This window comes from Pseudomonas sp. KH_046_1 (assembly GCF_057839025.1).
Genome location: NZ_CM174481.1, coordinates 770,001 through 885,343 on the forward strand (window position 1 = coordinate 770,001; position 115,343 = coordinate 885,343).

Genomic DNA, 115,343 nt, shown 5'->3' on the forward strand with positions numbered 1-115,343 from the left:
CCGAAAGACCAAGGTTTCCTGCGCAACGTTAATCGACGCAGGGTTAGTCGGTCCCTAAGGCGAGGCTGAAAAGCGTAGTCGATGGAAAACAGGTTAATATTCCTGTACTTCTGGTTATTGCGATGGAGGGACGGAGAAGGCTAGGCCAGCTTGGCGTTGGTTGTCCAAGTTTAAGGTGGTAGGCTGGAATCTTAGGTAAATCCGGGATTCCAAGGCCGAGAGCTGATGACGAGTGTTCCTTTGGAACACGAAGTGGTTGATGCCATGCTTCCAAGAAAAGCTTCTAAGCTTCAGGTAACCAGGAACCGTACCCCAAACCGACACAGGTGGTTGGGTAGAGAATACCAAGGCGCTTGAGAGAACTCGGGTGAAGGAACTAGGCAAAATGGCACCGTAACTTCGGGAGAAGGTGCGCCGGTGAGGGTGAAGGACTTGCTCCGTAAGCCCACGCCGGTCGAAGATACCAGGCCGCTGCGACTGTTTATTAAAAACACAGCACTCTGCAAACACGAAAGTGGACGTATAGGGTGTGACGCCTGCCCGGTGCCGGAAGGTTAATTGATGGGGTTAGCTAACGCGAAGCTCTTGATCGAAGCCCCGGTAAACGGCGGCCGTAACTATAACGGTCCTAAGGTAGCGAAATTCCTTGTCGGGTAAGTTCCGACCTGCACGAATGGCGTAACGATGGCGGCGCTGTCTCCACCCGAGACTCAGTGAAATTGAAATCGCTGTGAAGATGCAGTGTATCCGCGGCTAGACGGAAAGACCCCGTGAACCTTTACTATAGCTTTGCACTGGACTTTGAATTTGCTTGTGTAGGATAGGTGGGAGGCTTTGAAGCGTGGACGCCAGTTCGCGTGGAGCCAACCTTGAAATACCACCCTGGCAACTTTGAGGTTCTAACTCAGGTCCGTTATCCGGATCGAGGACAGTGTATGGTGGGTAGTTTGACTGGGGCGGTCTCCTCCTAAAGAGTAACGGAGGAGTACGAAGGTGCGCTCAGACCGGTCGGAAATCGGTCGTAGAGTATAAAGGCAAAAGCGCGCTTGACTGCGAGACAGACACGTCGAGCAGGTACGAAAGTAGGTCTTAGTGATCCGGTGGTTCTGTATGGAAGGGCCATCGCTCAACGGATAAAAGGTACTCCGGGGATAACAGGCTGATACCGCCCAAGAGTTCATATCGACGGCGGTGTTTGGCACCTCGATGTCGGCTCATCACATCCTGGGGCTGAAGCCGGTCCCAAGGGTATGGCTGTTCGCCATTTAAAGTGGTACGCGAGCTGGGTTTAGAACGTCGTGAGACAGTTCGGTCCCTATCTGCCGTGGACGTTTGAGATTTGAGAGGGGCTGCTCCTAGTACGAGAGGACCGGAGTGGACGAACCTCTGGTGTTCCGGTTGTCACGCCAGTGGCATTGCCGGGTAGCTATGTTCGGAAAAGATAACCGCTGAAAGCATCTAAGCGGGAAACTTGCCTCAAGATGAGATCTCACTGGGACCTTGAGTCCCCTGAAGGGCCGTCGAAGACTACGACGTTGATAGGTTGGGTGTGTAAGCGCTGTGAGGCGTTGAGCTAACCAATACTAATTGCCCGTGAGGCTTGACCATATAACACCCAAGCAATTTGCTTACTTCGAAAGAAGCATCAGATTGCGGTGTGTGAAGACGAAACGAACCGAAAGTTCGAGATGCTCACAAAACACCGAAAACTGTCACATACCCAATTTGCTGAAGCGCGGCCAACCGGCCACGACTCAGTACCCGAATTTCTTGACGACCATAGAGCGTTGGAACCACCTGATCCCATCCCGAACTCAGCAGTGAAACGATGCATCGCCGATGGTAGTGTGGGGTTTCCCCATGTGAGAGTAGGTCATCGTCAAGATTAAATTCCGAAACCCCTATCTGCGCATGCAGGTAGGGGTTTTGTTTTTTTGGTCTATTTACACCTCGAACGCTGTGCACTGTAGGAGCGAGCATGCTCGCGAAAAGCGCCAAGGCACCGCGCGGCACCAGGCAGCCAGCGTCATCGTTGACGACCATCGCGAGCATGCTCGCTCCTACAGATGTTAAAGTCGTCCTTCGATTTTGCATTTCCAGGGACGCCACTATGCCGGACGCAACACCTCTCAGTGCTGGATTCATGGTGGTTCACGGCAACCGCCTGGACGAGTTGCGCAGCCTGGTGGTCAGCTGGATGCGGCGCTACCCGCTGGCTCCCCTGGAGAACGAAATCGCATTGGTGCAAAGCAATGGCATTGCCCAATGGCTGAAGCTGGCACTCGCGGAAGATTCTGAAGAAGACGACATGGGAGGCTGCGGCATCGCTGCCGCCATCGACGTGCAGTTGCCCGGCAGCTTCATGTGGCAGCTCTATCGCATGGTCCTTGGCCGCGACGAAATTCCGGTCAAGTCCCTGCTCGATAAAGCCCCGCTGACCTGGCGCCTGATGCGCCTGCTGCCGCAGTTGATCAATCAGCCGCACTTCGAGCCGCTGCAGCGTTTCCTGACCCACGACACCGACCTGCGCAAACGCTATCAACTGGCCGAGCGTCTGGCGGATCTGTTCGACCAATACCAGGTGTACCGAGCCGACTGGCTCGAAGACTGGGCGGACGGTCGCCATCAAACAAGAAACGCCAGGGGTGAAGCCAAACCCCTGACCCCGGCCAATTGTTGGCAGGCAGAGTTATGGCGCGCACTCTTGCTGGATGTGGGAGAAGAAGGCATGGCGCAAAGCCGTGCCGGTGTCCATCAGCGATTTGTCGAGCGTATCAACCATCTCGAAACAGCCCCCAAGGGATTACCCTCGAGAGTGATCGTTTTCGGGATTTCTTCCCTGCCTGCTCAAGCCCTGGAAGCACTGGCGGGACTGGCGCGATTCAGTCAGGTTTTGCTGTGCGTACACAACCCGTGTCGTCACCATTGGGCGGACATCGTCGCCGATAAAGACCTGTTGCGGCATCAATACAAGCGTCAGGCTCGCAAGAGCGGCATGCCGGTAGTGATCGATCCGCAAACCCTCCACCAGCATGCTCACCCGCTGCTGGCTGCCTGGGGCAAGCAGGGGCGGGACTACATCAACCTGCTCGACAGTTATGACGATCCCAACAGCTATCGTTCGGCATTCCGCGACGGTCGCATCGACCTGTTCAGTGACGGTCAGCCGCTGAGCGTGCTCAACCAGTTACAGGACGACATCCTCGAGTTGCGCCCCCTCAACGAGACTCGGGAGCGATGGCCGGCTATCGATCTGCACAAGGACGAATCGATCCGTTTTCACATCGCCCACAGCGCCCAGCGAGAAGTCGAGATCCTCCACGATCAACTGCTCGCGCGCTTCAGCGCCGACCCGACACTGCGGCCCCGGGACATCATCGTGATGGTTCCGGACATCGACAGCTACGCACCGCATATTCGTGCCGTGTTTGGTCAGCTTGACCGCCAGGACCCGCGCTTCATTCCGTTTACCCTGGCTGACCAGGGCCAGCGTGGTCGCGATCCATTGCTGATTGCTGTGGAGCACCTGCTCAAGCTGCCTGACAGCCGATTCCCCGTCAGTGAAATTCTCGACCTGCTGGACGTCCCGGCGCTGCGCGCCCGTTTTGCTGTCGAGGAGCGTGATCTGCCGACGCTGCACCGCTGGATCGAAGGTGCCGGCATTCGCTGGGGCATGAATGCCGAACAACGTGCCGGGCTCGGGCTACCCAATGAGCTGGAGCAAAACAGCTGGCGTTTCGGCTTGCGACGGATGCTGCTCGGTTATGCCGTTGGCGGCGCCGATGCTTATGCGGGTATCGAACCCTACGACGAGATCGGTGGTCTGGACGCTGCGCTCATCGGTCCACTGGTTGCGTTGCTGGACGCGCTGGAAGTGGCTCACCACGTACTCTCCCAGCCGGCCTCGCCGGGGCAATGGGGCTTGCGCTTGCAGGCTTTGGTGCAGTTGTTCTTCCTTGCCGGTAACGAACACGATGACTACTTGCTGGCCCAACTCGAAGAGCTGCGTGAGACCTGGCTCGAGACCTGCGAATCCGTCGGGTTGCAGGACGAGTTGCCGCTGACCGTCGTCCGTGAAGCCTGGCTTGCAGGTCTGGATCAGGGCCGTTTGTCCCAACGTTTTCTGGCCGGTGCGGTCAACTTCTGCACCTTGATGCCCATGCGCGCCATCCCGTTCAAACTGGTGTGCCTGCTGGGCATGAATGACGGCGATTATCCGCGCGCGCAACCGCCGCTGGATTTCGATCTGATGGGCAGCGATTACCGTCCGGGTGACCGCTCCCGGCGCGAAGATGACCGCTACCTGCTACTGGAAGCCTTGCTGTCGGCACGGGACCAGCTCTACATCAGTTGGGTGGGCCGCAGCATCCGCGATAACAGCGAGCGGCCTGCCTCGGTGCTGATCGGCCAGTTGCGTGACCACTTGGCCAGCGGTTGGCGATTGCTGCAAGGCGATGAGGATCTGCTGGAAGCCATGACCCGGGAACACCCGTTGCAACCCTTCAGTGCTCGCTACTTTCACGACGGGGATGAGTCGTTCAGCTACGCCAGCGAATGGCAGGTGCTTCATCAGGCGGCAGAGCAACAGGCAAGCGCCGAAGTGCTCGCGCCTCACGTTCAGGACGAACCACTGAGTCTCGGTCAGGTGCAGGATTTCCTGCGCAATCCGGTACGGCACTTTTTCAGCCAGCGACTGAAGGTCTTCTTCGAGGCGGCTGAAGTGCCGTTGGCCGATGAAGAGCCCTTTGTCCTGGATGCATTGCAGCGTTACAGCCTCAGCGACCGATTGCTCGAAGCGGCGCTGGCGGATCCGGAAAATACCGGACAGGCACTGGAGGATCAGGCGAAACGTCTGCAGAACAGCGGGCTGCTGCCCATGGCCGGATTCGGTGAGTGCCTGCAAAGGGAGTTGATCGAGCCATTGCCTGACTTGCTGCAACGCCACCAACAGCTCCTGGCGTTGTGGCCAACACCCCTCAGCAGCGCGTTGCCCGTCAGTCTTGAACTGCAGGGCCTGCACATCGAGGGCTGGCTCAGCGGCCTGCATCAGCGTGCTGATGGCGGTTTGTTGTCTATCACAACGATCCCCAACAGTATCGGCTCGATCAAGTCGCGCAAATGGCATCGACTGACACGCCCGTGGGGCAATCATCTGATGGCTTGTGCCAGTGGCATGCCGCTGACCACCGCACTGGTGGCCAGCGACGACAGCCTGTTGCTCGGTCCGCTGGACGAGTCCACGGCGCGGAAAATTCTCGGTGATCTGTTGATGGCATGGCAGTCGGGTATGCGCCAGCCTCTGCCGATCGCGGTCAAGACAGCCTTCGCGTGGCTGGGGCAAACCGACCCGGTCAAAGCCGAGGCCGCTGCACGCAAGGCCTATGAAGGGGATGGGCAGACAACGGACGGAGAGCGTCGCGAAAGCCCGGCACTCGCGCGCCAATTCGCCGATTACGATGCCTTGGTCGCCGACGAGACGTTCCCCCAGTGGTGTGACGCGCTCTATCGCCCGCTTCTTGAAGCGCCCTGGCATTCACTGTCCAGCCAGGAGTCGCGCTGATGAGCATGAGGACACCTCTGGCCCTGGCATTCCCGTTGCGCGGTAGTCAACTGATCGAAGCCAGCGCCGGGACCGGCAAGACGTTCACCATTTCCGCGTTGTACCTGCGTCTGGTGCTTGGCAATGGCGCGGAGGACAGTGGTTTCGGACGCGAGCTGTTGCCGCCGCAGATCCTCGTCGTGACCTTCACCGACGCCGCGACCAAAGAGCTGCGTGAACGCATCCGCACGCGGCTCGCCGAGGCCGCACGATATTTCCGCGATGAAACACCGGCCCCCGACAGCCTGATTGCCGAGTTGCGTGATCAGTATTTGGCCGAGCAATGGCCCGGGTGCGCAAACCGCCTGGATATCGCCGTGCAGTGGATGGACGAGGCGGCGGTGTCGACCATCCACAGTTGGTGCCAGCGCATGTTGCGCGAGCACGCATTCGACAGCGGCAGCCTGTTTACCCAGACCCTGGAAACCGACCACAGCGATTTGCTGGGGGAAGTCCTGCGCGATTACTGGCGGCTGTTCTGTTACCCGATGCAAGGTGACGCCTTGAATTGGGTGCGCAGCAATTGGGGCGGGCCGGCGGCGCTGCTGCCGCGGATTCGTGCACTGTTCGCCAGCGAGCGGGATACCCTTGAAGGGAAGGAACCCGCCGAAGTGATTTCGCAATGCTTGCAAGAGCGACGGGTGGCCCTGATCGAACTCAAGCAGCCCTGGCTCCGTTGGGCTGACGAGTTGCTTTCCATCTGCCACCAGGGCGTTGCCAGCAAGAGTGTCGACGGTCGCAAGATGCAGGCTCGCTATTTCGAGCCCTGGTTCGAAAAGATCAAGGCCTGGGCCGAAGACGAATCTCTCGAGCAACTGGATATCGGCACCGGTTTCACTCGCCTGACCCCGGATGGCATGGCTGAAGCCTGGAAGGGCGAAGCACCTCGACATCCGGGGCTCGATGCGATGGCCGGCCTCAAGGCCTGCCTCGATGGGTTGCCGACACCTGACGCCGCCGTACTGCAACATGCGGCCCGCTGGGTCGGGGCACGATTCGAAGAAGAGAAGCGCCGCCGCGCGGAAATGGGTTTCGACGACATGCTGCTGCGCCTTGATGCGGCCTTGCAGTCCGATGGCGGTGAGCGACTGGCAACCCTGATTCGTGAACAGTTTCCGGTCGCCCTGATCGATGAGTTCCAGGACACCGACCCGGTGCAATACCGGATCTTCGAGAGCATCTACCGCATCGAAGAGAACAGCCCCGAGTGCGGTCTGTTCCTGATCGGCGACCCGAAACAGGCGATCTACGCTTTTCGCGGCGCCGACATCCATACCTACCTGCGCGCCCGCCAGGCCACCACCGGCCGCCTGCACACCCTGGGCACCAACTTCCGCTCAAGCCACGGCATGGTCAACGCGGTGAACCATGTGTTCGAGCGCGCCGAAGCCCGGGAGTCAGGGCGCGGCGCTTTCCTCTTCCGGCAGAAGAATGGCGACAACCCGGTTCCGTTCACGCCGGTTGCCTCCCAAGGCCGCAAAGAAGTCTTGCGCATCAATGACCAGGCAATCCTGGCCTTGAACATCTGGCACTTGCCTGCCGAACAGCCGTTGTCCGGTGCGGTGTACCGGCAACAACTGGCGGCTGCCTGCGCCAGTGAAATCACGGCATTGCTCAATGGCGGACAGCAGGGGCAAGCGGGGTTCACCCAGGACGGCAAAGCCTTCAGGGGCTTGCTGCCGGCGGACATCGCCATTCTGGTCCGCGACGGCAAGGAAGCGCAGGCGGTTCGTGCCGAACTGGCCGCACGGGGCGTGCGCAGTGTTTACCTGTCGGACAAGGACTCGGTATTCGCCGCCCAGGAGGCGCATGACGTGCTGACCTGGCTCAAGGCCTGCGCCGAGCCGGATGTCGAGCGACCGCTGCGGGCCGCGTTGGCCAGCATCACGTTGAACCTTTCGTTGACTGAGCTGGAGCGGCTGAATCAGGACGAGTTGGCCTGGGAATCCCGGGTCATGCAGTTCCGGGGCTATCGCGAAGTCTGGCGCAAGCAGGGCGTACTGCCGATGCTGCGACGCTTGCTGCACGACTTCCGTTTGCCCCAGGCGTTGATCGCGCGCAGTGACGGCGAGCGCGTCTTGACCAACCTTCTGCACCTTTTCGAACTACTGCAACAAGCCGCCGCCGAACTCGATGGCGAGCAAGCCCTGATCCGGCATTTGTCCGAGCATCTGGCGTTGTCCGGGCAGGCTGGCGAAGAGCAGATCCTGCGTCTGGAAAGTGATGAGCAATTGCTCAAGGTCGTGACCATTCACAAGTCTAAAGGCCTTGAATACCCCTTGGTGTTCCTGCCATTCATTTGCTCGGCGAAACCGGTGGATGGCAGCCGTCTGCCGTTGCACTACCACGATGAATCCGGCAATGCCCAGGTCACGTTGAAGCCGACGACAGAGTTGATTGCCCTGGCTGACGATGAGCGTCTGGCCGAGGATCTGCGCTTGCTCTATGTCGCCCTGACCCGGGCGCAACACGCCTGCTGGCTGGGGGTGGCCGACCTCAAGCGCGGCAACAACAATGGCTCGGTGCTGCATCTGTCGGCATTGGGTTATCTGCTGGGCGGTGGTGCGCCTTTGGCCGAGTCCCCGGCGTTGCAGCTTTGGTTGCGGGACCTGCAACAGGACTGCCCGGCGCTGGCGTATGCCGAGATGCCTGAAGCGACTGCAGAGCATTACCGACCACCGCAAAATGACGCGGCGCTGCTGGTTCCGCTGGTTCCGAAACGCAAGGCCAGTGAAAACTGGTGGATTGCTTCCTACAGCGCGTTGCGCATTGGCGACACCCTGAGTGTCGGCACCGACGAGGCGCCGGAGAGCCCGCAGGCGCAAAAACTGTTCGATGACGAACGCCTCGACCCGCAGGCCCCCAGGGAAGTGGTGACCGGTGGCGGCGATATCCATCGCTTCCCGCGCGGCCCGAACCCCGGCACCTTCCTCCATGGTTTGCTCGAATGGGCGGGAGGTGAGGGTTTTGATGCGGCACCACAAGAGGTGATCGACGCCATTGCCCGTCGCTGCAACCGTCGAGGCTGGGAGGGCTGGATCAGCACCTTGAGTGACTGGCTGCAGCATCTGCTCAAGTCGCCGTTGCAGCTGGGCGGCGGTCAGGCACCGGTGATGTTCAGCCAGTTGACGCAGTATCAGGTCGAGATGGAGTTCTGGTTCGCCAGCCATAAGGTCGATGTGCTCAAGCTCGATGCGCTGGTGTGCCAATACACCCATAACGGCGTCGCCCGGGTGGCCGCGGAACCGGTGTTGCTCAATGGTATGTTCAAGGGTTTCATCGACCTGACGTTCGAACATGACGGCCGCTATTACGTTGCCGACTACAAGTCCAACTGGCTTGGCGCCGATGATGCGGCCTACACCGCGCAGGCCATGGAACAGTCGATTCTCGACAACCGTTATGACCTGCAATATGTGTTGTACCTCTTGGCCCTGCACCGCCAGCTCAAGGCGCGGCTCGCCGATTACGACTACGACCGGCATGTCGGCGGTGCGTTGTACCTGTTTTTGCGCGGCACGCGTGCGGCCAGCCAGGGTGTGTTTTTCGCCCGCCCGCCAAGAGAACTGATCGAACGTCTGGACAGGCTGTTCCAGGGCAAGCCAGAGCCCAAGGCCGAGCCCGCCTGGGAACAGGGAGTACTGTTATGAATCGCACATTCGCCGATTTGCTGCCCACATCGCTGGCAGCCGAAAGCCTGGCCGATCTTACGCCGTTGAGTCGTGCCGATGACTTGCTGTTGTTGCTCACGCGCTGGGTTGAACGCGGCTGGTTGCGCGCGCTGGACAAAGCCTTTGTGGCGTTTCTGCATGAACTGGCCCCGGAGGATGATCCGCTGGTGTTACTGGCAGCCGCGCTGACCAGCCACCAATTGGGCCACGGGCATGTCTGCCTCGACCTGTTCGAAACGCTGAAAGAACCGGACTTCGCCCTGTCGTTACCACCCGAAGGTGACGTGCAAGGCGGCGCGATGCTGTTGCCGTCGCAATTGCTCGGATCGCTGGACGGTGCTCATTGGTGCAAGGTGCTTGCCGCCAGCAACCTGGTCGCACTGGCCGCTGACAGTCGTGACAACGTGCGCGACCGGCCTTTGGTTTTATCGGGCAAACGCTTGTACCTGCGCCGCTACTGGGCCTACGAGCGGCGGATCGACCTCTCGCTGCGCGAGCGTCTGACGGGACACGAATCCACGCCGAATGACTTGCTCCAGCGTCTCACCGGTTTGTTTGGTCCTGCCAGGCCGGGTGACGTGATCGACTGGCAGAAGCTGGCCTGCGCCCTGGCAACGCGCAGTGCCTTCAGCATCGTCACGGGGGGGCCGGGAACCGGCAAGACCACCACCGTCGTGCGCTTGCTGGCGTTGCTCCAGGCGCCGGCGGTCGAGGCCGGCATGCCCCTGCGCATTCGCCTCGCCGCACCGACCGGCAAGGCCGCGGCGCGTCTGACGGAATCCATCAGCCAGCAAGTCCGGACCTTGAAGGTCACCCAAGACATACGAGACAAGATCCCCTCCGACGTCACCACCGTTCACCGCCTGCTCGGCAGCCGGCCCGGGACTCGTCATTTCCGCCATCACGCGGGCAATCGCCTGCCGCTGGATGTGTTGGTGGTGGACGAGGCCTCGATGATCGACCTGGAAATGATGGCCAACCTGCTCGACGCCTTGCCGGCCCATGCGCGCCTCGTGCTGTTGGGTGACAAGGATCAACTGGCTTCGGTAGAAGCCGGTGCGGTACTGGGGGATCTGTGTCGCGACGCGGAGGCTGGCTGGTACAGCCCGCAGACACGCCAGTGGCTGGAAACCGTCAGTGGCGAAAACCTGCAGGCCAGCGGGTTGCAGGAAGATGCCCAAGGCACTCATCCATTGGCCCAGCAGGTCGTGATGTTGCGCCATTCCCGGCGATTCGGCGAAGGCAGCGGCATTGGTCAACTGGCTCGCTGGGTCAACCAGCAGCAACCCGAAGAAGCCCGCAAGTTGTTGTCTGCGCGCAGCCATGACGATGTGTATTGCCTGGCCCTCAAGGGGGAACAGGATCGGGCCCTGGAACGCTTGCTTCTCGACGGCCACGGTGAGGGGCCGCAGGGTTATCGACATTACCTGAGCGTGCTGCGCAATCAGCGCCCGCCACTGGACAGCCCGCTGGAAGATTCGTGCTGGATTGATTGGGCTCGACAAGTGCTGCAGGCCTTCGACGCGTTCCAGTTGTTATGTGCCGTGCGCAAGGGGCCGTGGGGTGTGGAGGGCTTGAACCAGCGGGTGACGGAGGCATTGCTCAGGGCGCGCCTGATCGACAGCGACCAGCAGTGGTACGAAGGTCGACCTGTCCTGATGACCCGCAACGATTACGGGCTGGGTTTAATGAACGGCGATATCGGCATTGCCCTCAAGCTCCCGGAACAGGAAGGCCACGGGACTGGAAGGCAGGTTCTGCGTGTGGCGTTCCCACGCAATGATGGCCAGGGTGGTGTGCGGTTTGTCCTGCCCAGCCGTCTGAATGATGTCGAAACCGTGTACGCCATGACCGTGCATAAATCCCAGGGCTCGGAGTTCGCACATACCGCGTTGATTCTTCCCGATGCCTTGAACCCGGTGCTCACCAAGGAGTTGATCTACACCGGCATTACCCGGGCCAAGGACTGGTTCACCTTGATCGAGTCGCGTGCGGGCGTGTTTGAAGAGGCGGTGAAACGCCGGGTCAAACGCTTGAGCGGGCTGATGCTGGAGCTAAAGGAAGCCAGCGAGCCGACAGGCTGAAAGGTCAGTAATCGGCAAACAGCATCTCCCGGCTTTCGCCCATCAGCAGGCCCTGATTCTGCTCGGTGACCTCGCGGATGTAATCCCACAACAGGGTGATCCGCTTGAGCTTGCGCAGGTCTTCGCGGCAGTACATCCAAAATTGTCGGGTGATATTGATTTCCTGCGGCAACACCGGCAGCAGGCGCGGGTCCTGGGTGGCGAGGAAGCACGGCAGGATCGCCAGTGAGCGTCCTTGCTGCGCGGCCACGAACTGCGCGATCACGCTGGTGCTGCGCAGATTGGCGCTGGCGCCGGGCAATACGTTGGCCAGGTACAACAGCTCCGAGCTGAACGCCAGGTCGTCGACGTAACTGATAAATGAATGCTTGGCCAAATCGGCTGGTTTGCGGATCGGCGGGTGGTTGTCCAGATAATCCTGGGTCGCGTACAGCTGCAATCGGTAGTCGCACAGTTTGCAGCAGACGTATGGACCATGCTCCGGGCGCTCCAGGGCGATGACGATGTCGGCCTCGCGTTTGGACAGGCTGATGAAGTGCGGCAGCGGCAGGATGTCCACCGAGATCGCCGGGTAGGTGTCGACGAAGTGGCTCAGCTGCGGCGTGATGAAAAAGCTGCCGAAGCCTTCGGTGCAGCCCATGCGCACGTGACCCGATAGTGCCACGCCAGACCCGGAAACCTGCTCGCACGCCATGTGCAAGGTACTTTCGATCGACTCGGCATACCCCATCAACCGCTGGCCTTCGGCGGTCAGGACAAAGCCGTTGGTCCGGGATTTCTCGAACAGCAATGTGCCCAACGCCGTTTCCAGGGAACTGATGCGCCGCGACACCGTGGTGTAGTCCACCGCCAGGCGCTTGGCCGCGGTGCTGGCCTTGCGGGTGCGGGCGACTTCAAGGAAAAACTTGAGGTCATCCCAGTTCAGCGAGCCGAGGGAGGTGATGTTTTTTTGCATGTTGGACCGGTTTTTATGTGCGTTCATATTAGAAGTTTGCACATCTATACTCCAAAAACAGTCCGTTAACCAATTCGCGGCACACGCCTCATCTCAAGGCGAACTTTTCGTCTTGGCTCCTAGATAAAAACAACTTCCGGAGACCCACATGAACGTATCGCTCACGCCCAATGACACCACCGTGCAAAAGGTCAAACTGTTGATCGACGGCGAGTGGGTCGAATCCAAGACCACCGAATGGCACGACATCATCAACCCGGCGACCCAGCAAGTGCTGGCCAAAGTGCCGTTTGCCACCGCCGAAGAAGTCGACGCGGCCATCAGTGCGGCCCATCGCGCCTTCCAGACCTGGAAGCTGACGCCCATCGGCGCGCGGATGCGCATCATGCTCAAGCTCCAGGCGCTGATTCGCGAACACTCCAAACGCATCGCCGCGGTCCTGAGTGCCGAGCAGGGCAAGACCATTGCCGACGCTGAAGGCGATATTTTCCGTGGGCTGGAAGTGGTCGAGCACGCCTGCTCCATCGGCAGCCTGCAAATGGGCGAGTTCGCTGAAAACGTCGCCGGTGGCGTCGATACCTATACCCTGCGTCAGCCAATCGGCGTGTGCGCCGGCATTACCCCGTTCAACTTCCCGGCGATGATTCCGCTGTGGATGTTCCCGATGGCCATCGCCTGCGGCAACACCTTCGTGCTCAAGCCGTCCGAACAGGACCCGATGTCGACCATGCTCCTGGTGGAGCTGGCGATCGAGGCGGGCATTCCGGCCGGCGTACTCAACGTCGTGCATGGCGGCAAGGACGTGGTGGACGGGCTCTGCACTCACAAGGATATCAAGGCGGTCTCCTTCGTCGGTTCAACCGCCGTCGGTACTCATGTCTATGACCTGGCCGGTAAACACGGCAAGCGCGTGCAATCGATGATGGGCGCCAAGAACCACGCCGTGGTGCTGCCGGACGCCAACCGTGAGCAAGCGCTGAATGCGCTGGTGGGTGCCGGTTTCGGTGCCGCCGGTCAACGCTGCATGGCCACCTCGGTGGTGGTGCTGGTGGGCGCGGCCAAGCAGTGGCTTCCGGATCTGAAGGCGCTGGCGCAAAAGCTCAAGGTCAATGCCGGCAGCGAGCCGGGCACCGATGTCGGCCCGGTGATCTCGAAAAAGGCCAAGGCACGGATTCTCGACCTGATCGAAAGCGGCATCAAGGAAGGCGCGAAACTGGAGCTGGACGGTCGCGAGATCACGGTTCCGGGTTACGAGAAGGGCAACTTTGTCGGCCCGACCCTGTTCTCCGGCGTGACCACCGACATGCAGATCTACACCCAGGAAATCTTCGGCCCGGTGCTGGTGGTGCTGGAAGTCAATACGCTCGACGAGGCCATCGCCCTGGTCAACGCCAACCCGTTCGGCAACGGCACGGGCCTGTTCACCCAGAGCGGCGCGGCGGCACGTAAATTCCAGAACGAAATCGACGTCGGCCAGGTCGGTATCAACATCCCGATTCCGGTGCCGGTGCCGTTCTTCAGCTTCACCGGTTCGCGCGGTTCCAAGCTCGGCGACCTCGGCCCGTACGGCAAGCAAGTGGTGCAGTTCTACACTCAGACCAAGACCGTCACCAGTCGCTGGTTCGATGACGACAGCGTCAACGACGGTGTGAACACCACCATCAATTTGCGTTGAGGAGCCGGACATGAAAATCGCTTTTATCGGTCTGGGCAACATGGGCGCGCCGATGGCGCGCAACCTGATCAAGGCCGGCCATGCACTGCGCCTGGTGGACCTGAACAAAGCTGTGCTGGCGGAACTGGAACAACTGGGCGGCAGTATCAGTGCATCGGCCCGTGAAGCGGCAGAGGGCGCCGAACTGGTGATCACAATGCTGCCTGCCGCGGTGCATGTACGCAGTGTGTGGCTGGGTGAAGACGGCGTGCTCGCCGGCATCGGCAAAGGTGTGCCGGCCGTGGATTGCAGCACCATCGATCCGCAGACCGCGCGGGACGTAGCCACTGCCGCTGCCAAACAGGGCGTGGCCATGGCCGATGCACCGGTCTCTGGTGGCACCGGTGGTGCAGCCGCCGGGACGCTGACCTTCATGGTCGGCGCCACCCCCGAACTGTTCGCCACCCTGCAACCGGTACTGGCGCAGATGGGCCGCAACATCGTCCATTGTGGTGAGGTCGGCACCGGGCAAATCGCTAAAATATGCAACAACCTGCTGCTGGGAATTTCCATGGTCGGCGTCAGCGAAGCCATGGCGCTGGGCGATGCCCTGGGCATCGACACCAAGGTGCTGGCGGGCATCATCAACAGCTCCACCGGGCGTTGCTGGAGTTCGGAGATGTACAACCCATGGCCGGGCATCGTTGAAACGGCGCCAGCGTCGCGCGGTTACACCGGTGGTTTCGGTGCCGAACTGATGCTCAAGGATCTGGGGCTGGCCACTGAAGCGGCACGTCAGGCGCACCAGCCGGTGGTACTCGGCGCGGTGGCCCAGCAGTTGTATCAGGCGATGAGTTTGCGTGGGGAGGGGGGGCAGGACTTCTCGGCGATTATCAACGGCTATCGCAAACCGTTGTAGAAGGGTGGTGGAAAACCTGTGGGAGCGAGCTTGCTCCGGGCGGCGTTCCGACGATGACGGCGGTAGCTTCAACAATGAAGTGACTGACCGTTCGCTATCGCGAGCAAGCTCGCTCCCACAGGGGACTGCATGTACCCAAAGATATTGACCGGGAGATCACGTCGGGTGATCCCCCGGTTTTTTTGTATCAGGCAAACACGAAATATTTGCGCACGGTTTCCACCACTTCCCAGGTGCCTTTCATCCCCGGCTCAACGACGAAAATGTCGCCGGCGCGCAGGTGGATCGGTGCCATGCCTTCCGGGGTGATGACGCAGTAGCCTTCCTGGAAATGGCAGTACTCCCACTTCACGTATTCCACGTACCACTTGCCCGGCGTGCAGATCCAGGTGCCCATGATCTTGCTGCCGTCTTCACTGGTGTAGGCATTGAGGTTGACGGTGTGCGGGTCGCCTTCGAGTTTTTCCCATTTGCAGGCGTCGAGCACGGGCAGCGGGTGGGTGTCGCGAAGAACGGTAATCGGTGCGGTCATGATGACTCCGGGCAGTGGGCTCAAGAACTGAAGTCGCACCCTATAGCGCCTGTCCAGCCATCAGTTGTCTGTGGTCGACACTGAGCTGTCCAGAAACGCACGTTCCTCAATTACGGTTCAGCGGACAGTCGAGCCTGGATTGTTCGAGGCTGTTCTCGAACTCGACCAATTGCGAGTGCTGTTGCGACAGCGTCGCTATGCGCTCGGCGATTTCCTGTTTTTTGCTGGCGATGACCTGATGTGCCTGTTCCCATGGCAACTGCGGGCCCTGATGTCCGGCGAAGATCGACTGCAATTCCTTGAGCCTGAACCCCAGCTGCTGGGCACATTTGATGAACATCAGCAGGTCGACGCTGTGCTGGTCATAGATGCGGTACTTGCCCAGGCGGCGAGCGGCAGGCAGCAGGCCAATCGACTCGTAGTGACGGATGCTTTTGACAGTGGTGCCGGAACGTTGCGCGGCTTGGCCGATGTACATGGGAAGGTCCTTTTCTCCGAGGATAAAGCTCGGCGCATTATCGACCGACTCAAGCGCTGGCGATAGCTTCGGCTTGGCGCAACCAGACCGCATGCCGGTCCGCGCTGGCGCCGAGAATTGGCCCGAAGGTGAGGGTTCGGGTTGGCTTGATGCCACAGAATTCCAGTGTGGTTTTGCGGACCTGATGCAAACCGGGCATGCGGTAGATCCATCGGTAGTACCAGGGCGGTGTGTCCATGGTCACCAGCAGGTGGGCGGTTCGACCGCGAAGGAGTTTGTCGGGGAAGGCTTTGCCCAGGCGATATTTGAAGGCAAAACCCGGCAAGAACACCCGGTCGAAAAAGCCCTTGAGCAAGGCCGGTACGCCACCCCACCAGATCGGATAAACCAGCGTCAGCTGTTCGGCCCAGAGGATATCGGCCTGGGCGTTACGCAAGTCGGCTTCCAGCGGCTGGACCTGTTGATAGCCTTCACGCAGCACCGGGTCAAAGTCCATGCTGCCCAGAAATAACTGCCGCACCTCATGCCCGGCGTGCATTGCCGACTGTGTGTAACGCTCGGCAAGGGCGGCGCAGAAGCTGTTGCTGGACGGATGCCCGAGGATCACCAGTATTCGTTTACCCATCATCGCTGTCCTTGAGGATCAAACCTCAAGGATAAAGTCTGCCCCTCAGGGGAGAGTCAAGGCGTGCAGCAGGGCCTTGGCATAACCGGGTAATACGGCGAAGTCCCTGGCACAGAGCAACAGTTTGCGTTGGCCCCAGGGTTCTTGCAGGGCGAGGCTTTTGAAGGACAGTCCACCTGACCTGCGTTCGACCGCGGCCAGCGGTACGATTGCCAGCCCCGCCCCGCGGGCGACCATGCGCATCACGCCATCGAAGCCATCGGCGCGGATGCGAATCTGCATGCGCAGGCCGGCGTGCAGTGCCTGCTCTTCCAGGTACACCGCCAAGGCGCTGTTGGCATTCAGGCCGACGTAGTCGTGATGCAGCGTGTCGGTGAAACTCACTGAGGTCGCATGAGCCAAGGGATGTTCCCGGGGCATGATCAGCACCAGCGGATCATCGCGGAACGCTCGGGTCTGCAGGTCATCGGTGTCCACCGCGTCGGAAACGATGCCGAGGTCTGCCGCCCCCTGGCGCAAGGCGTGGGTGATGCGGGTGCTGGGCAGTTCCTGCAGGTCGATGTCGAGGTTGGGATGGCTGTGCAGGAAATCCGCGAGCAGCTCTGGCAGGTACTCGGTGATCGCCGTGGTGTTGCACAGCAGCCGTACCTGGCCTTTGACGCCCTGTGCATATTCGGCCAGTTCCTGTTGCAGGCGTTCGGCCTGTTGCAGCAGGACCCGAGCGTGTCGGGCCAGGGCATTGCCGGCCGGCGTCGGGCTGACCCCACGACGATTGCGCTGAAGAAACTCGACACCCAGCGACGCCTCCATGGCGCGAATTCGTGCGCTGGCCGCTGCGAGGGACAAATGACTGCGTGCGGCACCGGCGGTGATGTTGCCAGTGTCGAGGATGTTCAGGTACAGGCGCAGGTCGGTCAGGTCGAAGTGCATTGCAGCAACCTCTAGATAGGTGTTGTCTGGGCCGGCCTCTTCGCGGGCAAGCCCGCTCCCACAGTGGTTATGTGTTGTTCACAAATCCCCTGTGGGAGCGGGCTTGCCCGCGAAGAGGCCAGTCGCTGCAGTGAAATATTCAGCCTCTGCCAAGGCAAGAGGCTGCCTCAGTATATGGCAGATTTTCAATCAACCCCCGCGGGCTCACCATGGCCCCATGAATACACTCTCGGCGTTTTATCAGAACCTCGGATTAGCCCTTTCAATGCTGGTCATTGGCACCTTTGTGCTGGCCGGCATGATCAAGGGCGTGATCGGCCTCGGCCTGCCGACCGTTGCCATGGGCCTGCTCGGTCTGGCTATGGCGCCGACACAGGCTGCGGCGCTGCTGATCATTCCGGCGACCCTGACCAACGTCTGGCAACTGGCATTCGGCGGGCATCTGTCGGGGCTGGTCAAACGGCTGTGGCCGATGTTGCTGGCGATTTTCATCGGCACCGGGGCAGGCACGCTGTGGCTCGGCATGAGCGGTGGCCATTGGGTGGTGCGGGGGTTGGGCGCGGCATTGTTGCTGTATGCGCTGAGCGGTTTGTTCCTGCCGACTGTGCGTGTGGGGCGGCGCAGCGAACGCTGGCTAGGTCCATTGTGCGGCGTGCTGACCGGCATCATCACTTCGGTCACCGGTGTGTTCGTGATTCCGGCGGTGCCTTATCTGCAAGCGCTGGGTTTGAGCAAGGACGAACTGGTGCAGGCGCTGGGCCTGTCGTTCACCGTCTCGACCCTGGCGCTGGCTGGGGGATTGCTATGGCGTGGTGCGCTAGGCGGGGGCGAGTTGAGCGCATCGCTGCTGGCGCTGATCCCGGCGATGCTCGGCATGTGGTTGGGGCAATCGCTGCGCCAGAGGATCAGCGCCCTGTGGTTCAAGCGCGTGTTCTTCGTTGGCCTGGGGGTGCTCGGCGGCCACTTGCTGATCAGCGGTTAGCGGACGACGGGCTGATCATCTCGATGGCGCGGATCTCGAAGTCCCGTTCCAGGTATTCATCACGCTGCGCGAGGAACTGTTTCATGTGCGGCAGGTTCGAGTGCACGTCGAGGTGGGCCTGGGATTGCCAGATCTCGTAGAAAATGAACAGGGTCGGGTCTTGTTTGTCGCGCAACATGTGGTATTCGATGCAACCGGGTTCGACCCGGCTCGCTTGCACGTAGCCGCTGAAAAACGTTTCGAAGGCGTCGGATTTTTCCGGGCGGGTCTTGGCGTGCAGGATGAAGCCCTGGATTTCACTCATCTACATCTCTCCTCAAGTCAGAACTGGCGCCAGTTTAAGGCAACAATCGCCTATCGATTCGTGCTTGAAGGTCAAATGAATTTTGCCAAATCGACGCTTACTCCGCGCGAGGTCGATCGGTACTCTGCCGCCATCCGATTCCCGAGACCTCCCATGAAAAAAGTCCTGTTGCTCAATGGCGGCAAAAAATTTGCACACTCCGACGGTCGCTACAACACCACCCTGCATGAAGCCGCGCTGAGCGTGCTGGATCGCGGTGGCATGGATGTGAAAACCACCTTCATCGACGAGGGCTACGACATCGCTGAAGAAGTGGCCAAGTACCTCTGGGCTGACGTGATCATCTACCAGATGCCCGGCTGGTGGATGGGCGCGCCGTGGACCGTGAAAAAGTACATCGATGAAGTCTTCACCGAAGGCCATGGCAGCCTCTATGCCAGCGACGGTCGCACCCGTTCGGACGCGTCGCAGAAGTACGGCAGCGGCGGTCTGATTCACGGCAAGCAGTACATGCTGTCGCTGACCTGGAACGCCCCGCAGCAAGCCTTCGAAGACCCGACCGATTTCTTTGAGGCCAAAGGCGTGGACGCGGTGTACTTCCCGTTCCACAAGGCCAACGAGTTCCTGGGCATGACCGGTTTGCCGACGTTCCTGTGCGTGGACGTGATGAAGCGGCCGAACATTGAAGGTGATGTGGCGCGCTATGAGCAGCATTTGGCTGAGGTGTTTGGCCTCAAGGCATGACGCTCGGCTACTATCCGATGCAACGGCCAGGAAGATCGCAGCGCCGATTCGCAAACGAGGACACACGTGAAAGCCAGATCCGATGAATTGCAGGTTTTCGTCTGCGTGATTGAATGCGGGTCGATTTCTGCGGCGGCCGAGCAGGTCGGGCAAACGCCTTCGGCAGTGAGTCGTACGCTGTCGCGGCTGGAGGCAAAGCTCGATACCACGTTGATCAATCGCACCACGCGGCGCATGGACCTGACCGAAGAGGGCAAGTACTTCTTCGAACACGCCAAGCGCATTCTCGATCAGATGGACGAACTCGAAGAGCGCCTGTCCTCGCGCCAGCAAACACCGTCCGGGCGGCTGCGGATCAACGCGGCGTCACCTTTCATGCTGCACGCCATCGTGCCCTACATCGATGAATTCCGCAGGCTCTACCCGGACATCCAGCTCGAACTCAACAGCAACGATTTGATCATCGACCTGCTGGAACAGAGCACCGACATCGCCATCCGCATCGGCACCCTGAGCGACTCGACGCTGCATGCCCGCTCCCTGGGTTGCAGCCCGCTGCACATCGTCGCCAGCCCGGCGTACCTGGAAAAGCACGGCACACCGCAAGCGGTGGCTGACCTGTCCCACCATACGCTGCTGGGGTTCACCCAGAACGAAGGCCTCAACCAATGGCCGCTGCGTTATGTGCATGGCGATCGCTGGCCGATCCAGGCGTCGATCAGCGCCTCCAGCGGCGAAACCATCCGCCATCTCGCACTGGACGGCCAGGGCATCGCCAGCCTGTCGCATTTCATGACCATCGAAGACATTCGTGCCGGACGCTTGAAAGTGTTGCTGGCCGAGTTCAACAGCGGTTATCGCCAGCCGATCAACGCGGTGTACTACCGCAACTCGCAACTGGCCCTGCGGATTCAATGCTTCCTGGACTTTATCCAGGGCAAGTTGGTGGATTATGCGAGCGTAGATTTCAAGGGCTGATTCGTGATTCCTGCGCAAAAGTGAATTGGGTCAGAGGGCATTTTTCGGCAGTGATCGCTCCTTGATACTCCTTGCATCACTTTTCCACGCAGGGAGTTTCTCCATGAATGTATTCGTTACCGGTGCCGCCGGTTTTATCGGCGGTTCCATCGCCACGGGCCTGGTCCAGGCCGGCCACAACGTCACCGGTCTGGTGCGCAGCGCCGAACAAGCCGATGAACTGCGTGCACTGGGCATCACCCCGGTGATCGGCACCCTCGACGACTCCGCCCTGCTGGCCGATCAGGCGCTTGCTGCCGACGCGGTGATCAACGCCGCCAGCAGCGATCATCGTGGCGCGGTGGAAGCCTTGCTTGATGCCTTGCGCGGTGCTGGCAAAGTGTTCCTGCACACCAGCGGTTCGAGCATCGTCGGTGATGCCTCGGGCGGTAAATCCAGTGATGTCATCTACTTCGAAGACAACCTGCCGAAACCGACAGTCGACAAGGCAGCGCGCGTGGCCATCGACAACCTGATCCTGGCGGCAGCCATGGATGGGGTGAACTCGGCAGTGATCTGCAACACCCTGATCTACGGCCACAGCCTGGGCGTCCATCGTGACAGCGTGCAACTGCCGCGCCTGCTCAAACAGGCACGCAAAAGCGGTGTGGTGCACCATGTCGGCCCGGGCCAGAACATCTGGTCCAATGTGCACATCGAGGACGTGGTTGCGCTGTACCTGCTGGCGCTGACTGAAAACGTACCTGGCACCTTCTACTTTGTCGAAAGCGGTGAAGCGTCGTTCATCGACATGACCACGGCCATGGCCCAGGCGCTGAACCTGGGCGAGCCGCAGGACTGGGCGCTCAAGGACGCGGAAGCCGAGTGGGGCTATGAAATGGCCAACTATGGTTTGGGCTCCAACAGCCGGGTGCGTGGCAAGCATGCGCGGGAATTGTTGAGCTGGGTGCCGAAGCGCACGTCGGTAGTGGAGTGGATTCGCGACGAGATGGTGTGAGTTCGCTTTAGACCGAGTTGCGGCTATCGCGAGCAAGCTCGCTCCCACATTTGATCTGCATAGGGCACGGATTTTGTGTTCGACACAGATCCCTTGTGGGAGCGAGCTTGCTCGCGATGGCGTTTGCGCAGGCACAACAACTGGTCGGTCTGACTGCATTTCCGTAACATCCGCACACTCTTTTTCGTCTCTCCCTGTGTGCGGTTCCCCATGAAAGCAAAACGTCTACGCGCCGATGTCCTGGCCGGGCTTACCACTTCCTTCGCCCTGTTGCCCGAGTGCATCGCTTTCGCGCTGGTGGCCCATCTCAACCCGTTGATGGGGCTCTATGGCGCGTTCATCATCTGCACCCTGACCGCGCTGTTCGGCGGGCGACCGGGCATGGTCTCCGGCGCGGCCGGCTCGATGGCCGTGGTGATCGTCGCGCTGGTGGTGCAACACGGCGTGCAGTATCTGCTGGCCACGGTATTGATGGGCGGGTTGATCATGATGGCGTTCGGGCTGCTCAAGCTCGGCAAACTGGTGCGCATGGTGCCGCACCCGGTGATGCTCGGCTTCGTCAACGGCCTGGCGATCATCATTGCCCTGGCGCAACTGGAGCACTTCAAGAGCGGGGAGGCCTGGTTGAGCGGTACGCCGCTGTACATGATGATCGGGCTGGTCGCGGTGACCATGGCCGTTGTCTACGTGTTGCCGCGTCTGACCCGTACGGTGCCGCCAGCGCTGGTGGCGATTCTCGGCGTGGGCCTGGCGGTGTATCTGCTTGGCTTGCCGACCCGCACCCTGGGCGACCTGGCGCACATCGCCGGTGGCTTGCCGAGCCTGACCCTGCCGGACATTCCATGGAACCTGGACACCCTGCGCATCATCGCGCCCTACGCGATCCTGATGGCGCTGGTCGGGTTGCTGGAAACCCTGTTGACCCTGAACCTCACCGACGAAATCACCGAAAGCCGTGGCTACCCGGATCGGGAGTGCGTGGCGCTGGGGGCGGCGAATGTGGTGTCCGGTGCGTTCGGCGGCATGGGCGGTTGCGCGATGATCGGCCAGACTATGATCAACCTCAGTTCCGGCGGGCGCGGGCGCTTGTCCGGGATGGTGGCCGGGGTGTCGATCCTGTTGTTCATCCTGTTTCTGTCGCCGCTGATCGAGCGCATTCCATTGGCCGCGTTGGTCGGGGTGATGTTCGTGGTGGCGCAACAGACCTTCGCCTGGGCCTCGCTGCGGGTGATGAACAAGGTCCCGCTGAACGATGCTCTGGTGATCATCGCCGTGACGGTGATTACCGTTTTCACCGATCTGGCCATCGCGGTGCTCTGCGGGATCATCATCGCGGCGCTGAACTTTGCCTGGCAGCAGGCCCGGCAGCTATACGCCGACAGTCATCTGGAGACTGACGGCAGCAAGCTGTACCGGGTGCATGGCACGCTGTTCTTCGCCTCGACCACACCCTTCCTTAATCAGTTCGATCCGGCCAATGACCCGGCGCAAGTGACACTCGATTGCCAGCACCTGAGTTTTGTCGACTACTCGGCCATCGCCGCACTGGGTACCTTGCGCGAGCGCTATAACAAAGCCGGCAAGCACCTGCGGGTGCTGCATTTGTCCGAGCGCTGCAAGAAATTGCTCAAGCGTGCCCGGATGCAGCACGACTGAAATCAAACAGGCAGGCGCGATGAAAATCCGCCTGCCTGATTTTCATTATTTGCGACAACTCATACCTCTGTGCGACACCCCTTACCTCTGCACGAAAATTACTTTCACCTCGTTTGAAAATCACCTGCCGAAATGTTTTAAGAGTTTCACAAATATTTCGACGTGACCCTCTCGAGGAGTACCGCATGACCCTGTCCTTCGGCTATTGGCTGCTGGTGTATGCCGCCATCGCCATCATTGCACTGATCGTTCTGATCGCCCGTTACCGACTCAACCCGTTCATTGTCATCACCCTGATTTCCATCGGCCTGGCGCTGGTCGCCGGCATGCCGCCGTCCGGTGTGGTGGGGGCGTACGAGGCGGGGGTCGGCAAGACCCTGGGGCACATCGCACTGGTGGTGGCGCTGGGCACCATGCTTGGCAAGATGATGGCCGAGTCCGGCGGCGCCGAGCAGGTGGCGCGGACCTTGATCGACCGCTTTGGCGAGAAGAACGCGCATTGGGCGATGGTGACCATCGCGTTTCTGGTGGGGCTGCCGCTGTTCTTCGAAGTCGGTTTCGTCTTGCTGGTGCCGATTGCCTTTACCGTGGCGCGGCGCGTGGGCGTCTCGATCCTGATGGTCGGCTTGCCGATGGTCGCCGGGCTTTCGGTGGTGCATGCGCTGGTGCCGCCGCACCCGGCGGCGATGCTGGCAGTGCAGGTGTATCAGGCGTCTGTGGGGCAGACGTTGATGTACGCGATCCTGATCGGCATTCCGACCGCGATCATCGCCGGTCCCCTGTACGCCAAATTCATCGTGCCGCGCATTCAGTTGCCGGCGGAAAACCCGCTGGAACGACAGTTTCTTGAGCGTGAACCGCGCGACAGCCTGCCGGGGTTCGGCATCACCATGGCGACCATCCTGTTGCCGGTGGTGCTGATGCTGATTGGCGGCTGGGCTAACCTGATTTCCACACCGGGCACAGGTTTCAACCAGTTCCTGCTGTTCATCGGCAACTCGGTGATCGCGCTGTTGCTGGCCACATTGCTGAGCTTCTGGACCCTCGGCCTGGCCCAGGGTTTCAACCGTGAATCGATCCTCAAGTTCACCAACGAATGCCTGGCGCCGACCGCGAGCATCACGCTGCTGGTGGGTGCCGGCGGTGGCTTGAACCGGATTCTGGTGGACGCCGGCGTCACCGACCAGATCGTTGGCCTGGCCCACGAATTTCATTTGTCGCCGTTGTTGATGGGCTGGCTGTTCGCCGCGCTGATGCGCATCGCCACCGGTTCTGCCACTGTGGCCATGACCACCGCTTCAGGCGTAGTCGCGCCGGTGGCCATTGGTTTGGGTTATCCCCATCCGGAACTGCTGGTGCTGGCGACCGGGGCCGGGTCGGTTATCTTTTCCCACGTTAACGACGGCGGCTTCTGGTTGATCAAGGAATACTTCAACATGACCGTTACCCAAACCTTCAAGACCTGGACCGTGCTCGAGACGTTGATCTCGGTCGTCGCTTTCGCGTTGACCGTTGGCCTTTCTTACCTGATTTAACCGGAGCCGCCCGCCATGGACATCCTCTACCAGATCCGCGCCCGTCAGGACTCCTTCAGCGCCGGTGAAGGACGCATCGCCCGCCTGATGCTCGACGATGTAGGATTTGCCGCCTCCGCCAGCCTCGATGAACTGGCACTGCGGGCAGAGGTCAGCAGCGCCACGCTGTCGCGGTTCGCCCGTACGGTCGGTTGCAAGGACCTGCGTGACTTGCGTTTGCAACTGGCCCAGGCCAGCGGCGTCGGCAGCCGGTTTCTCGATCCGGCGGGCACGCCTGAGCAGTCGGCGTTCTACGGGCAGATCGTGAGTGACATCGAGTCGACCTTGCGCCAGCACCTGGCCGCGTTCGATGAGTCGCGTTTCGCCGATGCGGTGAAACTGCTGGGCAAGGCGCGGATGATTCACGCCTTCGGCATGGGCGGCTGTTCGACCCTGTGCAGCGATGAACTGCAGGTGCGCCTGGTGCGCCTCGGCTATCCGATTGCGGTGTGCCACGATGCAGTGATGATGCGTGTCACCGCCGCCAGCCTCAGTGCCGAACAGGTGGTGATTGTCTGCTCGTTGACCGGGATCACCCCGGAGCTGATTGAAACGGTGGAACTGGCGCGCAACTACGGCGCACGCATTCTGGCAATCACCCGGGCCGATTCTCCACTGGCGCAACTGGCCGACATCGTCCTGCCCCTGCAAAGCGCCGAAACTTCGTTCATCTACAAACCCACGGCAGCGCGCTACGGCATGCTGCTGGCCATCGATGTGCTCGCCACCGAACTGGCGTTGGCCAATCCTGAAGATAATCAAGAACGTCTGCGGCGGATCAAACTCGCCCTCGACGAATACCGCGGCGGCGACGATCACTTGCCGCTGGGAGACTGACATGCAATACGACACGCTGATTCGCAACGCCCTGATCATCGATGGCAGCAACAGCCCCGGTTACCCCGCCGACGTGGCCATCCTCAACGGGCGCATCGAGCGTATCGGCGACTTGCGCGATGCCCGTGGCAGCGAGGAAATCGACGCGCTGGGCCATGTGCTGGCGCCGGGTTTCATCGACGTGCACACCCATGACGACACCGTGGTGATCCGTCAGCCGCAGATGCTTCCCAAGCTCAGCCAGGGCGTGACCACGGTCATCGTCGGCAACTGCGGGATCAGTGCGTCACCGGTGAGCTTGCACGGCGATCCGCCGGACCCGATGAACCTGTTGGGCACGGCCGCTGCGTTCGTTTATCCGACCTTTCGCGACTACCGCGCGGCGGTGGAAGCGGCGAACACCACGCTGAACGTTGCCGCGCTGGTCGGCCACACGGCGTTGCGCAGCAATCATCTGGATGACCTGTTGCGCACCGCCACAGCGGACGAAATCAGTGCGATGCGCGAGCAATTGCGCGAAAGCCTTGAGGCCGGCGCCTTGGGCCTGTCCACCGGCCTTGCCTATGCCAGCGCCTTCTCGGCATCCACCGATGAAGTGATGCAACTGACCGAAGAGTTGACAGCGTTCGGGGCGGTCTACACCACCCATTTGCGCAGCGAATTCGAACCGGTGCTGGAGGCCATGGACGAGGCGTTCAAGATCGGCCGCCATGCGCAAAGCCCGGTGATCATTTCCCACCTCAAATGCGCTGGCGCCGGTAACTGGGGGCGTAGCCCACAGCTGCTGGCGTCCCTGGAACAGGCGGCGAAAACCCACCCGGTGGGTTGCGACTGTTATCCATACGCCGCGAGCTCTTCGACCCTGGACCTCAAGCAAGTGACCGATGCCCATCGCATCACCATCACCTGGTCGACCCCGCACCCGGAAATGGGCGGCCGCGACCTGATGGACATTGCCGCCGAATGGAATGTGTCGCTGCTGGATGCTGCTCGCCAACTGCAACCGGCTGGTGCGGTGTACTACGGAATGGATGAGGCGGATGTCCGCAGAATCCTCGCGCACCCGCTGTCGATGGTCGGCTCCGACGGCCTGCCGGAAGATCCGTTTCCGCACCCACGCCTGTGGGGCGCATTCCCCCGGGTGCTCGGACATTTCAGCCGTGATGTGGGACTGTTCCCGCTGCACACCGCTGTGCACAAAATGACCGGGCTGTCGGCGGCACGCTTCGGTTTGAAGGGGCGCGGTGAAATACGTGAAGGCCATTGGGCCGACCTGGTGTTGTTCGATCCGGCAACCATCCGTGATGTCGCCGATTTCAACGATCCGCAACGGGCGGCGCAAGGCATCGAGGGCGTATGGGTCAACGGTGTGTTGAGCTACCGCGATGGCCAGGCCAACGGGCGCAGGGAAGGGCGGTTCCTGGCCCGGGAAGGGGATTTGCGCACGGGTTTTCAGTGAGTTTCGAGGACTGCGTCAAACCCGGTGGGTTTGGCGAAACTCGCCGGGCGGCATCCCGCGCCGGCTTTTGAACGTGCGGTGAAACGAGCGGGGTTCAGTGAAACCCAGGTACTGGGCGATGTCCTGAATCGGCAGGGTGCTGTTGAGCAGGTAATGCTCGGCCAGCTCCTGGCGCAGGTCATCGAGGATCTGCTGGTACGACGTTCCGGCCAGATGCAGCTGGCGTTGCAGCGTGCGCACTGACACCGCGAGATGCTCGGCCACCTGCTCCTTGCGTGGCAGGCCTTCCTTGAGCAACTTTCGCAGGATGCTTTTGACCCGCTGTTCCAGCGATGCGTCCTCCAGTGTGGCCATCAATCCCTGGGCATGTTCTTCCAGCGTGCGCAGCAATTGCGCATCGGCCTGGCGCAATGGCAACTGCAAATACGGCAACGGGACAATCAGCGCCGAATAGGGTTGGTCGAACAGTACCGGGCAGTCGAAGAACTGCTCGTACTGTGCAAGCGTTGTGTCGGCCGGACAGGCATGTTCCAGCCAGACGGCGGCCGGCGACATTTGCGTGTCGGCGATCCAGCGCGCGTATTGCAGCCAGGAACCGAGCACGTTTTCCACCAGGTGCCGGCGAATTCGCGGGCGCTGATGGCGGCATGTCCAGATCAGGTGCACCTCGCAGCCTTGCACCTCGGCGCGGCTGACGCCCATGTCTCCCACCAGCTTCTCGAACGGCATGATGCGGCTCATGGCGTCGCCCAGTGTCGCGCAGTTCATGGTGATGTAGCCCAGCACGCTCCAGGAGTTGGGCAACACGAAACGCGCGGCGTTGAGACCGAACAACGCATCGCCCGAGTGCTCGCAGAAATAATCGAGCAGCCGTTCATGGGCTTCACCCGGCAACCGCAGGCTGTTGTCACTCAACTGCTGTGCCTGCAACCCGGCAGCCGCCAACGCAGGCTCGATGGCCATGCCCAGTTGTTCGGCATGACGCAGGTATTTGAGCAGCGGCGGAACTGAAGTGAAGCCCAGGGATTGCATGACCGTATTCCTTTGATCAAGGCCCGCGTGCGCGGATGAATGCCCTGAAAGGTAATTTGAAACCACGGCTAAAGTAAATGGCTGACGCTTGCGCGACGTTTGACTCAATTGGCTACTCGAACTGGCCCGATGCGACCGTGACACTTTCGGGCGGCTGACTAGTATGGGGACCTGAAAATATCACTGATCAGAACCGCAAAAGGACACACGCATGCGACGCTGGAACGGCTGGGGAGATGCAACCACGGTGGTCGAACTGCCGGCCCAGGGCGCGAGTTTTCTCGCTCGGCGGGTGGGTGACGGTCGAGCGCTGCCCGATGCGACGCTGGAGACGGCATTGGCCCGCGTACCTCCGTCGCGGTTGCAGCAACACTTCTTGTACAGCGTCGATGCCCATGATCGTTTGCTGCATGCTCGCGGCCAGAGCCTGCCGGACTGGCTGGCGTTGCGTGAAGGCGCGCTGGGAAATTATCCCGATGCCGTGGCCTATCCCGTGAGCGCTGAACAGATTCGCCGGTTACTGCTGCTCGCCCATGAACAGGACCTGTGCCTGATTCCTTATGGCGGCGGCACTTCGGTGGCCGGTCACATCAACCCGCCGAGTTCCGCGCGGCCGGTTGTGACGGTTTCCCTGGCCCGCATGAATCGCCTGCTGGACCTCGACGAAGAGAGCCTGCTGGCCACCTTCGGCCCTGGCACCAGCGGACCGCAGGTGGAAAGTCAGTTGCGCGCCCGTGGTTACACCCTGGGGCATTTCCCGCAGTCGTGGGAGCTGTCGACCCTGGGTGGTTGGGTTGCCAGTCGTTCCAGTGGCCAGCAGTCGCTGCGCTATGGGCGGATCGAGCAACTGTTCGCCGGCGGGACCCTGGAAACCTTTGCCGGACCTTTGGAAATTGCCTCCTTTCCCGCCTCGGCGGCCGGGCCCGATCTGCGCGAAGTGGTGTTGGGCTGTGAGGGCCGTTTCGGGATCATTTCCGAAGTGAAGGTGCGGGTCAGCGCACTGCCTGCCGATGAACGTTTCTATGGGGTGTTTCTGCCCGATTGGCCCAAGGCGTTGCAAGCCATCCGCCAGTTGGCCCAGGCGCGCGTGCCGCTGTCGATGCTGCGCCTGTCCAACGCGGTGGAAACCGAAACCCAGCTGGCGCTGGCCGGTCACCCGCAGCAGATCGCCTGGCTTGAAAAGTACCTGGCCCTGCGCGGCGCCGGTGCGGGCAAATGCCTGCTGACGTTCGGCGTGACCGGCAATCGTCGGCAAAATGCGCTGTCCCTGCGTCAGGCCCGGCAGCATCTCAAGGCGTTCGGCGGGGTGTTTACCGGCACCTTGCTCGGCAAGAAGTGGGCGCAGAACCGTTTTCGTTTTCCCTACCTGCGCGAAAACCTGTGGAACGCCGGTTACGTGGTGGACACCCTGGAAACGGCCACCGACTGGAGCAACGTCGACAACCTGCTCACGCTGATCGAAAACAGCCTGCGCGACGCCTTGGCTGCCGAAGGCGAGCGGGTGCATGTCTTCACCCACCTTTCCCATGTCTATGGTGAAGGATCGAGCATCTACACCACCTATGTGTTTCGCCCGGCGGCGGACTACCCCGCCACCCTGGCGCGCTGGCAGGCACTCAAGCAGGCGGCCAGCCAGACCATCGTCGACAACCACGGCACCATCAGTCACCAGCATGGCGTGGGCAAGGATCACGCGCCGTACCTGCGGCGGGAGAAGGGCGCGCTGGCGATGGAAGCCCTGCAGGCACTGAGTCGGCATTTTGATCCGGCCGGGCGACTGAACCCTGGCACGCTGTTGCAGGAGTGACGGCCATGAGCCTGGACTGGAACGCGGCGTGGCGACAGCGGGTGCTGCCGACGCTGGCGGAGGAATCCTGGGACCTGATCGTCATCGGCGGCGGCATCAGCGGCGCCGGCATCCTGCGCGAAGCCGCGCGCCGTGGCTGGCGTTGCCTGCTGCTGGAACAGCGCGATTTCGCCTGGGGCACTTCCAGCCGCTCCTCGAAAATGGTCCATGGCGGCTTGCGCTACATCGCCAAGGGCCAGTGGCGCCTGACCCGCGATTCGGTCCGCGAACGCCAGCGCCTGCTCGACGAAGCGCCGGGGCTGGTGGAGCCGATGAGTTTCATGATGCCGCATTACCGTGGTGGTTTTCCCGGACCTCGGGTGCTGGGTGGTTTGCTGTCCATCTATGACGCCTTGGCCGGGCGGCGCAGCCATCACTTCCATGACGCGCAACAACTGCGTTATCTGGCGCCTGGGGTGAAGGAAGATGACCTGCTGGGCGGCACCTGTTTTGTCGACGCGCTGACCGATGATGCCCGTCTGGTGATGCGCGTATTGGGCGAGGCCCGGGCCGACGGTGCCGTGGTGCTCAACGGCATGCGCGTGCAGCAATTGCTGCGTGAAGAGGGGCGCGTTTGCGGGGTTCAGGTCGAAGACTGCGAGGGCGGCGGATCACTGACATTGCGTTGTGCTGTGCTGGCGGTGGCAACCGGCGCGTGGGCCGAGCGCTTGCGCCTGCCCGATGCCCCTCGCCAGTTGCGCCCGTTGCGTGGCAGTCATCTGTTGTTGCCGGGCTGGCGCCTGCCCGTGGCGCAAGCCTTCACTTTCCTGCACGAGCGCGACCGTCGACCGGTGTTCGTTTTCCCTTGGGAGGGTGCCACGGTGGTCGGTACCACGGACCTCGATCATCACGGCGATCTGGACCAGAGCGCGAGCATCAGTCCTGAGGAACTCGACTATCTGCTGGCGGCCTGCAGCCAACAGTTCCCCCAGGCCGAGGTGGTCGCAGCCGATGTGCTGTCGACCTGGTCGGGCGTGCGCCCGGTGGTGGGCGGCGCGGCGGGTGAGCATCAAGACAAACCGTCGAATGAAACCCGTGAACATGTGCTGTGGCAGGAGCCTGGTTGCGTGACCCTGGCCGGCGGCAAGCTGACCACCTTTCGCCCGCAGGCGATCGAAGTGCTCAAGGCCTGCGCGACCATGCTCGACCGGCCCTTCAATGATGACGCCGCGCCGGTGTTCGCCATCGTGCCGCCGCTGGCTATACCGGGACTTAGCGCCAACCGGTGGCGGCGCTTGGCCGGGCGACATGGCCGTGACCTGCCGAGGTTGGCGCAACTGATCGCTGAACTGGGCCATGACACCGTCGGCGGCACTGACACCTTGTGGGCGGAACTGGCCGTTGCCTGCGATGGGGAAATGGTCCTGCACCTGGATGACCTGCTGCTGCGTCGAACCCGCCTTGGCCTGTTGCTGCCGCACGGTGGCGAGGATTATTTCGCTGCCATTCGCCAACTCTGCCAACCGCGGCTGGGCTGGGACGATGAGCATTGGCAGCAGGAATTGCAGCGTTATCGGGCGTTGTGGCAACGCCATCATGGTTTGCCGGATGCCGCGCATTGATGCCCATTGAAGAGAGCTCCATGGATAACCACCCGAACAAGCGTTACCTGTTGGCCATCGACAATGGCACCCAGAGCGTGCGCGCGCTGCTCTTCGACCTGCAGGGCAATCTGCTGGGCAAAGGCAAGGTCGAGTTGCAGGCCTATTACTCGACTCAACCCGGCTGGGCCGAGCAGGACCCGGAGTATTACTGGGCAAAACTGGGTGAGGCCTGCCAGCAGTTGTGGCAGCAAACCGGCATCGATCGCTCACAGATTGCCGGTGTATCCCTGACCACCCAGCGCGGCACAGTGATCAATGTCGATGCTCAGGGCAAGGCGCTGCGCCCGGCGATCCTGTGGCTCGATCAACGCCAGGCCGAAGTCAAAGGCGGCATCAAGGGACCGTGGGGCTGGCTGTTCAAACTGGTCGGCGCGCAAGCCACGGTGAACTACTTTCGCGCCCAGGCCGAGGCCAACTGGATCGCCCGCAATCAGCCTGAAGTCTGGGCGGCGACCGACAAGTTTTTGCTGCTCTCGGGGTTTCTCACCCATCGCCTTTGCGGGCGCTTTGTCGATTCGGTGGGCTGTTGCGTCGGTTACCTGCCGTTCGACTTCAAGCGCTTGCGCTGGGCCGCACCCGCCGACTGGAAATGGCAGGCGCTGGCGGTGCGCCCCGAGCAACTGCCGAGCCTGCACAAGCCCGGTGAAACCCTCGGCTACATCAGCGCCGAGGCCAGCCGCCACACTGGCATTCCCGAGGGGCTGCCGCTGATCGCCGCGGGTGCCGACAAGGCCTGCGAAGTCGTGGGTTCCGGCGTCGTCGACGCAGGCACCGTGTGCCTTTCCTACGGCACCACGGCGACGATCACCAGCACCCGGTCGCGCTACCTGGAAATCGTCCCGTTGATTCCGCCTTACCCGTCCGCGGTGCCGGATCAATACAACTGCGAGGTAATGATTTATCGCGGCTACTGGATGGTCAGCTGGTTCAAGAACGAGTTCGGCCTGCGGGAAATGCAGCAGGCCAAAGCCCAGGGCGTGGAGCCCGAGCAACTCTTCGATGCGCTGGTCGACGCGGTGCCGCCGGGCTCCATGGGGTTGATGCTGCAACCCTACTGGTCGCCCGGTATCCGCGATCCGGGTGTGGAAGCCAAGGGCGCGATGATCGGCTTCGGCGACGTGCATACCCGCGCGCACATTTACCGGGCGATCCTCGAAGGTCTGGCGTATGCCTTGCGTCAGGGCATGGAGAAGATCGAGAAACGTTCGAGGGTCTCCATCACGCGCTTGCGCGTCGCCGGTGGTGGCTCCCAGAGTGATGCTGCGATGCAACTCACGGCGAACATTTTCGGCCTGCCGGCCGAGCGTCCGCATGTCTACGAAGCGTCCGGCCTGGGCGCGGCCATTTGCTGCGCGGTGGGGCTGGGGCTGCATGCGGATTTCCCCTCGGCGATGGCCGCCATGACGCGGGTCGGTGCGGTGTTCATGCCGCAACCCGAGGCGCAGCAGATCTATGAGCGACTGTACAAAGAGGTCTACCTGCGCATGTATCGACAGCTCAAGCCGTTGTACCAGAGCATCCGCAAAATCACCGGTTACCCCGCTTAGGAAAACACCCGGGAACCCTGTGGGAGCGAGCCTGCTCGCGAAAGCGGAGTGTCAGTCACATCTTTTTTGACTGTGCCGCCGTCTTCGCGAGCAGGCTCGCTCCCACATGGGGCCGTGGTGTTTTTTGCACCGAGGCGTGGCGCTATCGGAGAACTTTTCTGGTGAGATCGGACAGTGTCAGGGGCAGGGTCGGTTGTTAGGCTCAACCCCCACTGCACATCCAATAAGAACCAGGCAATGAAGCTCACATTCCTCCTGTTGCTGCTTTGTGCAACGGCCCCGACAGCCTGGGGCTGGTCGAACCATACGGTGGGCAGCTACCTGGCGTTGCAGGATTTGCCGACGTTGCGTGATGCACCGCAGGTCGAAGTCGAGCCGCTGGAACAGTTTCTTTCGCAGCAATACCAGGTCGTGAGTGCGCTGCTCGATGAGCAGGAGCGCTTTGCCCGCGAGCACTTCGCCCAATACCCGCCGCGCCCCGACAACCTGCGATTGCCAGCCGTGCCCGGGGACAATCTGCGCCACGACTTCCTCACCGCACTGCGCATCAATCCCGGGATTCATCTGGCGATGGTCATCCAGCCGATGCCGGGCAAGGATCTGCCCGAGCGTGAACACCTCAAGGCCGAACAAGTCATGGTGGCGCAGACGCTCTCACCGTGGAATCGCCAGCGCTTCATCGTTGTGACTGACCACGAACAGGTCGCGCCCCTGGCCGTGGTGGCCAGCGCCGCCGACGAGCCGGATTACGGCCACGACATCAACCTGTTCAGCGATAACCCGGGCGAGGTGGGCGCGGTGTACGGCTTCGGCCCGCAGCCTTTCGGCGACGCGCGGTTTCAGTACAGCTCCCAGGCGCCCTTCCATATGGGCTTCTTCCATGAGAGCCCGGTGGTGTACGCCGCTGCTGGATTTCTTCAGCGCAGTTGGCCGGACTGGCGCGCCTACCAGTACATGGGGTTGGCGCGACTGGCGTTTGCCACTGGCCATCCATATTGGGGTTATCGATTTCTCGGTTGGGGCCTGCACCACGTTCAGGACATGACCCAGCCTTATCACGCCAAGCCGCTGCCCGGTGTCGAACTGGCGAGCCTGCTGGTGCTGGAAGGCAAGGCCCTGGCCGGCTTCGATGCGGACAAACATGCGGCCATCGAACGGGTCGCCACCCGGCACATGGAAGTGGAGAAGTATCAGTCGACCTGGCTTCGTCGCCTGCTGCGCGCCGGCCAGGCACACCCGATGCTCGACGCTTATACCGACTCTGCACAGGACGCCCGTTATTCGCCGTACTCGGTGGACTACCTGCGCGAAGTGGTGAGTGCCGAGTCCGTCGACCAATCCGCGACGTTTGATGAAGCCATCGGCCAGTGGCTGGACACAGCACCGATCACCAGCGATTTCAGCAGTGGAAATCAGCTGCAGCGCGAAGAGTTCGACCATCCGGTACTTAACCGGCAGCTGTTCAAACTGCTGGGGCATTTCGGCGCCCACAGCCGGAGTTATGCCCGTGCGGGATTGGCGCCATAGCCATCGCAACAACAGTGTCAGAACACAAAAACAATAAAACCAGGGAAAGAGGAACGGATCATGAGCACTCGATTTCGCCTGTCTGGCGCGGCGCTTCCCGGCGTGGGCCTGGCAGGGCTGCTGCAACTGTGCGCGGTCGACGGCGTGCAGGCCAAGGAGTTCAGCGTGCTGGACAACCAGATCACCGGTTCATTCGACAGTACCTTGTCTTATGGCCGCTTGTGGCGGGTCCAGGGTCGGGACAAGAACAACGATGACGTCAACACCAACGACGGCAATCGCAACTTCGACACCGGGCTGGTTTCCGAGGTGTACAAGATCACCTCGGAGCTCGAGGCCAACTATCAGAACTACGGGATGTTCGTGCGCGGCACCGCGTTCTATGACACGCAACTGATGGACAAGCGCAACGATTACTACCGCAACAACAACCCGTCGCAACCCAGCCAGAGTTTCCCGCAGGACGACCACTTCACGGACCAGACCCGCGATATCGCCGGCAGCCGGGTGGAGATGCTCGACGCGTATCTCTATGGCAACTGGGACGTCGCGCAGATGCCGCTCACGGCACGTATAGGGCGCCAGGTGTTCAACTGGGGCGAGGGGATTTTCTACCGAGGCGGGATCAACACCACCAACCCGGTGGATGCGGCCAAGTACCGTCTGCCCGGGGCGGAAGTCAAGGAAGTGCTGGTACCGGTGGAAGCGCTGAGCTTCAACATCGGCCTGACCGACAGCCTGACCATGGAAAGCTTTTACCAGACGAACTGGAAGGAAACCCGCATCGACCCGGTCGGCACGTTCTACTCGCAGACGGATCTGTTCGCCGACGGCGGCAACACTGCCTACAACAACTTCAGCGGTACCGCGCTGGACACCCCGGTGCCTGGCTTCGGCAACGTCATCGATCTGTACAGCGCGCTGGGTAACAACCCGCTGCTCAGCCAGGCCCTGAGTACCACCGGCCTGTACGCCAACGGGGTCACCCCGGCCTTTGGCAACACCGTCAAAGTGGCCACGGTCGGCAAGGATTTCAATGCGCGCAACGACGGCCAGTTCGGCTTCGCTTTTCGCTACATCGTAGAAGAGCTCAACAGCACCGAGTTCGGGTTGTACATGGTCAACTACCACGCCAAGGAACCGACCATTTCCGCCGATCTGGGCGGGTACCAGGGCATCGACATGAATGCCCTGACCAACCTGTTGGCCGGTGTCGCCGGCAGTCAGGCGGGGCAACTGGCCAACGGCCTGGCGACCATGGACGTGCTGGGCAATATTCAGGCACATCGGCGCTACGCCGAAGACATCCGCATGTACGGCTTCAGTTTTAACACCACCTTGGGCCAGGCGTCGGTGTTCGGTGAGGTGGCTTATCGGCCGAACCTGCCCATCGGGGTTGCCGCCACCAACGACCTGATCGGCGACCTGGCCAACGGCGCCGCCGCAGCGGCAGGCGGCCAGACCATCAACATCGGCGGGCAGCAGGTCACGCTCGACAGCCAGATCAATAACGCCGAGCGGGTGGAAGCGTTCAACACGTCCCTGGGCACGATTTACAACTTTGGCCCGAGCCTGTCATTCGACTCGATGTTCGGCGTGTTCGAACTGGCGTCCGAGCACCTGCGCGGCAGCAGCCTGCAATACACCGCGTATGACGGCAGTACTCGTTACTACGCTGGCACCGGTAACTTTTCCTATGTGTCCGGCGGCGAGCGCAGCGACCAGGTCAACCGCAATTCCTACAGCTACACCGCGATGCTCAACGGCACCTGGAACGACGTGTATGCCGGGGTCAACGTCTCGCCTTATGTCGTCTACAAGGATGACTTCGAGGGCAACAGCTACCAGGCAGGCAACGTCATCGAGGGTCGCAAGGCCTACACCCTGGGGGTCAAGGCCAACTACCAGAACAAGCTGGAGGCGGAGCTGCAATACACCGAGTTCTACGGTGGAGGCCAGGACAACGGCCTGCGTGACCGCGACAACGTCGGCTTCAACCTCAAGTACTTCCTTTGATTACCCAGAACACGGGTGTTGCCCCTGTGGGAGCGAGCCTGCTCGCGAAGAGGGCCGCACAGCCAATACAGATGCCGCCTGACATACCGCTTTCGCGAGCAGGCTCGCTCCCACAGGGGATCTGCTGTGTGTTGCAGACCTGCGGCCTTTATTTCGGAGAACGATCATGTTTCACACTTCACGACTGACCAAGACCACGCTGGCGCTGTTCCTGAGCCTGGCCGCCAGCAGCGCACTCGCCGCGGTCACGCCCCAGCAAGCCGAGCAATTGAAGACCACGCTGACGCCGATGGGGGCCGAGCGTGCCGGCAACGCGGCCGGGACCATTCCGGCGTGGAACGGCGGTATCACCCAGGCGCCGGCGGGCTACAAACCCGGCCAGCATCACCTGGACCCCTATGCGGCGGACAAGCCGCTGTTCACCATCACCAAGGCCAACCTTGAACAGTACAAGGCCCACCTCAGCCCGGGTCAGATCGCACTGTTCAACAGCTACCCCGACACCTTCCAGATGCCGGTCTATCCCTCTCGCCGGTCGGGCTCGGCGCCGCAGTGGCTGTATGACAACACCTTGAAAAATGCGACCTCGGCCAAGCTGCTCGATGGCGGGACCGGTTTTGCCGATGCCTATGGCGGTGTGCCGTTCCCGGTGCCCAAGGATGGCATCGAGGTGCTGTCGAACCACATCACCCGTTATCGCGGCATCTATGTGGTCCGTCGTGCCTCCGAAGCGCCGGTGCAACGCAACGGCAGCTTCGCGCTCGTGACCTCGCAGCAGGAAGGGCTCTTCAACTATTACCGCCCGGGCGGGCAGTTTGCCGACCTGAAAAACATCCTGTTCTACTACCTGGCATTCGTGAAGAGCCCGGCCCGGCTGGCGGGCGGTGCGGCACTGGTTCACGAGACCCTGGACCAGCTCAAGGACCCGCGTCAGGCCTGGGTCTACGACGCGGGCCAACGCCGTGTGCGCCGGGCGCCGAACCTCGCGTATGACACCCCGATCGCCTCATCCGACGGCCTGCGCACGGCGGACGATACGGACATGTTCAACGGCTCGCCAGACCGCTACGACTGGAAGCTCAAGGGCAAGCAAGAGGTCTACATTCCCTATAACAATTACAAAGTCGGCAGCCCTGAGGTGAAGTACGAGCAGTTGCTTATACCGGGCCACCTCAACCCGCAATTCACCCGTTATGAGCTGCATCGGGTCTGGGTGGTCGAAGGCACGCTTAAGCCGGGCGCGCGGCATATCTATTCCAAGCGCGTGCTGTTTCTCGACGAGGACAGTTGGGGCGCCGCATTGGTGGATCAATACGACGGGCGAGGGGAGTTGTGGCGGGTGTCGATGGCCTACCTGAAAAACTTCTACGACCTGCCCACCACCTGGAGTGCGCTGGACGTATTCCATGACTTGCAGGCGCGTCGTTACTACGTGCAGAACCTGGATAACGAAGAGCCGGCCACAGTGGATTTCGCCCAACCGGTGCCGGAAGACGCGTACTTCATGCCGTCGGCATTGCGCCAGCGCGGGACGCGGTGATGTTGGCCATTCGGAGGATGGCCGGGTTTTGGTTGGCCAGGATGTGCTAGCCTGCAATCAATGATTTCATTGATTGCAGGGGGCATCATGGCCAGCATCACAATTAGAAACCTTGATGAGAAGCTCAAGGAGCAGCTGCGCATCACGGCGGCTCATAACGGACATTCCATGGAAGAGGAGGCTCGCCTGATTCTGGGCAGGGCCTTGGCGACTGTTGATCGCGCCGGTGGACTTGGAAGCAGGATCCGCAACCGATTCAGCGCTATCGGCGGAGTCGAGCTCGATCTGCCAGAGCGTTCAGAGAAAGCGACGGCGGTGGATTTTTCTGAATGATCGTGCTCGATACCAACGTTCTTTCAGAGTTTATGCGAGTCGAGCCTGAAACCCGGGTGCTTGCCTGGGTTGATGCGCAGCCATCGATGGATCTGGCAGTCAGTGCGGTAACGGTGGCGGAAATACTCCACGGCATCGCACGCCTGCCTTCTGGCAAGCGCAAACAGAAACTTGAAGCCCATGCCATGGCCATGTTCGAAGAGGACTTTGCCGGACGCATTTTGCCGTTCGATGCTCATGCCGCTGTTGAGTACGCAACGCTGACGGCAGGTGCTGAAGCCAATGGGCGTGCGGTTTCAATGGCCGATGCGCAAATTGCTGCCATTTGCCGAAGCCATGGGGCTGCTATAGCCACCCGCAATATTCGAGACTTCGGGTTTCCCGGGATTGAGGTCATCAATCCTTGGGAGGCGTGAGCATCTTCGCAGTCATCCAGAATGCAATCGCGAGCAAGCTCGCTCCCACAGGGTTTTGGGTCGTTCACAGAATCTGTGTTCGACACCTTACCTGTGGGAGCGAGCCTGAACTGGCCTAATAATTCCGGACACCTCTTAAGGGCGATATGATTTCGCCAACTTGGAGGTTCCATGAACGAAAGAAAGGTCTATACCCGCGAGTTCAAGCTGCATGCTGCCAGCATGGTGCTTGATGATAACTGCCCGGTTCCAGAAGTGTGTGCATCGCTGGATATCGGCCCTACCGCTTTACGGCGTTGGGTCGATCAGGTTCGCAAGGAACGCGAGGGACAGCCAGTCAAAGGCACCAAGGCGATTACCGAAGATCAGCGCCAGATCCAGGAACTAAAGGCCAAGATCAAACGCATGGAAATGGAAGCCGAGATCTTAAAAAAGGCTACCGCTCTCTTGATGTCGGATCCCGATCGTTTTCGATGATTGCGGAACTAAGAGAGTCATTCCCGACTGCCATTGTGTGTCGTGTTTTCGATGTGAAGCGCAGCAGCTTTTATGAGTGGCTTCAGCGGCGAGCCAAACCGCGGATCAGACGCGAAGACCTCAAGCTGAAAGTGGTTGAACTGCACAGCGAAAGCCGGGAAGCCATGGGTTCCAGAATGATCAGCAAGAACCTGAAGTCCCAAAACATCGCGATCGGAAGAGGCCTTGTCAGGGCGCTAATGAGGGAGGCCAACATTGTCAGTAAACAACGCCAGCCTCACCCATTCAGATCCAAAGGCGTTGAAGCATTTGTCGCGCCCAATCGACTCAAGCGCAATTTTAAGCCGACTGCAGTTGATCAGGTCTGGTGTGGCGACGTTACCAGCTTGATGGTGGGCGAGCGCTGGGTTCATCTGGCCATCGTGATCGATTTGTTTGCTCGCCGCGTCATTGGCTGGGCGTTTTCGCTGGTCAATGACGCCAACTTGGTCAGCAAGGCGCTACGCATGGCGACAGAGGTGCGAGCGTGTCCTCCTGGACTGATGTTCCATTCAGATCAGGGCTGTCAGTACACCAGTCGCAAGTTTCAAGAAGAACTGAAGCGTCATGGCATTTTGCAAAGCATGAGTCATCGCGGGCAGTGCTGGGACAATGCTCCAACGGAGCGTTTTTTCGGCACGCTGAAATCAGAATGGGTGCCTCGTAGTGGCTACAGCAAGATCGAGGAAGCAAAAACCGATATGGTGCGTTTCTTCCTGTACTACAACCGCACCAGGCTCCACAGCTACAACAACTACCTGTCGCCAATAGCCATGGAGCAAAAAGCGGCATAAACACCGTAACCGGTGTCCGGGATTACTTGACCAGTTCAGCCTGCTCGCGAAGGGATCTTTCATTCACGGCAAGGCGAATGTCAGACGCGGAAGTGGCTCACCATCTGCTGCAATTGACCACCCAACCGCGCCAGTTCAATGCTGGACTTGGCGGTCTCATCGCTCGCCGCAGCGGTCTGTTCAGACACGTCACGCACGTTGATGATGCTGCGGCTGATCTCTTCGGCCACGGCGCTTTGCTGTTCGGCAGCGGCGGCGATCTGCTGGTTCATCGACTGGATGTTGGACACCGTGCGGGTGATGTTCTCCAGTGACTCGCCGGCCTTGCGGGTCAGGGCCACGCTGCTGTCGGTGAGGACGCGACTGTTGTTCATCACCGCCGACACTTGTTGCGTGCCGTTCTGCAGGCCGGCCACCAGGCCTTCGATTTCCTCGGTGGATTTCTGCGTACGCTGGGCCAGGCCGCGGACCTCGTCGGCCACCACCGCAAAACCACGACCGGCTTCACCGGCGCGAGCTGCTTCGATGGCGGCATTGAGTGCCAGCAGGTTGGTTTGCTCGGCCACGGCCTTGATCACGTCCATGACGCTGCCGATCTTGTCGCTTTCCCGTTGCAGTACGCTCATGGCTTCGGTGGAGCGCACCACTTCACTGGCCAGGCGCTCGATCTGGGCGATGGCTTCATTGACCACTTTGTCCCCTTCACGGGCTTCGCCGTCGGCCGCCGCAGCAGCTTGCGAGGCGTCTTCGGCGTTGCGCGCGACTTCCTGCACGGTGGCGGTCATCTCGTGCATGGCGGTCGCGACCTGATCGGTCTCGACTTTCTGACTGTTGACCCCGGCGCTGGTCTGCTCGGTCACGGCCGACAGCTCTTCAGCGGCGCTGGCGATCTGGGTCACGCCGTCGCGGATGCCGCTGATCAAGTCGCGCAGGGTCACGCCCATGCGAGCGATGCCTTGCTGCAACACGCCGAGTTCGTCGCGACGGGTGACCAGCACGTTGTGGGACAGATCACCGCTGGCGATGCGATCGACCACCGCCAGGGTTTCGCGCAATGGCCGGGTGATCTGGCGAGTGATGACCACGGCGGCAATGACGCCCACCAGCAGTGCCAGTAATGTGCTGATCAGTTGTAGAGTGCGCGCCCGGGCGCTTTCGGCGTCACGGCGGTCGAGCTGGATCTGGTACAGCTGATCGCTCTGGGACACGATGGCGGCGCCCTGGTCGGTCATTTCCTGGCGCGCTTGCACCGCGTCATTGCTGGCGGCCTTGTAGGCCTGCAAGGCGCTGCGGTAGTTGCCCAGCGCAGTTTCCAGCTGACGCAGGGCGTCTTGCCGGGAGTCGGCGAAATGCACGTTCAGCGGTTTCAGGCTGGCGATGGCGGCGTCCAGTTGGCCGACGGCTTTTTGCTCGGTCTCGGCATTGGTACTGGCGGTGTAGCCGCGCACTTCGTAGCGCGCCAGCAGGAACGCTTCCTTGGCCGCGGTGATGGCCTGGAACTGTTCGAAGCGCTGGTCGCTCAACGGCATTTGTTGCACGCGGGTATTGATGTCATTGATCAGCGTGTTGGCGGTTTCGGCGTTGGCACTCATGGCGTCGCGGGCGCTGTTGCCGGCGCGATAGGCGCTGCGCATCTTGCCCAGGGACGTCCTGTAGGCGTCGATGACGGCGCCTTGCTCGCGCAGCAGCTTGAGGTTTTCCGGGCTCTTGAACTTCGCCAGCAGGGCTTGCTGCTGGGCCGAGAAGGCGTCGAGGGTGGTCTGCACGTTCTGCGCGGCGGTTTCGTCGCCGTTGGTCAGCATGTATTGCAGGCGAACCACGCGCAGCTTGGTCAGACCGGCGTTGAGCTGGGTGATGTCGCTCATCCAGTTGCTACGGTCGATCAACCCGCCCAGGCTGGTCCAGCCGGTCAGGGCGAGGACACAGGTCAGTGCCAGGACCAGGCCAAACCCCAGGCCCAGTTTCAGGTTCACGCTGATGTTGCCGAACCAGCTATTCATCTCATTCCTCCAGGAACTTGGTACTTCTTTATCGTCGGTTGGCTGGAAGATTGTTTTTTTTGGAAGCCGCCAAGCTGTGTAAGCAGGATGTATCGGCAGCAATCCCGGGAGCTGAAAGGATTTTTCCGAACGGATTCTGTAACAAAATTTTTACAGCGCTTTTAAGCTTTTTTTCACATGCGTTTCACCAGTCACCGACGCGCCTTTCCTTAACCTGCCGGGATCTAATGAGGTAGTGCGTGCCGGCGAGGCGGCTTGATGTGGAATTAAGACTGAGTCTTTTCGGGATAAAACGCTCGATCGATCTGAGCCGCTTCGCCCGTTATCGCAACGCTGCGGTGGTGTTGGCCTCGGCGTTGCTGGTGATCCCGTTGACGGTGTTCCTGCTGCGACCTGCCGCCGTTGCAGACCTGGCTCACGGCAATGTAACCGGTGCACAGGCGTTGATGACCGGATGGGCCAAGGGCGACCTGATCGTGCTGGTGCGCCACGTCGAGCGCTGTGATCACTCCTCGGCGCCTTGCCTGGTTGGCAACGATGGCATTACCGAGCGCTCGCGCCGTGTCGCCATGGGTGTCGGTGCGCACTTCCAGAACCTGGGCCTGGACAAGGCCGATATCTACAACAGCCCGATTCTGCGTACGGCGCAGACCGCCAGTTTCATGTTCAACAAGGTCGGCACGGGCGAAGACTGGTTGATCAGTTGCAAGGGCACCATGCTGCGCGACGCGTTGGCGCACAAGGTGGCCGGGCGCAACCTGATTCTGGTGACCCACAGCGAATGCATGGACCAACTGGAAAAAGACCTCCATTTGCCGACGTCGACCCTGGGTTACGGGGCCTCTTTGTTTATCTCCGCCGAAACGCCGCACACTCCGCGCATGCTTGGCTTTATCGAAGCTTCGGATTGGCCGACCGTGACGCCCCGTTGAATTTCACCATCCCTTCGAATCAGGACTGAGCATGCCGACCGCTTCCCGCTTTTACTGGATGAATTTCGGTATTCCGCTGGCCTGCGCGGTCGCGGTGTTCCTGATGTTCGACATGACCAGTATCGACATCGCCTTCAACAATTACTTTTTTGATCCGGTGACGCAGACGTACCCGTTGGACCAGGTCCATCTGTTCGAAAAAATCACCCATAAATGGGCGCGGATCATTCCGAACTGGACCGGTGAAATTGCGATTATCGGTGCCTTGCTGTCGTTTCTCTGGCCGCGCCTGAAGGCCGAAAAGCACGCGAAAATCATCGCCTTCCTGGAAAAAATCAAAGTCGCACCGGTGCTGCGTTTTGCCAACCGCCACCGACGCGACTTTCTCTACGTGGTGTTCGCGTTCTCCATCAGTACAGGGGTCATTCACTACCTCAAGGGCCACACCAGCGTGTATTGCCCGATCGAGACGACCCAGTACGGCGGCAAGATGGAGCACATTGAGTGGTATGAAAGTTTCGACCTGCTGAAAGTTGCTGGCGAGGGGCGCTGCTGGCCGGGCGGACATGCGTCGGGCGGTTTCACCATGCTGGCGTTGTACTTCGTGGCTCGCCGTTATCGCTGGCGCTATTCGAAAGCGATCATGTACGGCTCGCTGACCCTCGGTTTCATCTATGGCACCACACGGGTATTGCAAGGGTGGCACTACATGTCCCACACCTTCTGGGCCGGGATCTTCGTGTGGCTGGCGTGTTTGCTGACGGCGCTGGCGTTTTACGGGCGAGCGAGGCTGGAACAGCCGGTGCTCACCAGAGCGGAACAACCGGTGTTGGCGGCTCAGCCTCAATCTGTGAATTGAGTGGCGTTGGACCGCAAAAACCGCATCTCGAAAGGGGTGCGGTTTTTTTGTTGGTGCGCCAGGCATGGCGCGTTGCGCGAAGCGCAACCAGCTTGGCTGTGGTGGCCTCGCTGGTGACTTGGAGGTGTAAGTCCTCTACACACCCGGCAAGGGGAAGTGTTAGCCAGAGGCAAGGGTGTCGCGGGCGACTGCGAATCTGAAGGAAGCCCGAGGCAAAATGCTGGCCTGACGAACAGGAAGCGGATAGAGGCGGCGCAGCGGGGTAAGAAGGCCAATATCTTCAAAGCCCAATACTTGCACGGAACGCTGTGACGTAGATCCGACAGGCATAAGCAGGAAGGTCGCGCGAATTACCCTGGGAGATCTGTGGGTTTGCCACTGTGCTACCGAGCGTCGAGAGGCGACGGGATGAGCCCACAGAAGTCAGCTGAGGCCGTAGTAAGTGGCGGATTACCGCGTCACCAAGGGCCGAACAGGTTATGCCGCCAGTAGGCGTCAGAGTCTCGTCGAATGTTGAAACGCAGAATATTCTCCAAGAGAAAACTGTTACCCCAGGTCCTGGACGGTATCCGAGGATGAAGGCTGACAGGGCGCAAACATCGACGGCGTCTGTGGCGTGGACGAACGCGGAGCCGGACACGCTGATGGTGCGGGTGCTTGCACCCGCCAACCTCAAGCGTGCGTATCAACGCGTGGTCAGCAACAAGGGCGCACCGGGTGCCGATGGCATGACGGTCGACCAGCTGGCGGGCTACGTGAAACAGTATTGGCCGATCCTCAAGACTCGGCTGTTGGCCGGCGAATACCACCCGCAAGGTGTACGCGCCGTCGATATCCCCAAACCCAAAGGCGGCACAAGACAGCTGGGTATCCCCAGCGTCGTGGATCGCCTGATCCAGCAGGCGCTGCTGCAACAGCTCACGCCAATCTTTGATCCGCTGTTTTCGGACTACAGCTACGGCTTTCGTCCGGGCAGAAGCGCTCATCAAGCCATCGAAACCGCCCGCGCCCATGTGGCGGCGGGCCACCGCTGGTGCGTGGAACTCGATCTGGAGAAGTTCTTTGATCGGGTCAACCACGATGTATTGATGGCCTACATCGAGCGTCAAATCGAAGATAAACGTGTGCTTATGCTGATCCGTCGTTATCTCGAAGCGGGAATGATGTCGGGCGGGATCGCCAGCCGACGGCAGGAAGGGACGCCGCAAGGCGGCCCGCTCTCACCGTTGTTGTCGAACATCCTGCTCAATGAACTCGACCGCGAACTGGAACGGCGGGGCCATCGTTTTGTACGCTATGCCGACGACGCCAACATTTATGTGCGCAGTCGTCGTGCTGGCGAGCGAGTGCTGGTCAGGGTTGAGCGCTTCCTGAATCAACGCCTGAAACTGACGTTGAATCAAGAAAAGAGCCGAGTAGCACGGCCGTGGGCGTGTGATTACTTGGGTTACGGGATGAGCCTGCATAAACAGCCGAGGCTGAAAGTAGCTACGATGAGCCTGAATCGCTTGCGCGATCGGCTCAGAGAACTGCTGCGCGGAGCGCGGGGCCACAAGATGGCAAGCGTCATTGAACGGATTAACCCGGTGTTACGTGGTTGGGCGGGTTACTTCAAGCTCAGCCAGAGCAACCGCCCCCTTGAGGAGTTGGATGGCTGGATGCGCCGTAAACTTCGCTGTGTCATTTGGCGTCAATGGAAGCAGCGCCCAACGAGGGCGCGCAACCTGATACGTCTGGGGATCAGCGAAGCACGCGCCTGCAAATCAGCGTTCAACGGGCGCGGGCCATGGTGGAATTCGGGAGCGTCACATATGAATCACGCGCTGCCGAAGAAGCTGTGGGACAGCCTGGGGCTGGTCCCAATACTGGATACGATAAAACGGCTTAACCGCATAACCTGAACCGCCGTATACGGACCCGTACGTACGGTGGTGTGAGAGGACGGCGGCTGTGAAGCCGCCTCCTACTCGATCCCGAGGAAACCTTCAGTGAGTCTCGGATTGCGAATTCGCAGACAAAAAAAAGCCCGCGGGAGGGCGGGCAAACCGTAGTTTCTTGAATGAGCGAGTGCAATGTACAGGCAGTGACGGAGGCGTGGGGTGAAGAAAAATTCATCTGGTATCGGGCCGCGGTCGACATTGCCCAAGGCCTATTCGACAGGGGTTGCAGGGCGATTGCGGATTGAGTGGTTCGTCCGAAGTGTTTGCCCGGCGACTAATCTGTCTGTCAGGCATCGACTTGATGCCACCACCCGGAAACAGGGAGGCCCGTGTTTTCATTGCTGATTTCGCTGCTGCTGGCGTTCCTCATCGGCTGGGTGTCCCAGCGCATGGGCATGTGCCTGGTCAATGCCATGGGGCTGCTGCTCAAACGTCGGCCGACCCTGTTCGTGTCGCTGGTCAGTTGCGGTCTGTTCGGTCTCTTGCTCGCACCGCTCTACGCCTTGTCTGGCGTCAGTCAACCGTTGTTCATCCCTGAGGTTGGCTATCTGTCACTGGTTGGTGGCGGGTTGCTGTTCGGCCTCGCCTCGGTGCTCAACGACGGGTGCAGCGTCGGCACCCTCACCAAGCTCGCCAGCGGCAACCTCAACAAGGTCTTTACCATCCTCGGCTGGGTGCTGGGCATCGTGCTGTGGCATCACCTGAACATGCTGCCCGAACACCGGGCGCTGCAAATGCCGATGATCACCAGCCGTCATTACTGGCTGGTCATTGGCATCGTGCTGCTGATTCTGCTGTTCCTGATCCGGATTCACGGCGACAGACACCTGGTGCTGTCGAGCCTGCTCCTGGGGGCTTTGACCAGTGCCCTCTACACCTTCGAACCGCTGTGGACGCCCAGCGTATTCTTCTACGATCTCTCGCAAAGGTTCTGGGGCCCGGGCGACACATCATTGACCACCCAGCGTGTGACGGTGTTTGCCATGCTGATGCTGGGCATGCTCTGTTACACCTTACATCGCCGCACCTTCAACTATCAGCGGTTTGCCGCGATGACAGCGGCCAGGCATTTGCTCGCGGGCGTGTTGATGGGGACCGGTGCATCGATGATGCTGGGTGGCAATGACTCACAGATTTTGTTGGTGTTTCCGACGCTGACCTGGGTGGGAGCGGTGCCGTTGGTGTCGATTGTGTTGGGGATATTGGTGGGGGTTGGGGTTAAGCGGCTGCGTGCTTGATGATCGCGGCTCTGGAGTTGGACGACCTCAATGAGACCGTCCATTTTTCAAGGATCAAACCTGCATCTGCAACCGCCGCCCAACCACATCCAGCAAATCGCAACCATCGCGCAGGGAAGTGACCAGCACCCGCGCCAGTTCGCTGTAAACACCCTCGTCAGCCGCGAAGCTCTCCAGCAATTGTGTCGCGGTTCGAATGCGATAGGCGGCTGTTTCGTGCAGCACATCCAGCGGTGCCTCGGTGTCGATCAGCAGCGATGCGATGGTGCAGTCGATGCCGGTCATTGGCATGTACCGATCCATCTCAAGCCTCCACTTCGTCGAGCGGCGCGATGTTGTCCAGTGCCCGGTTTACCAGCAATTGCGCCAGCACGGCCAGCTGCTGGATCGCCAGGGCGATATTGCGACGCGAACTCTCAAGCTCGCAGGCAAGGTCGGTGCTCATGACGTTGAGCGAGGCGAGGGTTTCGCTGGCGTGAGTGAGCAGGGACGGTGTGTCGATGTCGGGGCGCAGGGTGAAGACGTGGCTGACGGGGTCGAGGTGATTGGGGTTGCGGAGACGGGCGCTGATGGCGGGTTCGGTGGTTTTCGATAAGTCGATTTTGTCTTCAGCTAAATTGGCTGGGGTTTCCGGGGGATTGGGGCTGTTCTTTTTCAAGATGGCATTCCTCACACTGTTTAGAGAAGCTGCCATCCCCTGCTGTCAAACAGGATTGGGTGGCAGCTATACGCGGGTTGACAGACCGGAAGTGTGAGAACCCGGTGCACCCGAAGGTGCCCCGCGCACAGCCGCCATAATCGCGACTACATGAGCGAATGCATGCTGTCTGATTTGGGAGGTGTGCAGGGTACACTTTTCAGCCTGTCAAAGCCGATCGCTGATGTGCAGCGACCCTTGAAGGCTATCGTCGAGAAAGTGCGTCCGCCAGTTCATGAAAGGCGATGCGTTTTGCGGGAAATGTCCTAGGACGTGAGGAAGGCGTCGAGATGGGTAACCGCTTGGATGCTGAGTCAAATCGATTCGTAGTAATGTTCTGTATGCAATACATTTGATCACCAATGTCACGGTAATCGAACATGGATCAATCTCTCCTGCTATCCCGCCTGGGGCTCCAAATACGTGCAAAGCGTAAGAGTCACGGACTGACGCAATCAAGAGTTGCCGAGCTTTCCGGGTTGCCACGACAGAAAGTTATTGCCGTGGAGAAGGGTACACCCACTGTTGCGATGGTCGCGTATGCCCGTGTTTTGTGCGCATTGGATTGTGAGCGTTCTGTGATTCCGGCAGCACTGCCAACGCTTGAAGAACTAGGTGAATTGTTCGAGTGAAACGATGGCTTTTGCGTGAACATAACAGCTTACAAATCCGCCAGTTTTACCGTGTGCTTGAAATGATGCTCCCAAAGCCTGACCCCTAGCCCACCCGTCCGGTCCAGCGATGATCCCACCGTCAAATCCGTAACTAACGTCGGCTGCAAACCCGCATCAAACAGCGCAAACCCCGCCGCCAGGCAGCAGGTTTCGGTCTGCAGGCCGCACACCAGCACGCGTTCGACGTTGAGGCTTTTCAGGTAGTCGATGGTTTCCGGTGTGGGCGCGTAGCCGTGCTTGATAAAAATGCGGTCGGCTGGGATCAGGCTGTCATCGTCCGGTGCGGGGTGCCAGCCGAGCTGTTTTTCGAAGGGGGTTATGGATTCGTCATAGCGCTCGACCGTGGCGACACTGGGCAGGGTGCCGATCAGCTTCTGGATACCGTCGATCAGCCACTACGGCGGGTCGAAGCCGGGTTGTACGTCGATGATCAGGAGGGCTTGGCGCATGGGCTTCTCCGAGGAGATGGCAGTGATAGGGGCGACCGTGGATGCAAAATATTCTGGAGGGTCTCGCTGGCCTCTTCGCGGGCGGGCAGCTGCAAAGCTTAGTCGTTACCGATGCCCATATTGCAAGCATGCACATAACAGCCTAGCGCGGCTGCCTAAGTGACCCTATCGTCAGATTTCACGTACCACAAAGTGCTTTTGTGAGTTGTGAGCGTACGATGTAACTCACGTTTTCGTTGAATTCCTGGGGGCGCGAACGAAGCGACTGAGCGGTATGGCATTGGAGAAAAATCATGATTCGCAAGCACTACTTGAAAGCCCTGGCGATGCTGCTCGTCGCCGCTGGCGTGCAGTGGGTGACGCTACCCGCTTACGCGACCGAGCAGGGTCAACAACGGCGTGAAGCTCGCGATACCAGGCAGGAAGGGCGCTCCACTGCCCGGCAAACCAAGGATGAGTGCAGAAAGGGCAGTGACAAGAGCAACGTGGAATGTCGCCAGGACAAGCGCAGCACCAAGCAGGATACCCGTCGCACGGCTAGGGACATCAAGTACTGATCGTTAACGTGGGGCCTGTTTGCGCTTGCCGGCAGGCCGGTCAAGCGCTTCGGGATTTCGAGAGATGGCGGATGTCCGCTTCGATCCAGGGCGGACATCATCGAAATGCGCTGTAGTCATGGTGGTCGTTTGCGCAAGAACGATGATGCAGCCGTAAAACCACCATGTTCTGGCTTTAGGCTTTTCCGAACGTTACCAACACCTTGGCCGATTCATCTGCACGCGCGGCGGTAGCGAAGGCTTGCTCGAAGTCTTCGAAGGCGTAGCGATGACTGATCAGCGCGGTGGTGTCGATTCGGCCTGCGGCGAGGATCTCCAGCACCTCGCCAAACTCGGTGGGATAGGCCATGGCGGTGGTCACTTCCATCTCCTTGCCCAGCGCCATCGCCAGATCCATGGCGACCGGTGCGTGATGTACCGCCACCACCGTCAGATGCGCCCCGAAACGTGCGCGCGCAATGATTTGGGGAATGACCGGAGCGGCGCCCGACACCTCGATGAATTCGTCGGTATCCACCACTGGCATCCCGTAGAGCGTGCCAGCGCCATGGCGCTTGCCGATTTCAGCCCAGAGATCGCAATTGTCGGGATTGAACGTGGCGTTTGCACCGAGTGCGCGCGCACGTTCCAGACGTGAGTCCACGCGATCGACGGCGATGATGTCCGCGACGCCGCGCAAACGGAGCATCGCCACGACACCGAGCCCGATGGGACCCGCGCCGAAAACGACTACTTTGCTGCCAGCGCCGGCACGCGACCGGTTGACGCCGTGCAGCGCGACGGCGAGCGGCTCGACCAGCGCAGCGGTTTCGAAGTCCAGGGTGTCGGGAATGGGGTAGACCGACGACTCGGCCATGACATTGCGCACGAGAATGTGCGAGGCGAAGGCCCCAGGACCTCCGGAGCCGATCATGTTCGCAGGCGTCGTCGGGTTGACCACCACGCGCTGGCCTTTGCGCAGCGCCGTCACTCGCGCGCCCACCTCCTCGATCACGCCCGAGAATTCATGCCCGAGCGATAAGGGACCATCGCCCCCCATCGGCAGGCCACCGGCGCGCGCATAACCGAGGTCAGAGCCGCAGATACCGCAGACCACGACCTTGACCACAATATCGTCCGGCCCGGCACTGGGGCGCAGTACCTGTTCGACACGAATATCGTCAGGTCCGTGAACCGTTGCATGAAGCATCAATTTCGTCATAGCAGAGTCCTTCATTTCAGATTGTGATCCAGGCGCGCTTGCGCGCCGACAGTCGAATGGCGTCGAGCACCTGTTGGCCTCGCGCAGCGTCGTTGAATGTGGCGGCACGCTCGGGGATCGCGGGTGCGCGATTTTCGATCCGCGTGCGCATCTCGGCGAACAGGCGCGCATAGGGCGCAACATCGAAGCCCATGGTGTGCCAGCGGTCCTGCTCGGTCTGGATCAGCTCGGCGACGGGAAAAGCTGTCGGCATTGCGTTGACCAGATCCGCGGGCATCTCGATGCGCCGCACACCATCGGCGTCGCTCACCCAGACTTCTTCGGGGTCACCAAACGTCGCGCCGCTCTGAATCCACGCGCCGCCTGCGCTGCCCACCACTTTGGTGGCCATTACCAGCGGCCCAGGCGCGGCCAGCGCGGCGATGATTGACCCGGCAACACCGCTGTCCGTTTCGAACTGCACGGTGTAGCAATCGTCGGCCGTCATGTTGGGGCGCCCGGGCGCCAGCGTCTGCAGCATGCCGCTGACACGAGCGATGGGCCCGAACATGTATTCGACCTGATCGATCATGTGCGAGCCGAATGCGCCAAGAAAGCCGCCGCCCTGGTCAGCGTCCTCCCACCAGTCGCTGAGCTTGCTTGTCGAGTCCTGCAGGCCCGGTTGATGGTAGATGCGCAGGAAATGGCGCGGTGTGCCGATCAGACCCGACTGAACGACGCGCCGCAGCAACGCCTGCGCGCTGTCGAAGCGGAATTCGGCGCCGAGCAGGTGATGAACACCTGCCTTTGTCGCGGCTTCGCGCATCTGCACCGCTTCGGCGGCGTCGCGGGCAAAGGGCTTTTCGCACACGACATGCCGCCCGGCGGCGATCGCGGCCATCACCGGTGCATAGTGTGCGTGCGGGGGCGTTGCCACCGTAACGAGCTGTATCGCCGGATCAGCCAGCACCTGGGCCAGACTATCGGTCGCCAGTGGGATACCCAGCGGCGCGGCGCGGGCGATGGTGCGGGCACGGTCTCGGCCGACGATGGCGCGCACCTCGAAGCCAGCCTCGCGCAGCGCACGGACATGGGTAAAAAGGCCGAAGCCGGTGCCGACCACGGCGGCACCTATGGGATGAGTCATCAGAGATCGCCTCCATGCAGGACATGATTGATCGCCACGATGCAGTGCCGTGCCATTTCGCCGGACAGCACGCTCATTGCGCCACCTCGCCACTGATGATCGGCGCGATGTCTTCAAGTGCCTCTTCACCACGTTCTTGCAGCACGGCGAGCGCAATACGGCGCAGCGTTACCTGCGGCGGCTCGCCCTGTGTGCCAATCAGACGCAAACTCATGCCGCCATGGACATGGCCGAAGGACTGGACCCAATTGCCGGCGATGCCGGGCTGGCCTTGCGCAACGATGACGCGCACCGAGCCGTCGTGGCGATAGCTGGCCTTGTACTTCTGCACACAACCGCCGCCGTCCTCGTAGTTGTCGAGGTTCTCTTGCCAGATCGAACAGAGCTGGAATATCCAGTAATCACAGGCTGAGGGCAGGAAATCGATAACCAGCGCCTCGTCGCCAGCACACTCCCATGTACCGAAGCCGTGGTGTCGGTCCGGCACGCCGCCATTGGACAGGTACACCGCGCGGTCGAAGCGGATGCGGTTTGGCCGCTGGCTGAGATTGTCCTGCCACCAGCTGCGCACCAGCTCGCAATAGCCAAGTACCATCTGACCCGCCTTGGCGAGCGCATCGCTTATTTCGGCGGCGGTGACGGGTCGCGGTTGCGGGCTATCGATCCGTTCGATAGTGAAGTGAGGCGGCGCGGTATTCGCGCGATCATGGTAGAGCGTGCGCACCAGGAGACCGACGCAGTCCGGTGAGATCGACAGCCAGTCGCGCCCGTCTGCGGGTTTGTTCTGGCTGACCACGATCTCGAAGTTGCCCTGCGTATCGAACTTCACCTGGCGTGAGGAGATGAAGCCGGTGGTCTGCAGCGCAGCGGGATCGAATTCGTCAAGACCGGATACACCACGCGTTGCCCAGTCCTGAGCGCCGGGATGGCGCGGTTGTGGCGCGCGCCATGAGGCGATGACGAAGTACGGCAGCCCGCCACGATGGCCACGAATGACATAGTCATGACTACCGTCGACGAACTCGGCAAGCAGATGATCCTGATCGGGAGACTGGAAGTTGATGGACTGGCGCCAGGGCGCATCGCGCAGGCGCGGCCGTTCTGGCTCGCAGTTCTCCAGGTAGCGTTCGAAACCGTTGCGCATGAGCCGGGTCATGAATCGATACCATTCGGCGCGGTCGAGGGTATCGGCCTCGGCGCCAAAAGCATCGACCCTGTGGCCGGCCTGGCGAACGGTTTCGCAGAAGTCGTCCCACGCGCGGCCGGACAACAGGCGTTCCATAGCTTGATCGGTCATGGCCGCTCTCCTTCGATGCGCTCTGGCCTGACCGAGAAGCGCTCATAGTAAAAGCCGAATCGCTCGCGCAAAGCGGCAACATCAACCCCGAAATCGCCTTTCAGGTCATAGACGACGCGACCATGCTTGCCCCGTGGGTTGGCGTTCAGATAGACCTGGATCCGCGTCTTGGCGTCGGCGGTCAGTGGCAGGCCGGCCATGGCATAGATGCGTTCGATCACCGTCTGTTGGTCGGCCATGTAGTCGTCGAAGAGCACATCGAGCGATTGGCCGGCGGGAACACTGTCCCGGTCCCGAACGCAGGCGCGCAGCAGATGTTCCACTCGATCTGTCCAATAGCGCGCCAACGCCTTTACGTCGAGGGTATGGCGGCGGATGCGGTCGCCATAGGCGATCATGGTGATGGCGGACTGGAGCACGGCTACGGGGTCGCGATGGGTGATGACGAGCGTGGCGTCGGGATAGGTCGTCACCAGCGGCCGCAGGTTTTCCATGTGCGGTGGCGATTTCATCACCCATCGGTTCGGGCCCTGGAGCCAGGTGAGCGCCTGCAGGACTCGGCGACCATAACGGTAGTGCGGCGTCTGATCGTGGCTGTAGTAGTAGTCGCGCCAGCGACACGGGCGAGACTGCCATTCCGGCAGATAGGACGAGAAGTCCAGGCCTTGCAGTTCGATGTCTTCATGCACGTGGGTGGGGGACATTTCGTGCATCGCCGGCATGAACGGCAATATGGCTTCGAATTCGCCCCAGGCCTGGCGGGTACGAACGATACGTGGATCTTCCCCGTCTGATGTTTGGTCTTGCGGCGCAGGAATCGGCTCCATCGCTTCCCAAAGCGGCATCGAACGCAGTCGCGGATCGGCTGCCAGGATGTTGACCAGGTGGGTCGTGCCTGAGCGGGGAAGGCCGGCGACGATGATCGGCCGATCAATCGCGACGTCGTTGATTTCCGGGTGTCGCTTCACCAGATCTTCGAAGCGCAGGCGCGAAGATGCGTAGCGCACAGCATCGCCGAACATCCCCGCGCGCCCCAGGGGGCCGAGCTCCGTGTCCTCGTCAAAACTCTTCAGCCAGACTCGCAGCCGTTCGCGGAAGTCCTCCGAACCGAAGTCGGAAAGCCCCGTGCGCTGGCATGCGGCTGCCAGGACGGCCTCCTCGCGCATTTCCACGGGGGGGACGCCCGCGATCGCTCGACGCTGCCGCTCGGTCAGCTCGGGGGCGCCCAGGTCTGTGATACGGATGATGTCAGGTTTCATGCGCTGCTCCATAAGTGTGAGGAGAGGTGTTGGCGACAGGCAGTACGGGAAGGGCCGACGCCGGACTCAGCCGGCGACCGTGAAACCGCCATCGACAGGCAGTGTCTGTCCCGTGATCCAGCCGGCAGCGGCGCTCGTCAGGAAAAGGACTGGACCGGCGATGTCCTGCGGCACCCCAAGCCGTGCTGCCGGCGTGCGTGCAAGCGTGGGCGCGGACCACTGCGGATTGGCGACAGTCGTCGCCGTCATGCGGCTTGCGGTAAGCCCCGCCGCGACCGCGTTGACGCGAATGCGTCCGCCCCAATGGACCGCCAGTGCCCGGGTCAGCCCGACGACGCCAGTCTTTGCCGCGCCATAGCCGGGCACCACATCGATCCCGAAGAACGAGCTCATTGATGCAATGCCGATGATCGAAGGGCCGCCTGGCAGCGTGCTTTGCAGGAGTTTGTCTGCGCAGCCATGCGCCATGCGATAGCCACCAACGAGGTGCATGCGCACCGCGCGTTCGAAAACGTCCGGTTCGTACTCGTCCAGGCCACAGCTTGGCAGCGCAAAGCCGGCGTTGTTGACGAGGATGTCCAGGCGCGGCAGCGCTGCTGCAACGGCAGAAATGTTGTCTGCGTTCTCGATGTCGAGCTGCAAGTAGCGGTAGCCGTCGAGGTCAATGTCGTAATCGGCGGCGCAGGGCCGGGTGCCGGTGATCGTCACTTGCGCACCTGCTGCTCGGTACGCTGCGGCGATGCCGGTCCCGATGCCGCTGGTGCCACCGGTCACCAGGACATGGCAATTGTTGTAGTCAAACTGAAGGTTCGGCCAGTCGGCCTGTTGAGTGTTCATGGGGCGTTGCCTCCAAAAGGTACACCTGAATGCTGTGGCGCAATGGGCCAGTCGATCAGGAGCAGCAGCTATCGCCCCGACCGACTGGCGGTTCAAGATAAGGCGATAGTATTAAAAGCATTCGAACTGTGAATAGTCTAAACGGACGATGATCCGTGCAATTGCGAGATCTACCTTTAAAGCCAGTTTAAGTAACAAGGCTTAAAAAAGAGGTGGGCGATAAACGTCCACACGCAATCGCACCTCGAGTGACTGGGCCGGGCATCGGATTCTCGGTGGCATCCCGACCCAGCGCAGAGGAAGGAGGAAACACATGCTGACGCACTTGCAGCGTCTTGAGGCCGAGAGCATTCACATCATGCGAGAAGTGGTCGCTGAGTGTGAGAACCCGGTAATGCTCTACTCCGTCGGTAAGGACAGTGCAGTGATGCTGCACCTGGCCCTGAAGGCGTTCCACCCGGGAAAACTGCCGTTCCCATTGCTGCACGTCGACACGACCTGGAAGTTCCGCGAGATGATTCAGTTCCGCGACGCCATGGCGAAAAAGCACGACTTCGACCTGCTCGTCCATATCAATCCCGAGGGGCTGGAAAAGGGCATCAGCCCCTTTTCCCATGGTTCGGCCATACACACCGACATCTGGAAAACCGAGGGATTGAAGCAAGCGCTGGACAAGCACGGTTTCGATGCGGCCTTTGGCGGCGCACGGCGGGACGAAGAGAAGTCGCGGGCCAAGGAGCGAATATTCTCGATCCGCTCCGAGCAGCACCGCTGGGATCCCAAGCTGCAACGCCCCGAACTGTGGCGGATGTATAACGCCCGAAAGCACAAGGGCGAAAGCATCCGGGTGTTTCCCCTGTCCAACTGGACCGAGCTCGACATCTGGCAATACATCTATCTGAACGACATTCCGATCGTGCCGCTTTACCTGGCGAAAGAGCGACCGGTGGTGGAGCGCGACGGCACGCTCATCATGGTCGATGACGAGCGCATGCCACTGAACGACGGCGAGGTTCCCGAGATCAGGAAAGTGCGTTTCCGCACGCTGGGTTGCTACCCGCTGACCGGCGCAATCGAGAGCGAGGCCGACTCCTTGACGGCCATCATTCAGGAAATGCTTCTGGCCAGGACGTCCGAGCGCCAGGGTCGCCTGATTGATCACGACTCCGCGGGCTCGATGGAGAAAAAGAAACAGGAGGGGTATTTCTAATGGCACACGTATCCGATTTGATTTCCGAAGACATCGAGCAATATTTGAAATCCCACGAGAACAAGAGCCTGCTGCGTTTCATCACCTGCGGCAGCGTCGACGATGGAAAAAGCACGCTCATCGGGCGCCTGCTCTACGAGTCGAAGATGCTCTTCGAAGACCAGTTGAGCCAGCTGGAAGCGGATTCAAAGAAGGTGGGAACGCAAGGTGGCGACCTGGATTTCGCACTACTGGTCGACGGACTTTCCGCCGAGCGTGAACAAGGCATCACCATCGATGTTGCCTATCGCTTCTTCTCGACCGACAAGCGCAAGTTCATCGTGGCCGATACACCGGGCCACGAGCAATATACGCGCAACATGGTCACCGGAGCCTCGACAGCGGATGTCGCCATCATTCTGATCGACGGGCGCAAAGGGGTGCTGACCCAGACGCGGCGACACAGCTATCTGGTGTCGCTGATTGGCATTCGCCATGTCGTGCTGGCCATCAACAAACTGGATATGGTGGGTTACTCGAAAGAGATCTACGACAAGATAGACGCGGACTATCGCGCTTTCGCCAGCCAGATTAGCCTGCAGAATATCGTCACCATCCCGATGTCAGCCCTGAAGGGCGACAATATCACCGAGCCGAGCGCGAACACCCCTTGGTACCAGGGGCCGACACTGATGGGATACCTTGAGACGGTGCAGGTCGAGGATGCTGCGGATCAGTCCGGGCCGTTTCGCATGCCGGTGCAGTGGGTCAACCGACCGAACCTCGACTTCCGCGGCTATGCCGGGATCGTTGTCGGCGGCAACGTCAAGCGCGGCAATCGCCTCCGTGTCCTGCCGTCGGGGAAGGAAAGCCGGGTCGCGCGTATCGTGACGCGCGAGGGTGACCTTGAGGAAGCCGTCTCTGGCCAGTCGATCACGATTACGCTCGAGGACGAGATCGATATCAGCCGGGGCGACATTCTCGCGACGATCGATGCACCGGCCAGGGTGGCAGACCAGTTCGAGGCGACGATCGTCTGGATGAGCGATGAGCCGATGCTGCCGGGCCGCCCCTATCTGTTGAAGATCGGCACCAAGACCGTGACGGCCACCAGCGCGACACCGAAATACAAGGTCAACGTCAATACGCTCGAGCATCTCGCCGCCAAGACACTGGACCTGAATGAAATCGGCGTCTGCAACCTGAGCTTTGATCAGCCAATCGCATTTGATCCCTACAAGGAAAATCGCGATACCGGCGGTTTCATCATGATTGACCGCCTGACCAACAATACGGTCGGCGCCGGACTCCTGCACTTTGCCTTGCGTCGCTCGCAGAACATCCACTGGCAGGCGATTGACGTTAACAAGCAGGCGCATGCCACCCTCAAGGGGCAGAAGCCTTGCGTACTCTGGTTCACAGGGTTGTCGGGTGCCGGCAAGTCCACGATCGCGAACCTCGTCGAGAAGAAACTGCATGCATTGGGCAAACATACCTATCTGCTTGATGGTGACAACGTGCGCCACGGCCTCAACAAGGATCTCGGTTTCTCCGAAGCCGACCGGGTCGAGAACATCAGACGCGTAGGTGAAGTCGCCAAGTTGATGGTCGATGCGGGGCAAATCGTTCTGGTGTCCTTCATCTCTCCATTCCGTTCTGAACGCAGAATGTCGCGCGAGCTGGTGGAGCAGGGCGAGTTCTTCGAGGTGTTCGTCGACACGCCGATCAGCGTGGCCGAACAGAGGGATCCAAAAGGCCTCTACAAGAAGGCTCGCCGTGGCGAACTGACGAATTTCACCGGCATCGATTCCCCTTACGAGCCGCCGGAAAATCCGGAAATTCGCATCGACACCACCGCTTGCTCTCCCGAGGAAGCAGCCGAACTGATCGTCAGCCATCTTGTCGCTCGCGAGGCCCTATGAATCGCTACGTTGCATTCAATGGGGATGCCGATGGGTTGTGTGCGTTGCAGCAACTGCGGCTTGCCGTGCCTGACGAATTCGCCAGCGCGAGGCTGCTGACCGGAGTCAAACGCGACATTCAGTTACTGCGGCGTATCGAAGCGTGCGAGGGGGATACCATCACTGCACTCGACATCTCCCTCGATCAGAATCGTACCGATCTGCTTCGCCTGCTTGAGGCGGGCGCTTCGGTGCGCTACTTCGATCATCATCACGCAGGGGAGATGCCTCGGCATGGGCGCTTCGAGCCTTATATCGACGAGGCTGCCGACGTCTGCACCAGCATCCTGGTCGACCGCTATCTTGGCGGTCGCCATCGTGCATGGGCGGTTGCCGCGGCATACGGCGACAGCCTGCCTGAGGTGGGCTGCGTCATGGCCAAGGCGCAAGGCATAGATGCTGGAGCGGTCAGGACCCTGGAGCGGCTCGGCCTCTATCTCAACTACAACGCTTATGGCGAGACCGTTGCCGATCTGCATTTCGATCCGGCCGAGCTGTCTATCCTGATGCAGCCGTTCGCCGATCCGCTGGAGTTCGTCACAGGCTCGGACGCCTACGTGCGGCTGGCCGCCGGCTATAAGGAGGACATGGATCTGGCTCGCCGGCTTACGCCGACACGCCAGATACCCGGCGCGATGCTGCTGATGTTGCCTGACGCGCCATGGGCACGGCGGGCCATCGGAACCCTGGCCAACGAGCTCATGCAGGCACAGCCAGATCGCGCGCTCGGTATCCTGTCGCCCAAAAGGCAAGGTGGGTTCACCGTAAGCGTGCGCACTCCCGGACATAGTCCGGTGGCTGCGGCTGACTTCTGCCGCACCTTTGACACCGGCGGTGGCAGGAGACTGGCGGGAGGTATCAATCATCTGCCCGAATCGGAAGTCGACCGTTTTACACGCGAGTTCGAGACGAGCCTCTCCAGGTAGCAGTCGTTACCCATGCAATGTTTACAGCTGCCTCATGAGGGCAAGCTGTAAACGTGGGCTGGAACCTGTTCGGGTACGTCAAGGCGGGAAAGAAGGGAGACAGTTTCGGGCGACATGGGGCTCGCCAGCAGTGCCACCAGGCAGTCTTCGATGTTCTTGATGAACAACTCGGTGTCCATCACCAAGGTCTTCTTATCGCTCGCATCAAGCATGCGAGAGTGATCGGCGAGCCCATGGAGGAGCAATACTGCCGCCAAGTGCAGGCGCTGCTGGGCCACGGACTCCGGCAGGTCCTGGAGGACCCCGAGCAGCGCCCGCCTCAACCGATCCACCTGACCCAGATTGAGCGTGGAAGCGCGCAGGTTCTGTACGGAGAGCGTATGCACCGCCACCAGTTGGGCATCCAGACGGATAAAGTCCTTCCCTCCGTTGGGATCGAACATCTTGTCGGCCACCGGATACATCAGCGCGCGGACCACGTCTCTTACCGACGGATTACCTCGCTTCTCCAGTTCATCGAGCAATGCGTTGCGCCGGCTGGCAATACCAGGCTCATGCTTGTCGAGGATGGCCTGCAGCAAGCCGTCCTTGCTGCCGAAGTGGTAATTCGTGGCGTTCTTGTTCCGCTGCCCGGCGGCTTTGTTGATGTCGCTTAACGACACCCCTTCGATACCGCGCTCGGCGAACAGCCGTTCGGCAATTGACACGAGCTTTGCTCGCGTGACGACGCTTTTCAGTGTCAAACGTTCGATTTTCCTGACTTGCTGGGTCATCACACCAATCTTTTGAGTCGACCAATGGTACGAAACGAATCGCAGTTTAACATCGGCCATAGGGTGGATCGTACAAGTAAACTCACCGGCCGGCCGGTGCGCTTCGCAGGACGCAAAGTTACACGATCTGGCAGGTAGGCCCACCTCCTTTCAGACTATAGATCCGGGTGTTGCGCTCAATCGACGAGGGCACCTATTCTCGACCATCTCCAACACTAATAAATATAAAAGGATTGTCCATGCAGAGCCTCAGCCTCGAGACGTTCAGCGAGTTCGTCGGCAATCTCTATCAAGGACCGCTGGAGAACATCCCCTGGACGACCTTCCTCAACCGGCTCAATGTGTATCTGCAAAGCAAATTCGTCACCTTCATCCTGCGCCCACCGAGTCAACACGACACTGGCCTGATGATTCACACCACTGGCTCATCAGCCGAAATCACGGCCTCATATAACCAGCACTTTTTCACCCTCGACCCCTTTGTCGACCTGCCCAACCGCCAGGTCGTCACCCTGGCCGAATTCGTCTCCGACGACGACTGGCAAAACTCAGAGTTCTGCAAGAATTTCCTCGAACCGCTGGACGTGTTCCATATCCTCGGCGCCGACATCAACACTGCCGATGGCGCTCAGTGCCGCATCCGCATCAGCCGCGGTCGAGACGACAGGGCCTTCAACAATGATGAAAAGGCCCTGTTGGCGCAGTTCATTCCGCACCTGGAACGCTCGGTCGAGATCCATATGCGGTTGAACCAAATCGAAACCGAGCGCAACCTCTATGCCGGCGCGGTAGATCAGATGGCGGTTGGCACGATCATTCTCGACGAAGCCGGCAAAGTGCTGCGGACCAACCAGGTGGCCGACCGCCTGATCCAGGAAAAAGACGGTATCAAGCTGGTCAACGATGGCCTGCAGATCGGTACCGCGCGTGACACCCAGGAGTTCCGCCGCCTGGTGAAACAGTCGCTGCTCTCGCAAAAAAGCAGCAACCCCTCGGTGGTCGAAGCCCTGCGCGTACAACGCCCTTCGGGCCGCGCGGACCTGGGCATCATCGTGCGCTCGGTACCGTTGTCAGACTGGAGCGAAGGCAAACAGTGCCCAGCGGTGGTGATTTTCATCAGCGACCCGGAACAGCAATCCAGTGCACCGCAAGAGATTGTCCGCGCCCTGTTCGACTTCACCCCGGCCGAAACCCAGCTGGCCATGCTGCTGGCCAACGGCCTGACCCTGGACGAAGCCTCCGAAGAACTGGGCATCAGCCGCAACACCTCACGGGCACACCTGCGTTCGACTTTCTCCAAGACCGGGGTGACCCGCCAGACCATGCTGGTGCGGTTGATCCTGCGCAGCGTCGCGACCCTCGGTTATTGCAATTAGTCGCCGCGTTGGATGCATCGGTGTCGGGGTCTGGCGAAAACGGTTGATTAACCATGAGTAACGCCGGCAACCTCATCCTCGGCCGCCGCCAGTACGCGGTCTGGAGTGGCTCACCATCGATGAGGATTTAATCCTTGTCTTTTGGTTTGACAGCCTTGAGTTGGCGGTCTGAGAGGCGGGTGGATTTCAGGCACAAAAAAAGACGCCCTTGGACGTCTTTAGATGATGAAGTGGTGGAGCCGGGGGGATTTGAACCCCCGTCCGCCAGTACTCCGCTGTCGGTACTACATGCGTAGCCGTGTCTATTAAGTTAACCCTCAGCGACCCGACGGGCAGGGTGCTTTGGGCGAGTTGTGTAAGTTTTAGCCGCTTCGTCCACAACGTACTGCACGGCGATTCTGTTCTATATGACAATCACTTTGGGTTTACAGACATCCCCTGATGATTGCTGGACCCGAAGGTACCAGGAGGGAAGGGCTAAGGCTGCTTACGCAGCGAGAGCGTATTCCCCGTAGGTTTCGTCATTGGCAACTATAGGAAGTTGCAACAGTGGATTTACGAGTTCTGTTACCAACTCGGCATGCACCTAAAGTTTCGCAACCGGCGTCGAATCCTAAACGGCCCCGAGCCTGGTGCTCTGTGAATCAAAGTGAGCAACAAGCCTGAGTAGTGTACGCCAACGCGCCCCGGAAGGCCAACCCGAAGGTTGACCACCACAGATCATGGGTTTGGCTGGTTGCTCTGACTGTCAGCGAGTGCCAATGCCTGGGTGGCCTCGGTGACGCATTTTTTGTCGTCTCCGGAGGCTTGTGAGGCTTCGGCGCTGGACATCAGCCTTTTGATCTCCATTGAGGTGTTTGTGGAGGTCGCCGGCAACGCACTCACTTTGCCTTTGAGCTCTTGCAACTTGCTCGTACAAAGGTTGTTGTCCGCAGCAAATACAGGAGAGGCCAGCATGGCAGCAGCAATGAACAGGCCTGCGAGTGTAGTGCGTTTCATGGGGATCTCCTTGAGCTGAGGGTCTCGGTGCTGCCGTATGAGCGGACGGCCAAGCCGAGCCCGAAAAATCAGCCGCGATCTGACGGGGCCTACCTCAAAGACTACGATTCAACGCAAGAATTCGGTTTTTTCAGACAATGTGTCGAGCTTTTCCAGCGATGGGGGGACACATTTCCAGAGCCCAGAAGCAACAAAACCCGCAACTGACGGGTTTTGGTTTGCTTCGTAGCGGGTGCAACCGGGCCTTGAATTCCCGGCTGCCAGTACTCCGTTGTTGATGTTCGCCAACGTGGCCCGGAAGGCCAACCCGGAGATTGGCCGTGAACCGAGTTACTTCCCGCCTTTTTTCGAGTCGCTGACGGCCTTGATGATGTCGTTGGTCTCGGCGACGCAATCATCAATGCCTTCCTTGGTGCCTTTTGCCTGGTCGGCTTTGGCTTGCTCGACGGAGGCTTTTACCTGGTCAGTCATTTCCGGAGGAATCTGTGCCTTGCCGTTTTCGATGGTTTGCAGGTTGACCGCGCATAGGTCTTTTTCGGCCGCAAACGAAGTGGAAGCCATGATGGAAGCAGCAACGAACAAACCTAACAGCACAGAACGATTCATGTGTTTCTCCTTGAACTGAAGGGCCAGCATTGCTGGCTATCAAATCGGTCTACCGAGTTTTTGGAAGGTCCCGCATTAGCGGGACTTGATCAGTGGACTGCGGCGGCACATCAGGGTTCTTTTTTTCTGCCGTAGAGCTGTCGATTCCGACAAGAAGCGTTAACGAAGGGCACCTTTATGCGCCTTCCTTTAGATCCTGCTATCAGGGCACCCTAGCCTGGGTAACGCGGTCCACCAGATAGACTAGTCCGTGGTAGTCAATGCCGCCATGTTGCGTCAGGCCGATCTCACAGGTGCGGCTGGTGGAAATCCCCTCGCTGCACTGTTGCACCGCGTCTTTGAGCGTGCGCAGCGAATGGGCGTTCAGTTCCGGGGTGGTGAAACCCTTGTCACCAGCAAAGCCGCAGCAGTGAATGCCTTCGGGAATCACCACGGTTTTGCTGCATTTGCGCGCCAGGTCGATCAGCGCCTGGCTTTCCCCGAGGTGCTGGGTGCTGCAGGTTACATGCACGGCGATGGGGGCTTCCTGAGGCGTGAAGTCCAGGCGATCCATCAAGTGCGTGCGGATGAAGCGTACCGGGTCGTACAGGTCCAGACGGACTTCGCCGATGTCTTGAACCAGGCGCAAGGTGCAGGGGCTGGTGTCGCAGTAGATCGGGTCGAGACCGCCGCGGCTGGCGTGCAGCAGGGCGCCGATCAGTTCCTGTCGTTTGTGCTCGGCCTGCTCGGCGTAGCCTTTGGAGGCGAACGGCTGACCGCAGCAAAGGCTGTCCAGATTGTCCGGGAACACCACTTGATAACCGGCCTTTTCCAGCAGGCCACGGGTCTTGTCGTGCAGCGACATTTGCTCCGTGTCGCCCGCCGCCGGCCCCATGGCGCGGGATACACAGGCAGCCAGATAGACCACACGCGGGCGCGCGTCGGTCACCGCCGGACTGAAGCGAATGGCTTTTTCCGGTTGCGGCATCGCGTTGGTCCACTGTGGGACCTGGCCCTTGGATAAGCGCGTTAACGTTGCCGACAACTTCGCCAATCTTGGTGCACCCAGCAACATCCGCGCGCCATTGGCCACGTGCAGGGTGAAACGTGCACCTTGCAGTGCCGTGGCGAAGTTTCCTTCAAGCCAGTTGGCGGTTTTCGTATGCGTCGCCTTCCGGCTACGCAGCTTTTTCACCAGTTCGCCGGTGTTGATGCCTACAGGGCAACGTTGTGCGCAGAGGCCGGTGGCGGCGCAGGTATCGATGCCTTGATATTCATAAGCGGCTTCGAGTTCGGACGTATCGATGCCCGCGTGTTTCTTCGCTTGAATGTCACGCCAGATCACAATGCGCTGGCGCGGGCTCAGGGTCAGGCCTTTCGACGGACAGACCGGTTCGCAGAAGCCGCACTCGATGCACTTGTCCACAATCTCGTCAGCAGCGGGCAAGGGCTTGAGGTGCTTGAGGTGGATCTGTGGATCTTCGCTGAGCACCACGTCCGGATTGAGAATGCCGTTGGGGTCGAGCAGTCGTTTGAGTTGCCACATCAGCTGGTAGGCATCGCTGCCCCATTCCAGCTCGACGAACGGCGCCATGTTGCGCCCGGTGCCGTGTTCGGCTTTCAGCGAACCGCCGAACTCCACCGCCACCAGTTGCGCCACGTCGTCCATGAACGCCTGATAGCGTGCGACTTCTTCCGGGCTGTTGAAGCCTTGGGTGAAGACGAAATGCAGATTGCCTTCCAGGGCGTGTCCGAAAAGGATCGCTTCGTCGTAGTGATGTTTGTCGAACAGTTCGATCAGGCGGTTGACGCCGATGGCCAGCTGTTCGACCGGGAAGGTGACGTCTTCGATGATCACCGTGGTGCCGGTCTTGCGCACCGCGCCGACCGCCGGGAAAGTGTCCTTGCGGATGGCCCAGAGACGGGCGTTTTCCTGCGGGTCTTCGGTGAAGTCGACCTGCTTTTCCACCGGGAACGCCTTCAGCGACGCCATGATCTGGGCCAGTTGTTCGTGCAGCAAGGTGGACGACGCCGCGCGGGATTCGATCAACAGCGCACAGGCATTATTCGACAAATGCTGTACGAAAGCGGGCATGCCGGGTTTGTCCTGCACCGAGCGCAGGCTGCGCCGGTCCAGCAATTCCACGGCCGACACCGGTTGGCTTTTCAGCACTGTCACTGCGTTGCAACAGGTTTCCACGTCCGGGAAAACGATCAACGCCGAGGCTTTATTCGGGTGGTCGATCACGGTGTCGTAGGTCACGGCACTGATGAACCCGAGCGTGCCCTCGGAGCCCACCAGCAAGTGGCTCAAGATATCCACAGGCTCGTCGAAATCCACCAGGGCATTGAGCGACAGGCCGGTGGTATTTTTCAGACGGTATTTGTGGCGAATTTTTGCAGCCAGTTCGGCGTTTGCGCGGGTCTCGCGGCCCAATGTCGCCAGACGCTCCAGCAGCGTGGCGTGACTCTGGCGAAAGACTGCAACACTGGCAGCGTCTTCGGTATCGAGACGGCTGCCGTCAGCCAGGACCAAGCGAATCCCGGCCAGGGTGTGATAGGTGTTTTGCGCCGTGCCGCAGCACATGCCGCTGGCATTGTTGGCGACGATGCCGCCGATCTTGCAGGCGTTGATCGAGGCCGGGTCCGGGCCGATCTTGCGTCCGAACGGTGCCAACCAGGCGTTGGCCTGAGCACCGATCACCCCCGGTTGCAGGCGGATTTGCGTGCCTTGGCCGCGAATCTCGCGACCGTTCCAGTTATCCCCCAGCACGATCAGTACCGAGTCGCTGATGGCTTGGCCGGACAGGCTGGTGCCGGCGGCGCGGAAGGTCACTGGGACCTGATCGCGCTGGGCGAGTTTCAGCAGGGCCACCACTTCATCTTCGGACTCGACGCGTATCACCAGTTTTGGAATCAATCGGTAGAAACTTGCGTCGGTGCCGAAGGCGAGGGTCGATAACGGGTCGTCGAAACGTCGCACCTGGGGAATCAGTTGCTGCACATCACGCAGGAAAGCGGCCGGTAGACTCATTGGTCCTCCAGGATCAGCACCACCAGGTCCTTCGGACCGTGTGCGCCGTAGGCGAGAACCTGCTCGATATCGGCTGTTTTCGACGGGCCAGATACCAGCAACGCATTGGTCGGCATGCCCTGGGCCCATTCGAATTCTTGCTGCACTTGATAGAAGTTGTCGCGGATGTCGCTGGCCTTGAGCAGGGCAAAATGCACGGGTGGCACAAGACTCATCAAGCGCGGTTCTTCCCGGGTTGGCCAGAGAATCAGACTGCCCGTGGCAGCGATGGCGCCGAGGGTGGTGGTCAGGCTCGCCGGGGTGTCGTTGAACAGCTCGGCTTTCCATTCTTCAACCGGGCGGTCGTAGGCCTTGAGCATTGGCAGACCGGGATTATTCGCCCAGTGCTGCGCGATCCGTTGACCGTGGGGGGTCGTCGGTGCGATCAGCAGACTCGGCAACTGGCGGTCCCGCAGCAATTGCGCGAGTAGCGTCGGCCACTCTTCGCCAGACGTCAGATGAATTTCCGTGTGCACCGCTTCCATCAATTTACGCAGTTGCGTAATGCGCTGCTCAGGCGCGTAGGTGTAAGGCTGGGTCACCAGATCGACATCGAAGTTGTCGGCCACAGGCGTGGTGCCTGTCAGACTTTTGCGCAGTTTGGCGAGGATATTTTGTTTGGCGCTCATCAACGGTCTCCCTGTTTGGCCAAATGTTCGCGGGCCATGTCATGCAGCGAGCGGGCAGCGGGTTTCGGTGCGCTGTGGTTTTGCGTCCATGGGCCGACGTTGCTCGGCGTGAGTGCGCGCAAACGGGTGGCTAAGAAACCGAACAGGCGATACAGCGTCGGCGAGCTGTTGAGCTTCGCCCAGGCGTTCCAGATGAACCGCTCCTTGCGCGAATACTTGCTGCCCTGGCCGCGCATCACTTGATTGGGGCTGTCCGGGGCCTTGACGTTTTCTTCCCGCAGGCGCCGTAGCAAAGCAGGGATCGGGATTTTCACCGGGCAGACTTCACCGCAGGCGCCGCACAGCGAAGAAGCACTCGGGTGATCCGGGACTTTCGCCAGGCCGACCATGTGCGGGGTGATGATTTTTCCGATAGGGCCGGGGTAAACCTCCCCATAGGCATGGCCGCCGATTCGGGTGTAGACCGGGCAATGATTCATACAGGCGCCGCAGCGAATGCAGTTCAGGGTCTGGCGCAATTCGCTGTCGGCAAAGGCCTGGCTGCGGCCGTTATCGAGCAGTACCAGGTGCACTTCCTGCGGGCCGTCGAGTTCATGTTCCTTGCGCGGGCCGGAGATCATGTTGACGTAGGTGGTGATCGGAATGCCCAGGGCCGAGCGGGTCAGCAATGACAGCAACGGCACCACGTCGCGCAGGTTCTCGACGACTTTCTCGATGCCGGTGACGGCAATGTGCACCGGCGGCACCGTGGTGGTCATGCGCCCGTTGCCTTCGTTTTCCACCAGCAACAGGGTGCCGGTTTCGGCCACGGCGAAGTTGACGCCGGAGACGCCGATGTCCGCTTCGAAGAATTTCTGCCGCAGGACTCTGCGGCCGATCTGAATGAGTTGGTCAACGTCCTTGGTGTATTCCACGCCAAGTTTGTCGTGGAACAAGGACGCGACCTGACCGGCATTCTTGTGGATTGCCGGCATGATTATGTGTGAAGGCTTCTCGTGGTCGAGCTGGACGATGTACTCGCCCATGTCCGATTCCAGGCATTCAATGCCCTGTTCAGCGAGGACATGGTTCATCTCCATCTCTTCGCTGACCATCGATTTGCCCTTGATCACTTGCCGCCCCTCGTGAGCGCGGATGATCGAGAGGACGATGCCATTGGCTTCGTCCACCGTTTCCGCCCAGTGCACTGTCACACCGTTGCGGGTCAGGTTCTGTTCCAGTTGTTCGAGCAGCTCGGGCAACTTGGACAACGCGCGGGCGCGGACAGCATTGCCCAGCGCACGCAAGTGTTCTCTTTCATGGGCATCGCTGAACGCCGCTGCCCGTTTGGTCATCAGTGAATCCATCGCCTTGCGAAAGTTGCCTCGCAATTGCGCGTCACCCAGCGCGTTGTGGGCGCGGGTGCGGAAATCTTCTTCTACGGTAACCGTAGGAATAATCGTCGAGGTGCTCATTTCGCACCTCCGGTACGCTGCCAGAGGAAGCTGGCCAGATGCTGACCGCGTAACGCTTCCTGCTGTTTTTCCAGCGAGCCGTTGATGTTCATCAAACAGCCGCAGTCGGCACTCAACACCTTGTGCGCGCCGGATTCCTTCAGCGCCCGGGTCTTGTCAGCCACCATCGCGCCAGAAATGTCTGGCATACGGACGCTGAATGTCCCGCCAAAGCCACAGCACTCACTTTCGTGATCGTGATTGACCCGCTCCACATTGCTTAGTTGCGACAACAACTCGCGGCCGTGCAGGTGGGTGTTCATCTCGCGGCGTGCCGAGCACGAGGTGTGCAGCGCCACTTTTACCGGTTCGCCGCTGTCCTTGAGCTGCACCTTGCAGACAAACAACAGGAACTCGGCCAGTTCGTAGGTTCTGGCCGCCAGCGCCTGAACCTGTTTCAACGTGTCCGGCTCGTCCTTGAACAAGTCGGCGTAATGTTCGCGCAGCATGCCCGCGCAAGAACCCGACGGCACCACCACCGGATAGTCGCCGGCAAACAGCGCCAGTTGTGAGCGCGCCACGGTCCGTGCCTGTTCGGTGTAACCCGAGGTGTAGGCCGGTTGGCCGCAGCAGCTTTGCCCTTGCGGGTATTCGACACGAATGCCTTCGCGCTCCAGCAGGTGGATCGCATCCATCCCGGCTTCCGGGTAGAACAAATCGACCACGCAGGTCCCGAACAGGTAGACCCGTGGCGGTTTCTCGCTGGGGTACTGCCGAGGCTCGGGCAGTGGCGGGGCGACACGGGTCGCATTCGGCACGGCGTTGTAAAAAAGCTCGCTCATCAGGCGGTCTCCGGGTGGTCCCGGTTATTCGTCTGTTGAGGCTGCTGAATATAGAGCGGGAAGCTTTCAGCAGCCTTACAGACCGGGGTGTGAATAGCGGACGCCGGGGGCGTGGCCCGGCGTCGGTTTTTATTGTGTTGCTTGTAGCCCTTAGTGCACCAGCATGCCGGTGAACCAGTAGGCCTGGGCCAACGTGATCAAGCCGACAATCGTTGCAAAGAATAGGCTGTGCTTGAGGGTGAAGCGGAACAGATCCGATTCTTTGCCCACCAGGCCGGTTGCGGCGCAGGCCACCGCGATCGATTGTGGCGAGATCATCTTGCCGGTCACACCGCCGCTGGTATTAGCAGCCACCAGCAGGGTGTCGTTGACACCGATCTGGTGCGCGGTGGTCGCTTGCAGCGAACTGAACAGGGCGTTGGACGAGGTATCGGAACCGGTGAGGAACACGCCCAGCCAGCCGAGGAACGGCGAGAAGAACGGGAAGGCCGCGCCGGTGCCTGCCAATACCAGCGCCATGGTCGAGGACATGCCCGAGTAGTTGGTGACGAAGGCGAAGGCCAGCACCATACCGATGGACAGGATCGGCCAGCGCAGTTCGTAGAAAGTCTCTTTGAAAGTGGTCAGACCAGTTTTGAGGTTGATCTTCAGCACCAGCATGGAGATCAGGGCCGAGAAGAAAATCGCCGTGCCGGTGGCGGAAATCGGGTCCAGTTTGAACACTGCCGGAAGGGCGGTTGGCGCGACCACGATCGGTGCGACCTTGATCACCATTTGATCCAGGTGCGGAATGGCGAAGTTGAACACCCAGCTGTACATCGAACCGCCAGCGGCGAACATCGCCTTGAACGGTTTCAGGGTCCAGATGGTGACCAGTATGGTCAGGATCAGGAACGGCGACCAGGCCTTGATGATTTCCCCAAGGCTGTAGGGCGAAGCCACGGTGGTGCGCTTCTGGCCGAAACCACCGACGCTGGCGCTCACCACGGAGGCCGAAACAGCGCCGACGATGTGTTGGCCGGCGGCGCGTTTTGGTTGCCAGACTTTCAGGAACAGGGTCAGGGAAATCAGGCTGGCCAGGGCCGAGGTGATGTCCGGCAGTTCCGGGCCGATGAAGTTCGAGGTGAAGTACTGGGTCACGGCAAAGCTCAAACCGGCCACCAGGGCTGCCGGCCAGGTTTCCCGCACGCCGCGCAGGCCGTCCATCATGAACACCAGCCAGAACGGCACGAACAGCGACAGCAGCGGCAGTTGGCGGCCGGTCATGGCGCCGATCTTGAACGCGTCGATGCCGGTCACTTGCCCGGCAACGATGATCGGAATGCCCAGGGCGCCGAAGGCCACCGGCGCGGTGTTGGCGATCAGGCACAAGCCAGCGGCGTACAGCGGGTTGAAGCCAAGTCCTACCAGCAGAGCAGCGGTAATCGCCACCGGTGCACCAAAACCGGCTGCACCTTCGAGGAAGGCGCCGAAGCAGAAACCGATCAGCAGGACCTGCAGGCGCTGGTCATCGGTGATCGACAGGACCGAACTGCGGATGACTTCAAACTGCCCGCTCTTGACCGTCAGTTTGTAGAGGAACACCGCTGCCACGATGATCCAGGCAATCGGCCACAGGCCATAAGCGAAGCCATACCCTGCGGCGGCGAACGCCATGTCGACCGGCATCTGGAAAGCGAAGATCGCCACCAGTATCGACAAAGCCAGGGTGATGCTGCCGGCCACATGTCCTTTGAGGCGGAACACGGCCAAAGCCAGGAAGAAAAACACGATGGGGATGACGGCGGCGAGTGCGGACAGGCCGAGGCTGCCGAGCGGGGTATAGAGCTGTTGCCAGGTTTGCATATGGGGTGGCCCCTAATTGTTGTTGGTCAGGCACTGATCAGCGTTCTTGGATAATTGGTAAGACCAATTTACAATCGCTGTTGGGTAGGGTAAAAGCCTTGTAGGCGGTGTGTCAATTTGCCGCCCTAAAACTTTTGTCGAATGCGAAGTGCGCAGGTGGTCTGCCTGGTATGACCAAATGCGTTGTGGCAGGTGCTGGCGCGGCGCCGATAGGCCAGAATAGAGCCCCGGCGAGCCGTCGGATCGTGGAGTAATCGAGTTATGGGGTTTGATCAGATTCGTCAGCGCCGTTTGTCTGACGATATTGTCGAGCAGCTTGAGGGCATGATCCTCGAGGGCACGCTGAAAGCGGGTGAGCGCTTGCCGGCCGAGCGCGCGCTGGCCGAGCAATTTGGCGTGTCACGGCCTTCGTTGCGCGAAGCCATTCAGAAGCTGACCGCCAAGGGGCTGCTGGTCAGTCGCCAGGGTGGTGGCAACTATGTGGTGGAATCACTGGGTAGCACCTTCAGTGATCCCTTGTTGCATCTGCTGGAAAGCAATCCCGAGGCGCAACGCGATCTGCTGGAGTTTCGCCATACGCTGGAAGCGTCTTGCGCCTACTACGCGGCGCTGCGTGCCACGGAGGTGGATCGCGAGCGGCTGACCGCGGCATTCAACGAATTGCAGGACTGTTATTCGCGTCACGAAGAGGTGAGTCGTGCCGAAGAGGGTGCGGCGGACGCAAGGTTTCACCTGGCGATCGCCGAGGCCAGCCACAATGCCGTGTTGCTGCACACCATTCGCGGGCTGTTCGACCTGCTCAAGCGCAACGTGGTGACCAACATCGGTGGCATGTACAAACAGCGCACTGAAACCCGCGACATGTTGATCACGCAGCACCGGGAGTTGTATCAGGCGATTATCGAAGGGCGGGCGGAGCAGGCGCGGGAAGTTTCCAGCCGGCACATTTTGTATGTGCAGGAGGTGCTGGAAGAAGTGCGTCAGGAAGTGCAGCGCGTGGCGCGGGCGGAGCGGCGCAAGGGGATGTAGTCAGTCGGATGTGTATCGTTTATGCGGTCGCCATCGCGAGCAAGCTCGCTCCCACAGGTTCCAGGTCTGCCGCATAACATCGGCATCCACGGATCTTGTGGGAGCGGGCTTGCCCGCGAAGGGGCCTCAAGGCGAAAGAGTCAGTCTTCCTTGCCCTTGTTGCGCACCGCACGCTGCAACTCGCGACCGGCGTCGCGTTCGCGTTCGGTATCGCGCTTGTCGTATTCCTTCTTGCCCTTGCCCAGAGCAATCTCGCACTTGACCATGTGCTTGCTCCAGTACCAGGACAGGCACACGCAGGCGTAGCCCTTTTGCTGCACGGCCGCGGCCAGCTTTTCCAGCTCGCGCCGGTTGAGCAGCAATTTACGGGTGCGCACCGGATCCGCGATGACGTGGGTACTGGCGGTCGTCAGGGGCGTAATGTGGCTGCCGAGCAGCCAGGCTTCGCCATCCTTGAGCAGCACGTAGCTGTCAACCAGCTGCAGCTTGCTTGCCCGCAAACTTTTTACTTCCCAGCCGGCCAGGACCAGACCAGCCTCGAATCGATGTTCGATGAAGTAATCGTGTCGCGCCTTTTTATTTTGCGCGATGGTCCCTGTTGGGTGTTTCTTCTGTTTAGCCATAGGGGCGGCATTATAGGGAGTTGCACGCGAGTCGGCTACGGTGTTGCTACGTGCTTGAGCAGGTTGATTGAATCCCGGACAATGCGGCCTCTTTTTTGAACGCTTGGGCGTGATAACGATGTCGACAGACAAGGTTTCTGTCCACGGCAGTTGGGCTAGCCGCTGGGTCTTCATACTCGCCGCGACCGGTTCGGCCGTGGGGCTGGGTAGTATCTGGAAATTCCCGTACATGGTCGGCGTCTATGGCGGCGGCGCCTTCGTGCTGATGTTCCTGGCCTGCATCGCGCTGATCGGGGTGCCGGTCATGCTGGCGGAAACCCTGATCGGCCGGCGTGCCCGGCAGAGCCCGGCCAATGCCTTGAAGATACTGGCGGTCGAGGCGGGGCACTCGGCCAAATGGTCCTGGGGCGCATTTGCCGGGATGATCACGGCATTGCTGATCCTGTCTTTCTACAGTGTGGTCGGCGGCTGGTCGCTGGATTACATCATCGACATGGGGCGTGGCGACTTCCAGGGCGCGACGCCGGATCAGGTGGGGGCTTACTTCGGCAATGTGATCGCCGATCCCTGGCGCCTGACACTTTGGCACACGATTTTCATGCTGTTGTCCGCGGTGGTGATCGCCAAGGGCGTGGTTGCCGGGCTTGAGCGCAGTTTGCGCATCATGATGCCGCTGCTGTTCGTGATGATTCTTGTGTTGTTGGGCTACAGCATGACCACCGGGCATTTCATGGAGGGCGTACATTTCATGTTCGACTTCCACCCGGAAAAGGTTCTGGACGGCTTGCTGCCCGCGATGGGGCATGCATTCTTTTCCCTGAGCGTGGGCGTCGGCTCGATCATGATCTACGGTGCTTACATGCCAAAGAACTCGTCGATCTCAGGGACGGTTGTCGGCGTGGCGCTGCTCGACACCTTCGTTTCCCTGGTGGCCGGCCTGGCATTGTTTCCGATTGTGTTCGCAGCGGGCCTGAATCCGAGTGAGGGGCCGGGGCTGATGTTCGTCAGCCTGCCGTTTGCCTTCGGTAACGTGGCGTTCGGGCAATTGATGGGTGTGGTGTTCTTCGTGCTGGTGGCGGTCGCTGCCTGGAGTTCGGCGATTTCCCTGCTTGAACCGATGGTGGCCTACCTGGTCGAGCGCACTAAAGTGAGTCGTGCCTGGGTCACCTTCTGGCTGGCTTTCAGCTGCTGGTTTGTCGGTCTGGGCACGGTGTTCTCCTTCAATATCTGGAAAGAGGCCAAGTTCTTCGTGAACGAAGGCGGGATGTTCCACCTCTACCAATGGGGAGCAACAGGTGGCCTCGACTTCTTCGGTGTGATCGATTTCTTCACCTCGCGACTCATGTTGCCCCTTGGCGGTTTGTGTTTCGTGGTGTTTGCGGGCTGGATCATGGGGCGTGAAGCGGTGCGCGACGAGTTGTCGACCCGCAACCCTGCGCAGTTTGGCCTGTCCTTGTTCTTGATGCGCTATGTGGCGCCCATCGGCATTCTCGTAGTGTTTGCCGCCCAGCTGTGGAAGTGACGCTGACATGACGACACACATTTCACGTTCGGCCTTGCTGCCGTACCCGGCCCAAGCGCTGTATGACCTGGTCAACGACGTGGCGCGCTATCCGGAGTTTCTGCCGTGGTGCTCGTCGGCCGAAGTCCTGGAGAGCTCACCTGAGCATATGCGGGCGAGCGTTGGCGTGGCGAAGGGTGGCCTCAGTCAGCATTTCGTGACGCGCAATACCCTGGTTCCCGGTCAATCGATCGAAATGAACCTTGAGGAAGGCCCGTTCAATCAGTTGCATGGCGTGTGGGTATTCAAGCCGCTGGGCGAGAAGGCCTGCAAGATCAGCCTCGATCTGTCGTTCGATTATGCCGGGCCGCTGGTTCGTGCCACCTTGGGGCCACTGTTCAATCAGGCTGCGAACACTTTGGTGGATGCGTTCTGCCAGCGCGCCAAGCAGATACATGGTTGAGGTCATGATTGAAGTTGAGGTGGTCTACGCGGCCGTAGACCGTCAGGTGCTGCTGGCAGTGGCCGTGCCTGTCGGAACGACCGTGCGGGCGGCCTTGCTCAGGTCGGCCGTGGCTGAAGAGTTTCCGGAGCTGGATCTGACCCATTGTCCTGTGGGGATCTTCGGCAAGGTGGTAGCTGACCCGGAGAGTCGGGCGGTGCAGGCCGGGGATCGCATCGAGATTTACCGCCCGTTGCTGGCCGATCCGAAAGAGGTGCGCCGACTGCGCGCGGCGAAAGCTGCCGAGGCCAAGGCGCGGAATCAGTGAGTGGCTGGAACGCCAGACAATAAAAAGCCCGGGCAAGCCGGGCTTTTTATTGTGTCGCAAATTATTGCGGCGAGGTTTCCAGCGGTTGCGGCGTCGGGACCGGAACGGCTTCTACACCGTCGACGTCCTTCTGGATCTGATCCAGCAACGAACCTGGCTTGACCGGTTTTTCCGGTTTTGGCTTCTCGACGTTTTCTGCCGGGGCAGCCACTGTCGTGCCGCTGTCCTTGCCGAGAATGGCTTCGTCACGGCTCACGCCTGGCATGAAATCACCGGAGAGGCTGACAAGCTGATCATTTGGGTTGAAGATAACGCTAATGCGTTCCTGTTGGCGTTCACCGCCGCCCGGTTGCAGGCTGTACAGATAATCCCAGCGATCGGCATGGAACGTGTCAGTCAGCAGAGGGTTGCCCATGATAAACCGTACTTGCTTACGGGTCATTCCCGGGCGTAACTGGTCTATCATGTCCTGCGTGACGACATTGCCCTGCTGGATGTCGATTTTGTAAACCCCGGGGAATGAACAACCGGCGAGTGCGAGCAGTCCCACAAAGGTGAAACTGGTTAGCAAGAGCTTGGTGTTTTGCATCGGTGGGCGACTTCCACTATCTTGGCTGGGACAACGTAAACGCCGATCATACCCGCATTAAGAGAAGCTGCGAAGCAGCATCGCGAGAAAGCTGACCATGGTTGAAAATAGCGAACTACGCAAAGCCGGCCTCAAAGTGACCCTGCCACGGGTCAAAATTCTGCAAATGCTCGATTCCGCCGAGCAGCGCCACATGAGTGCCGAGGATGTCTACAAGGCCCTTATGGAGGCTGGTGAGGACGTCGGTCTGGCCACGGTTTACCGTGTCCTGACCCAGTTCGAGGCAGCTGGCCTTGTGGTGCGGCACAACTTCGACGGAGGCCATGCGGTCTTCGAACTGGACGACGGCAAGCATCACGACCATATGGTCAACGTCGAAACCAGCGAAGTGATCGAATTCTTCGACGAAGAAATCGAGCGGCTTCAGAAAGCAATCGTCGACAAGTATGGCTTCGAGATGGTTGATCACAATCTGGTGCTGTACGTGCGCAAGAAAAAGTAAGCATGTCGCGCGAACTTGAGGTTCGCGAAACGAACGAAGGCGACCCCAGGGTCGCCTTCGTGCTTTCTGCCTTTATTTATTCAAGCTTTTGCGGCCACCACCATTTTCCTGGCGTGCGCCAGGGATTCCTTGGTGAGGTCGATGCCGCCCAGCATCCGTGCGACTTCTTCGACGCGGTCGTTTTTGCTCAATTTGGAAACGGCCGTGCGGGTGGCATCTTCGCCGCGCACTTTATGCACAAATAGATGCTGATGACCTTGCGCCGCCACTTGTGGCAAGTGGGTCACGGTCAGTACCTGCCCTCGCTCGCCGAGCCTGCGCAGCAACTGGCCGACGATTTCTGCGGTCGGGCCGCCAATGCCGACGTCGACTTCGTCGAACACCAGAGTGGGAACACGAGATGTTTGCGCGGTGATCACCTGAATCGCCAGGCTGATCCGCGACAGCTCGCCTCCGGATGCGACTTTTGCCAACGCTTTTAATGGTTGGCCCGGGTTGGCGCTGACCAGCAGTTCAACCTGTTCAAGTCCGTTAGGCAGCAGTTCGTCGCTGCTATTTGGACGCAGTTCGATGGTGAAGCGCCCACCAGGCATGCCCAGACGCTGGATTTCCTGTTCCACGGCGCTGGCCAGGCTGCTTGAGGCTTGATGACGCAGATCGCTCAGTTCGCGAGCCTTTTCCTGATAATGGCGAGCGTATGAAGACAGTTCATCGCTCAGCCGCTCGATGGATTCGTCATTGGCGTTGAGGGTTTCGATTTCATCCAGCAGTTTCTGTTGCATCTCGGCAACTTCAGTCGGCTGGATGCGGTGTTTGCGCGCCAGGGTGTAGATCGCGTCGAGGCGCTCTTCGAGGTACTGAAGGCGCGATGGGTCGGCGTCGAAGTTGTCGAGGAAGCGGTTCAGTTCACCAACGGCCTCTTCAACCTGGATCTGTGCACTGGTCAACAAGCTGCTGGCTTCGCCCAGCGCACCGATCGAGCTGTTAACGCTCGACAGGCGGTTGAGGCTGGCGGTGAGGGCGTTCAGTACATTTCCGGAATCACTTTCACTGCATTGCTCAACGACTTGCCGGCAGATGCCGAGCAAGGTCTCGGCGTTGGTCAGGTTCTTGTGTTCCTGCTCTAGCTGCTCCAGTTCGTTGTCGCCAAGGCCAAGGTTTTCCAGTTCTTCGAGTTGGTAACTGAGCAATTGATGGCGGGCGCGTTGCTCATCGCCGGAGTTGGAGAGTCGCTCCAGTTCCAGGCGGGTTTGGCGCCAGCGTTGGGCGGCGAGGTGAACCTGGCGGGCCAGATCGGTCGCGCCGGCATATTCATCGAGTAGGCGACGGTGGGTATCGGTCTTGAGCAGAGATTGGTGTTCGTGCTGGCTGTGAATGTCGATCAGCAGCTCGCCCAGCGCCTTGAGGTCGCCAAGCGGGCAGGGCGTGCCGTTGATGTAACCACGCGAACGTCCTTCGGATGTGATGACCCGGCGCAGGATGCACGGGCCGTCGTTTTCGAGGTCGCGTTCGGCCAGCCAGGCGCTGGCTTCCGGAATGTCGGCCAGATCGAAGGTGGCCAGGATGTCGGCCTTGTCGGCGCCGGGGCGGACCACGCCGCTGTCGGCGCGATCGCCCAGGGTCAGGCCCAGCGCGTCGAGCATGATCGACTTGCCCGCGCCGGTTTCCCCGGTGATCACGCTCATCCCGCGATCGAGTTCGAGATCGAGATGTTCAACGATGGCGTAGTTGTGTACGGACAGGTGCACCAGCATATGGGCCGCTCCCAGGTGTTAGGTCTGGTTATTTATACAGTGTTTTGTTTCTGGCTGACAATGCCCCTCGTTAGCTCGATTCGCTCGGTCCGACGAAAGCCTTATCGCGACCGGGAATGACAAAGCAGTTGTTTTTTGTAGGGTTAATCGTCGGCGCCCCTTGAAGCCGGATTTTGCGGCCCCATATAGCTGGGCAGAAGCGCGAGTTGAGCTCGCGGACGAAATTGAAAGGAGAAATCTATGGCTGACGAACAGACAGTGGATACGCAAAACCCAGACGCCAACCAGGCGCCCGAGGCTTCGGGTGATGACCTGGCGGCTCGTGTACAAGTGCTCGAAGAGCAACTGGCAGGCGCTCAGGATCAGGCTTTGCGTGTAGCCGCCGATCTGCAGAACGTCCGCCGTCGCGCCGAGCAGGATGTGGAGAAGGCTCACAAGTTCGCGCTGGAAAAATTCGCCAGCGACCTGCTGCCGATCGTCGACAGCCTGGAGCGCGGCCTGGAACTGTCCAGCCCGGACGACGAAAGCATCCGTCCGATGCGCGAAGGCATCGAGCTGACCCTGAAAATGTTCCAGGACACTCTCAAGCGTTATCAGCTTGAAGCGATCGATCCCCATGGCGAACCGTTCAACGCCGTTCACCATCAGGCAATGGCCATGCAGGAAAGCGCCGATGTCGAGCCGAACAGCGTTCTGAAGGTGTTCCAGAAGGGCTATCAGCTCAATGGTCGCCTGCTGCGCCCGGCGATGGTCGTGGTCAGCAAGGCGCCTGCGCCGGTTTCGCCTTCAATTGACGAGCAGGCTTGAAATCCGCCGCAAGGCCCCCATTTATAAGTCAAGCGTTTAAGTGCTACCGCAGTTAGCCACCACTGCTGCGGCAACCAAATCCAAAGTTTCGGGAGAGTGAACATGGGCAAAATTATCGGTATCGACCTGGGGACTACCAACTCCTGCGTCTCCGTGCTGGAAAACGGCAAGGCAAAAGTTATTGAAAACGCTGAAGGCGCGCGTACCACGCCGTCGATCATCGCTTACGCCAACGATGGCGAAATCCTGGTTGGCCAGTCGGCCAAGCGTCAGGCTGTGACCAATCCGCATAACACCCTGTATGCGGTGAAGCGTCTGATCGGTCGTCGTTTCGACGAAGAAGTCGTGCAGAAAGACATCCAGATGGTCCCTTACAAGATCGTCAAGGCTGACAACAGCGACGCCTGGGTTGAAGTGAACGGCCAGAAAATGGCACCGCCACAAATCTCGGCTGAAATCCTGAAAAAGATGAAGAAGACCGCCGAAGACTACCTCGGCGAGACCGTGACTGAAGCGGTGATCACCGTTCCGGCCTACTTCAACGACAGCCAGCGTCAGGCGACCAAAGACGCCGGCCGCATCGCCGGCCTGGACGTAAAACGTATCATCAACGAACCAACCGCAGCTGCTCTGGCTTACGGTATGGACAAGGCCAAGGGCGATCACACCGTGATCGTTTACGACCTGGGCGGCGGTACTTTCGACGTTTCTGTGATCGAGATCGCTGAAGTCGATGGCGAGCACCAGTTCGAAGTACTGGCCACCAACGGTGACACGTTCCTGGGCGGTGAAGACTTTGACATTCGTCTGATCGACTACCTCGTCGACGAATTCAAGAAAGAAAGCGGCATGAACCTCAAGGGCGACCCGCTGGCTATGCAGCGCCTGAAAGAAGCCGCTGAAAAAGCCAAGATCGAGCTGTCTTCCGCTCAGTCGACCGACGTGAACCTGCCGTACATCACTGCAGACGCCACCGGTCCTAAGCACCTGAACGTGAAGATCTCCCGCGCCAAGCTTGAAGCGCTGGTTGAAGACCTGGTTCAACGTACCATCGAGCCTTGCCGCATTGCGCTGAAAGACTCCGGTATCGACGTTGGCGCGATCAACGACGTGATCCTGGTCGGCGGTCAGACCCGTATGCCACTGGTTCAGAAGCTGGTGACCGAGTTCTTCGGTAAAGAAGCTCGTAAAGACGTCAACCCGGACGAAGCGGTTGCCATGGGTGCTGCCATCCAGGGTGCGGTACTGGCCGGTGACGTGAAAGACGTTCTGCTGCTCGACGTCAGCCCGCTGACCCTGGGTATCGAAACCATGGGCGGCGTGATGACTGCGCTGATCGAGAAAAACACCACGATTCCTACCAAGAAATCGCAAGTGTTCTCGACTGCCGACGACAACCAGGGCGCCGTGACCATTCACGTACTGCAAGGTGAGCGTAAGCAAGCGACGCAGAACAAGTCCCTGGGCAAGTTCGATCTGGCCGAGATTCCACCAGCACCACGTGGCGTGCCACAAATCGAAGTGACCTTCGACATCGACGCCAACGGCATCCTGCACGTAGGTGCCAAGGACAAGGCCACGGGCAAGACTCAGTCGATCGTGATCAAGGCCAACTCCGGTCTGTCCGACGAAGAGATCGAGCGTATGGTGCGTGATGCCGAGGCCAACGCCGAGGAAGACCGCAAGTTCGAAGAGCTGGCCGCTGCCCGTAACCAGGGTGATGCACTGGTTCACTCGACGCGCAAAATGGTCGCTGATGCTGGCGACAAAGTGAGCGCTGAAGAGAAGACTGCAATCGAAGCTGCCGTAGTAGCCTTGGAAGCCGCTGTTAAAGGCGACGACAAGGCCGCTATCGACGCCAAGGTTGAAGAGCTGTCGAAAGTCTCCGCTCCAGTGGCGCAAAAGATGTACGCCGAACAGGCTCAGCCTGCTGAAGGCGCTGCACCGCAAGGCGAATCGGCTGAGAAGGCTGACGACGTTGTCGACGCCGAGTTCGAAGAAGTCAAAGACCACAAGTAAGTTGTTGGTCGGCCGGTTGACTGCCTTCAGGCGGTGACTGGTAGGATGTCGCCGCGCGGGAGCTTGCTCCCGCGTTGGCGTATCTGGAATACGCGAATTTTTACAGCATGCGACAACGTTCGAATGCTGACGGTATGGCCGGGAATGCTCCTGCTTTTCGTGCCGCAAGTACCGCAAGAATCAAAGACCAGGATCGTTGAATTGACGTGAGTTGGGTCCGGGCCTGTATTGGGGCTCAACGAGTTCGGCAAACTCAGGAGGGTTTTGTCGGACGTCCTCAAGAGTGCAAAGACTTATGGCAAAGCGTGACTATTACGAAGTGTTGGGTGTTGAGCGTGGCTCAAGCGAAGCGGACCTGAAGAAGGCTTACCGTCGCCTGGCGATGAAGCACCACCCGGACCGTAATCCCGATGACAAGGCGTCGGAAGAGATGTTCAAGGAGGCCAACGAGGCCTACGAAGTGCTGTCTGACTCCAGCAAGCGCGCGGCCTACGATCAGTACGGCCATGCCGGTGTCGACCCGAGCATGGGTGGCGGCGGTGCCGGTTTCGGCGGTCAGAACTTCTCCGACATCTTTGGCGATGTCTTCAGTGACTTCTTCGGTGGCGGTCGCGGTGGTTCCCGTGGTGGTGCGCAGCGCGGCAGTGACTTGCGCTACACCCTGGAGCTGGACCTCGAAGAGGCGGTGCGCGGTACGACCGTGAATATCCGCGTTCCGACGCTGGTCAACTGCAAGCCTTGCGACGGCTCCGGCGCCAAGAAAGGTTCTGCGCCGGTGACCTGCCCGACTTGTGGCGGTATCGGCCAGGTGCGCATGCAGCAAGGCTTCTTCTCGGTGCAGCAGACCTGCCCGCGCTGCCATGGCCAGGGCAAGATCATTTCCGATCCGTGCGACTCCTGCCACGGCGAAGGTCGTGTCGAAGAGTACAAGACCCTGTCGGTGAAAGTGCCGGCCGGTGTCGATACCGGTGACCGCATTCGTCTGTCCGGCGAAGGCGAGGCGGGTGCCCAGGGTGGGCCGACTGGCGACCTGTACGTGGTGATCAACGTGCGCGAGCACTCGATTTTCCAGCGCGACGGCAAGCATTTGTTCTGCGAGGTGCCGATCAGCTTCGTCGATGCGGCGCTGGGTGGCGAGCTGGAGATTCCGACCCTCGATGGTCGGGTCAAGCTGAAGATCCCTGAGGGGACCCAGACCGGCAAGCAGTTCCGTGTGCGTGGCAAGGGTGTCGCGCCTGTGCGTGGCGGTGGTGCTGGTGACTTGATGTGCCGCGTGGCGGTCGAGACTCCGGTCAACCTGAGCCGTCGCCAGCGTGAAATGCTAGAGGAATTCCGTAGTTCGCTGGCGGATGACAACAGCCATTCGCCAAAAACCACCGGTTGGTTCGAAGGCGTGAAGCGCTTCTTCGGCGATTTGTAAGGAGGCAGGCATGCGACGTATTGCAGTGATGGGCGCCGCCGGGCGCATGGGCAAGACCCTGATTGAAGCCGTGCAGCAAACCCCGGGCGCTGGTCTGACGGCGGCGGTGGATCGTCCCGACAGCACGCTGGTCGGCGCGGATGCCGGTGAGCTGGCTGCGCTGGGTCGAATCGGCGTTCCTCTGTCCGGTGATCTGGATCGGGTGGTCGACGAGTTCGACGTGCTGATCGACTTCACGCACCCGACGGTGACCCTGAAGAACCTGGCTTTCTGCCGTAAGCACGGCAAGGCCATGATCATCGGTACCACCGGTTTCAGCGTTGAAGAAAAGCAGTTGCTGGCGGAAGCGGGCAAGGACATTCCGATTGTCTTCGCGGCCAACTTCAGTGTCGGGGTCAACCTGTGCCTGAAGTTGCTCGACACGGCGGCTCGCGTACTGGGCGACGATGTCGATATCGAAATCACCGAAGCTCACCATCGGCACAAAGTCGATGCGCCGTCCGGCACTGCCGTGCGCATGGGTGAGGTGATTGCCGATGCTCTGGGGCGCGATCTGAAGAAGGTGGCGGTGTATGGCCGTGAGGGCCAGACCGGCGCTCGTGATCGTGAAACCATCGGTTTCGCCACTGTGCGCGCTGGCGACATCGTTGGAGATCACACCGTGCTGTTCGCTGCCGATGGCGAGCGTGTCGAGATCACCCACAAGGCGTCCAGTCGCATGACGTTCGCCAAGGGTGCGGTACGTGCTGCATTGTGGCTGGACGGGCGCGAGCCTGGCCTTTACGACATGCAAGACGTGCTCGATCTGCGTTAAGATGCACCCGAAATCGGGCTCGCGCACCGCGTTTGAGCCCGGTTTTGTTCCGCCAAGCGACGTCCTGTCGCATTCTCCAGCCTTTTAGGCTCATTGGCGGTAGACCAAAAAGGCCTTTTTCTGTAAGCTACAGCTTTAGTGTGTCCACTAAAAGCGCGCAGAATAATTCAGTGAAGAAGCGGGGTGACGTGTCCATACGTCACTCCGCTTTTTTACAACCTGCGATCGCCCTTTCAGGCTTTATTTACGGGAGGTCTTCTTGACTAAGCCAGCCATACTCGCCCTTGCTGATGGCAGCATTTTTCGCGGCGAAGCCATTGGAGCCGACGGTCAGACCGTTGGTGAGGTGGTGTTCAACACCGCAATGACCGGCTATCAGGAAATCCTTACCGATCCTTCCTACGCCCAACAGATCGTTACCCTGACTTACCCGCACATCGGCAACACCGGCACCACGCCGGAGGACGCTGAGTCCAACCGCGTCTGGTCTGCCGGCCTGGTCATCCGTGACCTGCCACTGGTGGCGAGCAACTGGCGTAACACGATGTCCCTGTCCGACTACCTGAAGGCCAACAATGTTGTGGCCATCGCCGGTATCGACACCCGCCGCCTGACGCGCATCCTGCGTGAAAAAGGCGCGCAGAACGGCTGCATCATGGCCGGTGACAACATTTCCGAAGCCGCGGCCATCGCCGCCGCCCAGGGTTTCCCTGGCCTGAAAGGCATGGACCTGGCGAAAGTCGTCAGCACCAAGGAAAGCTACGAGTGGCGCTCGACTGTCTGGGATCTGAAAACCGACAGCCACGCGACCATCGAAGCCTCCGAGCTGCCGTACCACGTGGTGGCCTACGACTACGGCGTCAAGGTGAACATCCTGCGCATGCTGGTCGAGCGCGGTTGCCGCGTGACCGTCGTGCCTGCGCAAACCCCTGCTGCCGATGTGCTGGCGCTGAAACCGGACGGCGTGTTCCTGTCCAACGGCCCTGGTGATCCGGAGCCTTGCGACTACGCGATCCAGGCGATCAAGGAAGTGCTGGAAACCGAGATCCCGGTCTTCGGTATCTGCCTCGGTCACCAACTGCTGGCCCTGGCCTCCGGCGCCAAGACCCTGAAAATGGGTCACGGCCACCACGGTGCCAACCACCCCGTCCAGGACCTGGACAGCGGCGTGGTGATGATCACCAGCCAGAACCACGGTTTTGCCGTAGACGAAGCGACCCTGCCGGCCAACGTTCGCGCGATCCACAAATCGCTGTTCGACGGCACCCTGCAAGGTATCGAGCGTACCGACAAGAGCGCCTTCAGCTTCCAGGGTCACCCGGAAGCCAGCCCTGGCCCGAACGACGTAGCGCCATTGTTCGATCGCTTCATCACCGAGATGGCCAAGCGACGCTGATCGCTCGCCCTGATGTAGCAAAGCTTGAGGGTGGCCCCGTACCGGCGGCCCTCTCAAGGCTTCAGAGATTGAACAAGACGGCTTGCCGACTGACCTGCGGATTTGAGTGACAAACCCATGCCAAAACGTACAGACATTAAAAGCATCCTGATTCTTGGTGCTGGCCCGATCGTGATCGGCCAGGCCTGCGAATTCGACTACTCCGGCGCCCAGGCCTGCAAAGCCCTGCGCGAAGAGGGTTACCGCGTCATCCTGGTGAACTCCAACCCGGCCACCATCATGACCGACCCGGCCATGGCCGACGCCACCTACATCGAGCCGATCAAGTGGCAGACCGTTGCCAAAATCATCGAGAAAGAGCGCCCGGACGCGCTGCTGCCGACCATGGGTGGCCAGACCGCCCTGAACTGCGCCCTGGACCTGGAGCGCGAAGGCGTCCTGGAGAAGTTCGGCGTAGAAATGATCGGTGCCAACGCCGACACCATCGACAAGGCTGAAGACCGTTCGCGTTTCGACAAAGCGATGAAGTCCATCGGCCTGGCGTGCCCGCGTTCCGGTATCGCCCACAGCATGGAAGAGGCCAATGCGGTCCTCGAGAAGCTCGGCTTCCCGTGCATCATCCGTCCGTCCTTCACCATGGGCGGCACCGGTGGCGGTATCGCTTACAACCGTGAAGAGTTCGAAGAAATCTGCGCCCGTGGTCTGGACCTGTCGCCGACCAAAGAGCTGCTGATCGACGAATCGCTGATCGGCTGGAAAGAGTACGAGATGGAGGTTGTCCGCGATAAGAAGGACAACTGCATCATCGTCTGCTCCATCGAAAACTTCGACCCGATGGGCGTGCACACCGGTGACTCGATCACCGTGGCTCCGGCACAGACCCTGACCGACAAGGAATACCAGATCCTGCGTAACGCCTCCCTGGCGGTACTGCGCGAGATCGGCGTGGAAACCGGCGGTTCCAACGTTCAGTTCGGTATCTGCCCGAACACCGGCCGCATGGTCGTGATCGAGATGAACCCGCGTGTATCGCGTTCCTCGGCACTGGCTTCGAAAGCCACCGGCTTCCCGATCGCCAAGGTCGCGGCCAAGCTGGCCGTGGGTTACACCCTCGACGAGCTGTCGAACGACATCACCGGCGGCAAGACCCCGGCGTCCTTCGAGCCGTCCATCGACTACGTCGTCACCAAGCTGCCGCGTTTTGCCTTCGAGAAATTCCCGAAAGCCGACGCTCGCCTGACCACGCAAATGAAGTCGGTCGGTGAAGTCATGGCCATCGGCCGTACCTTCCAGGAATCCCTGCAGAAAGCCCTGCGCGGTCTGGAAGTGGGCGTTTGCGGTCTGGACGAGAAAGTTGATCTGGCCAACCCGGAAAGCATGAGCGTACTCAAGCGCGAGCTGACCGTGCCGGGTGCAGAGCGTATCTGGTACGTGGCGGACGCAATGCGCGCCGGCATGACCGTCGAAGACATCTTCGGCATGACCATGATCGACCCTTGGTTCCTGGTGCAGATGGAAGACCTGATCAAGGAAGAAGAGAAGGTCAAGACCCTGGGTCTGACCAGCATCGACCGCGACCTGATGTTCCGCCTCAAGCGCAAGGGCTTCTCCGATATGCGCCTGGCCAAGCTGCTGGGTGTGACCGAGAAGAGCCTGCGCGCTCACCGTCACAAGCTGGAAATCTTCCCGGTCTACAAGCGCGTCGACACCTGCGCTGCCGAGTTCGCCACCGATACTGCCTACCTCTACTCGACGTACGAGGAAGAGTGCGAAGCAGCGCCATCGGGTCGCGACAAGATCATGATTCTGGGTGGCGGTCCTAACCGCATCGGCCAAGGCATCGAGTTCGACTACTGCTGCGTACACGCGGCACTGGCCCTGCGCGATGACGGCTACGAGACCATCATGGTCAACTGCAACCCGGAAACCGTTTCCACCGACTACGACACTTCCGATCGCCTGTACTTCGAACCAGTGACCCTGGAAGACGTGCTGGAAATCGTCCGCGTCGAGAAGCCAAAAGGCGTGATCGTCCAGTACGGCGGCCAGACTCCGCTGAAACTGGCTCGCGCCCTGGAAGCCGCCGGTGTGCCGATCATCGGCACCAGCCCTGACGCCATCGACCGTGCCGAAGACCGTGAGCGCTTCCAGCAGATGGTCCAGCGCCTGAACCTGCGTCAGCCGCCAAACGCCACCGTGCGCAGCGAAGACGAAGCGATTCGTGCCGCCAGCAAGATCGGTTACCCGCTGGTGGTGCGTCCGTCCTATGTACTGGGCGGTCGTGCGATGGAAATCGTCTACGAAGAAGAAGAACTCAAGCGCTACCTGCGCGAAGCAGTTCAAGTGTCCAACGACAGCCCGGTGCTGCTGGACCACTTCCTCAACTGCGCCATCGAAATGGACGTGGATGCGGTCTGCGACGGCAAAGACGTTGTAATCGGCGCGATCATGCAGCACATCGAACAGGCTGGCGTTCACTCCGGTGACTCCGCGTGCTCGCTGCCGCCGTACTCGCTGCCGGCGCACATCCAGGACGAGATGCGCGAACAGGTCAAGAAAATGGCCCTGGAACTGGGCGTGATCGGCCTGATGAACGTGCAGTTGGCGCTGCAAGGCGACGACATCTACGTCATCGAAGTCAATCCGCGTGCTTCCCGTACCGTGCCGTTCGTGTCCAAGTGCATCGGTGTTTCCCTGGCAATGATCGCGGCTCGCGTCATGGCCGGTAAGACTCTGAAAGAAATCGGCTTCACCAAGGAAATCATTCCGAACTTCTACAGCGTGAAAGAGGCGGTGTTCCCGTTCGCCAAATTCCCTGGCGTTGACCCGATCCTCGGCCCAGAGATGAAGTCCACCGGTGAAGTGATGGGCGTGGGCGACACCTTCGGTGAGGCGTTCGCCAAGGCCCAGATGGGTGCCAGCGAAGTGCTGCCGACCGGCGGTACTGCGTTCATCAGCGTACGTGACGACGACAAGCCACTGGTTGCGGGTGTGGCCCGTGATCTGATCAACTTGGGCTTCGAAGTGGTTGCTACTGCCGGTACTGCCAAGCTGATTGAAGCTGCAGGCCTGAAAGTACGCCGCGTGAACAAAGTGACCGAGGGTCGTCCGCACGTGGTCGACATGATCAAGAATGACGAAGTCACCCTGATCATCAACACCACCGAAGGCCGTCAGTCGATCGCTGATTCCTATTCCATTCGTCGCAACGCCTTGCAGCACAAGATTTACTGCACCACCACCATTGCTGCTGGCGAAGCCATCTGTGAAGCGCTGAAGTTCGGTCCCGAGAAGACCGTGCGCCGCTTGCAGGATCTACACGCAGGATTGAAGGCATGAGCATAACGAAGTACCCAATGACCGTTCAGGGCGCTCGCGCCCTGGAAGAAGAACACACTCACCTGACCAAGGTCGTTCGTCCGAAGCTTAGCCAGGACATCGGTACGGCCCGCGAGTTGGGTGACTTGAAGGAAAACGCCGAATACCACGCTGCCCGTGAGCAGCAGGGTATGGTCGAGGCGCGGATCCGTGACATCGAAGGCCGGATTCAAAATCAGGTCATCATTGATGTCACGACCATTCCTCATACTGGCAAAGTGATTTTCGGCACCACTGTTGAAATCGCCAACGTCGAAACTGACGAGCGCGTCACCTATCACATCGTGGGTGAGGATGAGGCTGACTTCAAATTGGGCAAAATCTCTGTTGGTTCGCCACTGGCCCGCGCCTTGATTGCCAAGGAAGAGGGTGATGTGGTCGCCGTGAAAACGCCTGGTGGCGTTATCGAGTACGAGATTGTCGAAGTTCGCCACGTCTGAAGGCCGGCGCCCGTTTCGTGCGGGCGCCATGCTTTGGCAGCTGACCCAGATGTTGTGGGTCGGCGGCTTGTGGTTGTTGCAAATCGGTCTGTTGCCGGTGCTGGGACGAATTGGCCTGGCGCCGCTGCTGATCGATGAAATCGCAGGCACGCTCAATACGTTGGTAGTGGGATTCGCTACGGCGTGTGTGATTTTTCAGGCTTTGGTGCTGGTTAAGGCCGAGGGCCTTGTCAGTCTATGGCGGGATATTCGCGGGCAACTGCTGTTGATGGCGCTGTATGCGTGCGCGATGTACTTCGCGGTGCGTTTCGGCTGGCCGGATGCCGATCGTTGGCAGGCGTTCAGCTATCTTGTCCTGGGCTTTTCCGGGCTGGTGCTGGTGTTGCAGCCGGTGCCGGGATGGAGTGGCAGGGTGCGCGAAGCACACCCTTGACCCTTGCAATCACTTGAAGCGATGGACGTTCGACAGCTGCTTGTTGACGCTGAAGTTCTTGCGGTAGATCAATGCCATCTTGCCGATGACCTGGACCAGATCCGCTTTGCCGACCTTGCAGAGCTCTGCAATGGACGCCAGGCGCGATTCGCGATCGAGGATGTTGAGCTTGATCTTGATCAGCTCGTGATCCGCCAATGCGCGTTCGAGTTCCGCTAACACACCTTCAGTCAAACCATTGTCTGCCACAATCAGAACCGGTTTCAGATGGTGGCCAATGGATTTGTACTGTTTCTTCTGCTCTTGAGTGAGCGGCATAATCTGACCCCTGCGTCTGATCTTGTAAAAAGCGGCGGCCAGTTTACCCGAGCGAGTCCGGGACCGCCCAGTTAATCACGACCCGTTTTATTTTCGAGGTGGCCCGTGGCCCGTTCCAAGACAAGCCTTAAGTGGCTGCAAGAACATTTCAACGACCCATTCGTCAAAATGGCACAAAAAGACGGGTACCGTTCCCGCGCCAGCTACAAACTGCTGGAGATCCAGGAAAAGGACCGTCTGATCCGCCCGGGCATGAGCGTAATCGACCTGGGTGCGGCCCCCGGTGGGTGGTCCCAGGTGACCAGTCGTCTGATTGGTGGGCAGGGCACACTGATCGCTTCTGACATTCTGGAAATGGACAGCATCCCGGACGTGACCTTCATTCAAGGGGACTTTACCGAGGATGCGGTGCTGGCTCAGATCCTCAATGCCGTCGGAAATAAGGAAGTAGACCTTGTGATTTCCGATATGGCCCCCAATATGAGTGGATTACCGGCCGTAGACATGCCACGAGCGATGTTCCTGTGTGAGTTGGCACTGGATCTCTCGACTCGGGTATTGAAGCCCGGTGGTGATTTTTTGATCAAGATCTTCCAGGGCGAAGGCTTCGACGAGTTCCACAAGAGCGTTCGCCTGCAGTTCGAGAAGGTGCAGATGCGCAAGCCGACCTCGTCGCGCGACCGTTCTCGCGAGCAGTACTTGCTGGGCCGTGGTTTCCGCGGACGCAGTGAGGGTTGAGTGAATTTTCGATCGGGGCGATAGGATTTTTGTATTACGCCTTGTCAGAATTAGCGAATATTGTGTAGGAAGTGTTTCACAAAGGGTTACAGACGGCGCCTGCCAAGTTGTAGGTAATGTAGTAAGTTAGGCCGGTGAATATCATGCGAAGCGCGCGCCAGTAGCGGAGCTTGCTTCAGAGGGTAGTTAATTGAACGATATGGCAAAGAATCTGATCCTGTGGTTGATCATCGCGGCTGTCCTGGTGACGGTGATGAACAACTTCTCCAGCCCTAACGAGCCGCAGACCCTCAACTATTCCGACTTCATCCAGCAGGTCAAGGATGGCAAGGTCGAACGCGTGGCGGTTGATGGCTACGTGATTACCGGCAAACGCAACGATGGCGACAGCTTCAAGACCATTCGCCCGGCGATCCAGGACAACGGCCTGATCGGCGACCTGGTGGATAACCACGTCGTGGTCGAAGGCAAGCAGCCTGAACAGCAATCCATCTGGACTCAGCTTCTGGTCGCCAGCTTCCCGATCCTCGTGATCATCGCCGTGTTCATGTTCTTCATGCGGCAGATGCAGGGCGGTGCCGGTGGCAAGGGCGGGCCGATGAGCTTCGGCAAGAGCAAGGCACGCCTGCTCTCCGAAGATCAGGTCAAAACCACTTTGGCTGACGTTGCCGGTTGCGACGAAGCCAAGGAAGAAGTTGGCGAGCTGGTCGAGTTTCTGCGTGATCCGGGCAAGTTCCAGCGTTTGGGCGGTCGCATTCCTCGTGGCGTGCTGATGGTCGGTCCTCCTGGTACTGGTAAAACCTTGATTGCCAAGGCGATTGCCGGCGAAGCCAAAGTGCCGTTCTTCACCATTTCCGGTTCCGACTTCGTCGAGATGTTCGTCGGTGTGGGTGCCAGTCGTGTTCGCGATATGTTCGAACAGGCCAAGAAACACGCTCCATGCATCATCTTCATCGACGAAATCGATGCGGTCGGTCGCCATCGTGGTGCTGGCATGGGTGGTGGTCACGACGAGCGCGAGCAGACGCTCAACCAGTTGCTGGTTGAGATGGACGGCTTTGAAATGAATGACGGCATCATCGTGATTGCCGCGACCAACCGTCCTGATGTACTGGACCCTGCGTTGCTGCGTCCGGGCCGTTTCGACCGTCAGGTTGTGGTCGGTCTGCCGGACATCCGTGGTCGCGAACAGATTCTCAAGGTTCACATGCGCAAAGTGCCGATGGGCGACGACGTTGCCCCGGGCGTGATCGCTCGTGGTACTCCAGGCTTCTCCGGTGCTGACCTGGCCAACCTGGTGAACGAGGCATCGTTGTTCGCTGCCCGTGCCGGCAAGCGCATCGTCGAGATGAAAGAATTCGAACTGGCGAAAGACAAGATCATGATGGGCGCTGAGCGCAAGTCCATGGTCATGTCCGAGAAAGAAAAGCAGAACACGGCTTATCACGAAGCGGGCCACGCCATCGTGGGTCGTGTCGTGCCTGAGCATGATCCGGTGTACAAGGTGTCGATCATCCCGCGCGGTCGTGCGCTGGGTGTGACCATGTTCCTGCCGGAAGAAGATCGTTACAGCCTGTCCAAGCGTGCGTTGATCAGCCAGATCTGCTCGCTGTACGGCGGTCGTATCGCTGAAGAAATGACCTTGGGCTTCGATGGCGTGACCACTGGTGCCTCCAACGACATCATGCGCGCCAGTCAGATTGCGCGGAACATGGTGACCAAGTGGGGTCTTTCGGAAAAACTCGGTCCGTTGATGTACGCCGAAGAAGAGGGTGAAGTGTTCCTCGGTCGCGGCGGTGGCGGTCAGAGTGCAAGCTTCTCTGGTGAGACAGCCAAGCTGATCGACTCCGAAGTGCGCAGCATCATCGATCAGTGCTACGGCACGGCGAAGCAGATTCTCACGGACAACCGTGACAAGCTCGATGCGATGGCCGATGCCTTGATGAAGTACGAAACGATCGATGCCGAGCAGATCGACGACATCATGGCGGGTCGTCCGCCTCGCGAGCCGCGCGACTGGTCGGGTGGCACGGGTACTTCCGGCACCCCGCCGGTGGTGCAGGATGAGCGTCCGGAAACACCGATCGGTGGTCCTGCTGCTGACGTATAAGGTTTGAAATGACTTCTGTTCAGTCCTCGACCCGGTTGCCTTGCGGCAACCGGGTTCTTGATTTGGCCCAGACGCATGTCATGGGTATTCTCAATGTCACTCCTGATTCTTTCTCCGATGGTGGCCAATACAGCCAGCTCGACGCGGCCATGCGCCACGCTGAGGCCATGGTGGCGGCCGGCGCGACGCTGATCGATGTCGGTGGCGAATCTACCCGTCCTGGTGCCAGGGCGGTGTCGCCACTGGAAGAGTTGGAGCGCGTAGCGCCCATTGTCGAGCGCATCAGTCGCGAACTGGACGTCATCATCTCGGTCGACACCTCCACACCAGCCGTCATGCGTGAAACTGCGCGCCTGGGTGCCGGGTTGATCAATGACGTGCGTTCGTTGCGTCGCGATGGTGCCCTGGATGCCGCGGCGGCCACCGGGTTACCGGTTTGCCTGATGCATATGCTTGGAGAGCCAGGCGATATGCAGGACAATCCGCAGTATCACGACGTTACAAGGGAAGTCGGTGAGTTTCTCGCCGAGCGCATGCATCAGTGTTCATTGGTGGGAATTGCGGCCGAGCGGATCATTCTTGACCCCGGCTTTGGCTTCGCCAAAACCTTGCAGCACAATCTGAGTTTGTTCAAGCATATGGAGGCCCTGCATGCCTTGGGGCGACCCCTGTTGGTCGGGGTTTCGCGAAAGAGCATGATTGGTCAGGCGTTGAATCGCCCGGTGGGGGATCGACTGTATGGTGGTTTGGCGCTCGCGGCGCTGGCTTCAGCGAAGGGTGCGCGTATATTGCGCGTCCATGATGTAGCCGAAACAATGGATGTGGTGCGGATGATTGCCGCAGTGGAATCAGCCGAATAAGAATGATGGAGCACTTATGAGCAAAAAATATTTTGGCACCGATGGTATTCGTGGGCGTGTCGGTGAATACCCGATTACTCCTGATTTCATGCTCAAGCTCGGCTGGGCTGCAGGTATGGCGTTCCGCAAGATGGGCGCCTGCAAGGTATTGGTAGGTAAGGACACCCGGATCTCCGGCTACATGTTCGAGTCTGCGCTTGAAGCAGGGCTGACGTCGGCAGGTGCTGATGTGATGCTCCTTGGGCCTATGCCGACCCCGGCTATTGCCTACCTGACGCGTACCTTTCATGCCGAGGCTGGCATCGTGATCAGTGCGTCGCACAATCCGCATGATGACAATGGCATCAAGTTCTTCTCCGGCAATGGCACCAAGCTGCCGGATGAAGTCGAACACATGATCGAAGAGTTGCTCGATACCCCAATGACTGTGGTTGAGTCGAGCAAGATCGGCAAGGTGTCGCGAATCAATGACGCGTCGGGTCGGTATATCGAATTCTGCAAGAGCAGTGTGCCGACCGGTACCAGCTTTACCGGCCTCAAGATTGTGATCGACTGCGCCCATGGTGCGACCTATAAAGTGGCGCCGAGTGTGTTTCGTGAGTTGGGTGCCGAAGTCGTGGTCTTGTCCGCGCAGCCCAATGGTTTGAATATCAATGACAACTGCGGCTCGACCCATATGGGGCAACTGCAGGCCGCTGTGCTGGCTGAACACGCCGATCTGGGTATCGCCTTCGATGGTGATGGTGACCGGGTGTTGATGGTGGATCACACGGGGGCGATCGTCGATGGTGATGAGTTGCTGTTCATCATTGCTCGCGACCTGCATGAGCGAGACAAGCTGCAAGGTGGTGTAGTCGGTACATTGATGAGCAATCTGGGATTGGAGTTGGCCTTGGCCGACCTGGCGATTCCATTTGTCCGCGCCAATGTTGGTGATCGTTATGTGATTGCTGATCTGCTGGAGCGCAACTGGCTGGTCGGTGGCGAAAATTCGGGTCATATCGTTTGCTTCAATTACACCACCACTGGTGATGCGATTATCGCCGCGTTGCAGGTGCTGAAGGCGTTGAAAGCTCGTGGGCAAGGTTTGGCTGAAGCGCGTCAGGCGCTGCGCAAGTGCCCTCAGGTGCTGATCAATGTGCGTTTCGGTGGCGGCGCAAGCCCACTCGACCATCCGTCGGTCAAGGAAGCCAGCGAACGTGTGACCAAGGCCATGGCAGGCCGGGGGCGTGTGCTGTTGCGCAAGTCCGGAACCGAACCACTGGTGCGTGTGATGGTCGAAGGCGAAGACGAAACGCAGGTTCGTGGCTATGCCGAAGAGCTGGCAAAACTGGTTACTGAAGTTTCTGCCTGAATTCGGCTTGCCAGCCATGATTGTGTTGGGTAACATCTGCGCCCACTTTGACCGACGAGGTACAGCATGCGTCGCCCTATGGTAGCTGGTAACTGGAAGATGCACGGTACCCGCGCCAGCGTCGCTGAGCTGATCAACGGCCTTCGTGACTTGGTCTTGCCGAGCGATGTTGATGTTGCGGTATTCCCGCCTTGCCTGCATATCAATCAAGTGATTGATGGTCTGGAAGGAAAGTCGATTTCGGTCGGCGCGCAGAATTCTGCGGTGGAATCCGGACAAGGTGCGTTGACCGGTGAAGTTGCACCGAGTCAGTTGGTGGATGCAGGTTGTTCCCTGGTGCTTGTCGGGCACTCCGAACGCCGCCAGATCATGGGCGAGCAGGACGGAATGCTGATCCGCAAGTTCGCAGCGGCACAGGCATGTGGCTTGATTCCGGTGTTGTGCATAGGGGAAACCCTTGAGCAGCGTGAAGCCGGAAAGACTCTTGAGGTTGTCTCGCGTCAGCTGGGCAGTATCATTGAGGAGCTGGGTGTCGGTGCCTTTGCCAAGGCGGTGATCGCTTACGAGCCGGTCTGGGCCATTGGCACCGGGCTGACTGCAACGCCACAACAGGCGCAGGATGTGCACGCAGCCATCCGCGCCCAGTTGGCGGCAGAGAATTCTGAAGTCGCGCAAGGTGTGCGGCTTCTATACGGCGGCAGCGTGAAGGCGGCCAATGCGGTCGAACTGTTCGGCATGCCGGATATCGATGGGGGCCTGATTGGTGGGGCTTCCCTGAATGCAGATGAGTTCGGTGCGATTTGTCGCGCCGCGGGAAACTGAAAAAATGCTGGAAACAGTCGTAGTCGTTTTTCATCTGCTGGGTGCATTGGGCGTAGTAGCTCTGGTTTTGCTGCAGCAGGGTAAAGGTGCAGATGCTGGCGCGTCTTTCGGAGCAGGTGCTTCAAATACTGTGTTCGGAAGCCAAGGTTCCTCTACCTTTCTTAGTAAGTTTACTGCTATACTTGCCGCAGGTTTTTTCATAACCAGCTTGGGGTTAGGTTACTTTGCTAAAGAGAAGGCTGAACAGCTGACTCAAGTAGGTCTCCCAAATCCAGCGGTACTGGAAGTTCCAAAGCAACAACCGGCTTCTGATGATGTCCCGGTGCTTCAAGAGCAAAAGTCGGCTACTCCAGCGACTGACGTACCTCCAGCTCAAGAGCAGAAGTAAGAAGAGTTTCAAACGTAGTATTGCCGAGGTGGTGGAATTGGTAGACACGCAACCTTGAGGTGGTTGTGCCCATAGGGTGTAGGGGTTCGAGTCCCCTTCTCGGTACCAATTAGTCAGGAGAGCCCGCTGTTGCGGGCTTTCTTGCAGGTGGAAGGTTACATTGACCCTGTAGGGGATCGGTCGTATACTTCCGCCCCAGCTTTGTCGCGGGGTGGAGCAGTCTGGTAGCTCGTCGGGCTCATAACCCGAAGGTCGTCGGTTCAAATCCGGCCCCCGCAACCAGTTTAAGGAGCCCCTTTTAAGGGGCTTTTTGTTAGCTGGACACTTTCAACGCCGCTGTTCGACGGCGTTTCAAGGATGGGCGTTTCGCCCATTTTTTTATTTTGCATAGCATGCACATACATGCACTAGGGGGTTCAGGTGTCGAGCAAGCTAGAAGAGTTGCAGGCCTTGCTGGCCCCGGTGGTCGTGGCCCTAGGCTATGAATGCTGGGGTATCGAGTTTTCGGCTCAGGGTCGTCACTCGATGTTGCGCGTTTATATCGATAAAGAAGGCGGCGTGCTGGTGGACGATTGCGCCATCGTCAGCCGTCAGATCAGCGGTGTGCTGGATGTTGAAGATCCAATCTCCGTTGAATACACCCTTGAAGTTTCCTCGCCTGGCATGGAACGCCCGCTGTTCACTCTTGAGCAGTTTGCAAAATTTGCCGGTGAACAAGTGAAGATCAAGCTGCGCTCGCCTTTTGAAGGACGACGCAACTTTCAGGGCCTTCTGCGCGGCGTAGAAGAGCAGGATGTCGTGGTGCAGGTAGAAGACCATGAGTTCCTGTTGCCGATCGATATGATCGACAAGGCCAACATTATTCCCAGTTTTGACTGAGGCGTGCCAGATACTGCGGATCCCGCGGATCCAATGGCTTGCGAAAGGCGAGGCGTACGATGAGCAAAGAAGTACTGCTGGTTGTTGAGTCGGTATCCAATGAAAAGGGCGTACCGGCAAACGTTATTTTTGAAGCGCTGGAGCTGGCTCTGGCCACTGCTACCAAAAAGCGTTTCGAAGACGAAGTTGATCTGCGTGTGGAAATCAATCGCCACACGGGTGCATACGAGACATTCCGTCGCTGGACGGTCGTCGAAGAAGCAGACCTGGACGATCCGGCCATCGAAACCTGGCCGAGCAAGGTTGCCGAAACGCATCCTGGCGCCAAGGTCGGTGATGTCGTAGAAGAGAAAATCGAGTCCATCGAGTTCGGCCGCATTGCTGCACAGACTGCCAAGCAAGTCATTGTGCAGAAAGTTCGCGAAGCCGAGCGCGCTCAGGTTGTTGACGCTTACCGCGAGCGCCTGGGTGAAATCATCTCCGGCACCGTGAAAAAAGTCACCCGCGACAACGTGATCGTTGATCTGGGCAACAACGCTGAAGCGTTGCTGGCCCGCGAAGACATCATTTCTCGCGAAACTTTCCGGGTTGGCGTGCGTCTGCGTGCGCTGCTCAAGGAAATCCGCACCGAGAACCGCGGCCCGCAGTTGATCCTGTCGCGCACCGCGCCGGAAATGCTGATCGAGTTGTTCCGCATCGAAGTGCCGGAAATTGCCGAAGGCCTGATCGAAGTGATGGCTGCGTCCCGTGATCCGGGTTCGCGCGCCAAGATCGCTGTTCGCTCCAAGGACAAACGCATTGACCCGCAGGGCGCTTGCATCGGTATGCGCGGTTCGCGCGTCCAGGCAGTGTCGGGTGAGTTGGGCGGTGAGCGTGTTGACATCGTTCTGTGGGACGACAACCCGGCTCAGTTCGTGATCAACGCCATGTCCCCGGCCGAGGTTGCGGCAATTATCGTTGACGAAGATGCCCACGCAATGGACATCGCCGTTGGCGCAGACAATCTGGCTCAGGCCATCGGTCGCGGTGGTCAGAACGTGCGTCTGGCTAGCCAGTTGACTGGCTGGACCCTGAACGTGATGACCGAATCGGACATCCAGGCTAAACAGCAAGCGGAAACCGGCGACATCCTGCGCAACTTCATCGACGAGCTGGAAGTCGACGAAGATCTGGCACAGGTGCTGGTGGACGAAGGCTTCACCAGCCTGGAAGAGATTGCCTACGTACCGTTGGAAGAAATGCTCAACATCGACGGCTTTGACGAAGATACCGTCAACGAGCTTCGCGCTCGTGCCAAGGATCGTTTGTTGACCAAAGCCATCGCTACTGAGGAAAAGCTGGCAGACGCCCATCCGGCCGAAGACCTGCTCTCGCTTGAGGGTATGGACAAGGATTTGGCGATGGAACTGGCGGTGCGCGGCGTAATTACCCGCGAAGACCTGGCCGAGCAGTCTATTGACGACCTGCTCGACATCGACGGCATTGACGATGATCGTGCCGGCAAGTTGATCATGGCCGCCCGAGCCCACTGGTTCGAGTAATTAGGCGCGGCCTGAGGAGAGAAATGCATGACGCAAGTCACGGTGAAACAACTGGCCGATGAGGTCAAAACACCGGTAGAGCGCCTGTTGCAGCAGATGCGTGAGGCAGGTCTGCCGCACACCGCCGCCGAAGAACATGTGACTGACAGTGAGAAGCAATCGTTGCTGACTCACTTGAAAAGCAGCCACAAGGCGAAAGTGGAAGAACCACGCAAGATTACGCTGCAGCGTAAAACCACCAGCACCCTGCGTGTTGCTGGCAGCAAAAGCATCAGCGTTGAAGTACGCAAGAAGAAAGTCTTCGTACAGCGCAGCCCGGAAGAAATCGAAGCCGAGCGCAAGCGTGAACTGGATGAACGTCGCGCAGTAGAAAATGCTGCTCGTCAGAAGGCTGAAGAAGAAGCCAAGCGTCGCGCCGAAGAAGACGCGCGTCGCCAGCCTGCTGCGCCGACCGCTCAAGTCGTACCTGTTGCAGCGTCTGCTGTGGTGGCCGAGCCAGTTCGCGAAAGCGCACCGGTTGTGGCGGCTGCTCCGGCTCCTGCGGCCGATACCCGCAAGCGTGACGAACAGCGTCGTCCGGACAAGCCACGTGCCGACGACAGCAATCGTCGCGGTAGCGGCGATGGCGAGCGCAAAAACGCTCCGCATCGTGCTTCGGTCAAGGAAAAGGCTCCGGCTCCACGCGTTGCCCCACGTACTACCGACGAAGAAAGCGATGGCTTCCGTCGTGGTGGTCGCGGCAAGGCCAAGCTGAAGAAGCGCAACGCCCACGGTTTCCAGAGCCCAACCGGCCCTGTCGTGCGCGAAGTGAAGATCGGCGAAACCATCACTGTTGGCGACCTCGCCCAGCAGATGTCGGTGAAGGCTGCTGAAATCATCAAGTTCATGTTCAAACTGGGTACTCCAGCGACCATCAACCAGGTACTGGATCAGGAAACTGCCCAGCTGGTGGCTGAAGAGCTGGGCCACAAAGTGACCCTGGTCAGCGACACCGCCCTGGAAGATTCCCTGGCCGAGTCCCTGAAGTTTGAAGGCGAGGCAGTTTCCCGTGCACCAGTCGTGACCGTAATGGGCCACGTTGACCACGGTAAGACTTCCCTGCTCGACTATATCCGTCGTGCCAAGGTAGCTGCTGGCGAAGCCGGTGGTATCACCCAGCACATCGGCGCGTACCACGTTGAAACCGACCGTGGCATGGTGACGTTCCTCGACACCCCTGGTCACGCTGCGTTTACCGCAATGCGTGCCCGTGGTGCCAAGGCGACCGATATCGTGATCCTGGTGGTTGCAGCGGACGACGGCGTGATGCCGCAGACCATTGAAGCTGTTCAGCATGCCAAGGCTGCGGGTGTTCCGCTGGTCGTGGCGGTGAACAAGATCGACAAGCCGGGCGCCGATCTCGATCGCATCCGTAGCGAACTGTCGGTTCACGGCGTGACGTCGGAAGAGTGGGGTGGTGACACTCCGTTCGTACCGGTCTCGGCGAAGATGGGTACTGGCGTCGACGAACTGCTCGAAGCGGTACTGCTGCAAGCCGAAGTTCTGGAACTGACTGCAACTCCATCGGCTCCTGGCCGTGGCGTCGTGGTTGAATCCCGTCTCGACAAGGGCCGTGGTCCGGTGGCTACCGTTCTGGTTCAAGACGGTACCCTGCGTCAGGGCGACATGGTCCTGGTCGGTTCGAACTATGGTCGCGTTCGCGCCATGCTCGACGAGAACGGCAAGTCAATCAAGGAAGCCGGTCCGGCCATCCCTGTCGAGATCCTCGGCCTGGACGGTACTCCGGATGCTGGCGACGAGATGAGCGTGGTTGCCGACGAGAAGAAAGCCCGTGAAGTGGCTCTGTTCCGTCAAGGCAAGTTCCGCGAAGTCAAGCTGGCTCGCGCTCACGCCGGCAAGCTGGAAAACATCTTCGAAAACATGGGCCAGGAAGAGAAGAAGACGCTCAACATCGTCCTCAAATCCGACGTCCGTGGCTCGTTGGAAGCGTTGAACGGTGCCTTGAACGGCCTGGGTAACGACGAAGTGCAAGTGCGTGTAGTGGGTGGCGGTGTCGGTGGTATCACCGAATCCGACGCCAACCTGGCACTGGCCTCCAACGCTGTACTGTTCGGCTTCAACGTGCGTGCCGATGCCGGCGCGCGCAAGATCGTCGAGCAGGAAGGTCTGGATATGCGTTACTACAACGTGATCTACGACATCATCGAAGACGTCAAGAAAGCCCTGACCGGTATGCTCGGCAGCGATGTTCGCGAGAACATCCTGGGCATCGCCGAAGTGCGTGACGTGTTCCGTTCGCCGAAGTTTGGCGCGATCGCCGGTTGCATGGTTATCGAAGGTGTTGTGCACCGTAACCGTCCAATCCGTGTACTGCGTGAAGACATCGTTATCTTCGAAGGCGAGCTGGAATCCCTGCGCCGCTTCAAGGATGACGCTTCCGAAGTACGTGCCGGCATGGAATGCGGTATCGGCGTGAAGAGCTACAACGACGTCAAGGTCGGTGACAAGATCGAAGTCTTCGAGAAGGTGCAGGTTGCTCGCAGCCTCTAACTCGCGCACTTCAAGAGCCGTGATGGGCCGCCGCATGCAAATGCGCAGTTCGTCACCCGGACTCTAAACGCAACGCCCGGTCTGGCTTCTGTCAGGCCGGGCGTTTGCCGCTTTCAGACCACACGGGTTTCACCGTGGGGCAGTTACAGGTAACAAGACATGGCAAAAGAATATAGCCGTACCCAGCGTATCGGCGATCAGATGCAGCGCGAGCTGGCACAACTGATCCGTCGTGAAGTCAAAGACCCGCGCGTCGGCCTGGTCACCATTACCGCTGTGGAAGTCAGCCGTGACGTCGGTCACGCCAAGATTTTCATCACTGTGATGGGGCAGGACAGCGCCGAAGATATTGCCCAAAGCATCAAGGTGCTGAACTCTGCCGCCGGTTTCCTGCGCATGCAGTTGGCCCGTGAGATGAAGCTGCGTAGCGTTCCTCAGCTGCACTTCCACTACGACGAAAGCGTCGTGCGTGGTGCGCATCTGTCGGCATTGATCGAGCGCGCAGTGGCTGAAGACAATCAGCATCCGGTTGTGGCAGAAGCCGAAGACACCAAGGAGTAATCGGTGGCTCAGGTCAAACGTATCCGTCGTAACGTCAGTGGCATCATCCTGCTCGACAAGCCGCTGGGGTTCACCTCCAACGCGGCCTTGCAGAAGGTTCGCTGGTTGCTCAATGCCGAGAAGGCCGGGCACACCGGCAGTCTCGATCCCTTGGCCACCGGCGTGTTGCCGTTGTGCTTCGGTGAGGCCACCAAGTTCTCGCAATACCTGCTCGATTCCGACAAGGGTTATGAAACCCTGGCGCAACTGGGCAAGACCACCACCACGGCGGATGCCGAAGGTGAGATTTTGCAGGAGCGCCCGGTGACCGTTGGTCGCTCCGATATCGAGGCTGTACTGCCAAAATTTCGTGGGCAAATCAGTCAGATACCGCCGATGTACTCGGCACTCAAGCGCGATGGCCAGCCGCTGTACAAGCTGGCTCGTGCAGGCGAAGTAGTGGAGCGCGAACCGCGTTCTGTTACTATTACGCGCTTGGAATTGCTGGCCTTCGAAGGTGATACTGCGCGGCTGGCGGTGGATTGCACTAAAGGCACCTATATCCGCACCCTGGTGGAGGATATTGGTGAGCAACTCGGTTGTGGCGCTTACGTTGCAGAACTGCGACGTACCCAGGCCGGGCCATTCACCCTGGCGCAGACAGTTACCCTCGAAGAGCTGGAAGCGGTACATGCCGAAGGCGGCAACGAAGCGGTCGATCGCTTCCTGATGCCATCGGACAGCGGCCTGCTGGATTGGCCTCTGCTGCAGTTCTCGGAAGCGAGCGCGTTCTACTGGCTCAACGGCCAGCCGGTACGTGCCCCGGATGCTCCGAAGTTCGGCATGGTGCGGGTACAGGATCACAATGGTCGCTTCATCGGTATCGGTGAAGTGAGCGAAGACGGGCGCATCGCGCCGCGTCGTTTGATTCGGTCAGAATGACCGGAACCGGCCTGTGTAACAGCAGGTCGGCGAGGGTGGCTGTTAACAGGCACGGTCACTACTCATTTTTAGATACAGGGATTTGTCCCTGGCCTGTTGAAACTGTTTTTCTGAAACAGTTTCCTGATAAAAGGATTGCCTCATGGCTCTCGACGTTCAAGAAAAAGCTCAAATCGTTGCTGACTACCAGCAAGCTGTTGGTGACACTGGTTCGCCAGAAGTGCAAGTTGCACTGCTGACCGCCAACATCAACAAGCTGCAAGGTCACTTCAAGGCCAACGGTAAAGACCACCACTCCCGTCGTGGTCTGATCCGCATGGTAAACCAGCGTCGTAAGCTGCTGGACTACCTGAAAGGCAAGGATCTGGGTCGCTATCAGACTCTGATCGGTCGCCTGGGTCTGCGTCGCTAATAAGCGATTGCGCTAGAGGTTGGTTGTCTGTCGTGCACCAGCGGGTTTCCCGCCGGCGCATGGCAGGCTCCCAGCCTCAAGTTTTATCTGGATACCTGCTTTACCTGAGTTACACCTGGACAAACCAGTCGGGCCGACTCCCGGCGTTGCCCAAGAATTTCGCAAGAAACCAGTTCCCCAAGAGCCACAATGAAGGTAGGACACCGTGAACCCGGTAATCAAAAAATTCCAGTTCGGTCAGTCGACCGTTACCCTCGAGACTGGCCGTATCGCCCGTCAGGCCTCCGGCGCAGTATTGGTCACCGTTGACGACGACGTCAGCGTATTGGTGACCGTAGTCGGTGCAAAACAAGCCGATCCAGGCAAGGGCTTCTTCCCTCTGTCTGTTCACTACCAGGAAAAGACTTACGCTGCCGGTAAGATCCCTGGCGGTTTCTTCAAGCGCGAAGGCCGTCCTTCCGAGAAAGAAACCCTGACTTCCCGACTGATCGACCGTCCGATCCGTCCGCTGTTCCCGGAAGGCTTCATGAACGAAGTGCAGGTTGTCTGCACCGTCGTTTCCACCAGCAAGAAGACCGATCCGGACATCGCTGCGATGATCGGTACCTCGGCTGCCCTGGCTATCTCCGGGATTCCTTTCGATGGCCCGATCGGCGCTGCCCGCGTTGCGTTCCACGAAAGCACCGGCTACCTGCTGAACCCGACCTACGAGCAGCAAGCTGCTTCGAGCCTGGACATGGTCGTTGCCGGTACTTCGGACGCTGTGCTGATGGTTGAATCGGAAGCCAAAGAGCTGACCGAAGACCAGATGCTGGGCGCGGTACTGTTTGCTCACGACGAGTTCCAGGTTGTGATCAACGCTGTTAAAGAACTGGCCGCTGAAGCTGCCAAGCCAACCTGGACCTGGGCTCCTGCGCCAGAAGCCACCGAACTGCTGGGCGCTATCCGTGCCGAGTTCGGCGAAGCGATCTCCCAGGCCTACACCATCACCGTCAAGGCCGACCGTTACGCTCGCCTGGGCGAGTTGAAGGACCAGGTCGTTGCCAAGCTGTCCGGTGAAGAAGGCCAGCCTTCTTCCAGCGAAGTCAAAGCGGCTTTCGGCGAAATCGAATACCGCACCGTTCGCGAAAACATCGTTAACGGCAAGCCACGTATCGACGGTCGCGACACCAAGACCGTACGTCCGTTGAACATCGAAGTCGGCGTCCTGCCAAAAACCCACGGTTCGGCTCTGTTCACCCGTGGCGAAACCCAGGCTCTGGTCGTTGCAACTCTGGGTACTGCCCGTGATGCACAGCTGCTGGACACCCTGGAAGGCGAGAAGAAAGACCCGTTCATGCTGCACTACAACTTCCCTCCGTTCTCGGTAGGCGAGTGTGGTCGCATGGGTGGCGCTGGTCGTCGTGAAATCGGTCACGGCCGTCTGGCCCGTCGTTCGGTTTCGGCCATGCTGCCTGCCGCCGACGTGTTCCCGTACACCATCCGCGTTGTTTCGGAAATCACCGAATCCAACGGTTCGAGCTCGATGGCTTCCGTTTGCGGCGCTTCCCTGGCCCTGATGGATGCTGGTGTGCCGATGAAGGCGCCGGTTGCCGGTATCGCCATGGGTCTGGTTAAAGAAGGCGAGAAATTCGCCGTCCTGACCGACATCCTGGGTGACGAAGACCACCTGGGTGACATGGACTTCAAGGTAGCCGGTACCGCCAAAGGCGTCACCGCGCTGCAGATGGACATCAAGATCAAGGGCATCACCGAAGAAATTATGGAGATCGCTCTGGGCCAAGCCCTGGAAGCGCGCCTGAACATCCTCGGCCAGATGAACCAGATCATTGGCCAGTCGCGTACCGAACTGTCGGCCAACGCTCCGACCATGATCGCGATGAAAATCGACACCGACAAAATCCGTGATGTCATCGGTAAAGGCGGCGCGACCATTCGTGCGATCTGTGAAGAAACCAAGGCTTCGATCGACATCGAAGACGACGGTTCGATCAAGATCTTCGGCGAAACCAAGGAAGCGGCAGAAGCTGCTCGTCAGCGCGTTCTGGGCATCACCGCTGAAGCCGAGATCGGCAAGATCTACGTCGGCAAGGTTGAGCGCATCGTCGACTTCGGCGCATTCGTCAACATCCTGCCGGGCAAGGACGGTCTGGTTCACATTTCCATGCTGAGCGACGCTCGCGTTGAGAAAGTGACCGACATCCTGAAAGAAGGCCAGGAAGTGGAAGTACTGGTACTGGACGTGGACAACCGCGGCCGTATCAAGCTGTCCATCAAAGACGTGGCAGCAGCCAAGGCTTCGGGCGTTTAATTACGCCTCACGCCTGACCGCTTCAACGTTGTAGAAAATGCCCCGCAGTGAAAGCTGTGGGGCATTTTTTTGTCTGCAGGAAATTGAGACGTTGCGGAAGTTGCCTGCCCCTGAAGTCAGTGCTAGGTTTAGCCCACCGCCCGTGTAGCTCAGCCGGTAGAGCAGCGCACTCGTAACGCGAAGGTCGCAGGTTCGATTCCTGTCTCGGGCACCAGTGATACCCTGTTTTCAGATGATCCCGAATGGTTCTGAAGGCCAGACAAGCCGTGCTTCATACGGTTTTTTGCGTCAGAGAGATCCTTGATGATCCAGATCCATCTTCCATTCCCCCGATCAACGAGAACGACATGACAACAAAAGAATTGAGCCAAGAAGCCAGACACGAAGAAGCACTGAAGAAGTACGTGCTGGATGTGCCGGATCTGATGGAAGAGATCAAGGACCTGAGTGCCGATGATCAGAAGGACCAGATTCAGTGGGCGTTCGAGGATGAAGCCGAAGCCCAGGGCTTGCAGCCGTGGGAGTTGAGCCTCAAGTACACCTCGACACCGGAAGAGTACGAGACAGAACGTCTGAAGCTGCATAAAGAAGCGGCCGAGGTGCTAGGTGTCGAGTGGGAAGAGTACTGCGAGATGAACAATCTGGTGGTTTGAACAAAAACGCCAGCCTCAATGGGGCTGGCGTTTTTCATTGCACGAGAGCGATCAGATGCTCAGGCGCATCGAAAGGTCTACAGCCTTCACATCCTTGGTCATCGCACCGATCGAAATGTAATCCACCCCGGTCTGTGCAATCGGCAGCAACGTGCTTTCGTTGATCCCGCCGCTGGCCTCCAGCTTGGCTTTACCGGCATTCAGGCGCACGGCTTCGCGCATGTCGTCCAGGCTCAGTTCGTCGAGCATGATGATGTCGGCACCGGCCGCCAGCGCTTCTTTGAGTTCATCCAGGCTTTCCACTTCAATCTCGACCGGTTTGCCCGGCGCGATCTTGTGCGCGGCGGCGATGGCCTGCGCGATGCCGCCACTGGCGGCGATATGGTTTTCCTTGATCAGGAAGGCGTCATACAGGCCGATGCGGTGGTTGTGGCAACCGCCGCAGGTCACGGCGTACTTTTGCGCCAGGCGCAGCCCCGGCAAGGTTTTGCGGGTGTCGAGCAGCTTGACCTGAGTCTCGGCCACGAAGTCCGCCAGGTATTGCGCGCGGGTCGCCACACCGGAGAGCAATTGCAGGAAGTTCAGGGCGCTGCGTTCGCCGGTCAGCAGCGAGCGCGCAGGGCCTTCGAGGTGGAACAGCACCTGATTGGGCGTCACCCGTTCACCATCGGCAACCTGCCAGTGCACCGCCACCCGTGGGTCCAGTTGCCTAAACACGGTATCCACCCAGGCGGTGCCGCTGATGACGGCCGCGTCACGGGTAATGATGGTCGCTTTGGCCAGGCGTTCGGCCGGTATCAACTGCGCGGTGATGTCGCCGCTGCCGATGTCTTCACGCAACGCACGGCGCACGTTGGCTTCGATTTCGGCGGTCAGATCGGCGAGACGTAGATTCGGCATAACGGACTCCACAAACAAAGTGGCTCGATTATAGGGCCATGGCACGGACCAACCCAAGGCATCAGAGCGTTACGTTGGTGCTGGCGCCTGCATTTGGTCGAATCCCTGCCGTTGTCGGCGTTGACCGTCGATTCTGAACAAACGCCTGTTTGAGATCGGCAACCTCCAGCGCCTCAAACATGGCAAGGGATCGCGCCCCGGGGGATTATCGCGGCATACTGTGCCAACACAGTCGCCGCTGAAGGAATATGTATGCAGTTGGACCCCGCGAGCGGTTGGATACAGGGTGTGCATGTCTGCCCCTCACCCAACTTCAATGCGCGCCCCGCAGGCGAAATTTCCCTGCTGGTGATTCACAACATCAGTCTGCCGCCGGCGCAGTTCGCCACCGGCAAGGTGCAGGAATTTTTCCAGAATCGTCTGGATGTCACCGAACACCCCTATTTTGAAGGGGTCGCGGATTTGCGGGTGTCGGCGCACTTTCTGATCGAGCGTGACGGTACCGTCACCCAGTTTGTTTCATGTCTTGAGCGTGCGTGGCATGCGGGTGTCTCGAGCTTCGAGGGGCGGGAAACCTGTAACGATTTTTCCGTGGGCATCGAGCTCGAAGGCACGGATGATCTGCCGTTCACCGATGCGCAGTACAGCGCATTGACAGCCCTGACCCGCCAGTTGCAGCAGGCGTTCACGGCGATCACTACAGAGCGCATCTGCGGGCACAGCGACATTGCTCCGGGGCGCAAAACCGATCCAGGGCCGGCGTTCGACTGGGCACGCTATCGTGCCGCCCTGGCACAAGAGGAAGGACGATGAGTTTTCTGGTGTTGCTGTTGGCGGTGTGGATCGAGAAGTTCTCGGCCTTGCGTCATCGGGTTCAGCGAGACAGCGGCTGGATACACGAGCTGAACAAGCTTGAGGCCAGCCCGCGATTTTCTGGCCGGCCATGGCTGGTGTTGTCGGTAATGGTCTTGTTGCCAGTGGCGTTGCTGGGTTTGCTGCTGCTGGTCATCGAACCGGTGGCCTACGGGTTGCTGGCGTTGCCGATCCATTTGCTGGTGGTGATCTACAGCCTGGGGCGCGGTGATCTGCTGGGCGATCTCGGGCCGTTCCGCGATGCCTGGCGTCGGGAGGACCTGCAGGCCGCGGCCCATGTCGCCCAGCGCGATCTGGATATCTGCGCAGACAGTGGCGAGCAGCTGCTGGAACAGGTCGAAGGACATTTGTTGTGGGAGGCCTACCAGAGCTTTTTCGCGGTGATTTTCTGGTACTTCCTGTTGGGTCCCGTCGCGGCGCTGAGTTATCGGTTGCTGGCGCTGGCCGAAGAACACGGGAAAAACCCGGCGGTGGTCGAGCGCGCCGGGCAACTGCGTCACGCCTTCGACTGGTTGCCGGTGCGTCTGCTGGCGGCGAGCCTGGCGTTGGTCGGCAATTTTGTCGCGGTCAGTCGGGTCATGCTGCATGAGCTGCTGAACTGGAACATCAGCGCCGCTCAATTGATCGTGAAAGTCGGGCTGGTGGCCGGTGAAATTCCGGCGCCGGTGACCGGTGTGGAAGGTATCAACAATCTGGACCGCATCTGGGCGCTGCTGCTGCGTGCCGCGGTGCTCTGGTATGCCGGTTTTGCGTTGTGGACGGTCCTGCATTAACGCTGCATTCAGAGCAAGCTCCTTAGCCACAGGGCGATCACTAGTGCGAAGTGCTTCGCCCTGTCGTTAACCTTAAGTTACAAAACCTTCTGCCGATTTAAGTTATACAGAGATAGCGCTGAATAGTGGCTATCTGCCGCCTGTCTGCGCCTGCCAATAAAAAAAATAAGAAATCGAAGGGAGACATCCAGTGAAGAGCTTGCTCTATCCCGCTGTCGCACTAATGAACCGCCTGAGCTTCGGCATGAAGTTCAGCCTGATCAGCGTACTGTTCCTGGTGCCGATGCTGGTGACCAACTTCTATCTGGTGCGTGACTCCTACCGCGAATTCCAGGGCACGCGCATCGAACTGCAAAGTCTCGACCTGTTGGGCAGCAGCCTGGCGTTGCGGCGCGATCTGGAAACCCTGAACAATCTGGTGCAGATCAATGTCAGCCTCGGCCAATCCGGCAAGGCCGGCAATGTCGAATCGAAGATCAGCGCCCTTGAGCAGAATATTCTGACTCGCCTGCAAGGGCTGACGGCGATGACCAGCGACCCGGAGCAGGTCGCGGTGTTTGATGGCAAACGCGATGAAATGATCGCCGCGTTCAAGGCCCAGCAAACGGAAAACTCCCTGCAAAGCAAAAGTGCCTTGATCGGCAAGCTGGTGGGCAGCGCACAGATTTTCAGCCAGCTCATCACCAGCCAGTCCGGCCTCAGTCGCGACAACCAGAGCGACATGCGTCAGTTGAGCGAGCTCGTCACCCTCGTCACGCCACGGGTCACCCAGATCCTGGGCGAAGGTCGGGCAATGGGGTCTTATTCGTTGGGGCAGGGGTTCATCAACTCGGCTTCGAGTACCCGTTTCGATGAATTGCTGGCACAGATTGAAAAGCTCCAGGCCGAGTATGGCCTGAAGTTGCAGGATGCCTTGGGTTCCAGCAAAGCCGCACGCGATAACCTGGCCGCTCAGGCCGATAGCAGCCGGGCATCCTTGAAGAAAGCCAGCGAGCTGTTCGAAGAACAAGTGGTCATGGCCGATACCCTCGATGCGCCGTGGCAGGGCTTTTACGATCAAGTCAGCGTCCTGATGGACCAGACTTACCAACTCAACGAAGCGACCCTGAAGTATCTGGGCCCGCAGTTGCAGCAACGCCTGGAACAGAACCGTACACACATGGTCTTGCAGGCCGTGGCGCTGTCAGTCGTGTTTGTGTTGATCTTTTATCTCTACGGCGCGTTCTACGCTTCGACCCGCACCACGCTCAAGCGCCTGGGGGCGGTGATGGACAAGGTGGCGGCCGGCGACATGACCGTGACCTTCAGCGCCCACAGCCGCGATGAGCTAGGGGAGTTGGGCGAGGTGTTCAACGGCACTGTGAAAAAGATCCATGACCTGATCGAGCGAGTGGGGCAGACCGTCAGCGAAGTCGAGCGTCAGGCCGGGCAAGTGGAAAACGTTTCCGCGCAAAGCAATCAGGCCGTCGCCGGGCAGCGTACGCAGATCGAACAAGTGGCCACGGCCATGAACCAGATGTCGGCCACTTCCCAGGAAGTGGCGCGCAGTGCCGCCGCGGCGGTGAGCAGTGCCCACAGCGTCAACGATGAGACCATCAGTGGCCGCAGTCTGGTGGAGTCTCAGCAAGGCAGCATTGCCGCGCTGGCCAGCGAGATCGATCAATCGGTACTGGTGATCAACCAACTGGCCAGCGACAGCCAGTCCATCAGCCGCGTGCTCGAAGTGATCAAGAGCATCGCCGAGCAGACTAACCTGCTGGCGCTCAATGCCGCCATCGAGGCAGCGCGGGCCGGTGAGCAGGGCCGTGGTTTCGCCGTGGTAGCCGATGAAGTCCGGACCCTGGCCAAACGAACCCAGCAATCGACCGAAGAGATCGAGCAGATGATCGCCAGGCTCCATGGCGGTGTCGGCGCGGCGGTCAAGGCCATGGGCACCAGCCATGAAATGGCCAGCGGCACGGTCGGGCAGTCGGAGAAGGTCCAGCGCGCGCTGGAAAATATCCTGGGAGCGGTCGGCATGATCGTCGACCAGAACCAGCAGATTGCCGCTGCCGTGGAGCAGCAAACCGCCGTGGCCCACGACATCGACCAGAACATCGTCGAGATCAATCGCGCCGGCGAGCGCACCGCTGAAGGTGCGCATCAGACCGAAGACGCCAGCCGGGCGTTGTCGGCCCAGGTTGTGGAGTTGAAGCAGTTGATCAGCGCATTCCGGGTTTGAAAGGCTCCTCGGGACCCTGTGGGAGCGGGCTTGCTCCGGGCGGCGATCCGACGAAAACGATCTTTCAGTCACATTGATGTTGAATGTGCCGCCGTCTTCGCGGGCAAGCCCGCTCCCACAGTTGGCGGGTGCTGGCCGTTATGACCAGTTAAACAACGCGCAGGCATTGGCCGTACTGGCCGCGGCCAATTGCTCGGGGTTGATCGCCATGATGTCGGCCAGTGCAGTGCAGATCGCCGGCAAGTGTGCCGGGCTGTTGCGCTGGCCGGGGAACATGGCTGGGGCCATGTCCGGCGAGTCGGTTTCCAGCACCACAGAATCCAGTGGCAGTTCGCCGAGCACGCGATGCATGCGCAGCGCCTGCGGCCAGGTCGCGGCGCCGCCGAGGCCGAGTTTGAAACCCAGCTTGATGTATTCCCGGGCTTCTTCCTTGCTGCCGGCGAAGGCGTGGATGATGCCGGCCCGTTTCAGGCGAAAGCGTTTGAGCGTGGCAATCACCGCCGCATGGCTGCGCCGCACATGGATCAATGCCGGAAGCGCGAAATCCGCCGCCAATTGCAATTGCGCCTCGAACAACGCCTGCTGGCGGCCGCGGTCCAGGGTTTCGATGAAGTAGTCCAGGCCAATCTCGCCGACTGCGCACAATTGCCGATGGCCGGCCAGGCGGGTCAGCCAATCGCCGAGTTCGCTCAAGTCTTCAAGGCGATGATCGTCCAGATACACCGGATGCAAACCGAACGCGGCGTGCAGGTCGGGATCACTCTGCACCAGCTCCCAGACCCGCTGCCAGTTGGCCCGGTAAACCCCCAGCACCACGATCCTCCGCACCCCGAGGGCGCGGCTTTCGGCCAGCAGCGCCTGACGGTCGACGTCGAAGTCCGGAAAATCCAGATGGGTGTGGGTGTCGATCAGCTCCACGGTTCAGTCCTGGCGAATACGCTGCTTGAACGTGCGCGCGATGGCCTGCACGCCGGGCCGGTAATCCGACTGCTCGATGGCTGCCAGGGCCAGCGCGAGGGCCTTGTCGGCGATCAACTGGTGTTGCTGGGCCATGGCGTTGACCGGCAGCGGCAGGAAGTCCAGCAGCTGGGTGTCGCCGAAAGTGCCGAGGCGCAGCGGGCGGTTTTTCAGCGGGAAGTCGTGCAGCGCGTCGAACACGCCCTGAAGCAGCACGTAGGATGTGGTCACCAGGGCATCGGGCAAATGGCCCAGGCGCTGCAGCAACTCTTCCATCAATTGTTTGCCGCACTCGCGGCTGAAGGACTCGCCTTCTTCGATCAGCACCTCACCGTTGAACCCGGCGAGCGCTTCTTTGAAGCCGGCGCAACGTTCCTGGCTGATGCTCAGCTCCGGTCGGGCGCCGATCAGCGCGATCTGTTTGGGCAAGGGAACGAGCAGGCTGCGGGTCAGTTGCAGGCTGGCTTCGCGGTCGTCACTGATTACCGAGCAGAAATGTTCGGGTTCCATGACCCGGTCGATGGCGATGATCGGAATGCCCTTGGCCTGCAATTGGCGATAACTGTCGTCGCCGGCCGGCAGGCAGCTGGCAACGATCAGTGCGTCGCAGCGCCGAGCGCGGAACAGTTGCAGCAATTGCCGTTCGCTGTCCGGCGCATCGTCGGAACTGGCGATCAGCAACTGATAACCCCGGGCCCGCGCACCTTGCTCCAGCAACTTGGCGATTCGCGCGTAACTGGGGTTTTCCAGATCCGGCAGAATGAACCCCAATGTGCGGGTGTGCCGGCTGCGCAAACCGGCGGCCTGTGGGTTAGGCGTGAAGCCATGTTGTTCGACGACCGCGCGCACGCGTTCGACGGTAGCGCTGCTGATGCGCTGTTGTTCGGCCTTGCCATTGATGACATAGCTGGCGGTGGTGACGGACACACCGGCCAACTGGGCGATATCACTGAGTTTCAACCCGCTGTTTCCTTGTTTTTTCGAGATTGCCTCGACATTTTCGTCAATCCTAACCGATTAAGGCAGGCGACCATTGTCGCAACGTATCCGACAAGTTGGACTTCAAGGATGGGCCAATATCGAGTAACGTGCCAATTGATCTAGATTAAACGTTTCAGCAAGCGTATTTTCTACGTTTTAGGCGCCTTTGGCCGGTTCTGCCGTGAAACCGCCAAAAGCGATGACCAAGCGCCTAAGCTGACTCATTCAAAACAATACCTGGTGCCCGAAGGCGCCAAAAAGGAGAAAGCATGCTCGAGCTCACTGTAGAGCAGATTTCCATGGGCCAATCGGCTGTGGATAAGTCCGCAGCGCTGCAATTGCTCGCCCGGCATCTGGTCGCCGACGGCCTGGTCGCCGAGGGGTATCTCGCCGGATTGCAGGCGCGGGAAGCCCAGGGCTCGACCTTTCTCGGTCAAGGTATTGCCATCCCCCACGGTACGCCCGAAACCCGCGAACTGGTGTTCACCACCGGTGTGCGCCTGATGCAGTTCCCCGATGGCGTGGACTGGGGAGATGGTCATATCGTTTACCTGGCGATCGGTATCGCCGCCAAATCCGATGAGCATCTGCGCCTGTTGCAATTGCTCACTCGCGCCCTCGGCGAGACTGACCTGGGCCAGGCCCTGCGTCGCGCCGGTTCCGCCGAAGCCTTGCTGAAGTTGCTGCAAGGCGCGCCGCAGGAGCTGGCACTGGATGCGCAGATGATCGGCCTCGGTGTGGCGGCCGAAGATTTCGAAGAGCTGGTCTGGCGCGGCGCCCGTTTGTTGCGGCAGGCCGACTGCGTGAGCAACGGTTTCTCCGCCGTGCTGCAGCAAGTTGAAGCGCTGCCCCTGGGCGATGGCCTGTGGTGGTTGCACAGCGAGCAGACGGTGAAGCGTCCGGGCCTCGCGTTTGTCACCCCGGACAGACCGCTGCGCTATCTCGGCCAGCCGCTCAATGGACTGTTCTGCCTGGCCAGCCTCGGTGAGGCCCATCAAGCCCTGCTCGAACGCCTGTGCGCGTTGTTGATCGAAGGGCGTGGCCATGAGTTGGGGCGCGCCACCAGCAGTCGCAAAGTCCTCGAAGTGCTCGGTGGTGAAGTGCCCGCCGACTGGCCCAGCGCGCGAATTGCGTTGGCCAACGCCCACGGTTTGCATGCGCGGCCGGCGAAAATCCTCGCGCAACTGGCAAAGAGTTTTGAAGGTGACATCCGCGTGCGGATCGTCGATGGCCACGACAGCGCGGTGTCGGTAAAGAGCTTGAGCAAGTTGCTCAGCCTCGGCGCCCGTCGTGGGCAGGTCCTGGAAATCATTGCCGAACCGGGCATCGCGGCTGATGCGTTGCCGGCCTTGTTGGCCGCCATCGAAGAAGGCCTCGGTGAGGAAGTCGAGCCGCTGCCACCGGTAAGCCAGGTGCGCGAAGTCGTTGCCGATATTGCCGAAGTAGTCCTCGCCCCGGTGTCAGGCAGCGTGGTTCAGGCGATTGCCGCCGCCCCGGGGATCGCCATCGGCCCGGCGCATATTCAAGTGCTGCAAACCATCGATTACCCGTTGCGCGGCGAGTCCGCCGGCATCGAGCGTGAGCGCCTGCAGCACGCTCTGGCGCAGGTACGCCGTGACATCCAGGGCCTGATCGAGCGCAGCAAGAGCAAAGCCATCCGCGAAATCTTCATCACCCACCAAGAGATGCTCGACGACCCGGAACTGACCGATGAGGTCGATACACGCCTCAAGCAGGGTGAAAGCGCCGAGGCGGCGTGGATGGCCGTGATTGAAGCGGCGGCCCGACAGCAGGAGGCATTGCAGGATGCCTTGCTCGCCGAACGTGCGGCCGACTTGCGTGATATTGGGCGTCGGGTGTTGATGCAACTCAGTGGCATCGAAACCCCAAGCGAACCGGATCAACCGTACATTCTGGTGATGGACGAGGTCGGCCCGTCCGACGTCGCGCGTCTCGACCCCGCTCGCGTGGCGGGGATTCTCACCGCCCGGGGTGGCGCTACGGCGCACAGTGCGATTGTCGCCCGGGCCCTGGGCATTCCGGCACTGGTCGGCGCCGGCCCTGGCGTGTTGCTGCTGGCGCCGGGCACGCCGTTGCTGCTCGATGGCCAGCGGGGTCGCCTGCATGTGCACGCTGACGCGGCGACCTTGCAACGCGCCACGGCCGAACGCGATACCCGCGAGCAGCGCTTGAAGGCGGCAGCTGAACTGCGCCATCAACCCGCGCTGACCACCGATGGCCACGCCGTCGAAGTGTTTGCCAACATTGGTGAAAGCGCTGGGGTGACCGGCGCGGTGGAGCAGGGCGCCGAAGGCATTGGCCTGTTGCGCACCGAATTGATTTTCATGGCCCACCCGCAAGCGCCCGACGAAGCGACCCAGGAAGTCGAGTACCGCCGCGTCCTCGACGGTCTGGCCGGGCGGCCGCTGGTGGTGCGTACCCTCGATGTCGGTGGCGACAAACCGCTGCCGTACTGGCCGATTGCGAAGGAAGAAAACCCCTTCCTTGGCGTGCGCGGCATTCGCCTGACCTTGCAGCGCCCGCAGATCATGGAAGCGCAACTGCGCGCCTTGCTGCGGGCTGCCGACAACCGGCCGCTGCGGATCATGTTCCCGATGGTGGGCAGCGTCGACGAGTGGCGCCAGGCCCGCGACATGACCGAACGCCTGCGCCGGGAAATCCCGGTCGCCGACCTGCAACTGGGGATCATGATCGAAGTGCCGTCGGCGGCATTGCTGGCGCCGGTGCTGGCCCAGGAGGTCGACTTTTTCAGCGTCGGTACCAACGACCTGACCCAATACACCCTGGCCATCGACCGTGGCCATCCAACGCTGTCGGCCCAGGCCGATGGTTTACATCCGGCGGTGCTTCAACTGATCGACATCACCGTGCGCGCGGCCCATGCCCACGGCAAATGGGTCGGTGTGTGTGGCGAGCTGGCGGCCGACCCGCTGGCGGTGCCGGTGCTGATCGGCCTCGGGGTGGATGAGCTCAGCGTCGGGGCGCGCAGCATTGCCGAAGTCAAGGCGCGGATTCGCGAACTGGGCTTCACTCAGACTCAAACCCTTGCCCGCCAAGCCCTGGCCGTGGGCAGCGCCAATGAAGTGCGCGCATTAGTGGAGGCCCTGTAATGGCCCGGATTCTTACCCTGACCCTCAACCCGGCGCTGGACCTGACCGTCCAGTTGCCGCGCCTTGAAGCCGGCCAAGTCAACCGCAGCGATGTGATGCACACCCACGCCGCCGGCAAAGGCGTGAACGTGGCGCAAGTGCTGGCGGACCTCGGGCATCAGCTGACCGTCAGTGGCTTTCTCGGCGAAGACAACCTGCAAGCGTTCGAAACATTGTTCGCCAAACGCGGTTTTGTCGATGCCTTCATCCGTGTTCCGGGCGAGACCCGCAGCAATATCAAACTGGCGGAAAGCGACGGCCGCATCACCGACATCAACGGGCCGGGGCCGCAGGTCAGCGAAGCGGCGCAACAGGCCTTGATCGATAGACTGGAGCAGATTGCCCCGGGCCACGATGCGGTGGTTGTCGCTGGAAGCTTGCCGTTGGGCGTCAGCGCGCAATGGTTGCAGGCATTGATCTTGCGCTTGAAGAACCTGGGGCTGAACGTCGCCCTCGACACCAGCGGCGAGGCGTTGCGTGCAGCGCTCAAAGCGGGGCCGTGGCTGATCAAACCCAACACTGAAGAGCTGGCCGAGGTGCTGGGCTGCGAGGTCGTGTCGGTCAGCGCCCAGGCCACAGCGGCGGAGCGCTTGCACGCCCAAGGCATCGAGCATGTGGTGATTTCCCACGGTGCCGAAGGCGTGAACTGGTTCAGCGTTGGCTCGGCACTGCATGCCACGCCACCCAGGGTCAGCGTCGCCAGCACGGTGGGTGCGGGTGATTCGTTGC

96 protein-coding genes, 3 tRNA genes, 2 rRNA genes, 1 other RNA gene and 1 pseudogene (2 of these 103 cut by a window edge) are annotated in these 115,343 nt (G+C 60.0%); 70 read left to right on the forward strand and 33 right to left on the reverse strand.

Going from position 1 to position 115,343, the window contains the following annotated elements; all coding sequences use genetic code 11:
* The 5 genes from AC3IT9_RS03410 to recD all read left to right on the forward strand — a co-directional run.
* A 23S ribosomal RNA gene (locus AC3IT9_RS03410) occupies positions 1–1,608 on the forward strand (it extends 1,286 nt beyond the left edge of the window).
* 161 nt (positions 1,609–1,769) lie between these two features.
* A 5S ribosomal RNA gene (gene rrf, locus AC3IT9_RS03415) occupies positions 1,770–1,885 on the forward strand.
* Positions 1,886–2,110: 225 nt separating this feature from the next.
* On the forward strand, positions 2,111–5,560 hold the full coding sequence (gene recC / locus AC3IT9_RS03420; RefSeq protein WP_489272043.1) for an exodeoxyribonuclease V subunit gamma: 3,450 nt from the start codon (positions 2,111–2,113) through the stop codon (positions 5,558–5,560).
* Positions 5,560–9,249, forward strand: a complete 3,690-nt coding sequence (gene recB / locus AC3IT9_RS03425; RefSeq protein WP_489272044.1) for an exodeoxyribonuclease V subunit beta — start codon at positions 5,560–5,562, stop codon at positions 9,247–9,249. Before recC ends, recB begins: the two co-directional genes overlap by 1 nt.
* Positions 9,246–11,354 (forward strand): exodeoxyribonuclease V subunit alpha, encoded by a 2,109-nt coding sequence (gene recD / locus AC3IT9_RS03430; protein ID WP_489272046.1) that lies wholly within the window; start codon positions 9,246–9,248, stop codon positions 11,352–11,354. Before recB ends, recD begins: the two co-directional genes overlap by 4 nt.
* Positions 11,355–11,358: 4 nt before the next feature.
* On the opposite strand, the gene AC3IT9_RS03435 is transcribed toward recD, so the two are convergent.
* A complete protein-coding gene (locus AC3IT9_RS03435; RefSeq protein ID WP_150754284.1) occupies positions 11,359–12,309 on the reverse strand; it encodes a LysR family transcriptional regulator in 951 nt (316 codons plus the stop codon).
* 148 nt (positions 12,310–12,457) lie between these two features.
* Here AC3IT9_RS03435 and AC3IT9_RS03440 point away from each other — a divergent pair, with 148 nt between their 5' ends.
* A complete protein-coding gene (locus tag AC3IT9_RS03440) occupies positions 12,458–13,984 on the forward strand; it encodes a CoA-acylating methylmalonate-semialdehyde dehydrogenase (protein ID WP_150728380.1) in 1,527 nt (508 codons plus the stop codon).
* 10 nt (positions 13,985–13,994) lie between these two features.
* Positions 13,995–14,882, forward strand: a complete 888-nt coding sequence (gene mmsB, locus AC3IT9_RS03445; protein ID WP_223448199.1) for a 3-hydroxyisobutyrate dehydrogenase — start codon at positions 13,995–13,997, stop codon at positions 14,880–14,882.
* 187 nt (positions 14,883–15,069) lie between these two features.
* On the opposite strand, the gene AC3IT9_RS03450 is transcribed toward mmsB, so the two are convergent.
* From AC3IT9_RS03450 to AC3IT9_RS03465, 4 genes are all read right to left on the reverse strand, one after another.
* A complete protein-coding gene (locus AC3IT9_RS03450) occupies positions 15,070–15,414 on the reverse strand; it encodes a cupin domain-containing protein (RefSeq protein ID WP_028624747.1) in 345 nt (114 codons plus the stop codon).
* A gap of 106 nt (positions 15,415–15,520) precedes the next feature.
* Positions 15,521–15,892 (reverse strand): MerR family transcriptional regulator, encoded by a 372-nt coding sequence (locus AC3IT9_RS03455; protein ID WP_489272047.1) that lies wholly within the window; start codon positions 15,890–15,892, stop codon positions 15,521–15,523.
* A 49-nt stretch (positions 15,893–15,941) separates the two neighbouring features.
* Positions 15,942–16,520, reverse strand: coding sequence for an NAD(P)H-dependent oxidoreductase (locus AC3IT9_RS03460; protein WP_489272048.1), 579 nt, complete (start codon positions 16,518–16,520; stop codon positions 15,942–15,944).
* Between the two features lie 42 nt (positions 16,521–16,562).
* Positions 16,563–17,447, reverse strand: coding sequence for a LysR family transcriptional regulator (locus AC3IT9_RS03465; protein WP_489272049.1), 885 nt, complete (start codon positions 17,445–17,447; stop codon positions 16,563–16,565).
* A gap of 217 nt (positions 17,448–17,664) precedes the next feature.
* Between AC3IT9_RS03465 and AC3IT9_RS03470 the strand changes: the two genes are divergently transcribed.
* Positions 17,665–18,429 (forward strand): sulfite exporter TauE/SafE family protein, encoded by a 765-nt coding sequence (locus AC3IT9_RS03470; RefSeq protein WP_489272050.1) that lies wholly within the window; start codon positions 17,665–17,667, stop codon positions 18,427–18,429.
* On the opposite strand, the gene AC3IT9_RS03475 is transcribed toward AC3IT9_RS03470, so the two are convergent.
* On the reverse strand, positions 18,419–18,733 hold the full coding sequence (locus AC3IT9_RS03475) for a putative quinol monooxygenase (protein ID WP_489272051.1): 315 nt from the start codon (positions 18,731–18,733) through the stop codon (positions 18,419–18,421). The two genes, AC3IT9_RS03470 and AC3IT9_RS03475, sit on opposite strands and share 11 nt — an antisense overlap.
* A 153-nt stretch (positions 18,734–18,886) precedes the next feature.
* Here AC3IT9_RS03475 and mdaB point away from each other — a divergent pair, with 153 nt between their 5' ends.
* From mdaB to AC3IT9_RS03510, 7 genes are all read left to right on the forward strand, one after another.
* Positions 18,887–19,477: an NADPH:quinone oxidoreductase MdaB gene (gene mdaB / locus AC3IT9_RS03480; RefSeq protein WP_489272053.1), complete on the forward strand. Its 591-nt coding sequence runs from the start codon at positions 18,887–18,889 to the stop codon at positions 19,475–19,477.
* Between the two features lie 66 nt (positions 19,478–19,543).
* Positions 19,544–20,455, forward strand: coding sequence for a LysR family transcriptional regulator (locus AC3IT9_RS03485; RefSeq protein WP_489272054.1), 912 nt, complete (start codon positions 19,544–19,546; stop codon positions 20,453–20,455).
* A gap of 103 nt (positions 20,456–20,558) precedes the next feature.
* On the forward strand, positions 20,559–21,452 hold the full coding sequence (locus AC3IT9_RS03490; protein WP_489272055.1) for an NAD-dependent epimerase/dehydratase family protein: 894 nt from the start codon (positions 20,559–20,561) through the stop codon (positions 21,450–21,452).
* A gap of 210 nt (positions 21,453–21,662) precedes the next feature.
* On the forward strand, positions 21,663–23,108 hold the full coding sequence (locus AC3IT9_RS03495; protein WP_353742057.1) for a SulP family inorganic anion transporter: 1,446 nt from the start codon (positions 21,663–21,665) through the stop codon (positions 23,106–23,108).
* A 185-nt stretch (positions 23,109–23,293) separates the two neighbouring features.
* Positions 23,294–24,643: a GntT/GntP/DsdX family permease gene (locus tag AC3IT9_RS03500; protein WP_150728368.1), complete on the forward strand. Its 1,350-nt coding sequence runs from the start codon at positions 23,294–23,296 to the stop codon at positions 24,641–24,643.
* 15 nt (positions 24,644–24,658) lie between these two features.
* Entirely contained in the window at positions 24,659–25,519 is an 861-nt protein-coding gene (locus AC3IT9_RS03505) for a MurR/RpiR family transcriptional regulator (protein ID WP_150758046.1), read from the forward strand.
* A 1-nt stretch (position 25,520) separates the two neighbouring features.
* Positions 25,521–26,978 carry an N-acyl-D-amino-acid deacylase family protein gene (locus tag AC3IT9_RS03510; protein WP_489272058.1) on the forward strand — a complete coding sequence of 486 codons (1,458 nt, stop codon included), beginning with the start codon at positions 25,521–25,523 and terminating at the stop codon, positions 26,976–26,978.
* 15 nt (positions 26,979–26,993) lie between these two features.
* On the opposite strand, the gene gliR is transcribed toward AC3IT9_RS03510, so the two are convergent.
* A complete protein-coding gene (gene gliR, locus AC3IT9_RS03515; RefSeq protein WP_353742060.1) occupies positions 26,994–28,010 on the reverse strand; it encodes an AraC family transcriptional regulator GliR in 1,017 nt (338 codons plus the stop codon).
* 211 nt (positions 28,011–28,221) lie between these two features.
* Here gliR and AC3IT9_RS03520 point away from each other — a divergent pair, with 211 nt between their 5' ends.
* The 10 genes from AC3IT9_RS03520 to AC3IT9_RS03565 all read left to right on the forward strand — a co-directional run bounded on the left by AC3IT9_RS03520 (position 28,222) and on the right by AC3IT9_RS03565 (position 40,149).
* A complete protein-coding gene (locus tag AC3IT9_RS03520; protein ID WP_353742061.1) occupies positions 28,222–29,817 on the forward strand; it encodes an FAD-binding oxidoreductase in 1,596 nt (531 codons plus the stop codon).
* A gap of 5 nt (positions 29,818–29,822) precedes the next feature.
* Positions 29,823–31,418 carry a glycerol-3-phosphate dehydrogenase/oxidase gene (locus tag AC3IT9_RS03525; RefSeq protein ID WP_489272059.1) on the forward strand — a complete coding sequence of 532 codons (1,596 nt, stop codon included), beginning with the start codon at positions 29,823–29,825 and terminating at the stop codon, positions 31,416–31,418.
* A gap of 20 nt (positions 31,419–31,438) precedes the next feature.
* Positions 31,439–33,007, forward strand: a complete 1,569-nt coding sequence (locus AC3IT9_RS03530) for an FGGY-family carbohydrate kinase (protein ID WP_489272061.1) — start codon at positions 31,439–31,441, stop codon at positions 33,005–33,007.
* Positions 33,008–33,244: 237 nt separating this feature from the next.
* Positions 33,245–34,534: a phospholipase gene (locus AC3IT9_RS03535; protein WP_489272062.1), complete on the forward strand. Its 1,290-nt coding sequence runs from the start codon at positions 33,245–33,247 to the stop codon at positions 34,532–34,534.
* A 60-nt stretch (positions 34,535–34,594) separates the two neighbouring features.
* Complete coding sequence (locus tag AC3IT9_RS03540; RefSeq protein ID WP_489272063.1) at positions 34,595–36,550, forward strand: DUF1302 domain-containing protein; 1,956 nt, start codon at positions 34,595–34,597, stop codon at positions 36,548–36,550.
* A 166-nt stretch (positions 36,551–36,716) separates the two neighbouring features.
* Entirely contained in the window at positions 36,717–38,090 is a 1,374-nt protein-coding gene (locus AC3IT9_RS03545; protein ID WP_489272065.1) for a DUF1329 domain-containing protein, read from the forward strand.
* 87 nt (positions 38,091–38,177) lie between these two features.
* On the forward strand, positions 38,178–38,423 hold the full coding sequence (locus AC3IT9_RS03550; protein WP_150754304.1) for a FitA-like ribbon-helix-helix domain-containing protein: 246 nt from the start codon (positions 38,178–38,180) through the stop codon (positions 38,421–38,423).
* Positions 38,420–38,839, forward strand: coding sequence for a type II toxin-antitoxin system VapC family toxin (locus AC3IT9_RS03555; RefSeq protein ID WP_150728357.1), 420 nt, complete (start codon positions 38,420–38,422; stop codon positions 38,837–38,839). Before AC3IT9_RS03550 ends, AC3IT9_RS03555 begins: the two co-directional genes overlap by 4 nt.
* A 171-nt stretch (positions 38,840–39,010) precedes the next feature.
* Positions 39,011–39,316 (forward strand): transposase, encoded by a 306-nt coding sequence (locus tag AC3IT9_RS03560; RefSeq protein WP_150753137.1) that lies wholly within the window; start codon positions 39,011–39,013, stop codon positions 39,314–39,316.
* Complete coding sequence (locus tag AC3IT9_RS03565; RefSeq protein ID WP_224789174.1) at positions 39,313–40,149, forward strand: IS3 family transposase; 837 nt, start codon at positions 39,313–39,315, stop codon at positions 40,147–40,149. Before AC3IT9_RS03560 ends, AC3IT9_RS03565 begins: the two co-directional genes overlap by 4 nt.
* An 80-nt stretch (positions 40,150–40,229) precedes the next feature.
* On the opposite strand, the gene AC3IT9_RS03570 is transcribed toward AC3IT9_RS03565, so the two are convergent.
* Both AC3IT9_RS03570 and AC3IT9_RS03575 read right to left on the reverse strand, forming a co-directional pair.
* Positions 40,230–41,093 carry a methyl-accepting chemotaxis protein gene (locus AC3IT9_RS03570; RefSeq protein ID WP_489273478.1) on the reverse strand — a complete coding sequence of 288 codons (864 nt, stop codon included), beginning with the start codon at positions 41,091–41,093 and terminating at the stop codon, positions 40,230–40,232.
* A pseudogene (locus AC3IT9_RS03575) lies at positions 41,088–42,149 on the reverse strand (methyl-accepting chemotaxis protein); the annotation flags it as partial. The pseudogene AC3IT9_RS03575 and the gene AC3IT9_RS03570, both read right to left, overlap by 6 nt.
* A 260-nt stretch (positions 42,150–42,409) precedes the next feature.
* Here AC3IT9_RS03575 and pmrG point away from each other — a divergent pair.
* The 4 genes from pmrG (at position 42,410) to AC3IT9_RS03595 (ending at position 47,118) form a co-directional block, all read left to right on the forward strand.
* The gene (gene pmrG, locus AC3IT9_RS03580; protein WP_489272067.1) at positions 42,410–43,081 is read left to right on the forward strand and encodes a lipopolysaccharide core heptose(II)-phosphate phosphatase PmrG; all 672 of its coding nucleotides are present in this window, start codon (positions 42,410–42,412) and stop codon (positions 43,079–43,081) included.
* Positions 43,082–43,112: 31 nt separating this feature from the next.
* Positions 43,113–43,940: a phosphatase PAP2 family protein gene (locus AC3IT9_RS03585; RefSeq protein ID WP_489272068.1), complete on the forward strand. Its 828-nt coding sequence runs from the start codon at positions 43,113–43,115 to the stop codon at positions 43,938–43,940.
* Between the two features lie 479 nt (positions 43,941–44,419).
* Positions 44,420–45,841, forward strand: a complete 1,422-nt coding sequence (gene ltrA, locus AC3IT9_RS03590) for a group II intron reverse transcriptase/maturase (RefSeq protein WP_151213490.1) — start codon at positions 44,420–44,422, stop codon at positions 45,839–45,841.
* A gap of 368 nt (positions 45,842–46,209) precedes the next feature.
* Positions 46,210–47,118 carry a YeeE/YedE thiosulfate transporter family protein gene (locus AC3IT9_RS03595; RefSeq protein WP_150754308.1) on the forward strand — a complete coding sequence of 303 codons (909 nt, stop codon included), beginning with the start codon at positions 46,210–46,212 and terminating at the stop codon, positions 47,116–47,118.
* 54 nt (positions 47,119–47,172) lie between these two features.
* Here AC3IT9_RS03595 and AC3IT9_RS03600 read toward each other — a convergent pair whose 3' ends face one another.
* Both AC3IT9_RS03600 and AC3IT9_RS03605 read right to left on the reverse strand, forming a co-directional pair.
* Positions 47,173–47,421 (reverse strand): hypothetical protein, encoded by a 249-nt coding sequence (locus AC3IT9_RS03600; protein WP_150727517.1) that lies wholly within the window; start codon positions 47,419–47,421, stop codon positions 47,173–47,175.
* A gap of 1 nt (position 47,422) precedes the next feature.
* The gene (locus tag AC3IT9_RS03605) at positions 47,423–47,776 is read right to left on the reverse strand and encodes a DUF6124 family protein (protein ID WP_150754309.1); all 354 of its coding nucleotides are present in this window, start codon (positions 47,774–47,776) and stop codon (positions 47,423–47,425) included.
* Positions 47,777–48,195: 419 nt separating this feature from the next.
* Between AC3IT9_RS03605 and AC3IT9_RS03610 the strand changes: the two genes are divergently transcribed.
* Positions 48,196–48,447 (forward strand): helix-turn-helix domain-containing protein, encoded by a 252-nt coding sequence (locus AC3IT9_RS03610; protein ID WP_489272070.1) that lies wholly within the window; start codon positions 48,196–48,198, stop codon positions 48,445–48,447.
* A gap of 29 nt (positions 48,448–48,476) precedes the next feature.
* Here the strand turns inward: AC3IT9_RS03610 and AC3IT9_RS03615 are convergent, their stop codons facing one another.
* Positions 48,477–48,881 (reverse strand): isochorismatase family protein, encoded by a 405-nt coding sequence (locus AC3IT9_RS03615; RefSeq protein ID WP_489273479.1) that lies wholly within the window; start codon positions 48,879–48,881, stop codon positions 48,477–48,479.
* Between the two features lie 350 nt (positions 48,882–49,231).
* On the opposite strand from AC3IT9_RS03615, the gene AC3IT9_RS03620 reads away from it, so the two are divergent.
* A complete protein-coding gene (locus tag AC3IT9_RS03620; RefSeq protein WP_150727513.1) occupies positions 49,232–49,495 on the forward strand; it encodes a hypothetical protein in 264 nt (87 codons plus the stop codon).
* 175 nt (positions 49,496–49,670) lie between these two features.
* On the opposite strand, the gene AC3IT9_RS03625 is transcribed toward AC3IT9_RS03620, so the two are convergent.
* The 5 genes from AC3IT9_RS03625 to AC3IT9_RS03645 all read right to left on the reverse strand — a co-directional run bounded on the left by AC3IT9_RS03625 (position 49,671) and on the right by AC3IT9_RS03645 (position 55,215).
* Positions 49,671–50,696, reverse strand: coding sequence for a zinc-dependent alcohol dehydrogenase (locus AC3IT9_RS03625; RefSeq protein ID WP_423502665.1), 1,026 nt, complete (start codon positions 50,694–50,696; stop codon positions 49,671–49,673).
* A 16-nt stretch (positions 50,697–50,712) separates the two neighbouring features.
* Positions 50,713–51,822: a Gfo/Idh/MocA family oxidoreductase gene (locus tag AC3IT9_RS03630; protein WP_489272072.1), complete on the reverse strand. Its 1,110-nt coding sequence runs from the start codon at positions 51,820–51,822 to the stop codon at positions 50,713–50,715.
* A 73-nt stretch (positions 51,823–51,895) separates the two neighbouring features.
* The gene (locus tag AC3IT9_RS03635) at positions 51,896–53,119 is read right to left on the reverse strand and encodes a hypothetical protein (RefSeq protein ID WP_489272074.1); all 1,224 of its coding nucleotides are present in this window, start codon (positions 53,117–53,119) and stop codon (positions 51,896–51,898) included.
* On the reverse strand, positions 53,116–54,378 hold the full coding sequence (locus AC3IT9_RS03640; RefSeq protein ID WP_489272075.1) for a sulfotransferase family protein: 1,263 nt from the start codon (positions 54,376–54,378) through the stop codon (positions 53,116–53,118). Before AC3IT9_RS03640 ends, AC3IT9_RS03635 begins: the two co-directional genes overlap by 4 nt.
* A gap of 66 nt (positions 54,379–54,444) precedes the next feature.
* Entirely contained in the window at positions 54,445–55,215 is a 771-nt protein-coding gene (locus AC3IT9_RS03645) for an SDR family NAD(P)-dependent oxidoreductase (protein ID WP_489272076.1), read from the reverse strand.
* A 280-nt stretch (positions 55,216–55,495) separates the two neighbouring features.
* On the opposite strand from AC3IT9_RS03645, the gene cysD reads away from it, so the two are divergent.
* From cysD to AC3IT9_RS03660, 3 genes are read left to right on the forward strand one after another with little or no spacing between them, the layout of a single operon-like run.
* Complete coding sequence (gene cysD / locus AC3IT9_RS03650) at positions 55,496–56,425, forward strand: sulfate adenylyltransferase subunit CysD (RefSeq protein ID WP_257605539.1); 930 nt, start codon at positions 55,496–55,498, stop codon at positions 56,423–56,425.
* Positions 56,425–58,326, forward strand: a complete 1,902-nt coding sequence (gene cysN / locus AC3IT9_RS03655) for a sulfate adenylyltransferase subunit CysN (protein ID WP_489272077.1) — start codon at positions 56,425–56,427, stop codon at positions 58,324–58,326. Before cysD ends, cysN begins: the two co-directional genes overlap by 1 nt.
* A complete protein-coding gene (locus tag AC3IT9_RS03660; RefSeq protein ID WP_489272078.1) occupies positions 58,323–59,291 on the forward strand; it encodes an acetyltransferase in 969 nt (322 codons plus the stop codon). The genes cysN and AC3IT9_RS03660 overlap by 4 nt, the downstream gene beginning before the upstream one ends.
* A gap of 32 nt (positions 59,292–59,323) precedes the next feature.
* Here the strand turns inward: AC3IT9_RS03660 and AC3IT9_RS03665 are convergent, their stop codons facing one another.
* A complete protein-coding gene (locus AC3IT9_RS03665; protein WP_191624931.1) occupies positions 59,324–60,064 on the reverse strand; it encodes a TetR/AcrR family transcriptional regulator in 741 nt (246 codons plus the stop codon).
* Positions 60,065–60,303: 239 nt separating this feature from the next.
* On the opposite strand from AC3IT9_RS03665, the gene AC3IT9_RS03670 reads away from it, so the two are divergent.
* Complete coding sequence (locus tag AC3IT9_RS03670; RefSeq protein WP_489272080.1) at positions 60,304–61,440, forward strand: helix-turn-helix transcriptional regulator; 1,137 nt, start codon at positions 60,304–60,306, stop codon at positions 61,438–61,440.
* Between the two features lie 231 nt (positions 61,441–61,671).
* Here AC3IT9_RS03670 and ssrA read toward each other — a convergent pair.
* The 8 genes from ssrA to AC3IT9_RS03710 form a co-directional block, all read right to left on the reverse strand.
* Positions 61,672–62,065: a transfer-messenger RNA gene (gene ssrA, locus AC3IT9_RS03675) on the reverse strand.
* 95 nt (positions 62,066–62,160) lie between these two features.
* Positions 62,161–62,439, reverse strand: a complete 279-nt coding sequence (locus tag AC3IT9_RS03680) for a hypothetical protein (protein ID WP_489272081.1) — start codon at positions 62,437–62,439, stop codon at positions 62,161–62,163.
* A gap of 330 nt (positions 62,440–62,769) precedes the next feature.
* Positions 62,770–63,045 (reverse strand): hypothetical protein, encoded by a 276-nt coding sequence (locus AC3IT9_RS03685; RefSeq protein ID WP_151214250.1) that lies wholly within the window; start codon positions 63,043–63,045, stop codon positions 62,770–62,772.
* Between the two features lie 202 nt (positions 63,046–63,247).
* Positions 63,248–66,058 carry an FAD-binding and (Fe-S)-binding domain-containing protein gene (locus AC3IT9_RS03690; protein WP_489272082.1) on the reverse strand — a complete coding sequence of 937 codons (2,811 nt, stop codon included), beginning with the start codon at positions 66,056–66,058 and terminating at the stop codon, positions 63,248–63,250.
* The gene (locus AC3IT9_RS03695; RefSeq protein WP_150754330.1) at positions 66,055–66,726 is read right to left on the reverse strand and encodes a LutC/YkgG family protein; all 672 of its coding nucleotides are present in this window, start codon (positions 66,724–66,726) and stop codon (positions 66,055–66,057) included. Before AC3IT9_RS03695 ends, AC3IT9_RS03690 begins: the two co-directional genes overlap by 4 nt.
* Positions 66,726–68,180, reverse strand: coding sequence for a LutB/LldF family L-lactate oxidation iron-sulfur protein (locus tag AC3IT9_RS03700; RefSeq protein WP_489272083.1), 1,455 nt, complete (start codon positions 68,178–68,180; stop codon positions 66,726–66,728). The genes AC3IT9_RS03695 and AC3IT9_RS03700 overlap by 1 nt, the downstream gene beginning before the upstream one ends.
* Entirely contained in the window at positions 68,177–69,001 is an 825-nt protein-coding gene (locus tag AC3IT9_RS03705; RefSeq protein ID WP_489272084.1) for a (Fe-S)-binding protein, read from the reverse strand. Before AC3IT9_RS03705 ends, AC3IT9_RS03700 begins: the two co-directional genes overlap by 4 nt.
* A gap of 150 nt (positions 69,002–69,151) precedes the next feature.
* Entirely contained in the window at positions 69,152–70,846 is a 1,695-nt protein-coding gene (locus AC3IT9_RS03710; protein ID WP_489272085.1) for a lactate permease LctP family transporter, read from the reverse strand.
* A 261-nt stretch (positions 70,847–71,107) separates the two neighbouring features.
* Between AC3IT9_RS03710 and AC3IT9_RS03715 the strand changes: the two genes are divergently transcribed.
* Positions 71,108–71,875 (forward strand): GntR family transcriptional regulator, encoded by a 768-nt coding sequence (locus AC3IT9_RS03715; RefSeq protein WP_150727499.1) that lies wholly within the window; start codon positions 71,108–71,110, stop codon positions 71,873–71,875.
* A 140-nt stretch (positions 71,876–72,015) separates the two neighbouring features.
* On the opposite strand, the gene smpB is transcribed toward AC3IT9_RS03715, so the two are convergent.
* Positions 72,016–72,498 (reverse strand): SsrA-binding protein SmpB, encoded by a 483-nt coding sequence (smpB, locus tag AC3IT9_RS03720; RefSeq protein ID WP_008057382.1) that lies wholly within the window; start codon positions 72,496–72,498, stop codon positions 72,016–72,018.
* A gap of 118 nt (positions 72,499–72,616) precedes the next feature.
* Here smpB and AC3IT9_RS03725 point away from each other — a divergent pair, with 118 nt between their 5' ends.
* Genes AC3IT9_RS03725 through AC3IT9_RS03735 form a run of 3 tightly spaced genes read left to right on the forward strand, consistent with a single transcriptional unit; the run spans position 72,617 to position 74,769 of the window.
* Positions 72,617–74,020: a sodium-dependent transporter gene (locus AC3IT9_RS03725; RefSeq protein WP_489272087.1), complete on the forward strand. Its 1,404-nt coding sequence runs from the start codon at positions 72,617–72,619 to the stop codon at positions 74,018–74,020.
* Between the two features lie 7 nt (positions 74,021–74,027).
* On the forward strand, positions 74,028–74,462 hold the full coding sequence (locus tag AC3IT9_RS03730; RefSeq protein ID WP_103394085.1) for a type II toxin-antitoxin system RatA family toxin: 435 nt from the start codon (positions 74,028–74,030) through the stop codon (positions 74,460–74,462).
* The gene (locus AC3IT9_RS03735) at positions 74,455–74,769 is read left to right on the forward strand and encodes an RnfH family protein (RefSeq protein WP_489272088.1); all 315 of its coding nucleotides are present in this window, start codon (positions 74,455–74,457) and stop codon (positions 74,767–74,769) included. The genes AC3IT9_RS03730 and AC3IT9_RS03735 overlap by 8 nt, the downstream gene beginning before the upstream one ends.
* 61 nt (positions 74,770–74,830) lie before the next feature.
* On the opposite strand, the gene AC3IT9_RS03740 is transcribed toward AC3IT9_RS03735, so the two are convergent.
* Entirely contained in the window at positions 74,831–75,358 is a 528-nt protein-coding gene (locus tag AC3IT9_RS03740) for an outer membrane protein assembly factor BamE (RefSeq protein ID WP_150727496.1), read from the reverse strand.
* Between the two features lie 97 nt (positions 75,359–75,455).
* Here AC3IT9_RS03740 and fur point away from each other — a divergent pair, with 97 nt between their 5' ends.
* On the forward strand, positions 75,456–75,860 hold the full coding sequence (gene fur, locus AC3IT9_RS03745) for a ferric iron uptake transcriptional regulator (protein ID WP_003197684.1): 405 nt from the start codon (positions 75,456–75,458) through the stop codon (positions 75,858–75,860).
* 80 nt (positions 75,861–75,940) lie between these two features.
* On the opposite strand, the gene recN is transcribed toward fur, so the two are convergent.
* Positions 75,941–77,614 carry a DNA repair protein RecN gene (recN, locus tag AC3IT9_RS03750; protein WP_489272090.1) on the reverse strand — a complete coding sequence of 558 codons (1,674 nt, stop codon included), beginning with the start codon at positions 77,612–77,614 and terminating at the stop codon, positions 75,941–75,943.
* 240 nt (positions 77,615–77,854) lie between these two features.
* Here recN and grpE point away from each other — a divergent pair, with 240 nt between their 5' ends.
* From grpE to AC3IT9_RS03790, 8 genes are all read left to right on the forward strand, one after another.
* On the forward strand, positions 77,855–78,421 hold the full coding sequence (gene grpE, locus AC3IT9_RS03755; protein WP_046038692.1) for a nucleotide exchange factor GrpE: 567 nt from the start codon (positions 77,855–77,857) through the stop codon (positions 78,419–78,421).
* A gap of 102 nt (positions 78,422–78,523) precedes the next feature.
* On the forward strand, positions 78,524–80,440 hold the full coding sequence (gene dnaK, locus AC3IT9_RS03760) for a molecular chaperone DnaK (protein WP_489272091.1): 1,917 nt from the start codon (positions 78,524–78,526) through the stop codon (positions 80,438–80,440).
* 295 nt (positions 80,441–80,735) lie between these two features.
* Positions 80,736–81,860: a molecular chaperone DnaJ gene (gene dnaJ, locus AC3IT9_RS03765; RefSeq protein ID WP_057716482.1), complete on the forward strand. Its 1,125-nt coding sequence runs from the start codon at positions 80,736–80,738 to the stop codon at positions 81,858–81,860.
* A 10-nt stretch (positions 81,861–81,870) separates the two neighbouring features.
* Entirely contained in the window at positions 81,871–82,674 is an 804-nt protein-coding gene (dapB, locus tag AC3IT9_RS03770; protein WP_057716481.1) for a 4-hydroxy-tetrahydrodipicolinate reductase, read from the forward strand.
* 259 nt (positions 82,675–82,933) lie between these two features.
* Positions 82,934–84,070 carry a glutamine-hydrolyzing carbamoyl-phosphate synthase small subunit gene (gene carA / locus AC3IT9_RS03775; protein ID WP_151214257.1) on the forward strand — a complete coding sequence of 379 codons (1,137 nt, stop codon included), beginning with the start codon at positions 82,934–82,936 and terminating at the stop codon, positions 84,068–84,070.
* Positions 84,071–84,187: 117 nt separating this feature from the next.
* Positions 84,188–87,409 (forward strand): carbamoyl-phosphate synthase large subunit, encoded by a 3,222-nt coding sequence (gene carB, locus AC3IT9_RS03780; RefSeq protein ID WP_095942405.1) that lies wholly within the window; start codon positions 84,188–84,190, stop codon positions 87,407–87,409.
* A 2-nt stretch (positions 87,410–87,411) separates the two neighbouring features.
* A complete protein-coding gene (gene greA, locus AC3IT9_RS03785) occupies positions 87,412–87,888 on the forward strand; it encodes a transcription elongation factor GreA (RefSeq protein WP_046038757.1) in 477 nt (158 codons plus the stop codon).
* Between the two features lie 28 nt (positions 87,889–87,916).
* On the forward strand, positions 87,917–88,321 hold the full coding sequence (locus AC3IT9_RS03790) for an MFS transporter (protein ID WP_150727522.1): 405 nt from the start codon (positions 87,917–87,919) through the stop codon (positions 88,319–88,321).
* Between the two features lie 9 nt (positions 88,322–88,330).
* Here the strand turns inward: AC3IT9_RS03790 and AC3IT9_RS03795 are convergent, their stop codons facing one another.
* Positions 88,331–88,639, reverse strand: a complete 309-nt coding sequence (locus AC3IT9_RS03795) for a YhbY family RNA-binding protein (protein ID WP_007942889.1) — start codon at positions 88,637–88,639, stop codon at positions 88,331–88,333.
* A 105-nt stretch (positions 88,640–88,744) separates the two neighbouring features.
* Here AC3IT9_RS03795 and rlmE point away from each other — a divergent pair, with 105 nt between their 5' ends.
* The 17 genes from rlmE to AC3IT9_RS03880 all read left to right on the forward strand — a co-directional run bounded on the left by rlmE (position 88,745) and on the right by AC3IT9_RS03880 (position 104,739).
* Positions 88,745–89,377: a 23S rRNA (uridine(2552)-2'-O)-methyltransferase RlmE gene (gene rlmE, locus AC3IT9_RS03800; RefSeq protein WP_489272094.1), complete on the forward strand. Its 633-nt coding sequence runs from the start codon at positions 88,745–88,747 to the stop codon at positions 89,375–89,377.
* A gap of 199 nt (positions 89,378–89,576) precedes the next feature.
* Positions 89,577–91,487 (forward strand): ATP-dependent zinc metalloprotease FtsH, encoded by a 1,911-nt coding sequence (gene ftsH / locus AC3IT9_RS03805; RefSeq protein WP_150754339.1) that lies wholly within the window; start codon positions 89,577–89,579, stop codon positions 91,485–91,487.
* Between the two features lie 8 nt (positions 91,488–91,495).
* Positions 91,496–92,347 carry a dihydropteroate synthase gene (gene folP, locus AC3IT9_RS03810; protein WP_150758034.1) on the forward strand — a complete coding sequence of 284 codons (852 nt, stop codon included), beginning with the start codon at positions 91,496–91,498 and terminating at the stop codon, positions 92,345–92,347.
* Positions 92,348–92,363: 16 nt separating this feature from the next.
* On the forward strand, positions 92,364–93,701 hold the full coding sequence (gene glmM, locus AC3IT9_RS03815; protein ID WP_150727490.1) for a phosphoglucosamine mutase: 1,338 nt from the start codon (positions 92,364–92,366) through the stop codon (positions 93,699–93,701).
* A 66-nt stretch (positions 93,702–93,767) separates the two neighbouring features.
* Positions 93,768–94,523 carry a triose-phosphate isomerase gene (gene tpiA / locus AC3IT9_RS03820; RefSeq protein WP_489272095.1) on the forward strand — a complete coding sequence of 252 codons (756 nt, stop codon included), beginning with the start codon at positions 93,768–93,770 and terminating at the stop codon, positions 94,521–94,523.
* Positions 94,524–94,527: 4 nt separating this feature from the next.
* On the forward strand, positions 94,528–94,911 hold the full coding sequence (gene secG, locus AC3IT9_RS03825; protein ID WP_150727488.1) for a preprotein translocase subunit SecG: 384 nt from the start codon (positions 94,528–94,530) through the stop codon (positions 94,909–94,911).
* Positions 94,912–94,933: 22 nt separating this feature from the next.
* Positions 94,934–95,019, forward strand: a tRNA-Leu gene (locus AC3IT9_RS03830).
* A 97-nt stretch (positions 95,020–95,116) separates the two neighbouring features.
* Positions 95,117–95,193: transfer RNA gene (locus tag AC3IT9_RS03835), tRNA-Met, on the forward strand.
* 138 nt (positions 95,194–95,331) lie between these two features.
* Positions 95,332–95,790: a ribosome maturation factor RimP gene (gene rimP / locus AC3IT9_RS03840; RefSeq protein WP_007973115.1), complete on the forward strand. Its 459-nt coding sequence runs from the start codon at positions 95,332–95,334 to the stop codon at positions 95,788–95,790.
* 59 nt (positions 95,791–95,849) lie between these two features.
* Positions 95,850–97,331 (forward strand): transcription termination factor NusA, encoded by a 1,482-nt coding sequence (gene nusA / locus AC3IT9_RS03845; RefSeq protein WP_008057419.1) that lies wholly within the window; start codon positions 95,850–95,852, stop codon positions 97,329–97,331.
* A gap of 27 nt (positions 97,332–97,358) precedes the next feature.
* On the forward strand, positions 97,359–99,881 hold the full coding sequence (gene infB, locus AC3IT9_RS03850) for a translation initiation factor IF-2 (RefSeq protein WP_489272097.1): 2,523 nt from the start codon (positions 97,359–97,361) through the stop codon (positions 99,879–99,881).
* Between the two features lie 159 nt (positions 99,882–100,040).
* The gene (rbfA, locus tag AC3IT9_RS03855) at positions 100,041–100,442 is read left to right on the forward strand and encodes a 30S ribosome-binding factor RbfA (protein WP_489272099.1); all 402 of its coding nucleotides are present in this window, start codon (positions 100,041–100,043) and stop codon (positions 100,440–100,442) included.
* A 3-nt stretch (positions 100,443–100,445) separates the two neighbouring features.
* Complete coding sequence (gene truB / locus AC3IT9_RS03860) at positions 100,446–101,363, forward strand: tRNA pseudouridine(55) synthase TruB (protein ID WP_489272100.1); 918 nt, start codon at positions 100,446–100,448, stop codon at positions 101,361–101,363.
* Positions 101,364–101,505: 142 nt separating this feature from the next.
* Positions 101,506–101,775 carry a 30S ribosomal protein S15 gene (gene rpsO / locus AC3IT9_RS03865; RefSeq protein ID WP_015093441.1) on the forward strand — a complete coding sequence of 90 codons (270 nt, stop codon included), beginning with the start codon at positions 101,506–101,508 and terminating at the stop codon, positions 101,773–101,775.
* A 205-nt stretch (positions 101,776–101,980) separates the two neighbouring features.
* Positions 101,981–104,086, forward strand: coding sequence for a polyribonucleotide nucleotidyltransferase (gene pnp, locus AC3IT9_RS03870; protein ID WP_007915263.1), 2,106 nt, complete (start codon positions 101,981–101,983; stop codon positions 104,084–104,086).
* A 138-nt stretch (positions 104,087–104,224) separates the two neighbouring features.
* A tRNA-Thr gene (locus tag AC3IT9_RS03875) sits at positions 104,225–104,300 on the forward strand.
* A 133-nt stretch (positions 104,301–104,433) separates the two neighbouring features.
* Positions 104,434–104,739 carry a DUF6388 family protein gene (locus tag AC3IT9_RS03880; protein ID WP_150727486.1) on the forward strand — a complete coding sequence of 102 codons (306 nt, stop codon included), beginning with the start codon at positions 104,434–104,436 and terminating at the stop codon, positions 104,737–104,739.
* Positions 104,740–104,790: 51 nt separating this feature from the next.
* Here AC3IT9_RS03880 and nadC read toward each other — a convergent pair whose 3' ends face one another.
* Positions 104,791–105,639, reverse strand: a complete 849-nt coding sequence (nadC, locus tag AC3IT9_RS03885) for a carboxylating nicotinate-nucleotide diphosphorylase (protein WP_223448134.1) — start codon at positions 105,637–105,639, stop codon at positions 104,791–104,793.
* A 252-nt stretch (positions 105,640–105,891) separates the two neighbouring features.
* Between nadC and ampD the strand changes: the two genes are divergently transcribed.
* The 3 genes from ampD to AC3IT9_RS03900 all read left to right on the forward strand — a co-directional run bounded on the left by ampD (position 105,892) and on the right by AC3IT9_RS03900 (position 109,506).
* Positions 105,892–106,452, forward strand: coding sequence for a 1,6-anhydro-N-acetylmuramyl-L-alanine amidase AmpD (gene ampD / locus AC3IT9_RS03890; RefSeq protein WP_489272103.1), 561 nt, complete (start codon positions 105,892–105,894; stop codon positions 106,450–106,452).
* Positions 106,449–107,285 (forward strand): regulatory signaling modulator protein AmpE, encoded by an 837-nt coding sequence (gene ampE, locus AC3IT9_RS03895; protein WP_150754342.1) that lies wholly within the window; start codon positions 106,449–106,451, stop codon positions 107,283–107,285. Before ampD ends, ampE begins: the two co-directional genes overlap by 4 nt.
* Before the next feature lie 190 nt (positions 107,286–107,475).
* Positions 107,476–109,506: a methyl-accepting chemotaxis protein gene (locus AC3IT9_RS03900; protein WP_489272105.1), complete on the forward strand. Its 2,031-nt coding sequence runs from the start codon at positions 107,476–107,478 to the stop codon at positions 109,504–109,506.
* A 138-nt stretch (positions 109,507–109,644) separates the two neighbouring features.
* Here AC3IT9_RS03900 and AC3IT9_RS03905 read toward each other — a convergent pair whose 3' ends face one another.
* On the reverse strand, positions 109,645–110,424 hold the full coding sequence (locus AC3IT9_RS03905; protein WP_489272107.1) for a TatD family hydrolase: 780 nt from the start codon (positions 110,422–110,424) through the stop codon (positions 109,645–109,647).
* Positions 110,425–110,427: 3 nt separating this feature from the next.
* On the reverse strand, positions 110,428–111,423 hold the full coding sequence (gene cra / locus AC3IT9_RS03910) for a catabolite repressor/activator (protein WP_150754345.1): 996 nt from the start codon (positions 111,421–111,423) through the stop codon (positions 110,428–110,430).
* 290 nt (positions 111,424–111,713) lie between these two features.
* Here cra and ptsP point away from each other — a divergent pair, with 290 nt between their 5' ends.
* The gene (gene ptsP / locus AC3IT9_RS03915; protein ID WP_489272109.1) at positions 111,714–114,575 is read left to right on the forward strand and encodes a phosphoenolpyruvate--protein phosphotransferase; all 2,862 of its coding nucleotides are present in this window, start codon (positions 111,714–111,716) and stop codon (positions 114,573–114,575) included.
* On the forward strand, positions 114,575–115,343 hold the 5' portion of the coding sequence (gene pfkB / locus AC3IT9_RS03920; RefSeq protein ID WP_150754347.1) for a 1-phosphofructokinase. The gene runs 173 nt beyond the window's last position; the window shows 769 of its 942 coding nt (coding positions 1–769); it begins with the start codon at positions 114,575–114,577; the stop codon falls past the right edge of the window. Before ptsP ends, pfkB begins: the two co-directional genes overlap by 1 nt.

Coding starts and splice junctions, on each gene's coding strand:
- recC (WP_489272043.1), top strand. CDS start 2,111: ATGCCGGACGCAACACCTCTCAGTGCTGGATTCATGGTGGTTCACGGC.
- recB (WP_489272044.1), top strand. CDS start 5,560: ATGAGCATGAGGACACCTCTGGCCCTGGCATTCCCGTTGCGCGGTAGT.
- recD (WP_489272046.1), top strand. CDS start 9,246: ATGAATCGCACATTCGCCGATTTGCTGCCCACATCGCTGGCAGCCGAA.
- AC3IT9_RS03435 (WP_150754284.1), bottom strand. CDS start 12,309: ATGCAAAAAAACATCACCTCCCTCGGCTCGCTGAACTGGGATGACCTC.
- AC3IT9_RS03440 (WP_150728380.1), top strand. CDS start 12,458: ATGAACGTATCGCTCACGCCCAATGACACCACCGTGCAAAAGGTCAAA.
- mmsB (WP_223448199.1), top strand. CDS start 13,995: ATGAAAATCGCTTTTATCGGTCTGGGCAACATGGGCGCGCCGATGGCG.
- AC3IT9_RS03450 (WP_028624747.1), bottom strand. CDS start 15,414: ATGACCGCACCGATTACCGTTCTTCGCGACACCCACCCGCTGCCCGTG.
- AC3IT9_RS03455 (WP_489272047.1), bottom strand. CDS start 15,892: ATGTACATCGGCCAAGCCGCGCAACGTTCCGGCACCACTGTCAAAAGC.
- AC3IT9_RS03460 (WP_489272048.1), bottom strand. CDS start 16,520: ATGATGGGTAAACGAATACTGGTGATCCTCGGGCATCCGTCCAGCAAC.
- AC3IT9_RS03465 (WP_489272049.1), bottom strand. CDS start 17,447: ATGCACTTCGACCTGACCGACCTGCGCCTGTACCTGAACATCCTCGAC.
- AC3IT9_RS03470 (WP_489272050.1), top strand. CDS start 17,665: ATGAATACACTCTCGGCGTTTTATCAGAACCTCGGATTAGCCCTTTCA.
- AC3IT9_RS03475 (WP_489272051.1), bottom strand. CDS start 18,733: ATGAGTGAAATCCAGGGCTTCATCCTGCACGCCAAGACCCGCCCGGAA.
- mdaB (WP_489272053.1), top strand. CDS start 18,887: ATGAAAAAAGTCCTGTTGCTCAATGGCGGCAAAAAATTTGCACACTCC.
- AC3IT9_RS03490 (WP_489272055.1), top strand. CDS start 20,559: ATGAATGTATTCGTTACCGGTGCCGCCGGTTTTATCGGCGGTTCCATC.
- AC3IT9_RS03495 (WP_353742057.1), top strand. CDS start 21,663: ATGAAAGCAAAACGTCTACGCGCCGATGTCCTGGCCGGGCTTACCACT.
- AC3IT9_RS03500 (WP_150728368.1), top strand. CDS start 23,294: ATGACCCTGTCCTTCGGCTATTGGCTGCTGGTGTATGCCGCCATCGCC.
- AC3IT9_RS03505 (WP_150758046.1), top strand. CDS start 24,659: ATGGACATCCTCTACCAGATCCGCGCCCGTCAGGACTCCTTCAGCGCC.
- AC3IT9_RS03510 (WP_489272058.1), top strand. CDS start 25,521: ATGCAATACGACACGCTGATTCGCAACGCCCTGATCATCGATGGCAGC.
- gliR (WP_353742060.1), bottom strand. CDS start 28,010: ATGCAATCCCTGGGCTTCACTTCAGTTCCGCCGCTGCTCAAATACCTG.
- AC3IT9_RS03520 (WP_353742061.1), top strand. CDS start 28,222: ATGCGACGCTGGAACGGCTGGGGAGATGCAACCACGGTGGTCGAACTG.
- AC3IT9_RS03525 (WP_489272059.1), top strand. CDS start 29,823: ATGAGCCTGGACTGGAACGCGGCGTGGCGACAGCGGGTGCTGCCGACG.
- AC3IT9_RS03530 (WP_489272061.1), top strand. CDS start 31,439: ATGGATAACCACCCGAACAAGCGTTACCTGTTGGCCATCGACAATGGC.
- AC3IT9_RS03535 (WP_489272062.1), top strand. CDS start 33,245: ATGAAGCTCACATTCCTCCTGTTGCTGCTTTGTGCAACGGCCCCGACA.
- AC3IT9_RS03540 (WP_489272063.1), top strand. CDS start 34,595: ATGAGCACTCGATTTCGCCTGTCTGGCGCGGCGCTTCCCGGCGTGGGC.
- AC3IT9_RS03545 (WP_489272065.1), top strand. CDS start 36,717: ATGTTTCACACTTCACGACTGACCAAGACCACGCTGGCGCTGTTCCTG.
- AC3IT9_RS03550 (WP_150754304.1), top strand. CDS start 38,178: ATGGCCAGCATCACAATTAGAAACCTTGATGAGAAGCTCAAGGAGCAG.
- AC3IT9_RS03555 (WP_150728357.1), top strand. CDS start 38,420: ATGATCGTGCTCGATACCAACGTTCTTTCAGAGTTTATGCGAGTCGAG.
- AC3IT9_RS03560 (WP_150753137.1), top strand. CDS start 39,011: ATGAACGAAAGAAAGGTCTATACCCGCGAGTTCAAGCTGCATGCTGCC.
- AC3IT9_RS03565 (WP_224789174.1), top strand. CDS start 39,313: ATGATTGCGGAACTAAGAGAGTCATTCCCGACTGCCATTGTGTGTCGT.
- AC3IT9_RS03570 (WP_489273478.1), bottom strand. CDS start 41,093: ATGGGCGTGACCCTGCGCGACTTGATCAGCGGCATCCGCGACGGCGTG.
- AC3IT9_RS03585 (WP_489272068.1), top strand. CDS start 43,113: ATGCCGACCGCTTCCCGCTTTTACTGGATGAATTTCGGTATTCCGCTG.
- ltrA (WP_151213490.1), top strand. CDS start 44,420: ATGCCGCCAGTAGGCGTCAGAGTCTCGTCGAATGTTGAAACGCAGAAT.
- AC3IT9_RS03600 (WP_150727517.1), bottom strand. CDS start 47,421: ATGGATCGGTACATGCCAATGACCGGCATCGACTGCACCATCGCATCG.
- AC3IT9_RS03610 (WP_489272070.1), top strand. CDS start 48,196: ATGGATCAATCTCTCCTGCTATCCCGCCTGGGGCTCCAAATACGTGCA.
- AC3IT9_RS03620 (WP_150727513.1), top strand. CDS start 49,232: ATGATTCGCAAGCACTACTTGAAAGCCCTGGCGATGCTGCTCGTCGCC.
- AC3IT9_RS03625 (WP_423502665.1), bottom strand. CDS start 50,696: ATGACGAAATTGATGCTTCATGCAACGGTTCACGGACCTGACGATATT.
- AC3IT9_RS03630 (WP_489272072.1), bottom strand. CDS start 51,822: ATGACTCATCCCATAGGTGCCGCCGTGGTCGGCACCGGCTTCGGCCTT.
- AC3IT9_RS03635 (WP_489272074.1), bottom strand. CDS start 53,119: ATGACCGATCAAGCTATGGAACGCCTGTTGTCCGGCCGCGCGTGGGAC.
- AC3IT9_RS03640 (WP_489272075.1), bottom strand. CDS start 54,378: ATGAAACCTGACATCATCCGTATCACAGACCTGGGCGCCCCCGAGCTG.
- AC3IT9_RS03645 (WP_489272076.1), bottom strand. CDS start 55,215: ATGAACACTCAACAGGCCGACTGGCCGAACCTTCAGTTTGACTACAAC.
- cysN (WP_489272077.1), top strand. CDS start 56,425: ATGGCACACGTATCCGATTTGATTTCCGAAGACATCGAGCAATATTTG.
- AC3IT9_RS03660 (WP_489272078.1), top strand. CDS start 58,323: ATGAATCGCTACGTTGCATTCAATGGGGATGCCGATGGGTTGTGTGCG.
- AC3IT9_RS03665 (WP_191624931.1), bottom strand. CDS start 60,064: ATGACCCAGCAAGTCAGGAAAATCGAACGTTTGACACTGAAAAGCGTC.
- AC3IT9_RS03670 (WP_489272080.1), top strand. CDS start 60,304: ATGCAGAGCCTCAGCCTCGAGACGTTCAGCGAGTTCGTCGGCAATCTC.
- AC3IT9_RS03680 (WP_489272081.1), bottom strand. CDS start 62,439: ATGAAACGCACTACACTCGCAGGCCTGTTCATTGCTGCTGCCATGCTG.
- AC3IT9_RS03685 (WP_151214250.1), bottom strand. CDS start 63,045: ATGAATCGTTCTGTGCTGTTAGGTTTGTTCGTTGCTGCTTCCATCATG.
- AC3IT9_RS03690 (WP_489272082.1), bottom strand. CDS start 66,058: ATGAGTCTACCGGCCGCTTTCCTGCGTGATGTGCAGCAACTGATTCCC.
- AC3IT9_RS03695 (WP_150754330.1), bottom strand. CDS start 66,726: ATGAGCGCCAAACAAAATATCCTCGCCAAACTGCGCAAAAGTCTGACA.
- AC3IT9_RS03700 (WP_489272083.1), bottom strand. CDS start 68,180: ATGAGCACCTCGACGATTATTCCTACGGTTACCGTAGAAGAAGATTTC.
- AC3IT9_RS03705 (WP_489272084.1), bottom strand. CDS start 69,001: ATGAGCGAGCTTTTTTACAACGCCGTGCCGAATGCGACCCGTGTCGCC.
- AC3IT9_RS03710 (WP_489272085.1), bottom strand. CDS start 70,846: ATGCAAACCTGGCAACAGCTCTATACCCCGCTCGGCAGCCTCGGCCTG.
- AC3IT9_RS03715 (WP_150727499.1), top strand. CDS start 71,108: ATGGGGTTTGATCAGATTCGTCAGCGCCGTTTGTCTGACGATATTGTC.
- smpB (WP_008057382.1), bottom strand. CDS start 72,498: ATGGCTAAACAGAAGAAACACCCAACAGGGACCATCGCGCAAAATAAA.
- AC3IT9_RS03725 (WP_489272087.1), top strand. CDS start 72,617: ATGTCGACAGACAAGGTTTCTGTCCACGGCAGTTGGGCTAGCCGCTGG.
- AC3IT9_RS03730 (WP_103394085.1), top strand. CDS start 74,028: ATGACGACACACATTTCACGTTCGGCCTTGCTGCCGTACCCGGCCCAA.
- AC3IT9_RS03735 (WP_489272088.1), top strand. CDS start 74,455: ATGGTTGAGGTCATGATTGAAGTTGAGGTGGTCTACGCGGCCGTAGAC.
- AC3IT9_RS03740 (WP_150727496.1), bottom strand. CDS start 75,358: ATGCAAAACACCAAGCTCTTGCTAACCAGTTTCACCTTTGTGGGACTG.
- fur (WP_003197684.1), top strand. CDS start 75,456: ATGGTTGAAAATAGCGAACTACGCAAAGCCGGCCTCAAAGTGACCCTG.
- recN (WP_489272090.1), bottom strand. CDS start 77,614: ATGCTGGTGCACCTGTCCGTACACAACTACGCCATCGTTGAACATCTC.
- grpE (WP_046038692.1), top strand. CDS start 77,855: ATGGCTGACGAACAGACAGTGGATACGCAAAACCCAGACGCCAACCAG.
- dnaK (WP_489272091.1), top strand. CDS start 78,524: ATGGGCAAAATTATCGGTATCGACCTGGGGACTACCAACTCCTGCGTC.
- dnaJ (WP_057716482.1), top strand. CDS start 80,736: ATGGCAAAGCGTGACTATTACGAAGTGTTGGGTGTTGAGCGTGGCTCA.
- dapB (WP_057716481.1), top strand. CDS start 81,871: ATGCGACGTATTGCAGTGATGGGCGCCGCCGGGCGCATGGGCAAGACC.
- carB (WP_095942405.1), top strand. CDS start 84,188: ATGCCAAAACGTACAGACATTAAAAGCATCCTGATTCTTGGTGCTGGC.
- AC3IT9_RS03790 (WP_150727522.1), top strand. CDS start 87,917: ATGCTTTGGCAGCTGACCCAGATGTTGTGGGTCGGCGGCTTGTGGTTG.
- AC3IT9_RS03795 (WP_007942889.1), bottom strand. CDS start 88,639: ATGCCGCTCACTCAAGAGCAGAAGAAACAGTACAAATCCATTGGCCAC.
- ftsH (WP_150754339.1), top strand. CDS start 89,577: ATGGCAAAGAATCTGATCCTGTGGTTGATCATCGCGGCTGTCCTGGTG.
- folP (WP_150758034.1), top strand. CDS start 91,496: ATGACTTCTGTTCAGTCCTCGACCCGGTTGCCTTGCGGCAACCGGGTT.
- glmM (WP_150727490.1), top strand. CDS start 92,364: ATGAGCAAAAAATATTTTGGCACCGATGGTATTCGTGGGCGTGTCGGT.
- tpiA (WP_489272095.1), top strand. CDS start 93,768: ATGCGTCGCCCTATGGTAGCTGGTAACTGGAAGATGCACGGTACCCGC.
- secG (WP_150727488.1), top strand. CDS start 94,528: ATGCTGGAAACAGTCGTAGTCGTTTTTCATCTGCTGGGTGCATTGGGC.
- nusA (WP_008057419.1), top strand. CDS start 95,850: ATGAGCAAAGAAGTACTGCTGGTTGTTGAGTCGGTATCCAATGAAAAG.
- infB (WP_489272097.1), top strand. CDS start 97,359: ATGACGCAAGTCACGGTGAAACAACTGGCCGATGAGGTCAAAACACCG.
- rbfA (WP_489272099.1), top strand. CDS start 100,041: ATGGCAAAAGAATATAGCCGTACCCAGCGTATCGGCGATCAGATGCAG.
- rpsO (WP_015093441.1), top strand. CDS start 101,506: ATGGCTCTCGACGTTCAAGAAAAAGCTCAAATCGTTGCTGACTACCAG.
- AC3IT9_RS03880 (WP_150727486.1), top strand. CDS start 104,434: ATGACAACAAAAGAATTGAGCCAAGAAGCCAGACACGAAGAAGCACTG.
- nadC (WP_223448134.1), bottom strand. CDS start 105,639: ATGCCGAATCTACGTCTCGCCGATCTGACCGCCGAAATCGAAGCCAAC.
- ampD (WP_489272103.1), top strand. CDS start 105,892: ATGCAGTTGGACCCCGCGAGCGGTTGGATACAGGGTGTGCATGTCTGC.
- ampE (WP_150754342.1), top strand. CDS start 106,449: ATGAGTTTTCTGGTGTTGCTGTTGGCGGTGTGGATCGAGAAGTTCTCG.
- ptsP (WP_489272109.1), top strand. CDS start 111,714: ATGCTCGAGCTCACTGTAGAGCAGATTTCCATGGGCCAATCGGCTGTG.